90 protein-coding genes, 1 tRNA gene, 2 pseudogenes and 1 riboswitch are annotated in these 115343 nt (G+C 46.5%); of the genes and pseudogenes, 61 read left to right on the forward strand and 32 right to left on the reverse strand.

The annotated features are described in order from the left end of the window. The coding region (locus HGO26_RS17770) for an InlB B-repeat-containing protein (protein WP_168826876.1) at positions 1–2885 on the forward strand (2885 nt) is incomplete at its 5' end. A gap of 816 nt (positions 2886–3701) precedes the next feature. On the opposite strand, the gene HGO26_RS17775 is transcribed toward HGO26_RS17770, so the two are convergent. Further along, positions 3702–5525 (reverse strand): glycerophosphodiester phosphodiesterase, encoded by a 1824-nt coding sequence (locus HGO26_RS17775; RefSeq protein ID WP_168826877.1) that lies wholly within the window; start codon positions 5523–5525, stop codon positions 3702–3704. Between the two features lie 689 nt (positions 5526–6214). On the opposite strand from HGO26_RS17775, the gene HGO26_RS17780 reads away from it, so the two are divergent. From HGO26_RS17780 to HGO26_RS17790, 3 genes are all read left to right on the forward strand, one after another. Beyond that, positions 6215–6487, forward strand: a complete 273-nt coding sequence (locus HGO26_RS17780) for a CBU_0592 family membrane protein (protein WP_014610083.1) — start codon at positions 6215–6217, stop codon at positions 6485–6487. Between the two features lie 475 nt (positions 6488–6962). After that, a complete protein-coding gene (locus HGO26_RS17785; protein ID WP_105250938.1) occupies positions 6963–7523 on the forward strand; it encodes a MarR family winged helix-turn-helix transcriptional regulator in 561 nt (186 codons plus the stop codon). Further along, a complete protein-coding gene (locus HGO26_RS17790) occupies positions 7516–8265 on the forward strand; it encodes a siderophore-interacting protein (protein ID WP_168826878.1) in 750 nt (249 codons plus the stop codon). The genes HGO26_RS17785 and HGO26_RS17790 overlap by 8 nt, the downstream gene beginning before the upstream one ends. 238 nt (positions 8266–8503) lie before the next feature. Here HGO26_RS17790 and HGO26_RS17795 read toward each other — a convergent pair whose 3' ends face one another. The 3 genes from HGO26_RS17795 to hutI all read right to left on the reverse strand — a co-directional run bounded on the left by HGO26_RS17795 (position 8504) and on the right by hutI (position 13748). After that, complete coding sequence (locus HGO26_RS17795; RefSeq protein ID WP_168826879.1) at positions 8504–11380, reverse strand: prolyl oligopeptidase family serine peptidase; 2877 nt, start codon at positions 11378–11380, stop codon at positions 8504–8506. Continuing rightward, positions 11377–11928 (reverse strand): hypothetical protein, encoded by a 552-nt coding sequence (locus HGO26_RS17800; RefSeq protein ID WP_168826880.1) that lies wholly within the window; start codon positions 11926–11928, stop codon positions 11377–11379. The genes HGO26_RS17795 and HGO26_RS17800 overlap by 4 nt, the downstream gene beginning before the upstream one ends. 593 nt (positions 11929–12521) lie before the next feature. After that, positions 12522–13748, reverse strand: coding sequence for an imidazolonepropionase (gene hutI, locus HGO26_RS17805; protein WP_168826881.1), 1227 nt, complete (start codon positions 13746–13748; stop codon positions 12522–12524). 173 nt (positions 13749–13921) lie between these two features. Here hutI and hutC point away from each other — a divergent pair, with 173 nt between their 5' ends. From hutC to selB, 9 genes and pseudogenes are all read left to right on the forward strand, one after another. Further along, positions 13922–14629: a histidine utilization transcriptional repressor HutC gene (hutC, locus tag HGO26_RS17810; protein ID WP_105250941.1), complete on the forward strand. Its 708-nt coding sequence runs from the start codon at positions 13922–13924 to the stop codon at positions 14627–14629. A gap of 163 nt (positions 14630–14792) precedes the next feature. Next, complete coding sequence (gene hutU, locus HGO26_RS17815) at positions 14793–16460, forward strand: urocanate hydratase (RefSeq protein ID WP_071940558.1); 1668 nt, start codon at positions 14793–14795, stop codon at positions 16458–16460. Positions 16461–16512: 52 nt separating this feature from the next. Then, on the forward strand, positions 16513–18054 hold the full coding sequence (hutH, locus tag HGO26_RS17820; protein WP_211085954.1) for a histidine ammonia-lyase: 1542 nt from the start codon (positions 16513–16515) through the stop codon (positions 18052–18054). Between the two features lie 675 nt (positions 18055–18729). After that, positions 18730–21744: a formate dehydrogenase-N subunit alpha gene (fdnG, locus tag HGO26_RS17825; RefSeq protein ID WP_168826882.1), complete on the forward strand. Its 3015-nt coding sequence runs from the start codon at positions 18730–18732 to the stop codon at positions 21742–21744. Between the two features lie 2 nt (positions 21745–21746). Beyond that, positions 21747–22658 (forward strand): formate dehydrogenase subunit beta, encoded by a 912-nt coding sequence (gene fdxH / locus HGO26_RS17830; RefSeq protein ID WP_168826883.1) that lies wholly within the window; start codon positions 21747–21749, stop codon positions 22656–22658. Continuing rightward, the gene (locus HGO26_RS17835) at positions 22655–23296 is read left to right on the forward strand and encodes a formate dehydrogenase subunit gamma (RefSeq protein ID WP_011982054.1); all 642 of its coding nucleotides are present in this window, start codon (positions 22655–22657) and stop codon (positions 23294–23296) included. Before fdxH ends, HGO26_RS17835 begins: the two co-directional genes overlap by 4 nt. Beyond that, positions 23296–24201, forward strand: coding sequence for a formate dehydrogenase accessory protein FdhE (gene fdhE / locus HGO26_RS17840; RefSeq protein ID WP_168826884.1), 906 nt, complete (start codon positions 23296–23298; stop codon positions 24199–24201). The genes HGO26_RS17835 and fdhE overlap by 1 nt, the downstream gene beginning before the upstream one ends. Before the next feature lie 96 nt (positions 24202–24297). After that, positions 24298–25719 carry an L-seryl-tRNA(Sec) selenium transferase gene (gene selA / locus HGO26_RS17845; protein WP_168827000.1) on the forward strand — a complete coding sequence of 474 codons (1422 nt, stop codon included), beginning with the start codon at positions 24298–24300 and terminating at the stop codon, positions 25717–25719. 5 nt (positions 25720–25724) lie between these two features. Continuing rightward, positions 25725–27563: pseudogene (gene selB / locus HGO26_RS22575) on the forward strand (selenocysteine-specific translation elongation factor); the annotation flags it as partial. A gap of 69 nt (positions 27564–27632) precedes the next feature. Here the strand turns inward: selB and HGO26_RS17855 are convergent. Then, a tRNA-Sec gene (locus HGO26_RS17855) sits at positions 27633–27727 on the reverse strand. A 141-nt stretch (positions 27728–27868) separates the two neighbouring features. Between HGO26_RS17855 and fdhD the strand changes: the two genes are divergently transcribed. The 5 genes from fdhD (at position 27869) to HGO26_RS17880 (ending at position 31556) form a co-directional block, all read left to right on the forward strand. After that, positions 27869–28705, forward strand: a complete 837-nt coding sequence (gene fdhD / locus HGO26_RS17860; protein ID WP_107946194.1) for a formate dehydrogenase accessory sulfurtransferase FdhD — start codon at positions 27869–27871, stop codon at positions 28703–28705. A gap of 110 nt (positions 28706–28815) precedes the next feature. Then, positions 28816–30030 (forward strand): selenium metabolism membrane protein YedE/FdhT, encoded by a 1215-nt coding sequence (gene yedE, locus HGO26_RS17865; RefSeq protein WP_168826891.1) that lies wholly within the window; start codon positions 28816–28818, stop codon positions 30028–30030. Further along, the gene (gene yedF, locus HGO26_RS17870) at positions 30030–30263 is read left to right on the forward strand and encodes a sulfurtransferase-like selenium metabolism protein YedF (protein WP_107946196.1); all 234 of its coding nucleotides are present in this window, start codon (positions 30030–30032) and stop codon (positions 30261–30263) included. Before yedE ends, yedF begins: the two co-directional genes overlap by 1 nt. 10 nt (positions 30264–30273) lie before the next feature. Next, complete coding sequence (locus tag HGO26_RS17875) at positions 30274–31311, forward strand: YeeE/YedE family protein (RefSeq protein WP_168826893.1); 1038 nt, start codon at positions 30274–30276, stop codon at positions 31309–31311. Between the two features lie 20 nt (positions 31312–31331). Beyond that, entirely contained in the window at positions 31332–31556 is a 225-nt protein-coding gene (locus HGO26_RS17880) for a sulfurtransferase TusA family protein (protein ID WP_107946198.1), read from the forward strand. Positions 31557–31601: 45 nt separating this feature from the next. Here HGO26_RS17880 and HGO26_RS17885 read toward each other — a convergent pair whose 3' ends face one another. Next, positions 31602–32930, reverse strand: coding sequence for a M48 family metallopeptidase (locus tag HGO26_RS17885; protein ID WP_168826895.1), 1329 nt, complete (start codon positions 32928–32930; stop codon positions 31602–31604). A gap of 450 nt (positions 32931–33380) precedes the next feature. On the opposite strand from HGO26_RS17885, the gene HGO26_RS17890 reads away from it, so the two are divergent. From HGO26_RS17890 to HGO26_RS17905, 4 genes and pseudogenes are all read left to right on the forward strand, one after another. Then, a complete protein-coding gene (locus HGO26_RS17890) occupies positions 33381–34019 on the forward strand; it encodes an MliC family protein (protein ID WP_168826897.1) in 639 nt (212 codons plus the stop codon). Positions 34020–34037: 18 nt separating this feature from the next. Next, positions 34038–34460, forward strand: a complete 423-nt coding sequence (locus HGO26_RS17895) for a VOC family protein (RefSeq protein WP_006083714.1) — start codon at positions 34038–34040, stop codon at positions 34458–34460. Between the two features lie 484 nt (positions 34461–34944). Continuing rightward, positions 34945–36231 carry a M23 family metallopeptidase gene (locus tag HGO26_RS17900; RefSeq protein ID WP_168826899.1) on the forward strand — a complete coding sequence of 429 codons (1287 nt, stop codon included), beginning with the start codon at positions 34945–34947 and terminating at the stop codon, positions 36229–36231. 106 nt (positions 36232–36337) lie between these two features. Then, positions 36338–36549 (forward strand): annotated as a pseudogene (locus tag HGO26_RS17905) (VOC family protein); the annotation flags it as partial. On the opposite strand, the gene HGO26_RS17910 reads toward HGO26_RS17905, so the two are convergent. Next, positions 36532–37527: a DUF481 domain-containing protein gene (locus HGO26_RS17910; RefSeq protein ID WP_168826901.1), complete on the reverse strand. Its 996-nt coding sequence runs from the start codon at positions 37525–37527 to the stop codon at positions 36532–36534. The pseudogene HGO26_RS17905 and the gene HGO26_RS17910 overlap by 18 nt on opposite strands. A gap of 138 nt (positions 37528–37665) precedes the next feature. After that, positions 37666–38295 carry a DUF3157 family protein gene (locus HGO26_RS17915; protein ID WP_168826904.1) on the reverse strand — a complete coding sequence of 210 codons (630 nt, stop codon included), beginning with the start codon at positions 38293–38295 and terminating at the stop codon, positions 37666–37668. A 215-nt stretch (positions 38296–38510) separates the two neighbouring features. Between HGO26_RS17915 and HGO26_RS17920 the strand changes: the two genes are divergently transcribed. Then, a complete protein-coding gene (locus tag HGO26_RS17920) occupies positions 38511–38903 on the forward strand; it encodes a DUF1090 domain-containing protein (RefSeq protein ID WP_168826906.1) in 393 nt (130 codons plus the stop codon). A gap of 26 nt (positions 38904–38929) precedes the next feature. Here HGO26_RS17920 and HGO26_RS17925 read toward each other — a convergent pair whose 3' ends face one another. Next, positions 38930–39508: an outer membrane protein gene (locus HGO26_RS17925; RefSeq protein WP_168826908.1), complete on the reverse strand. Its 579-nt coding sequence runs from the start codon at positions 39506–39508 to the stop codon at positions 38930–38932. Positions 39509–39717: 209 nt separating this feature from the next. On the opposite strand from HGO26_RS17925, the gene HGO26_RS17930 reads away from it, so the two are divergent. Further along, complete coding sequence (locus tag HGO26_RS17930) at positions 39718–40983, forward strand: mechanosensitive ion channel family protein (RefSeq protein ID WP_168826910.1); 1266 nt, start codon at positions 39718–39720, stop codon at positions 40981–40983. Between the two features lie 26 nt (positions 40984–41009). Here HGO26_RS17930 and HGO26_RS17935 read toward each other — a convergent pair whose 3' ends face one another. Then, positions 41010–41633, reverse strand: coding sequence for a LysE family translocator (locus tag HGO26_RS17935; RefSeq protein ID WP_168826912.1), 624 nt, complete (start codon positions 41631–41633; stop codon positions 41010–41012). Between the two features lie 26 nt (positions 41634–41659). Further along, entirely contained in the window at positions 41660–42223 is a 564-nt protein-coding gene (locus HGO26_RS17940) for a lysophospholipid acyltransferase family protein (RefSeq protein ID WP_168826914.1), read from the reverse strand. Between the two features lie 133 nt (positions 42224–42356). Here HGO26_RS17940 and HGO26_RS17945 point away from each other — a divergent pair, with 133 nt between their 5' ends. Next, complete coding sequence (locus HGO26_RS17945) at positions 42357–42809, forward strand: YybH family protein (RefSeq protein ID WP_168826916.1); 453 nt, start codon at positions 42357–42359, stop codon at positions 42807–42809. A gap of 39 nt (positions 42810–42848) precedes the next feature. On the opposite strand, the gene HGO26_RS17950 is transcribed toward HGO26_RS17945, so the two are convergent. Further along, positions 42849–43652: an NRDE family protein gene (locus HGO26_RS17950; protein ID WP_168826918.1), complete on the reverse strand. Its 804-nt coding sequence runs from the start codon at positions 43650–43652 to the stop codon at positions 42849–42851. Between the two features lie 61 nt (positions 43653–43713). Next, positions 43714–45354, reverse strand: a complete 1641-nt coding sequence (locus HGO26_RS17955) for a ZIP family metal transporter (protein WP_168827001.1) — start codon at positions 45352–45354, stop codon at positions 43714–43716. A gap of 482 nt (positions 45355–45836) precedes the next feature. Between HGO26_RS17955 and HGO26_RS17965 the strand changes: the two genes are divergently transcribed. Next, positions 45837–46430: a YhgN family NAAT transporter gene (locus HGO26_RS17965; RefSeq protein WP_011848195.1), complete on the forward strand. Its 594-nt coding sequence runs from the start codon at positions 45837–45839 to the stop codon at positions 46428–46430. Between the two features lie 318 nt (positions 46431–46748). Beyond that, positions 46749–49340 carry an immune inhibitor A domain-containing protein gene (locus HGO26_RS17970; protein ID WP_168826920.1) on the forward strand — a complete coding sequence of 864 codons (2592 nt, stop codon included), beginning with the start codon at positions 46749–46751 and terminating at the stop codon, positions 49338–49340. A gap of 117 nt (positions 49341–49457) precedes the next feature. Here HGO26_RS17970 and HGO26_RS17975 read toward each other — a convergent pair whose 3' ends face one another. Beyond that, the gene (locus tag HGO26_RS17975) at positions 49458–50021 is read right to left on the reverse strand and encodes a chorismate--pyruvate lyase family protein (protein WP_131525672.1); all 564 of its coding nucleotides are present in this window, start codon (positions 50019–50021) and stop codon (positions 49458–49460) included. A 223-nt stretch (positions 50022–50244) separates the two neighbouring features. On the opposite strand from HGO26_RS17975, the gene HGO26_RS17980 reads away from it, so the two are divergent. After that, entirely contained in the window at positions 50245–50673 is a 429-nt protein-coding gene (locus HGO26_RS17980; protein WP_168826922.1) for a flagellar basal body-associated protein FliL, read from the forward strand. A 58-nt stretch (positions 50674–50731) separates the two neighbouring features. After that, positions 50732–51832: a 23S rRNA (adenine(1618)-N(6))-methyltransferase RlmF gene (gene rlmF / locus HGO26_RS17985; protein WP_168826924.1), complete on the forward strand. Its 1101-nt coding sequence runs from the start codon at positions 50732–50734 to the stop codon at positions 51830–51832. 87 nt (positions 51833–51919) lie between these two features. Here the strand turns inward: rlmF and HGO26_RS17990 are convergent, their stop codons facing one another. From HGO26_RS17990 to moeA, 4 genes are all read right to left on the reverse strand, one after another. After that, entirely contained in the window at positions 51920–52165 is a 246-nt protein-coding gene (locus tag HGO26_RS17990) for a putative hemolysin (RefSeq protein ID WP_168826926.1), read from the reverse strand. Between the two features lie 17 nt (positions 52166–52182). After that, positions 52183–52845, reverse strand: a complete 663-nt coding sequence (locus tag HGO26_RS17995) for a Bax inhibitor-1 family protein (protein ID WP_168826929.1) — start codon at positions 52843–52845, stop codon at positions 52183–52185. Between the two features lie 128 nt (positions 52846–52973). Then, complete coding sequence (gene moeB / locus HGO26_RS18000; protein ID WP_168826931.1) at positions 52974–53744, reverse strand: molybdopterin-synthase adenylyltransferase MoeB; 771 nt, start codon at positions 53742–53744, stop codon at positions 52974–52976. A gap of 10 nt (positions 53745–53754) precedes the next feature. After that, the gene (gene moeA, locus HGO26_RS18005; RefSeq protein ID WP_168826933.1) at positions 53755–55008 is read right to left on the reverse strand and encodes a molybdopterin molybdotransferase MoeA; all 1254 of its coding nucleotides are present in this window, start codon (positions 55006–55008) and stop codon (positions 53755–53757) included. 349 nt (positions 55009–55357) lie between these two features. Between moeA and ftnA the strand changes: the two genes are divergently transcribed. Further along, the gene (ftnA, locus tag HGO26_RS18010) at positions 55358–55894 is read left to right on the forward strand and encodes a non-heme ferritin (RefSeq protein WP_168826935.1); all 537 of its coding nucleotides are present in this window, start codon (positions 55358–55360) and stop codon (positions 55892–55894) included. 72 nt (positions 55895–55966) lie between these two features. Here ftnA and HGO26_RS18015 read toward each other — a convergent pair whose 3' ends face one another. Together HGO26_RS18015 and ribB are read right to left on the reverse strand one after the other, a co-directional pair. After that, complete coding sequence (locus HGO26_RS18015; RefSeq protein ID WP_168826937.1) at positions 55967–59191, reverse strand: EAL domain-containing protein; 3225 nt, start codon at positions 59189–59191, stop codon at positions 55967–55969. A 435-nt stretch (positions 59192–59626) separates the two neighbouring features. Further along, positions 59627–60280, reverse strand: a complete 654-nt coding sequence (ribB, locus tag HGO26_RS18020; protein WP_105250977.1) for a 3,4-dihydroxy-2-butanone-4-phosphate synthase — start codon at positions 60278–60280, stop codon at positions 59627–59629. A gap of 190 nt (positions 60281–60470) precedes the next feature. Then, positions 60471–60702, reverse strand: a riboswitch (FMN riboswitch). Between the two features lie 180 nt (positions 60703–60882). Here ribB and HGO26_RS18025 point away from each other — a divergent pair. Together HGO26_RS18025 and HGO26_RS18030 are read left to right on the forward strand one after the other, a co-directional pair. Further along, positions 60883–63018 (forward strand): S9 family peptidase, encoded by a 2136-nt coding sequence (locus HGO26_RS18025; RefSeq protein ID WP_168826939.1) that lies wholly within the window; start codon positions 60883–60885, stop codon positions 63016–63018. A gap of 11 nt (positions 63019–63029) precedes the next feature. Next, a complete protein-coding gene (locus tag HGO26_RS18030) occupies positions 63030–63488 on the forward strand; it encodes a GIY-YIG nuclease family protein (protein ID WP_263255352.1) in 459 nt (152 codons plus the stop codon). A 24-nt stretch (positions 63489–63512) separates the two neighbouring features. Here HGO26_RS18030 and HGO26_RS22470 read toward each other — a convergent pair whose 3' ends face one another. After that, on the reverse strand, positions 63513–63635 hold the full coding sequence (locus HGO26_RS22470; protein WP_263187938.1) for a hypothetical protein: 123 nt from the start codon (positions 63633–63635) through the stop codon (positions 63513–63515). Between the two features lie 267 nt (positions 63636–63902). Here HGO26_RS22470 and HGO26_RS18035 point away from each other — a divergent pair, with 267 nt between their 5' ends. Beyond that, positions 63903–64781, forward strand: coding sequence for a type 1 periplasmic-binding domain-containing protein (locus tag HGO26_RS18035; RefSeq protein ID WP_168826941.1), 879 nt, complete (start codon positions 63903–63905; stop codon positions 64779–64781). 601 nt (positions 64782–65382) lie between these two features. On the opposite strand, the gene HGO26_RS18040 is transcribed toward HGO26_RS18035, so the two are convergent. The 3 genes from HGO26_RS18040 to HGO26_RS18050 all read right to left on the reverse strand — a co-directional run bounded on the left by HGO26_RS18040 (position 65383) and on the right by HGO26_RS18050 (position 67762). Next, the gene (locus HGO26_RS18040) at positions 65383–66075 is read right to left on the reverse strand and encodes a leucine-rich repeat domain-containing protein (RefSeq protein WP_168826943.1); all 693 of its coding nucleotides are present in this window, start codon (positions 66073–66075) and stop codon (positions 65383–65385) included. Between the two features lie 121 nt (positions 66076–66196). Continuing rightward, on the reverse strand, positions 66197–66667 hold the full coding sequence (locus HGO26_RS18045) for a hypothetical protein (RefSeq protein WP_168826945.1): 471 nt from the start codon (positions 66665–66667) through the stop codon (positions 66197–66199). 309 nt (positions 66668–66976) lie between these two features. Further along, entirely contained in the window at positions 66977–67762 is a 786-nt protein-coding gene (locus tag HGO26_RS18050) for a DUF4097 family beta strand repeat-containing protein (protein ID WP_168827003.1), read from the reverse strand. 270 nt (positions 67763–68032) lie between these two features. On the opposite strand from HGO26_RS18050, the gene HGO26_RS18055 reads away from it, so the two are divergent. Further along, entirely contained in the window at positions 68033–68800 is a 768-nt protein-coding gene (locus HGO26_RS18055; RefSeq protein ID WP_168826947.1) for a class I SAM-dependent methyltransferase, read from the forward strand. A gap of 25 nt (positions 68801–68825) precedes the next feature. On the opposite strand, the gene HGO26_RS18060 is transcribed toward HGO26_RS18055, so the two are convergent. The 3 genes from HGO26_RS18060 to HGO26_RS18070 all read right to left on the reverse strand — a co-directional run bounded on the left by HGO26_RS18060 (position 68826) and on the right by HGO26_RS18070 (position 73657). Continuing rightward, positions 68826–70862 (reverse strand): M14 family metallopeptidase, encoded by a 2037-nt coding sequence (locus HGO26_RS18060; RefSeq protein WP_168826949.1) that lies wholly within the window; start codon positions 70860–70862, stop codon positions 68826–68828. Between the two features lie 133 nt (positions 70863–70995). Continuing rightward, complete coding sequence (locus HGO26_RS18065) at positions 70996–72132, reverse strand: FUSC family protein (protein ID WP_168826951.1); 1137 nt, start codon at positions 72130–72132, stop codon at positions 70996–70998. A gap of 274 nt (positions 72133–72406) precedes the next feature. Further along, positions 72407–73657: a dicarboxylate/amino acid:cation symporter gene (locus HGO26_RS18070; RefSeq protein ID WP_131525701.1), complete on the reverse strand. Its 1251-nt coding sequence runs from the start codon at positions 73655–73657 to the stop codon at positions 72407–72409. Between the two features lie 499 nt (positions 73658–74156). Here HGO26_RS18070 and HGO26_RS18075 point away from each other — a divergent pair, with 499 nt between their 5' ends. Continuing rightward, positions 74157–74513: a DUF7716 domain-containing protein gene (locus HGO26_RS18075; protein WP_168826953.1), complete on the forward strand. Its 357-nt coding sequence runs from the start codon at positions 74157–74159 to the stop codon at positions 74511–74513. Between the two features lie 196 nt (positions 74514–74709). Here the strand turns inward: HGO26_RS18075 and HGO26_RS18080 are convergent, their stop codons facing one another. From HGO26_RS18080 to hslR, 4 genes are all read right to left on the reverse strand, one after another. Beyond that, entirely contained in the window at positions 74710–76269 is a 1560-nt protein-coding gene (locus tag HGO26_RS18080) for an AbgT family transporter (RefSeq protein ID WP_168826955.1), read from the reverse strand. Positions 76270–76523: 254 nt separating this feature from the next. Then, on the reverse strand, positions 76524–78065 hold the full coding sequence (locus tag HGO26_RS18085) for a phosphoenolpyruvate carboxykinase (RefSeq protein WP_168826957.1): 1542 nt from the start codon (positions 78063–78065) through the stop codon (positions 76524–76526). Between the two features lie 198 nt (positions 78066–78263). After that, entirely contained in the window at positions 78264–79124 is an 861-nt protein-coding gene (gene hslO / locus HGO26_RS18090) for an Hsp33 family molecular chaperone HslO (RefSeq protein WP_168826959.1), read from the reverse strand. Positions 79125–79138: 14 nt separating this feature from the next. Then, entirely contained in the window at positions 79139–79537 is a 399-nt protein-coding gene (hslR, locus tag HGO26_RS18095) for a ribosome-associated heat shock protein Hsp15 (RefSeq protein ID WP_011848177.1), read from the reverse strand. A 253-nt stretch (positions 79538–79790) separates the two neighbouring features. Here hslR and gspC point away from each other — a divergent pair, with 253 nt between their 5' ends. From gspC to HGO26_RS18155, 12 genes are all read left to right on the forward strand, one after another. Then, complete coding sequence (gene gspC / locus HGO26_RS18100; RefSeq protein ID WP_131525237.1) at positions 79791–80720, forward strand: type II secretion system protein GspC; 930 nt, start codon at positions 79791–79793, stop codon at positions 80718–80720. 24 nt (positions 80721–80744) lie between these two features. Next, positions 80745–82871, forward strand: coding sequence for a type II secretion system secretin GspD (gene gspD, locus HGO26_RS18105; RefSeq protein ID WP_168826961.1), 2127 nt, complete (start codon positions 80745–80747; stop codon positions 82869–82871). After that, positions 82864–84429 (forward strand): type II secretion system ATPase GspE, encoded by a 1566-nt coding sequence (gene gspE / locus HGO26_RS18110; RefSeq protein WP_168826963.1) that lies wholly within the window; start codon positions 82864–82866, stop codon positions 84427–84429. The genes gspD and gspE overlap by 8 nt, the downstream gene beginning before the upstream one ends. Before the next feature lie 3 nt (positions 84430–84432). Continuing rightward, positions 84433–85656: a type II secretion system inner membrane protein GspF gene (gene gspF, locus HGO26_RS18115; protein ID WP_105250995.1), complete on the forward strand. Its 1224-nt coding sequence runs from the start codon at positions 84433–84435 to the stop codon at positions 85654–85656. A gap of 63 nt (positions 85657–85719) precedes the next feature. Continuing rightward, positions 85720–86154 carry a type II secretion system major pseudopilin GspG gene (gene gspG, locus HGO26_RS18120; RefSeq protein WP_105250996.1) on the forward strand — a complete coding sequence of 145 codons (435 nt, stop codon included), beginning with the start codon at positions 85720–85722 and terminating at the stop codon, positions 86152–86154. A 1-nt stretch (position 86155) separates the two neighbouring features. Further along, complete coding sequence (gene gspH, locus HGO26_RS18125; RefSeq protein WP_168827004.1) at positions 86156–86731, forward strand: type II secretion system minor pseudopilin GspH; 576 nt, start codon at positions 86156–86158, stop codon at positions 86729–86731. Beyond that, the gene (gspI, locus tag HGO26_RS18130; protein ID WP_105250998.1) at positions 86718–87086 is read left to right on the forward strand and encodes a type II secretion system minor pseudopilin GspI; all 369 of its coding nucleotides are present in this window, start codon (positions 86718–86720) and stop codon (positions 87084–87086) included. Before gspH ends, gspI begins: the two co-directional genes overlap by 14 nt. Next, positions 87067–87843: a type II secretion system minor pseudopilin GspJ gene (gene gspJ / locus HGO26_RS18135; protein ID WP_131525235.1), complete on the forward strand. Its 777-nt coding sequence runs from the start codon at positions 87067–87069 to the stop codon at positions 87841–87843. The genes gspI and gspJ overlap by 20 nt, the downstream gene beginning before the upstream one ends. Beyond that, positions 87840–88838 carry a type II secretion system minor pseudopilin GspK gene (gene gspK, locus HGO26_RS18140; protein WP_105251000.1) on the forward strand — a complete coding sequence of 333 codons (999 nt, stop codon included), beginning with the start codon at positions 87840–87842 and terminating at the stop codon, positions 88836–88838. Before gspJ ends, gspK begins: the two co-directional genes overlap by 4 nt. A 275-nt stretch (positions 88839–89113) precedes the next feature. Then, complete coding sequence (gene gspL, locus HGO26_RS18145; protein WP_168826965.1) at positions 89114–90301, forward strand: type II secretion system protein GspL; 1188 nt, start codon at positions 89114–89116, stop codon at positions 90299–90301. A 1-nt stretch (position 90302) separates the two neighbouring features. Then, on the forward strand, positions 90303–90779 hold the full coding sequence (locus HGO26_RS18150; protein ID WP_105251002.1) for a type II secretion system protein M: 477 nt from the start codon (positions 90303–90305) through the stop codon (positions 90777–90779). Between the two features lie 14 nt (positions 90780–90793). Continuing rightward, positions 90794–91555, forward strand: coding sequence for a type II secretion system protein N (locus HGO26_RS18155; protein WP_168826967.1), 762 nt, complete (start codon positions 90794–90796; stop codon positions 91553–91555). Between the two features lie 143 nt (positions 91556–91698). On the opposite strand, the gene yrfG is transcribed toward HGO26_RS18155, so the two are convergent. Then, positions 91699–92361, reverse strand: coding sequence for a GMP/IMP nucleotidase (gene yrfG, locus HGO26_RS18160; protein ID WP_168826969.1), 663 nt, complete (start codon positions 92359–92361; stop codon positions 91699–91701). A gap of 160 nt (positions 92362–92521) precedes the next feature. Here yrfG and HGO26_RS18165 point away from each other — a divergent pair, with 160 nt between their 5' ends. The 14 genes from HGO26_RS18165 (at position 92522) to HGO26_RS18230 (ending at position 115282) form a co-directional block, all read left to right on the forward strand. Continuing rightward, entirely contained in the window at positions 92522–93109 is a 588-nt protein-coding gene (locus HGO26_RS18165) for an aspartyl/asparaginyl beta-hydroxylase domain-containing protein (protein WP_168826971.1), read from the forward strand. Beyond that, a complete protein-coding gene (locus HGO26_RS18170; RefSeq protein ID WP_168826973.1) occupies positions 93087–95132 on the forward strand; it encodes a phytanoyl-CoA dioxygenase family protein in 2046 nt (681 codons plus the stop codon). The genes HGO26_RS18165 and HGO26_RS18170 overlap by 23 nt, the downstream gene beginning before the upstream one ends. Further along, positions 95132–96271: a sulfotransferase family protein gene (locus HGO26_RS18175; RefSeq protein WP_168826975.1), complete on the forward strand. Its 1140-nt coding sequence runs from the start codon at positions 95132–95134 to the stop codon at positions 96269–96271. The genes HGO26_RS18170 and HGO26_RS18175 overlap by 1 nt, the downstream gene beginning before the upstream one ends. 276 nt (positions 96272–96547) lie before the next feature. Next, positions 96548–97069 (forward strand): GNAT family N-acetyltransferase, encoded by a 522-nt coding sequence (locus HGO26_RS18180; protein WP_168826976.1) that lies wholly within the window; start codon positions 96548–96550, stop codon positions 97067–97069. Positions 97070–97153: 84 nt separating this feature from the next. Further along, on the forward strand, positions 97154–97675 hold the full coding sequence (locus HGO26_RS18185) for a phage tail protein (RefSeq protein WP_168826977.1): 522 nt from the start codon (positions 97154–97156) through the stop codon (positions 97673–97675). A gap of 12 nt (positions 97676–97687) precedes the next feature. Then, positions 97688–98218, forward strand: a complete 531-nt coding sequence (locus HGO26_RS18190; protein ID WP_168826978.1) for a phage tail protein — start codon at positions 97688–97690, stop codon at positions 98216–98218. Between the two features lie 11 nt (positions 98219–98229). Beyond that, positions 98230–98766, forward strand: coding sequence for a phage tail protein (locus HGO26_RS18195; RefSeq protein WP_113941567.1), 537 nt, complete (start codon positions 98230–98232; stop codon positions 98764–98766). Between the two features lie 69 nt (positions 98767–98835). Further along, positions 98836–99696, forward strand: coding sequence for a sulfotransferase family protein (locus HGO26_RS18200; RefSeq protein ID WP_168826979.1), 861 nt, complete (start codon positions 98836–98838; stop codon positions 99694–99696). Further along, entirely contained in the window at positions 99693–110114 is a 10422-nt protein-coding gene (locus HGO26_RS18205) for an Ig-like domain-containing protein (RefSeq protein ID WP_168826980.1), read from the forward strand. Before HGO26_RS18200 ends, HGO26_RS18205 begins: the two co-directional genes overlap by 4 nt. A gap of 236 nt (positions 110115–110350) precedes the next feature. After that, positions 110351–110932 carry an ADP compounds hydrolase NudE gene (nudE, locus tag HGO26_RS18210; RefSeq protein ID WP_168826981.1) on the forward strand — a complete coding sequence of 194 codons (582 nt, stop codon included), beginning with the start codon at positions 110351–110353 and terminating at the stop codon, positions 110930–110932. A gap of 304 nt (positions 110933–111236) precedes the next feature. After that, positions 111237–112049 carry a 3'(2'),5'-bisphosphate nucleotidase CysQ gene (cysQ, locus tag HGO26_RS18215; RefSeq protein ID WP_168826983.1) on the forward strand — a complete coding sequence of 271 codons (813 nt, stop codon included), beginning with the start codon at positions 111237–111239 and terminating at the stop codon, positions 112047–112049. Between the two features lie 7 nt (positions 112050–112056). Next, positions 112057–112500 carry a GNAT family N-acetyltransferase gene (locus HGO26_RS18220; RefSeq protein ID WP_168826985.1) on the forward strand — a complete coding sequence of 148 codons (444 nt, stop codon included), beginning with the start codon at positions 112057–112059 and terminating at the stop codon, positions 112498–112500. A 317-nt stretch (positions 112501–112817) separates the two neighbouring features. Further along, positions 112818–113429, forward strand: a complete 612-nt coding sequence (locus tag HGO26_RS18225; RefSeq protein ID WP_168826987.1) for a TetR/AcrR family transcriptional regulator — start codon at positions 112818–112820, stop codon at positions 113427–113429. Further along, positions 113420–115282 (forward strand): MFS transporter, encoded by a 1863-nt coding sequence (locus tag HGO26_RS18230; protein ID WP_168826989.1) that lies wholly within the window; start codon positions 113420–113422, stop codon positions 115280–115282. The genes HGO26_RS18225 and HGO26_RS18230 overlap by 10 nt, the downstream gene beginning before the upstream one ends. Positions 115283–115343 lie beyond the last annotated feature (61 nt).

Consider the following 115343-nt stretch of genomic DNA (forward strand, 5'->3'; position numbering starts at 1 on the left):
CGTTATCGACCCAGCAAATTACTCATGGTCAGTCGGCAACAGCGCCAGCTGTGCCAGCGCGGGAAGGGTATACCTTCACCGGTTGGGATGTCAGTTTTGCGAACGTGACTTCAGCTTTAACAGTGACAGCGCAATACAGTCAGAATGTGTATGTCGTAAGCTTTGTCGATGCCGAAGGTCAGTCGTTATCGACCCAGCAAATTACTCATGGTCAGTCGGCAACAGCGCCAGCTGTGCCAGCGCGGGAAGGGTATACCTTCATCGGTTGGGATGTCAGTTTTGCTAACGTGACTTCAGCTTTAACAGTGACAGCGCAATACAGTCAGAATGTGTATGTCGTAAGCTTTGTTGATGCCGAAGGTCAGTCGTTATCGACCCAGCAAATTACTCATGGTCAGTCGGCAACAGCACCAACGGCACCAGAGCGGGAAGGTTATACCTTCACTGGCTGGGATGCGGACTTTAGTAAAGTCACTGCTGCCTTAACGGTAAAGGCCCAGTACAAAGATCGTCTGTATCAGGTCAGCGTCAATACGGTCGCAGGGGTGACGATCAGCCCAGCGCAACAAGCAATTCCCCATGGCCAATCTGCGGTGTTTAGTCTGACGCAAACCGATCCGGCGCTTTATCTGCAAGTGCATGGTTGCAGTGCTGTGCTGCGACAACAAACCATCCACACCGCCGCCATTACGGCAGATTGTATGGTCGAATTGCAAAGTTTCGCTGCTTTTGCGGTGCAAGCAGCCGTCCAGACGAATCTGGTCACTGCCAATCAGTCGGTTGCGGTAACTGTCAGCGGTGGTAGTGGCCAGTTCCGCTGGTTGGATGGTGAGGTGTTGCGGGCGAACCAGCTGCAGCAGCTATCGCCGGAACAAGTCAGCACTCTCTTCAAGGCGGTTTCCGCCACTGAATTTATCTTTAGCAGTCATCAAACCGGTCGTTATCAGTTGCAGTTGCAGGATGAACAAAGCCAGCAAATTCAGATACTGACGCTGGAAGTGCATCCATTTGTTGCTTTTACTGCCGCCTCACAACAGGTTGCACAGCAAACGGCAGCCAAAATCAGTATTTGGCTCAGTGATGAAGCGATCAGCTATCCGGTGACGGTAGAGTTTAGCGCTGAAGGCGTTCAGCTTAGCGAAGAGAAGCTGTTGATTGATCTGCAGGACGAGCGACGTCGCAGTTATCAATTATCGGAGCAAACCAGTAATAATGCCACGATCAAGCTGACCGCAGTCAGTTCAGGCAATGCGGTTTTGGGCACACCGGCGATCCATCAACTGCAGACTGGCGCTATGGCCAGCACTGCTGCGTTGCAGGTCAGCATAGAACAGGACGGTTTATCTGGTTATGCCGTCAGGCAGGAAGCTGGTTTGATCAGGTTGCAGGCTGGCAATAGTCACGACAAAGTGCTGGATTATCGCTGGGAGTTAGGCGAGTTAGCTGCCGCTGCTGTGGTGGAAGCTGATGTGGTGATGCTGGATCCCGCCAAGTTACAAGGCCGTTATCAGTTTAAGCTGCAAGCGACTGACAATAATCAAACTCTGGAAACGGATCTGGTGTTGTTGGTGGTGGCTGGTTGCGCGCATGATCATTGTGGCAGCGAGCTTGACCAGAGCGGTCTGCCAGCGGCAGCGAATTTATTCACTGCCCAGCCTGGCCGATTACCACTCTGTCCAAAAGTTGAGCAGGACCAGAATGGCCGAGTCAGTAGCTGTACCCCGGCCGAAGCAGGCGTTAGTTATTTGGAAATTCCGGCGCAATATCAACTGACGCTGGGTCAACAAAGTGAGGCCAGTTCCTGGGCCAGTGGCCAGTTTGGCGTGGCGTTGAATGACGGCGCTTTACCTGATCAAGGCTACCAGCAACAAAGTCAGTTGGTCGATTTTGAGATCCGAAACCTGAATAATCAGGGTGAAAGTGTGCCTGTTGTGATCCCGTTGCCGCAAGGCCGTCAGATCAATACTGAAAGTGTCTGGCGTAAACATCACAATGGCCGCTGGTTTGATTTTGTGCAAAACAGCCGTAATCAGTTGTTTAGTGCAGGCAAAAATAGTGAAGGCCGTTGTCCGTTGGTGTCAGATGTGGTGTGGACACCGGGTTTAACTGCGAAGGATGAATGTGTGCGGTTAATTATTGAAGATGGCGGTCCAAATGATGCTGATGGTAAAGCCAATGGTGTCATTGTTGATCCCGGAGTACTGGCGCAGGTAGTACGGACCGATAAAGTCTATAACACTGCGGGTGGCAGCACCGGCTGGTGGTCTTTGGTCGGTTTGTTGGCATTGGTGCTGCGGCGTCGGGTAGGACTGCTGTTGCTAGTGGCGGGTTCTGCACCTGTGGTCGCAGAGCCCATGGCGCTGGATAAGATGTATCTGCGTGCGACTGTTGGTCAGATGGATACCGACAGCCGTTTTCAGTTACAAGGTCAGCAATTCAGCGCGGAGCAGGAGCAGCGGCTGGCCTGGCAACTGCATGGGGGCTATCAGTTAAATACATACCTGGCGCTGGAAGGCGGTTGGTTGGATGCTGGTGAGTTAACGGTGCGCCTGCCTGGTGTGTTGCAACAGACTGAGTTGCCTGATGTTGCACGACTGGTCAGCGGTTCAGGTTATGGTCCAACATTGGCGGTGCGCTTGTCTTATCCTCTGGCTGGCCCGGTGTCCGTGTTTGGCACTGCTGGTGGCTGGTATTTAATGCAGCGGCAGCAGTTATTTGATACTGCTGCTGAATCACGCTCGCAGCAAAATTGGCAAGCTGCCTACACCGCGGGTCTAAGCTGGACCTTGTCAGAACAATGGTCCGTTCAGCTTAGTTATGGTAGCTATCAGACATCACCACAAGTCAGTAATCTGACCGCTGTCGGTATTCAGTGGCATTTTTGATCTTGTTAACTGCTGGCAAATTACAGTTTTAGTCGCTGGCAGCTTTCTATTGTTGACCCCGCCTTTGTTGCGGGGTTTTTTATGTGTGCGCAGTTATCTGACTGTGTCCGCGCCGAAAATCGAGCTACTCAGCTTAAATCGCATTATTTAGGATCCTCGACTCAACAAAAGTCTTGATGTGGAGGACTTGCTATGCCGCGCCCAAGAAGAACTCAGATGAGTGTCGAACTGCTTATTTAATATCCCCCATTTCTATCATTACTGCAGTCGTGTCATTTGGCGTGCACTCTTTTGTAGATAAGGGGTATGGGGTAATGATGCTTTTTCGGCTAAAAACTATGACCATCGCTGAGCTTGGCAAGTTGTTTCATGGCCATGTTGAAACCTTGCAAGAATTTACCCCAGAATTCAGATAATCATTGCGAACACTTAGAAAAGTGACGACGACACTTTGCGCTTTGTTGCCAGTACCTCAAAGTGGCTGACTTCAAACTTAGTCATTGGCTTTACCTTTTTACACAGTCAACCAAACAATGGGCTAGGTGACTATGGCTAAAAATCACTATTTTTCAGTTAAATAGCACTATTTAGCCATCATCCACTTGAACTTTACCTTGTCGGTTTATTCGCGACTTAATGACTGGTCGTTGCTTGAATCTAAACTCCGAGTGAATGATGTTGTTTTAACTTGGGTGGCCGGATTTCTTGCACTAACGCTGACCACTTTAGCCGCTTCATTTGAGGTGTTAAGCCTCTTTTGGTTGCTTCAACGCAGAGCTAAGTGCTTCGAGGCGAGGTTGAGTAAATAAGCAGAATTTACAGAACATAGCGTAGGCGCAGCGCCGTTTGTTCAACAGGGGATAACGCGAGCCACTGTTCTCGGATTTCCACGGCCTCCTGCGGATAGTCGGTAATGAGCACATCGGCTCCCAGCGCCAACATGCGCAGCATTTGCCGTGGATTATTTACTGTCCATACATGCACTTGCTTACCTCCTTTGTGTGCACGGGCGATAAATTTTTCGTTAGTAATCGATTGATTGACCGCTAAGAATTGTGTATTCGCCTTAATGGGATCGCCAATGGATTGAGTGACGATAAGGCCAGTGTGAATGGAAGGGTCGAGTCGTTGCACTTCTTCAATGGCTCTTGCTTCGAGCGACGTAATCACCACTTGTTGTGTCATTTTCTCTTGTTGCAATAAGGCGACAACGGCCTGCGCCAAGCTGGGATCGGCTTGATTATATTTAAGCTCAATGTTCAAACCGATTTTGTTGCGTGCCTCATTAAGCATCTCTAGTAGTGTCGGTACGGATTCCCCTGCAAAGGTGGCACTGTGCCAACTCCCCGCATCAAGTTGTTGCATTTCACTCGCACTGAGGTTGGCAACTCGTCTTGGATCGCCCGCTATGCGCATCAAATCAGCATCGTGCAATACCATTAAGGTGCCATCGGATGCCGTTTGCACATCGATTTCGGCATAATCCGCCTTTTCTGCAATAGCTAAACGCAAAGCCGCAAGGGTATTTTCTGGTGCCCTAGCTGCGCCAGCACGGTGGGCAGTAATCAGGATGTCATCCCTTTGTGGTTCACTATTGAGGGCATATACCCCTAATCCCAACATGATTAAAAAAGTGCCGATCAACACCCCGCTTATTGTATAAAGCGACAGTTCAGACGTTCTTTTTACCGTTTGTCGCCCAAGGCGTTCTAACCCTGCGGGTTTTTCTCCCAGCTGACGGTATAACAGCAAGATGATAAAGGCTTCGCCAAACATTCCGAGTAAGGACCATGCCGCGCTGAGCATAAAAATCAGTGCAGAGACGAGGGCCAAAATAGCTAATTCTGCCGAAAGTGTCAGCGTAACCCTATCGAGTAAAGTATCGGCTCCCCAGGAGATCAGCAGTATTAAGGGATACACCAAAGCACCTATCCTCAACCACCAACCCGCAGCGTGCCACATAATCGGGCGTTCATTGCCTGCGCTTAATTGCCAACTGCGTTTGAGTGCCGTCAAAGCATCGGTCGTTTCACTCACAATAATCGTCAGTGAAAAGGCCGCTTTGGCCCACAGATATAAGGCAACAAGGACATAGATTATCGCTAAGAACGCCATACTCGTTAAGGCGAGATACCAGTCTATAGGCTTGAAATACAAGTAGTAATTGATGTCGTGTCCCTGTAGAAACACGCTGAAAATCAGATATCCTAACCCGATAAAAGGTACGCTGAGCAGCAATAAGCAAGCCGCATAAATGCTACCAAGGCGAATAAATACGGGTAAGCGCGCAGTTGCGAAAATTAGCGCTCGCACTGGGCCAATGGGAATATCGTATAACCCAGATGCTGCGAGAATCGTGACTCCAGCACGTTGGGTAAAAAACACGGTAAAGCTGCTGAATAGAGTAATGACCATAAACAGCAAGCCATAGGGAGACATGGCAAAGGCGATTAAGTCGTAATTGGTGATGGTGACATTGCCCGTTTTGGCAATCAGATGGCGCAGTAGCCAGCCAAAAGACGGGACGATAATACCCGCCGACACTAGGGTGAATAACAGTTCAAATTCAATGAGTTTTCTACCGCAGCGACGAATGGCTTTAAGCGTGTCATGCCAGTAACTGTGTTCAGGATTGAGCATGCCGCTTCCTTATTCGTGCGAGTTGAGGACTGTAATTTAGCAGCGTTTCAGGTTGACGGTTAGTCATTCGTGCAATGTTTTGAGCTGGTGAGTTGGTTGTTATTATCCATAAAGCAATAAATACATTGATTATTTCAAGTTTCCGAGCTGCGCCTATGTCGGGTCGTTTGTCATTGAGCTTTCTTCAAAGTGTAATAATAGATAGCTCGTTAAGTTGGTTCACTCGATTTAGTATCGTCGCCAAGTTTATTGGTATCGCAATCTTTCTCTATTTTAAACATTGGGTTGGGTATATTCGGCTGTGAGTGTGCTGATGGTGATACCTTCTATTCTTATTTTTGATATTTAATATGTTTTAGTGAGTCGACTTTATAAATAAATTACTTATCCCAGAAGTGCACAATATCGCAGATTAAGCCTATCTATGTTTTGTTGCTTATTCAATATTTTGATTTTTTTGTGGATAAAAATCAAAATATTGAGATGTAAACTTGGTGATTAATCTAGGTAAGACCTGCGTATACATGTTTGCCTCGTTAAAATCCGTGAATCAGATTTACCTCGTCTGGTTTACATACTAAAATTTCACGCAATTTACCCGTGTCAAAGGGATTGCGTTGGTAACAGTCGTTCTTTTATGTAGTTCTACATGATAAGAATTTGCTTATAAATAAAAGAGTAGTAATAAATTGTCTTATAAAAAATTTAATGCATTTTTGAACGCAAACATGCGGACCTTTGAAATGGTTGGTGTTCTAATGCGCATATTTAGTTTCTCACTTGTCAGTTGGCTTGGCCCTGAAAGTCCTTTTATGTTTGTTTGGATTTTCAACACGATAGATGCTGTTTTGCTAACATGGTGTGCCGCTTTACGCAAAGATGCCGCTTACACGTTACTCAATGGTTTTTGGATTTTGATTGGTATTGTAGGGATCGCAAGAGCTGGCGGATTGATTCACTAAGTTTTCTGGTTCATGTCAGTGAATCACTCAACCCCAGACTGATTCATCACACCGCCAAAACATGCCCTTAAGCCCTGTTATCGGGTATTGGAGGGCATTTTTTTACCCTAAAATGAATCAAATTCATTAAGAACTGATTCAAGCCATCTTGATGATGCCACATTATCAACATAACGAGTTTGTGATGGCGGCGCAGTTTCCTGTAACTCAAATTGCATAAGGCTAATGGCTAAATTAGATCGTTAATATGCGCGGGAGTTGATGAGATTAAGCACTGGCATGTAAGGGACCGTTCGTGACAGGGATGTCACGGTCGAGCCCTCAAGGATGAGTTTATGGCGCGTCACTGGAAAGCCAGTGCTTAATCATTTTCTGATTATTTGCACATTGCCGCACACTCAGTACAGGGTTGCTTAGTTGACATAATCAACCAATCTCGATATTGTTGATACTATCAACTATATCGAGAGCCTCTATGTCGTCATTGTCACTCAGTGAAACTTTGCACAGATTAGTGCATGCCTACAAAAAGCAATTGCGTAGCGATATTGCTGCACAAGAGATTGATTTACCTGTCACTCATATCCGTGCCTTGAAGGGCGTGTGTCGCAATCCTGAATCGACGGCCCAGTCTATCGCCCTGCGTATGCAGCGGGATAAAGCGCAAATTACCCGTGTTCTCAATGAGCTACAGCAGAGTGGGTTGATCACTAAAATCGATAACCCTAAGGATGGCCGCAGCCAGTTACTGCGACCCACGGCTGAGGGGGAAAAGATCATGACTCAGATCAATGCCTCAGAACGTAAAACCGTGGCGCGCATGACGCAGGCGCTCAGTTCAGACGAAGTTGATACTTTTATTAAACTTGCCAATAGGATCAGTAAAAGTGTGGATGATGCCGCTGCCGCCAAAAGTGAAACTGATTGCCTTACTCAAAAAAGACCATCTAGTAAGCCAAAAGATACGGCTGTAAAAGGAGCCATTGAGTTGCGCTTAACGGCAGAAAACGCAATAGGAGAAAATCATAATGAATAAACCTGCACCACGTGAGCTAGAAGTGATCCGCTCGACTTATATCACTCCGCATATGTTACGCATCACCTTAGGCGGTGCGGGATTGGCTGGATTTCCTGTCGATCAAGAGAGTGCCTATATCAAGTTGTTATTCCCACAAGCGGGTGAGCGTCCATTAATGCGAACTTACACTATCCGTCAGCAACGCGATGATGAAATCGATGTGGATTTTGTGCTGCACGATACCGACGGCCCCGCATCGAGTTGGGCGAAAACGGCGCAGGTGGGCGAACTCATTCAAATTGGCGGACCCGGACTTAAAAAACTGATCAACTTTGAGGCGGATTGGTTTTTACTCGCAGGTGATATGACAGCCTTGCCCGCCATTAGCGTGAATCTGGCAAAATTACCAAACAATGCAGTGGGTTACGCTGTGATAGAAGTGCTGAGTGAAGCTGATATTCAACCTCTGGTGCATCCTGAACATGTCGAGCTGCATTGGGTGATCAATCCTGAAGCCGATCCCGAAGGTCGCCCTTTGGTTGAGCGAATTGCCCAATTACCTTGGCTTGCTGGCGAGCCAGCCGTATGGATTGCCTGTGAATTTAATAGCATGCGCGCGTTGAGAAGGCATTTTAAGCAAGCGCATTCATTGCCTAAGAGCCATTTTTATACCTCGAGCTATTGGAAAATCGGTTGTAACGAAGGTGAGCATAAGCTGGTAAAACAAGAAGATGAACAGTTAGAAAATACTGCAGAGTAGTGGTTTAAAAGTGATTACTCGTCCTGCCAATGTAAGTGCTTATCTTAGTCCATATAGGTTCTATCGGACCTGCATGGTGTGAAGGGCTGCTATTAGGTGGTATTACGTAATTTAAAATACTTATTAAGCATGCCATATTATATAGGAACCCATATTCATATACTTTATGGCACTTTAATCAAGATAGGGTAAGGCGATGATTCAACTTGTGCTCACCCTGCATCTGTTTAATTGTCATCTATTGGGACATATTGAATTCTTTTACTAACAAAATATTATCTGTTAAATCACGTAAGGTTAGTATGTAATTCCCCGTTGATTGATCAGTCGGTAGTATTTTGTGAGTACAACTCCACTCATTAATATCATTATCACTCCATAGTAAATGGTTATTAAGGGCCTTGGTATTTCCTTCGGCGTCAAGGTAACTCCAGTTGCAGACTAAACCAACTTTATCTTTTTTAGAGATTTTATCTAGCGAAAATACGACCCCAATCACATTGCCTGGATTAAACTTTATAATTTTTGTTTCTTGGACCTCGCTTTTATCTCTTCTCCCGCCGGATTTAATTATAATGCCTGCAGTTATATCATCGAGAGTAAATGGTTTTAATTTAATATTAAATTCGCTATCGATCACATCCTGAAGTAACCGTAATTCACTCGAATTAAAGTCTGACTCAGCAAAAATTTCTGCAATTACCTGCGTCTGTAAAGATAGGCTTGACTTGTTAACTTCATTTTCTTGTAAGTAAGTTGATTTGGCTTTCAAGTCGGACAACTTAAGTAGCTCTGCACATCGGCTAACGTCTTTGTTAATACCAGAACCAATGCATAGAGCTTTCGCCATCATCAGCCTTGCTTTTGCATCTGCTCCTTGTTTATTGGCTAATTCAAAATAGTGGAATGCTTTGGGAAGATCAGATGGGATTCCATCCTCACCATTAAAAATAATTCCTAGCATATAGTTAGCTGGTGCAAAGCCTGCTAAAGCCGCTTTTTCAAACCAAGAAATGGAAGTCAGTTTCTCATCATTTTCATAATGTTTCATACCAACTATATAGTTTGCTCGGCCGCTGCCCATTTTGGAGGCTCTAAGATAATAACTCATAGCAAGCTCTTTATTGAGCTCTATTTTACTTTCCCAATTTCTGGCATCACCAAGCTGTAAATAATCTTCTGCGAGGGAGGCTAACTGGTTTTTGTCCTTTTCAATTACGGACTCATATTCAGGTAAGGCCAATGTGCGCTGTAGAAAATCTGCTGTTGAAATAATCTCATGTTGCTGCCAATATCGACTATTGTGCCCGTGTCCAGTTTTCTTGTAATACAAAGTTTCCGGCGCTCGATCTCTTGCCTTTAAGACGTATTCTAGTCTGTGACTATGTTCTAGTTCAGCAGTCATATCATTTGCACCAGCAATTAATAATACAGGAAAATTGATTTTTTCTGACAAATAAACTGGCGACGTTTCTTTTAATTCAGCGCTATATTTACCGACAGTATTAGCCGTCATTTGGCGATATTCTTCGGTTGTTTTTACATTGTTAGAATTAAACAGTAAAGGTAGATCGTAAATACCGTATGCACCAACGACACACTGGTATTGATCTGGATGTTTAATTGCGAGCATCATTGAAGAGTAACCACCATAGCTGGCGCCTATAGCGCAGCTACGACTAAAATGATGGGTAGCTCGAATATTTTCTACCGCCGCGGTGATGTCCTTTTCAATGTCTAATCCAAACTGGCCCACACCACTTTTAAGAAAGGCTTTACCGTATCCAGTTGACCCTCGGAAGTTAACCCTTAATACTGCAAACCCTCTGCTAGTAAGGTATTGACTCTCAGGGTTGAAGCTATCGTAATCTCGGACACCAACTGGCCCGCCGTGGGGCATAACTAATAACACACCATTTGCACTCTCTGGCAGAGGGAGAGTCAAATATGATTCTACAGAGACGCCAGTATCTGATTTAACGGTAAATGTTTCCGTTTTACTCAATGGATAGCCTTCGAGGTTTGGTAGTACTTTGGACAATAAAAATGCTGTATTTGTCTCATTATTGTATATGTAGCGAGTACCTGGATCATCAGAAGCATAAACATATAATGCGCTGAACTTGCCGCTTGATGATGTTGTTGTTACTACAGTATGTTTATTCGGAAATGAATTACGAAATTTTGCTTGCTGAAGATTAGCTTGCTGATCGAAGTATTGTATATTTAACTGACCATTCTCATAATAGGAAACAGATTGTAACTGATTATTGTCATCAAATGTACTGTCTATTAAATCAAATTTTGGATTTTCATAAACAAGTTCGGTAACTTGCTGTCGTTTGATGTCAAATTTATGCAATGCGACTTTGTCTGTGCTTTGATTACTTAGTACAAACATAGTATTACTATCAATAATATGTTGTGGAATGAAGGTTTCCTTGCCTGAAGAGATACTAAATAAATGTTGCCAGTTAGTATTTTTAAGATGACGATAATGGAAGTCAACTTTTTTTGCATCGCTATCCACAGTTAGTGCAAATAGCATTTCTTTATTTTTGTCAAAAAAATAACCATAAGCATTTTTAAGCTTATCATCAATTAAGTTTTTTGACGAAAATAAACCATTTTTTAGTTCATTTACTGTTACTTCGTATAGTTTTTCATATTCACTAGTGCGGCTTTTGTAACCGTATAACACTGCTCCTGAATTATGGTTTCCTCGGACAAGAGAGCCTTGAAACATCAGTCGATTTACTTCTGATGAAACGGCGCCATTTTTCAGCGTGATATTTAGCATAACTTGAAAACTGCTTTGTCCTCGAGAATATTTCACATAGATATTGTTGTTATCAAGCCATGAATATTCTGTAATGTTTTCATCTGGATCTAATTTAATGATGTTAGTATATTCATTAGTTTTTATATCAATCAAGGATAAGAATTTACCTTTATCTTCAACTACTTCACCTGAAATGTATTTCTCGTTTGGTGAAAACTGCAGGTTACTTAATGCAGGGGGGGCGTATAATTTATTTGCAGGAATTGGCGATGCGATGGAACTGGTTATATTTATTCCAAATGTAAAAACGAATATCACAAGCAGTATTTTCATAGTGCTGATCCTTTCTTGATTTTACGGGCGTACTCAAAAAAATGGTCTTCTCCTGGGCCAGCGTAGTTCAGTTCCCTAACTTTATAAATTTGAGGGAAGTTAACCTCCAAATATTCAAGTGCACTAGTTGATTGGTTTTCCAAAATTGCTTTAACACCGTCAAATGAGTAAAGGCTCCAAAGCGCATCAACACTCAAATGACCTATATAATTTATTTTACCAGGCTCTATATGAAAATTCCACATATCATCAGTCAACTCTATTTTTAAATAACGATTTAATTTTATATCGTTAATATCATAGTCACCAGCAGGCACATCAACCATTATATAGTTTGAACCCCATTTTAGATCTTGCTCAGTAAGTTTTAGAGACTTTGTGCCGCCGATAATTATGCTGTGCAAGTCTATATTGGTATCGACCGACATGAGTAAATAGCCTGTATTGGCATCAAGCGGGATATCCTGATCGTTTTTTAACTTTGAAATGGGCTGTATGCAACCACTTAGCAACCAGCAGACGCAGATTGGCAGTAAAAATTGCTTCATGAAGAGTGCATCCTTACGATGAATTTCCTTTAAAAATGGTTTATAGATTAGTCAACCAAAAGCCACAAAAAACTGGTCGCCTATATCGATAACTACATACATTACACTTAATTGTCACAATATTGCAATGTCAGTGTTGAGTTAAACGAAATCATTGAAATGCGTGGCAAAACATAGTTGTGTAAAGGGTGACCTTATCGTCATACACCTGAAGACTATCGTTCGATGAAATCGGTTGGTGTATTAGTAATGTAATGACAGAACTAGCTTGGAAGCTAAAGTGGAGTATTCAAAGAGGTGTTAAATTGGATATTCCTCATTGTAACTGTATTAACAGCATGCAAGGGACTTCAACTGGATGCATATATTATGCTAGAGATGGATTCAATGCGTGCTGTCATGGGGCTGGCGATTAATTGGAGGTGGTCATTAATCACTAGTTCAGTCGTTTCCTAGTGTATTTTCGCGTTCTGGACTTAAAATGAGGTTCAAGCGGGAATGCCATTTTTTCCCCGCTTGATTCGGTACGGTTTATATCGTTAATGTATGGACAGGTAAAATATAGCTCAGACTTAGTTTAATTTTTTTAGTGCTCATTGATGAACTAGCTTGCCATTCTTTACTACATCTTTGCAGGGATTGACGCCGTAGCTGTAGGCCAACTGCGCAGGCGTGGCGATATCCCACAGACAAAAATCGGCTTGTTTGCCAACGACTAAACTGCCGACGTTATCTTCAATTCCGAGTGCTTTGGCGGCATTTAAGGTGAGTCCTGTTAGGGCTTCTTCTGGCGTTAAACGGAACAAGGTGCAGCCCATATTCAGCATCAACAGGGTTGAGCAAATGGGGGATGAGCCTGGGTTGAAATCGCTGGCGAGCACCATAGGTACGCCGTATTGGCGTAATAAATCGATAGGTGGTTTTTGGGTTTCCCGCAAAAAGTAAAACGCGCCTGGCAGCAGTACGGCGCAGGTGCCGCTTTCACTTAAGGCTTTAACGCCTGCCTCATCTAAATATTCGATATGATCTACAGACTTAGCACCAAGACGTGCGGCCAGTGCGCTGCCGCCCATATTAGTTAACTGCTCGGCATGGAGCTTAATCTCTAAGCCCGCTGCTTTGGCTGCGCTGAGTACCCGTTCGGTTTGCTCAAGGTTAAAGGCGATATTCTCGCAGAACACATCCACCGCATCGGCAAGATTTTCGGCGATCACTGCGGGTAGCATCTTATTGATAATTAAGTCGACATAGCCGTCGCTATTGTCTTTATACTCAGGCGGAATTGCATGGGCACCAAGGAATGTGGTCTTCACATCTACGTGGTGATGTTTGCCGAGCTCGCGGGCGACACGCAGGATTTTCAATTCAGTTTCAGTATCTAAGCCGTAACCCGATTTGATCTCAACCGTAGTCACTCCTTCTTTGGCGAGCGCGTTTAAGCGCTGGCGGCCGAGTTCAAATAATTCTGCTTCATCCGCTTCGCGGCAGGCCTTAACGGTCGAAATAATGCCGCCACCTGCACGAGCAATGTCTTCGTAACTGGCGCCCTGTAGGCGTAACTCAAATTCATTGGCGCGATTACCGGCAAAGATTAAGTGGGTGTGGGCGTCAATTAATCCTGGGGTGATCCAACCGCCTTTGCCCCTGTAAACGGGAATTGACAAAACATCGAAGGCGGGCAGTTCGCTGCGGGGGCCAAGCCAAGCAATTTTACCATCTTTTACTGCGATGGCCGCGTTGGTGATCGCACCATAAGGTGCTGATACGGAAGGGTCCATTGTGGCTAAGTTAACGTCTATCCAAACCTGATCCCAAGACATGTATTCCCCTCGCTGTGCTGGCAGATGTTAACCAAGTGATTAACGGTTTATTAAATTTATGTGAGCTGGCTTGTATTTACTTGTATATACAAGCTAGGATTGTAGCCGCAATTTTGAACGTTTGAAAGAGTGAATAGTACCTAGATTCTAGCGCTTTATATTGAGGAAATGTTTTGGCTACACCTAAGTTCGCAGAAATTAAGCAATACATTATCTCCTCTATCGAGTCGGGTGAGTGGGAAGAGCATGCTCGTGTGCCTTCTGAGAATCAGCTTGCCGATTTGTTTACCTGCAGCCGAATGACGGCGCGACGTGCGCTAACCGAGCTGACGGATAGCGGTGTGCTTGAGCGTTCTCAAGGGCTAGGCACCTTCGTCGCTGGGTGTAAATCCCAGTCGTCTATGTTGGCGATCCGCAATATTGCCGATGAGATAAAAGACCGCGGCCACGGCTATAGCGTGCAGCAATGGGTGTTAGAGCAAGTCGCGGCGAGTACGAGTATCGCAATTTCCCTTGGACTTGAGCACGGTGCGACAGTATTCCATTCGATCTTAGTGCATTGCGAGCAGGGCTTACCGTTGCAAGTCGAAGAGCGTTATGTGAATCCCGAGTTGGCGCCTGATTATTTATTGCAGGATTTTACCCAGCAGACACCCCACGAATATTTGTCCCAAGTGGCACCGCTGACCGAGGCGCATCACACGATTGAAGCGATTATCGCCAGTGAAGAATTACAGCAAAGGCTCGAAATCCCCGCCACTGAGCCCTGCTTACAGATTTTACGCCGCACTTGGTCACGCCAAGGCGTCGTGAGTTTCGCAAAATTAGTTCATCCAGGTAGCCGCTTTAAACTCGGCGGCCACTTAACCTTTAGCAAGTAACGCCAGTGGCGTGATTAACAGATGTAAATCAGTAACTTTGATAGCTGTACCCTTATAAGTTAAAAGATAAAAACACAATAAAAACAATAGTGCTAACCCGTATTAGCGACTTAGCGACTTAGCGAATATGAGTTAGCACCACAGGTTGAAAGAGGAAAATTCAATGGATAAGCGCCACGACCCAAGCCGCCGCATTATTGCACCGCATGGCACACAATTAAGCTGTAAGAGTTGGCTCACTGAAGCGCCAATGCGTATGTTAATGAACAACTTACATCCCGATGTCGCCGAGCGCCCAGAAGACTTAGTCGTCTATGGTGGTATCGGCCGCGCCGCCCGCGATTGGGACTGTTACGACAAAATTATCGAAGTTTTACAACGCCTCGAAGACGACGAAACCTTATTAGTGCAATCGGGCAAACCTGTGGGCGTATTTCGCACCCATGCGGATGCACCGCGCGTACTGATTGCTAACTCAAACCTAGTGCCACATTGGGCGAACTGGGAACATTTCAACGAGTTAGATAAGCTAGGTTTGGCCATGTACGGCCAGATGACGGCGGGTTCTTGGATCTATATCGGCACTCAAGGCATAGTCCAAGGCACTTACGAGACCTTTGTGTCGGTCGCAAAACAGCACTTTGAGGGTATCTCTAAAGGTAAATGGATCCTCACTGGCGGGTTAGGCGGCATGGGCGGCGCACAAACGCTGGCAGGCACTATGGCTGGCTTCTCAGTGTTAGCCTGTGAAGTCGACGAAACCCGCATCGATTTCCGTCTGCGCACTCGCTATGTTGACAAAAAAGCCACTTCGCTCGATGAAGCATTAGCCATGATTGAAGCAGCGAACCAAGCTGGCAAGCCAGTATCAGTGGGCTTATTAGCGAACGCCGCCGATGTGTTTGCTGAATTAGTTAAACGCGGCGTTACCCCAGATGTCGTGACCGACCAAACCTCTGCCCATGATCCATTAAACGGTTATCTGCCGCAGGGGTGGACTATGGCTGAGGCTGCGGCCATGCGTAAAACCGACGAAGCGGGCGTAGTGAAAGCGGCGAAAGCTTCGATGGCGGTGCAAGTACAAGCCATGCTCGACCTGCAAACCGCGGGTGCAGCCACGCTCGATTACGGTAACAACATTCGCCAAATGGCGTTTGAAATGGGCGTTGAAAATGCCTTTGATTTCCCAGGTTTTGTACCTGCTTATATTCGCCCACTGTTCTGTGAAGGCATAGGTCCGTTCCGCTGGGTGGCGTTATCTGGCGATCCCGAAGATATCTACAAAACCGACGCTAAAGTCAAAGAACTGATCCCAGATAATCCACACCTGCACAATTGGTTAGACATGGCGCGCGAGCGTATCGCCTTCCAAGGTCTGCCAGCGCGTATTTGCTGGGTTGGCTTAAAAGATCGCGCTCGCTTGGCGTTAGCTTTCAACGAAATGGTTAAAAATGGCGAGTTGTCGGCGCCCGTGGTAATTGGCCGTGATCACTTAGATTCTGGCTCTGTTGCCAGCCCGAACCGGGAAACCGAATCTATGCTGGACGGCTCAGATGCGGTATCCGATTGGCCATTGCTGAACGCACTACTTAACACCGCTAGCGGTGCAACTTGGGTGTCGCTGCACCACGGCGGCGGCGTTGGCATGGGCTTTAGCCAACATTCGGGTGTGGTGATTGTGTGTGACGGTACCGATGCGGCGGCAAAACGGGTTGGCCGCGTGTTGTGGAACGACCCAGCGACAGGCGTGATGCGCCATGCTGATGCGGGCTACGAGATTGCGAAAAACTGCGCCAAGGAGCAGGGCCTCGATTTACCTATGCAAGACTAGCCGATGCTAACGACTCAATAACAATAATAACTAAAAGCTTGGAGCTAAAAATATGAAATCTGTGAATCACTTAGTGTTAACGCCGGGCAGCTTGAGCCTAGCGCAATTGCGCGAAATCAGCCGTCATAAGCTGACACTGGAACTCGCACCAGAGGCTATTACTGATATCAACACCAGTGCGCAAATCGTGCAGAAAGTGTTGGATGAAGGCCGCACTGTTTATGGCATCAACACGGGCTTTGGCTTGTTGGCCAATACCAAGATAGCGCCCGAAGATCTGCAATTGCTGCAACGTTCTATCGTGTTGTCACATGCCGCAGGTACGGGGCAATACATGCAAGATGCCACAGTGCGCTTGATGATGGTGTTAAAAATCAACTCATTAAGCCGTGGTTTTTCAGGCATTCGTTTAGAAGTGATTAACTTCTTAATTAGTTTAGTGAACGCCGAAGTTTATCCCTGCGTGCCAGAAAAAGGTTCAGTCGGTGCCTCGGGTGACTTAGCGCCACTGGCGCACATGTGTTTGCCTATGCTGGGCGAAGGCGAGATGAGCTATCGAGGCGAGTTAATTTCCGCCGCCGAAGGTTTAGAAATCGCTGGTCTCAAGCCAATCGATTTGGCGGCCAAAGAAGGACTCGCTTTGCTTAACGGCACGCAAGCGTCGACTGCGCTGGCACTGGAAGGGTTATTCCACGCCGAAGACTTGTTTGCGGCGAGTTCAGTGATCGGTGCCATGAGCGTCGAAGCCGCTATGGGCAGCCGTAGCCCGTTTGATCCTCGCATCCATGCGGCGCGTGGTCAGAAAGGTCAAATCGATTCGGCCATGGTCTTCCGTCATCTACTGGGTGAAGAGTCTGAGATAAGCTTAAGTCATGCTAACTGTGAAAAGGTGCAAGATCCTTACTCACTGCGCTGTCAGCCACAGGTGCTGGGTGCTTGCTTGACCCAAATTCGTCACGCGGCCGATGTGTTAGGCACAGAGGCCAATGGCGTAACCGATAATCCACTGGTGTTCCAAGATACAGGCGATATCATTTCGGGCGGTAACTTCCACGCCGAACCCGTGGCTATGGCGGCGGATAATCTGGCGATTGCGATTGCTGAACTGGGCTCCATTGCCGAGCGTCGTATTGCGTTATTGATCGATTCTAGCCTATCTAAACTGCCGCCATTTTTGGTAAAAAACGGCGGGGTGAACTCGGGCTTTATGATCGCCCAAGTGACGGCGGCGGCATTGGCGTCTGAGAACAAGACCTACGCTCATCCGGCATCAGTTGACAGCTTGCCAACATCGGCAAACCAAGAAGACCATGTTTCTATGGCGACCTTTGCGGCGCGCCGCTTGCGCGATATGAGCGAAAATACCCGTGGTGTACTGGCAATTGAATTATTAGCGGCGGCTCAGGGTTTAGATTTCCGCGCTCCTTTAGCCCCAAGTGTCGCAGTAGCTAAGGCTAAAGCCGAATTACGTGAAGTCGTCGCTTATTACGATAAAGACAGATACTTCGCGCCAGATATCGAAGCCGCGACAGATTTGTTGTATACAGCGAGCTTTAACACTTATCTGCCTGCAGGAATGCTAGCCAGCTTTTAGGCGTTTGTTTTAGTTTAATGGCTGAACAGGTGTTTACTTTGCGAGAATAGGCTGCACTGAGGCGCTTTTGTTATCGCGCCCAGATTTTGCGCCTCAATGTGCTAAAAATAAGCGTTAAAAGGCAAAATTTAAGGTGCAGGCAGATTGCTTGTGCCTTTTTCTTTGGTTTTTATCTGCTTTTCCTCGATCTTTGTCTTTGCCATTTTGGTGTGTTTAACACCGCAGACTCTGCACTTTTTACCCTAATCTTTACATTGTCAGTTTTTGTGGCTGTCTATCCATCTAGAAACCGTTACCTTTGTGTTTTTATCCGCCATCATTATGCATATTTGAATGCATATAATCATTTTTAATAACCATAACCCTATAGTGTGGGACAATATGGGTATGTCATGTTGGACAAATTGTCTTTTGCGGTTTATTGGTTTTTAATTCCTATTTTTGTGCTTTTATCATTGATAAGTAGTTTTTTATACTTTGTTGTTAGTGTTTTTTGTGGTTAAGTTCTGTGGTTGTTTATTTGAGATCTTGATCTCATGTCATTATTTGTTATCTATTTCTTCTTTGGGGATAATCTTAAATTAAGTGTGGTCTTTAGTAGGACTCACTCAATCGGTTGCCATTTTTACCACAGCAACCACTAGACTCATAACGACAAGAGTGTGAGAGGACGCAATGAACAGACGCCAGTTTTTTAGACTGTGTGCTGCCGGAGCTGCCACCTCAGCAATTTCAGCGTTGGGATTGATGTCCGAAAAGGCCTATGCGGCCGTTCGAGAATTCAAACTCATTAGCGCGAAAGAAACCCGCAATAACTGCTGCTATTGCTCAGTGGGTTGCGGATTGCTGATGTACAGCAAAGGAAGTAACGGCAAAAACGCCGAACAAAGTATTTTCCATATCGAAGGGGATGCAGACCATCCAGTTAACCGCGGGGCCTTGTGTCCTAAGGGTGCTGGTCTAGTGGATTATGTGAACAGCCCTAATCGTCTTAAATATCCTGAGTACCGTGCGCCAGGCAGTAATGAATGGACTCGTATCAGCTGGACTGAAGCTTACCAACGCATCGCCCGTCTGATGAAGAATGACCGTGATGCTAACTTGATTGAAAAGAATTCTGCTGGGATGACGGTTAACCGTTGGCTTAGCACTGGGATGATGACCTCGTCGGCGATGCCGAATGAAGGCGGCTATATCACCCAGAAATTTGCACGGGCACTGGGCCTAGTTGCAATCGATACTATTGCGCGTAACTGACACTCTCCAACGGTAGCAAGTCTTGCTCCGACATTTGGACGTGGTGCCATGACCAACCACTGGATCGATATTAAAAACTCTAATTTGATCATTATTATGGGCGGTAATGCTGCAGAGGCTCACCCTGTCGGATTCGGCTGGGTTACAGAAGCTATGCAACATAACAACGCTAAACTTTTGGTGGTCGATCCTCGCTTCACCCGTAGCGCCGCTGTGGCCGATTACTATGCGCCGATCCGCTCGGGCACAGATATCGCCTTCCTGCTCGGGGTGATCCGCTATCTTATTGAAACCAAACAAGTGAACTACGACTATGTGAAGGCTTATACCAATGCCAGTTACATCGTGCGCGAAGACTTCTCTTTTAGTGAAGGTCTGTTCAGTGGTTTCGATGAAGAAACAGATAGCTACAATAAAGAGTCTTGGTACTACGAGTTAGACGAACAGGGTTACGCGAAAATCGATCCTAGCTTCGAACATCCACGCTGTGTGTGGAACTTAATGAAGCAACATGTAGAACGCTATGACTTTGAAACAGTAAGCAATATTACCGGTACGCCGATTGCGGACTATGAGATCGTTTGCCAACAAATTGGTAGCACTCATACCCACGATAGAGCCGCAACCTTTATGTATGCCTTAGGTTGGACTCACCACAGTAAAGGGGCGCAGAACATTCGCTCTATGGCAATGGTGCAGTTGCTGCTGGGTAACATTGGGGTGTTGGGTGGTGGTGTTAACGCTCTGCGAGGACACTCGAACGTGCAAGGCGCGACCGATATGGGTTTATTGTGTCAAAGCTTGCCCGGTTACCTCAAGTTGCCGAACGAAAAAGACATTAATCTTAAAACCTATCTCCACAACTATACCCCTGTCGCTCTGCGTCCGGGTCAAACCAACTATTGGCAAAATTACCCTAAATTCTTTGTTTCGCAAATGAAGAGCTTTTGGGGCGATAACGCTACGGTTGAAAATGACTTTGGTTATGACTGGTTGCCGAAATGGGACAAGCAGTACGACTTTACTAAACACTTAGATATGGCTTTCCACGGCGAAGTGAATGGCTACATTATCCAAGGTGTTAACGCCATTAACTCTATGCCAAACCGTAATAAGGTACTCAAAGCCTTGAGTAATCTTAAGTACATGGTGGTGTTAGATGCCTTGGCAACGGAAACTGCAACCTTCTGGCAAAATGCCGATGGCTTCAATGAAGTCAATCCCGCTGAAATCATGACTGAAGTGTTCCGTTTACCTACGACATGTTTTGCCGAGGAAGAAGGTTCCATCGTCAACTCTGGCCGTTGGATGCAGTGGCATTGGAAGGGAGCTAACCCGCCGGGTGAAGCCAAGCCAGATGCTGAGATTCTCTCTGGCGTCTTAATGGCAATGCGTGAACTGTACAAACAAGAGGGCGGTAAGCTGCCTGAGCCTGTACATGCGATGAGCTGGAATTACCACAATCCTCACTCACCGCACGCTGAAGAAATCGCTCGCGAGCTTAACGGTAAGGATCTCGTGACTCAACGTCAGCTCAGTAGTTTTGCTGAACTGAAAGCCGATGGTAGTACCGCCAGCGCCTGTTGGATTTATGCGGGTTCTTGGACCGAAGAAGGCAACTTGATGGCTCGCCGTGACAACCATGATCCTTCGGGTAAAGGTATTACTCCGGGTTGGGCATTTGCTTGGCCAGCAAACCGTCGTGTGCTGTATAACCGCGCTTCTTGCGATATCAACGGCAAACCTTGGGATCCAAAACGCACTATCGTCGAGTGGGTTGACGGTAAGTGGCACGGTATCGATGTGGGCGACTTCAATATGAAGTTAACACCACAGGAATCCGCTGGCCCCTTCATCATGCAACCCGAAGGTGTGGGTCGTTTCTTCGCCCTTAAATTATTGGCCGAAGGTCCGTTCCCTGAGCACTACGAGCCGATGGAGTCGCCTATTGGGTTGAACCCGTTACACAAGGTCACCAGTAACCCTGCGGTACGTATGTTACCGGGTGTGAAGGAAACCTTAGGTTCCCATAAGGACTTCCCTTATGTGGCAACTACTTACTGTGTAACTGAACACTTTAACTTCTGGTCTACGCATGCTCGTTTAGCTGCGATTTCTATGCCTGAAACCTTCGTCGAAATCGATGAAATGTTAGCGGCAGAAAAAGGTATCGCCAATGGGGATTGGGTCACTGTCAGCTCTAAACGCGGCAGCATTGAAACCAAAGCCTTAGTGACTAAACGGCTACAGCCGTTAAAGGTAAATGGCCAGTTAGTCCATACCGTCGGGTTACCCCGTCACGGCAGCCATAATGCACTCACTCGTAAGAGTTACTCCTGTAACGTACTCACCACGGAAGTGGGGGATGCAAATACACAGGTGCCTGAGTTCAAAGCATTTTTGGTTAACATCACTAAAGCGGAGGGGATCTGATTATGGCATCACAAGACATTATCCGCCGCTCCGGTACTTCAGCGGTGACGCCTGCGGCAAAGGGGCGTAATTCGTCAGAAAAGGTCGCTAAGCTGTTCGACGCCACTAAGTGTAATGGCTGTAAAGCCTGCCAAGTGGCGTGTTCTGAGTGGAATGATTTACGGGAAGAGGTGGGCACCTTCCAAGGCAGTTACCAAAACCCTATGTCGCTATCGGGCCAATGTTGGACCCTGATGGAGTTCCATGAGGTTATGGAAAGCAACAAGCTGCGTTGGCAATTTACCCACTCGGCCTGTATGCACTGTGCTGACCCTGCCTGCTTAACGGCCTGTTCGACCTCGGGCGCGATTATCCAGCACGCCAATGGTGTGGTGGACTTCGATTCGGACAAATGTATCGGCTGCGGTTATTGCGCCAGTGCTTGTCCCTTTGATGTGCCCAAAATCGATCCTAAGGATAACAAGGCCTACAAGTGCACTATGTGCTCTGACCGTTTGGCTGTGGGATTGGAACCTTCCTGCGTTAAGTCCTGTACCACAGGGGCGCTGCGTTTTGGCACCCGTGAGGACATGTTGTTCTACTCGCAAAAACGGGTCGAAGAACTGAAGGAAAAGGGCTTTGCTAAGGCAGGACTTTATAACCCTGAGGGCGTAGGTGGCACGGGTATGATGATGATATTACACGATATCAATCAGCCCGAAAGCTACAACATGCCTGATAACCCGCAGATCCCACTGTCACTCACTCTGTGGCAGGACTGGGTCAAACCTTTAGGCACTATGGGCATTCTTGCCACTGCCGCCGTCGCTTGTCTGCATAAGATCACCGTCGGTCGCAACATAGTCGAAGAAGACCAACCGGGTTATCAACCGCCAGAGGAAGAGGCTAAGCAGGAAGAGGGGGCCGACAAATGAGCAAGCATGATAAGCAAGAAATGATAGTGCGTCACAAGCTGTTCGATCGCATCTGTCATTGGTTCATTGTGGCGGTTGGCCTAGTGACATTTCTCACTGGCTTTTCCTTCTTCTATCCATCGTTTCAATGGCTTGGTGCGATAGCGGGCACACCGCAATTGGCGAAGTTTATTCATCCCATTGCGGGCTTGATGATGTGCTTACCTCTGATGTTGATGTTGGTGCGTTACTACAAACACAACAAATGGGAAAAGCACGACCTCGCTTGGATGCTCGCCATTAAGGATGTGATGTTCGAGAACGAGGAGAAAATCCCGCCTATCGGCCATTACAACCCTGGGCAAAAGGTATTGTTTCGCGCCTTCGTGCTGACATCTATCACTTTAACGGTGACGGGAATCATCATGTGGCAGCCTTACTTTGCGCCCTATTTCTCAGCCACTGTGGTGGGTTGGGCCATTCTGTTGCACGCCATTTGTGCGCTCATCATGTTGATTTTTGTGATGGTGCATTTCTGGATGGCGACGTGGGTGGAAGGGTCGGTTACAGGCATGCTTTACGGCAAAGTCTCTAAGGCTTGGTGCCGCAAACATCACCCTGTGATGTTGGATGAACATTCGGACGTGGAGAAACATTAATGAGTCATACAGCCGAGATACCTCTGGCCCAAGGCAGCGAATCGCCGCTGGAACTTAAACCGTTAAAAGCGGCAGATCCCCAAGCTGTGTATCACAGAAGGGCGCAGCGTTTGCTGTCATTGGCCAAGGACTCGCCGCTGGCTGACTACTTTGAGCTATGTCGCCGTTTGGTCTCTATACAGGCCAGGTTAGCGCAGGAGGCTGACTTCGGTAAGCTTCTCGCTTGGGGGAAAGATGAGGCGACTCCGCTTTCCCTTTTGGGCTCAGAGGCAGATAGCTATTGGCAAGGACTGCTACAGCAACTGTTAAGTGATTTGTTGCCGCAGGTGGATGAATCCATAGCTCGGGTAGTGCGTTTGTTGATGCAGCAATCACCCGAGCAACTGAGTTCTTGGGGGCGTTCACTACGCCAAGGGCATGTCAGTGAAGTGCCTGCCCGTTTTAGCTTATTCATCTGGGCAGCGATGGGCGTTTATTGGTCGCATTGGGCACCTATGGTCATCAAGCGGATGGATCAGCGCAAGGTGGCGCAGCAGAGTATGTGTCCCGTGTGTGGATGTCATCCCGTGGCGAGTGTGATTGTCGATCAGCCTCGAGCTGGTTTGCGCTACCTGCATTGCAGTCTGTGCGAGAGCGAATGGCATTACATTCGCGCCCATTGCACCAGTTGCGGTCAGGACAAAGAGATGACGATTTGGTCGCTAGATGATGCCAAGGCTCAAGTGCGGATCGAAAGCTGCGATGAATGTCATGGCTATACCAAGATGATGTTCGTCGAAAACTCGCCGTCTATGGATGTGGCGGCAGACGATCTCGCAACCTTGATGTTAGACAGTGAGCTAAATGCTAAGGGCTTTGGGGCAACAACACTGAACCCACTGCTACTGGCCCACGAAACCACGTAAGCCACATAGCTTAAACAAATGCGGGAGGGAGTCGGGTTGCTGATCCCTTCCTGCTTTTTATAAACCAATGGCAATAATATAAACAAAATGACACAGATGATGACCCAAGCACCTGAAACACTACAAGTTCTGTACCGAGCTTTGCCTTCAATGGATAGCCTACTTGCAGAGCCTAGTTTTGTGGTATTGCAGCAGTCCTACGGCAAAGCGGCGGTAAAGGCCGCACTGGATACCCAGTTAAAGGCGGCGCGCAGCTTAATCGGCCGCGAGCACCGTTTGCCGACATGGTGTGGTGAGCTTGCGCAATTGCATAGATGTTTGGTTGATCAACTGTCTAATGATTACAGCCACAGCTTAAAACCCGTGTGGAATCTCACTGGCACCATATTGCATACCAACCTTGGCCGAGCGCAACAGTCAGAAGCGGCAATTCGAGCCGTGACTTCTGTTATGCGCTACCCCACACCGCTGGAGTTTGAGCTTGCGGCAGGTGAACGTGGTCACAGGGATAATGCGATCAGTGCTTTGATCCAGCGCTTAACGGGTGCCGAGGCTTGTTGTGTTGTGAATAACAATGCCGCAGCTGTGTTGTTGATGCTGTCAGCGGTGGCTGCGGGGAAAGAAGTCATAGTCTCCCGTGGTGAGTTGGTGGAAATTGGCGGCGCGTTTCGCATCCCTGACATTATGCGCCAAGCGGGCTGCACCTTAGTCGAGGTCGGCAGCACCAATCGGACTCACCTTAAGGATTATGAGCAGGCCATTACTGAAAATACCGCTGCGATAATGAAGGTCCACACCAGTAATTATCATATTAGTGGTTTTACTGCCGCAGTGGAGGAGGCAAGGCTGGGTCAGTTATGCCGTGAGCGTGGCATATCACTCATTTCAGATCTTGGCAGCGGTTCACTTACTGATCTGCGCCGCTTTGGTCTAAAGCAAGAACCTACGCCCCAAGCCATGCTAGCCGATGGGGTTGATCTAGTCAGTTTTTCCGGCGACAAACTATTGGGTGGCCCTCAGTCTGGTTTGATCGTTGGCAAACAGTCGCTGATTAAGCAGTTACAGAGTCATCCACTAAAGCGCGCCCTGCGTTGCGATAAGCTGATTTTGGCGGCGTTAGAAGCGACATTGATCCACTATCTTAACCCTGAAACCTTAGACATTGAGCTGCCTATTATGGCGAAATTTGCCCGTAGCCAAGAGACGTTATGGCAGATTGGTCGTCGCTTACAGCAAGCTTTGGTTCCACATTTTGAACCTTGTTATCGCATTGAGTTAGTCGAGTGCCAAACACAGGTCGGCAGTGGCTCACAGCCCGATACTTTTTTACCCTCAGTGGCGTTGTGTTTTACCGCACTCAATGGCGGTAGTTTAAGTTTGTTAGAACAACAATTTAAGCAGGCGGCACGGCCTATCATAGGTCGCATGAGTCAGGACCAACTCAGGTTAGATCTGCGCGGTCTTGATAGTGAAGCTGAACTCCTCGCCGAGTTGAGTACGTTAGGTGTGCAGTTGTGATCATTGTGACTGCGGGTCATGTCGATCATGGCAAGAGTACGCTTATTCGCGCTTTGACTGGGATGAATACCGATCGTCTGCCGGAGGAAAAACGCCGTGGTATGACGATCGATCTTGGCTATGCGTTTATGCCACTTCGAGATGGTTCGCGGCTTGCTTTTATTGATGTGCCCGGCCACGAAAAATTTATCAACAACATGCTGGTGGGCGTGAGTCATGCTCGACACGCCCTGTTGGTGATGGCCTGTGACGATGGCGTAATGCCGCAAACCCGTGAGCATCTGCAAATTCTTGCGCTCTTACCTTTGCACAGTTTGACCTTAGTGCTAACTAAACGGGATTTAGTTGATAGTGGTACGGCGGCACAGCTTGTCGCCGATGGACTTACTTTGCTCGCCGAGTATGGCATTGAGGCCAGTGGTGTTTTTGAAGTGTCGGCGAATGGCACCGCCGACTTAGCATCTCATGGCGTGGCGGCGCTGAAGGCGCATATTCTTGATTTAGGTGAGCAAGAGTCAAAGCGGGCGGAGGATGCCAGCAGCTTTAGGATGACGCTCGATCGCGCCTTTAGTGTTAAAGGTGCGGGGTGTGTCGTAACTGGCACAGTGATCAGCGGCAGCGTATGTGTGGGGGATAGTCTTTTTAGCTCAGGGCAAAAGGCCAAACTCAGAGTGCGAGGCATACATTGTCAGGGACAAGAAGCCCAAAGGGCTGTCACAGGTACACGCGTAGCACTCAATTTAACGGGTGTCGATAACCATAGGGAGCCAGAGCGTGGCGATTGGCTGAGCAGTTTGCCTCAAGCAGAGCTCTGTAGCCGCCCCGTTGTGCACATTCGAGCCTTCGATTTTTTAGGCTGTGAGTCATTAGTGCATTGGCAAAATGTCCACTGTCATCATGGCGCCGATCATACTTTAGGTCGAGTTTCCCTTTTAAATGAAGCTGATGAAGAAGGCTTCTGTCTGGCTGAGTTGGTACTCGAAAAGCCACTACTCCTATGCCAAGACGATCGAATTGTCCTGCGACACATTGGAGGTAAACAGACTTTAGGTGCGGGGCGAGTGTTGGCGCTGAAAGTCCCAAATCGTAAGAAACGTACACCTGAACGCGTCGCGAGATTACTGCAATTAGCACGCTTGGATAATCCTGCCCATGTGGTGGCTTTACTCGGCCAAACTCAGGCGCTAGAGCTTGATGAAATCGCGTGGCGTTGGCAATTAACCGACGAAGGGCTGGCAATGCTGTTAGCCCAAGCGGGTTTAGTTCGTTTTGGGGCATTTGCTATAGCGACAAGTTTACTTGAGCAAGAAAAACAACAGTTTATTACTTTACTTAGCGAGTTCCATCAACAGCATCCCGACCAACTTGGGCTGGGACGTAATCGCCTGCAACGCATGAGCCATAGCGCTTTGCCGCCCGAATTAGCCAATAAAGTGCTCGACACGCTTTGCCAAGAGGGACGCATGGTATTGCGTGGCGCCCTGTTGCAATTGGCCGAGCACAAAATAGTGCTAGATGCTGAGGCGCAGCATTGTTGGCAGGCACTTGCGCCTTGGCTTGCCGAGCAAACCGCTCCTGTATGGGTCACCGAAATGGGCGAATACCTTGAGCTTGAACCTGCCAAATTAAGGTTGTTGTGTTTCCAGCTGGTGCAGCAGGGGTTTATTACTGCTGTGGTGAAGGACAGATATTTGCTCAGCGAGCAAATCTGTTACTACGCCAGCTTAGTACGTACTCATATTGCAGAACACGGCAAGCTCGAAACGGCAGAATTTAAAGACATGGTTGGGCTTGGGCGTAAGGTGAGTATTCAACTGCTTGAGTTCTTTGACAGAAGTGGTTTTACCCGTAGGAAGTATCGCAGTAATAGCCGAGAAGTTCGGGATGCGGAGTTGTTTTTTTCCCATGAGAATTGGCGGAAGAACATAGGAGTCGAACCTACCCAGGACTGCTGGCAGCCCTACCCGGATTTGAAATCCGGACGCCTCACCGGAGACGACGTTCTTCCAATAGAAGACCTAGGGATAGTAGAAAATGCGTAAAGATGATTCAAGGCGATTCTTATTTAGTTTATGGGTTTGTGATACAAGTCTTAAATTGTCATCAAACTAATTGTTTTTATTTGGTTTTATAGTTTTAAAGGGGCGCTATGGAATATCATTCACATGAAGTGGTGACAGAAAGAAACGTGATCTTGTTAGAACATGGGCACGCATCTGAGCTGACAGACTACTTAGCTAATGAAGTGCGGGTCGCACTGGTCTATAACGGCATAGCGCATACCGTGATGTTGGCGAGCCCTCAAGATTTAGAAGCCTTCGCTATTGGTTTTACGTTATCTGAACGTATCGTTTCCCATATCAATGATATCAAAGGGGTGGAGCTCGAGTTCACCAGTGAAGGCGTGTTGATCCAAGTGGAAATCAACCAACGATGCTTTATGGAACTCAAGCAACAAAGGCGCAATATGGCGGGGCGCACAGGTTGTGGATTGTGCGGTGTTGCCCAGCTCGAAGAGGCCGTCAAGCCTGTGATGCGGGTGGACTCAGATGCTAGATTCGATATCGAACACTTACAGGTCGCACTTGGGCAAATTAAAGATAATCAACAACATTTTAAGCTGACGGGTGCCACTCATGCGGCCATGGGGCTTAACCATCAAGGACAGATCATCGCCGCCTATGAGGATATAGGCAGGCATATCGCACTAGACAAGCTAATTGGCGCCTTTTCCGCTCACAATGTGGAACGTCCAGTGGCCGTATTGCTCACCAGTCGCGCGAGTTTTGAGATGGTGCAAAAGGCCGCTAGTGCCAATATCCAAATTCTGTTTGCTATGTCCGCCGTGACTTCACTGGCGTTGGAATTAGCAGAGAAAAGCAATATCACGCTTATCGGTTTTTGCCGTAATGGCAGGGCAACGCTTTACACCCACGGTTATCGCCTGTTGGGGCAGCAGTGTGTCAGCTTAGCTAAAGCCATTTAAGCGTGAGGCCACTTGAGATTGAAGTTGTCGAACGACTTCAATCATTCTGGCACACAGGTTATAAGCGCATTGCGCTTATTTTTTATAGTCTCGTTCATTAGGGTAATGACATGACATGGCAACAATTTAAACAAGAATATTTAGTCCGTTTTTGGGCGCCTATGCCAGCGGTTATCGCTGCGGGTATCCTTTCTACTTACTATTTTGGTTTGACCGGAACCTTCTGGGCTGTTACTGGGGAATTCACTCGTTGGGGTGGTCATTTACTGCAGTTTTTAGGTGCAGAGCCTGAAACCTGGGGTTATTTCAAAGTGATAGGTCTGCAGGGCTCTCCTCTAGATCGTATCGACGGCATGATGATTATCGGTATGTTTGGTGGTTGTATTGCCGCTGCGCTTTGGGCCAATAACGTCAAACTGCGTATGCCACAGAGCCGTATCCGTATTGCTCAGGCACTGATCGGCGGCATTATTGCTGGCTTTGGTGCCCGTTTAGCTATGGGTTGTAACCTTGCCGCCTTCTTCACGGGTATTCCGCAGTTCTCTTTACATGCTTGGTTCTTTGCTTTGGCGACCGCAGCAGGCTCTTACTTTGGTGCAAGATTTACCTTACTGCCGATGTTCCGTATTCCGGTAAAACTGAAAAAAGTCGATAAAGCGACTTCAATCAAGCAGGACGAAAACCAAGCTAGACGTCGTTTCCGTATCGGTATGTTGGTGTTTGTAGGCATCGTCGGTTGGGGGTTATTGACTATGTTCAATGCGCCAAAACTCGGCATTGCTATGCTCTGTGGTGTTGGTTTTGGTTTATTAATCGAACGGGCCCAAATCTGCTTTACCTCAGCGTTCCGCGATATGTGGATCACTGGTCGTACTCACATGGCGAAGGCGATTATCTTAGGCATGGCGGTCAGTGCGATAGGCATTTACAGCTATGTGCAACTGGGTGTGCCACCTAAGATCATGTGGGCTGGCCCTAATGCGGTGATCGGCGGCTTATTGTTTGGTTTTGGTATTGTACTGGCTGGTGGTTGTGAAACGGGTTGGATGTATCGTGCAGTCGAAGGCCAAGTACATTTCTGGTGGGTGGGCTTAGGTAACGTGTTGGGTTCAACCTTACTGGCATATTACTGGGATGATATCGCTCAGCCATTAGCAACGAATTGGGACAAAGTTAATTTACTGACCAGCTTTGGCGATAAAGGCGGATTATTGCTGACCTATGTGCTGCTGGGGCTCTCCTTTGGCGCTATGTTGCTGTGGGAGAAACGTTTCTTTGCTCGTAAGGCGAAGCGTGATGAACAATTGCTAGCGGAGGCGGCGTAATGGCTCAATATATTCCAGATTATCAACTCGATATGGTGGGTGAACCTTGCCCTTATCCCGCAGTGGCTACCCTTGAGGCTATGCCAAAGTTAAAGCCCGGTGAAATTCTCGAGGTGATTAGTGACTGTCCGCAGTCTATTAACAACATTCCCCTCGACGCTAAAAATCATGGTTATAAAGTGCTGGAAATTGAGCAGAATGGTCCGACTATTCGTTATCTGATCCAGCGTTGAGGATAGGACTATGTTGACTATTCTCAGTGGCTTAGGTATTGGCTTAGCCATGGGATTTGTGATGCAAAGGGGTAGATTTTGTATGGCGGGCGGGATCCGCGATACCTATCTGCAACGGGACTTTACCATGGTGATCGCTATTTTGATTGCCATCAGCATCCAAAGTCTAGGGCTGTTCCTGTTTTACGAATGGGGTTGGGTTAAATTGCCAGAAGGGCATTTCCCTTGGTTGGCAACCTTAGTCGGTGGTGTATTGTTTGGTGTGGGTATGGCAGCAGCGGGAAGCTGCTCCACTGGTGCCTATTACCGCGCTGCCGAAGGGTTGGCTGCCAGTGTGATGGCCGTTCTCGGTTTTATTGCTGCCAGTAAATTAGTGCGTCTCGATGAGTTGAAAGGTCTACTTAAACCTTTTAAACAGCATCAACTTGAGGACCAAACGCTCTATCAAACTCTGGGCGTTTCCCCTTGGGTGATCGTGCTTGTCCTCGTATTACTCACATTGTGGTTGGCATTGGGTTATCTCAAACGCCGCAAACGTCCGGTTGCACTGATGGCACCCCGTAAAACGGGTTTAGCTCATTGGTTGTTTGAAGCGCGCTGGCATCCCTTTGTAAGTGCTTTGCTGATTGGTTTACTGGCGCTACTTGCATGGCCTGCAAGTCTTGAAAGTGGCCGTGTAGGCAGTGTTGGGATCAGTGGCCCGAGTGCGCATTTATGGGATCTTGTCACCACAGGTAACACTAAGTTCTTTAGTTGGCCGGGATATTTTCTCTTGGGATTATTTGTAGGCGCCTTTATCGCTGCTCGGGGCAGTGCTGAGCAGCGCTGGCGCTACCCAGGTCATAAAGTGGTGTTATATGGGTTTGTTGGTGGCCTGTTGATGGGCGTGGGGAGCGGGCTTGCCGGAGGTTGCATGCTTGGTAATGCGCTCGTTGGCACGGCTTATTTGTCGTGGCAAGGCTGGCTATTTATCCCTGCTATTTTATTTGGCAGTTGGTGCTTTAACTATTTTGCGCTACTGAGGCCAATGCGTCTTGCGCAGATTTAACGTTTATAAAGGAGCTGTATATGGAACAGTATCTCGACACAACGGGTAAGCTATGCCCTTTTCCTTTAATTGAGTTACAACGCTTAATTGCGAGTCTTGAGACTGGCGATAAAGTGGTACTGGATTACGATTGTGGCCAAGCAACTGAGAATATTCCCCGCTGGGCGGCTGAAGCCGGGCATGAGGTGACCCACTTTGCCCAGAAGGGCGATGCTGCTTGGACTATGACGATTCAAAAGGGCTAACTCGTCCTCAACTAAAAAGCGCTGCATTTGCAGCGCTTTTTGATCTTAGCCTTGGCAATCTACTGGCAGATATTCATCCGGAATACCGTTGCTGCTGCAAACCCAAGTGATATTATTTTGCTCATCAACTTGAGGCGATAGATAGACTTCATAGCCTTGATAATCCCCGAGCGCTTCGCTTCCTATAAAACCGACTATGCCATCTGTGTACAGATTAAATGTCGCAATCTGCTCGTCCGTGAGTCCAAGCACATCCAATTCGGTTGGCCAAGCTTTGTTGGTTTGATAGTAGCCGACTAAGATGTCAGTGATCGGTGCCAGTGCTTGATGTTGCTGGTCGATACTGGCAATGGCCAGTGCCGCATCGGGTACATTCAATGCTGCTGGTGTGGCTTCGGTCGTGGTTGGTGCCTCATAACTCGTGGTGGCACCCATTTTCTCTTGATAGTCCTTATACGCTGGCAACGCGACTGCTGCAGCAATACCAATAATCGCAGCGAAGATTATCAATCCACCGCCCGCTGTACCTAAACGTGGCATAAAGAAGCTGAGTACATAGGCCCATGCACTGCGTGATGGCGGTGCATATTCCACTCCTTGTGCTTTGGCTTGGACTCTTGCCATGCGCTTAGTCAACCAAGGATAGCTGCCATTAAGCTCGTGCAGCGACATCCAAAAACCACTCGACTCACTGGCTTGGCGGATATATTGATCCACATTCATACGTTTCCATTGCTCGACACCTGCGGCTAACACAGCAACGGCATTTGTGGCTGAACGTAAGCTGTTGCAGCAACGTAATCCGTGGAGATCGCAGGTATATTCACAGGCGCGAGAATAAGCCGCACCTACTAAAGGTAACCAAGTGGCGAAGACTAAGAAGGGCGCTTTACCTATATGATTGCGGCGAATATGGCCTAACTCGTGGCCGATATAGAAGTTGAGCGCATCTTTATCTGACTCAAGCGCATCCACAATCGATGAAAATAGCACTATATAGTTGCGACCGAGGAAGCGTGTCGCCAGTGCGTTTAACATGCCATCGGCTGCCAATAAGTAAGCGCGTGGTGGCTCGCGCATTTCTAAACGTTCGCAACACGCTAAATATTGTTTATGTAATTCAGGAAACTGCTCTGCATTGATTTCGACAGCCGTGCCTTTTAAGTAGCTGATAAAGGCGGAGTGGCTAAAGAGATAAATAATGAAAAACATCAACACATAGAGCAGCGCCATGCCAAAAGTGCCTATGATCAATGCCGCCCAGACGATCCCAGAAATAATAGCTAACAGAGTGAACAGCGATTTTTCCTTCGAATAGACAATATCTGTCATTTGAATGGGATTCTCGTTCCCTGCGGTAATAACTTGTTCCATGTTGATCCTTTTCCTTGTGAAGAGACAAACGGCGTGAAAGTAGTCAATTTTACTCGAAAATTCAACCACTATCGCGTGCAAAGCAAAAAATTAACCGTTTTGTCATTAGTTTAATCAGCTATGCGCAAATTGGAGTAGGTCGATTTCATCAGAATTTTGTGGTTTTTAGCGCTAGAGAGTCCGATTATGCAGGCGGACACAGATTGGTAAGTGGCTCTTAGTCTCTGGGCATTTTCCTCGCAGCGCACTAGAATTAGGTGTTTTCGCAGCATATCGGCTGAGGGTTAAGTCTTAAGTTAGAACCGAGATAAAAGTAAATCACATCACTATGAGTGCACTTTAAGGCATGGTTCTTCAAGGCATAGTGCTTTGAGTCAGGCTCGGTTAAGCCTATATAGGGTTAGCTATGGCAAGCGTTGAAACAAACCACAGAAATACAAAGGAATTGAGATGGCTAAGTTAACAAATAAGATGATAAGTAATCGATTGGGTTTCAAATGGTACTGTGCCGCAGGCGTGATGGTTAGCGCGTTAAGTGCGGGAGTAATGGCGGCTAATGCACCTTCTTTTGACTGCACGAAAGTGAATGCTGGCAGTATTGAAGACATGGTCTGTAAGGATGCGGGGCTGAACCAACTTGATAATCAGTTAGCTAAGGTCTATAGCCAAGCGCTTGAAAAAGCGAAGAATGAACAACCTCCTACTTTAAAGACGATGCAACGTGGTTGGGTGAAAGGCCGTAATGAATGCTGGAAGAGCGACGATAAGCACGCGTGTATTGAATCTAGCTATCAAACCCGCATTGCCGAACTGCAGGCGCAATATCGTTTAGTCGACATGACCGGCCCAGTGTTTTATGCCTGTGACGGCAATCCTGCTAACGAAGTAGTGGTGACTTATTTTAAAACCGAACCTGCCACCCTGATTGCTGAACATGGTGATAGTACTTCATTAATGTTTGTGCAACCCAGCGGCAGCGGCGCTAAGTATCAAGGCCGCAATGAAAGCCTATGGGAACATCAAGGCGAAGCTAAAGTGGTTTGGGGCTACGAAGCACCAGAAATGACCTGTAAACTGGTGACTAAATAGGATTGATTTAAGGTCGCCATGAAACAAGCTCTCGTGCATATCGCCTTGGTCGTAAGAGATTACGACGAGGCGATTGATTTTTATGTGAATAAATTAAAATTCGAATTAGTCGAAGACACTTATCAAGCCGAGCAAGATAAGCGCTGGGTCGTTGTTGCCCCACCGGGTTCTAAGGGCGCTTCTATCTTGTTAGCGCGGGCGTCTAAACCTGAGCAGTTCGATTTTATCGGTAATCAGGCGGGTGGTCGGGTGTTTTTATTTTTAAATACCGATGACTTTTGGCGTGATTATCGCCGTATGGTCGCCGATGGCGTGGAGTTTGCGCGCGAGCCGCAAGAACAAGACTATGGCACAGTCGCTGTGTTTAAAGATCTCTACGGTAACTTATGGGATTTACTGCAATTGAACCCGAATCATGTCATGGCTAAGCGAATGAGTTAAGATTCAGTATTTCGTATGAATTACCGCGCAAGCTATTTAATGGGGTCAAACACTGGGAATACTCTTTGTGTTTGACCTCTGTTAAGTTCGTTTAAAATTCTCAGTTATTGATCATTTTTATTGGGAATTCACTGTAAATTTCAATTTATTCTTGTGGAACGGATAGATTTTATAATGGATTGGTCAATGCCACTATGTTTTTATTCAAAATTAAATATCTATCGAATAAATTATTCTTTGGTTTTTATAATTACCCATTCACTTTTTTCGTACTTTAGTATTTAACTCACATTTAAATTAATGAGCGTCAGTTTTTGTTGACAGTTTTATACGTCACTTATTTGCATAGGCGATTATTGTCACTTAGCTTCTTTAATGTTCTCTAGCTATAAAAATTTAGTCGTGAATATCATTACGTCTAAAGCAAGCTGGCATTTGAAAATAATATTTAATCTGAGTGACTTACTAAAGGAATCTGATAAGTATGAATTTTTTTAAAATACGTTGCACGGCATTATGGATAGGCCGCGCGTTAAGTGTCTCCGCGATAATAGCGTTACCATCGTTCGCATCTGATATGCCAACCAGTCAGTATCATATTGATGCAGAAGAAATGAAAATGGTAGATATGCCTAGTGTGTTACTGCCATTTAATAATCTGATGTTTTTATATGGCGTAGATGCATCGCAGTTTGATTTAGCTGACTTTATTTACGTCAATGTTCCTGATTTAATCGATAAAGAAGAGGCGATTACGCATTGGGCTGGATATTATAGTATTAACCCCAAAGTCATACTGACTTTGATGGAAATGCAATCTCAGTTAATTTCGTCTCCGACAGCTGAAGCGCTTAACCGACCTTTGGGAACATTATCGGATAAACAGGGTTTTGAGGAACAACTCCAAGATGTATTGGCTCAGCTATCACAACGTTTTTATGCCTATGAAGAGTCTCAATTAAAAGGCCTATACCCGCCAAGTACCGACGCAGTTAATGCATCGAGTTTCGCATTATTGGCTTTGTTAAACGGTCGTAGGATAGAGCAACAGCAACATGCCGTTATGACGGGTGAGCACGCTTTGGGATTGGACCTATTCATTGAGCTGTTTAGATTATTATTTGGCAATACTGACCGTGAGTTGTTAATGAGTTCAGTTGCTAAAAATCCGCTTGTAGCTGATTCAACTCAGTCGATGCAACAAGTCGTCCCATTGGCGAGTAGTCTGCCACCCAGTAACATGCTGCAAATGCCTTGGCGACAGGGATATTCATGGCAATCCAATGGTGCTCATTCGCATACTGGGTCTGGCTATCCGCTATCATCAATCGATGTATCCTACGATTGGCCGCAATGGGGAAGTCCGACTTATTCGGTTGCTTCCGCACATGCTGGGACTGTCAATGTGTTGTCTCGCTGCCAAGTACGGGTGACAAATGCTAACGGTTGGGCGACTAACTATTATCATATGGATCAAATTACAGTGCGTAATGGTCAATATGTAAACCAGAATACCGTGATGGGCATTTATGCAAATAATAAAAATGCAGCCTTGTGTGAAGGTGGGAGTTCAACTGGGCCCCATTTGCATTTTTCTTTATTAAAGGATGGCCGCCATGTGTCGTTGCAAGATGTACATTTGGGGCAATATAGAATCAACATTGGTAGTTACAACTATGACAATAACTGTAGTCGTTTCAATCTGTTTGATGTAAGTAACAATCGTACAATGTGCGCTTGGGCGCCGCTGTATAATGCTGGAAGTCTCTAATCCATGATAGAAAGCCCCTCAATCGAGGGGCTGATATAATGCGAGGAAACCGTTGATCGATAAGCTAGCTAGACCCTCAAATTATTTGGATATCCCCCTACTTTATTTCTTGAATACCGATGACTTTGGCGTGATTATCGCCGTATGGTCGCCGATGGCGTGGAGTTTGCGCGCGAGCCGCAAGAACAAGACTATGGCACAGTCGCTGTGTTTAAAGATCTCTACGGTAACTTATGGGATTTACTGCAATTGAATGATGAACATCCTATGGCTCACAGGTTAGCGTATCGGGAGCCAGGATTAGAAGTTAACCCCTAATCCTAAGGTGTAGCTGGTATCTCTCGTATTGCCTATCACTGTTTTAGTGTCATTGAAGTCATATTTAAATGACAAATAAATCCGCTGAGTTAGCAGATATTTAAGTCCTAGGGTCGAGTTTGAGATGTAATCAATCGAAGGCATATCTGGGAAGGCAATTTGCAGATCGGCATAGGACTCTAAAATGCCACCAAACCAATATTGTTTATAGTTAAGTGAGGCCGCCCAAGCATTTAGTTCTAGTTTAAAGGACTGTTGTTCAAGCCAAAAATGGTTGTAGGTTACGACGAAGTCTAATTTATCGCGCCCAGCACCCCAAAAGCGATAACCAGGACCTAGCCCCGCATAATAACTATGGCTATCGATGCCGAGTTTATCTTCTTCATAAAAATCTTCCTGACGTAACAGCCAATGCTCATTGAGCAGATAGTCTAATGAATAATGTCCTTCGAGGGTGTTGCGCTTAGTCACGTCATCTTCGGTTTCGTAGCGCACTTCGGTCTTGATATTATGTCGCCATTGCAAGGTTTCCGCTGTGATATCGCCTTTGATATGTAGCTTCTGACTATTTTTCTTGTTTTTGGTGACATCAAGTGTGGTTTCTACACTACCGTTAAAATTCCAATCTGAGTTTGCATAGTGCTGCGAGAATCTCAACTCACTCACGGGAGTGTGCTGGTTATTAATTAATACCATGCCATGTTCATTAGAGGCTTGAATACTTATGTCCTGTATGGAACGACTGACACTCCAAGGTCTAGTATCTGTGACTTCGAGGCTGAGAATGGCACTGCGTTGAATGGTAATTTTAGGGGTATAACTGGTGTTGATGATGAGATTTTGATCGTTAAACTCTTTAATTTCACCGCTAATTTTATCGCCACTGAGCAAAAAAACTGTGTCGGCATAACACAAGGGGCTGACACTACAGAGCGTAGCAACAAGGTACAATGCTGGATTGGATATCAGATTATGCATCTTGCTCGTGGGCTCAAAATAAAGGGAGAGTAAGTGTTGTCATTCTACTCGAACACAGGCTCTACAAAGCAATAACATTTGATAAAAGTGTTGATAAGGGATTGAAAACGGGTTCGCAATCCCTTACTTCTTTGCCTGTTAGCGTGAGTTAATTTCGGTTATTTTGAGGTTAATGAGCTGCTTCTGCCATTGGGATTTATCTATGCCTTCGACCCAAATGACGCTGCTTTTACGCTGTTCGCCTTTGCGTAGATAGGTCTCAGGCATGCGGAAAATGGCTTCCCACACTTCGAGTTTTTCGGTTTTGAGCAAAGTACCATTATCGGCGAAGAAGCTAGCTTCAACTTCAACTAAGGTAACGTGTTCATTGCTGGTGCTGGCGAGATCGAAGCTGAGTCCGAGTTTGTCGCCTTTCCATTGACCTTCAGCAAAGCTGACTTTGATCCCATCTTTTGCCGTTGAGCCTAATAGCTCAGGTTGGGTAATCGCAGTGGCGGTCAATGTGGTGACTGGCGCAGCAACAGTTTGAGTGGTAACTGCGGCACTTGGGACACTGGCAACATTGCTCGATGCACTTGCTACGGCTGCAGCGGCTAGGGCATTGGGCGCGGCTTTGGTTTCAGTGATCACGTATTCCCAGGTAAAGTCGTCTTTGAGTCTGACTTGGGCGCCATTTTCTAGGGTGATATTGGCTACGTCGGCCGCCATAACCGATGATGTTAGCAATAACAATGAGCTAAGTGCGCTAAGGCGTAATGAAGTGTGCATTAATTTTCTGGCTCCGATATCCGTCTGAGTCAATATTCTGCCCTAACATAAACAATTTGCCGCATGTTAGTCACTGTCTAAGTCGTGTTTTGATGAATAAAGTGGATTAAAGGCGAGATTTTAACGCTAGTACAGATTGAGCTAGCTGACTGTGGCACTATTAGATAGGTGTACATGAGCGGTATGCTCAATGAATAAAGTAACAGGAGATTAAGATGCAGATGAAACATGGAATTTATGGCTTAGTGATTGGATTGGCATTTAGCACTGTCACTTTGGCTGCTGAAGCACCGAAAGTGGGTTGCGCGGCGAAATTAGATGCCATTAGTGCCGAACTTGCCCAAGCAAAAGCGGCAGGTAATAAGTATAAAGTCGCGGGACTTGAAAAGGCCTATGACGAAGTTTCAACCCATTGCGACGATGATAGCTTATACGCCGAGCGAGTCGCTAAAGTTGAAGCCTTAGAGGAAAAACTCACCGAGCGCCAAAACGAATTGGCCAAAGCCATAGAAGAAGGTCGTTCTATGGATAAAATCAACAAGAAACGCAATAAAGTCGCCGAAGTCGAGGCTGATCTTGCTAAGGCGCGAGCCGAGCTAACGCAATAAATAGCTCAAGCCCAATCGCTAGGAGCTTAGCCCGCGTAACCTATGCTTAAAATAGTGGATTCTGTGCTGGAGTTATAACCGGCACTCAGTATGAAGTGCTCAGTGATTCGATATCTTAGCCCAGCTTCTGCGCCCCAACGGGTAGTTTTATCTTCTTCCCATGTGGGTTTGCCATCGACAATTTTGGGTGAAATGTTATTCGTGTAAGACACTGTGCTGATATAGCCACTGCCGCCGGCATAAAAGCTTAAATCTGCCGTTAAGCTGTAGCTTAAGCCTAAGCGGAAGAGGCTTTCTTGGCGATAGGACTGCGCGGGTTCTGGCACGATAATATCGGTTTCACGACTGCGGGCATAGCCTAGGTAATAACCCCATTGCTGGTAATTATTATCGAAATGATAGGGGGCGATTGTAATGCCATAGAGATTATCTGTGGCGGGAATATAATCGAGCATAAGGGCGATATAAGGTGTATTGGCAGTTTCGTCTGATTTATCTGGCCTAACTAATTGCTTAGAAGTGCTATATTCGGCCGCTTGAAGCGGTTGGCATAGGCTCAGGAGTCCAATGCTCAGACAGGCTAGCGTATATGAATGACGACACATGGGATGGTTTCCTTAGGGGTAGGGGAAATATTGTTCATTTTCCTGTGTGCAGGGTCAATTCAAAATGCTAAAATCTCTTTTAAAATAAGTATTTGTAAATATTTTGTGTTTTGATTTGAGTGTTTTCTAGGGTGACATTTAACCGAGGTCAACTCGGCAGTTACCTTTGTATGGGTTTGTTGCGCTAGCACCTACGTTGGAGTGAAATTGTGGATCAGGAAATAAGGCTCGAAATTTCGGCATGGTTAGCGGGCTTTGGGATTGATAGCCAACCCTCTGATGGAATATCGACCACAGTTATGGTCATTGCTTGCTTACTGTTAGCGAGCATCGCTTATTTTATTGTCCGACGCGTGGTGATTCGTGCGGTGAATATGGTAATCCTGCGCTCTAAGGCGACGTGGGACGATGTATTCATGCGTTATAAGGTGCTTGAAAAGCTGGCCATGCTTGTGCCCGCTATCGTACTTAATCTATTAGTGCCAATCGCGCTGACTGAGCATCCACTGCTAAGCGGGCTAGTCGACCGATTACTGAGTATTTGGTTAGTGGTGCTGATTATCCGCGCTATGTATGCAGGTATGGATGCGGTTGATGAAATTTCAGATGTGAATCTGGTGAGTCGGCGCTTGCCTGTTAAGAGTTTCGTACAGTTAACTAAGCTATTTTTATTCTTTGTTGGGATTATCGTTTCTATCTCAATCTTGGCCGATCAATCACCTGTGTACTTCCTCAGCGGCTTAGGTGTGGCAACGGGTTTTGTGATGTTAGTGTTCCGCGACACTATCTTAGGTTTTGTGGCGGGCATTCAGTTAGCGGCTAACCGTATGGTGAGTAAAGGCGACTGGATCCAGATGGATAAATACGGCGCCGACGGTGCGGTAGAAGAAGTCTCGTTGACCACAGTGAAAGTGCGTAACTGGGACAAAACCATCACTATGATCCCTGCTTATGCCTTAGTGTCGGATGCGTTTCGCAACTGGCGGGGTATGTCTGAGTCGGGCGGTCGCAGGATCAAACGCGCGATCAATATCGATATCAACAGCATAAAGTTTTTGACCGAGGAAGAGCGCGAACGTCTCAGTAAGATCAATTGCTTAAAAGAATATTTTCCCGCAAAAATAAACGAAATTCGTGAGTCGAATGCCAGAGTCTCTGACCTTGATATGAAAGTGAACGGCCGCCATTTGACTAACGTCGGCACTTTCCGCGCTTATCTGCAGGAATATTTACAGCGTCATGATAAAGTCCACAAGGAAATGACCTTAATGGTACGCCAATTAGCGCCGACCACTGAAGGGTTACCGATTGAGATTTATATCTTCACCAATGATACTCGCTGGGCGTTTTATGAGGCGATACAAGCGGATATTTTCGACCATGTGTTTGCTGTATTACCTGAGTTTGGTCTGCAGGCGTTCCAAGCGCCCACCGGCAATGATATTCGCAGTTTAAAGTCAGTTAAGGTCGACTAGTTTGATGGCTGTCGATGATTATCGATTTAGTTTCGAGAGACAAGAATCGCGGCTAAGGTGATAAATACACCGCCGCTGGTTCTGTCAAACCAATGCAGCTTGTTGCTCGCCTTTAGGCTGGGCGCAAGTACATTGGCCATGCAGGCATAAATCATCACAAAGCTAAAATCCACCACGGCCCAAGTGACTGCAAGAATGGTCAGTTGCGGTAATTGCGGCGCGGCAAGATTGATAAATTGCGGAAACAAGGCGGCAAAAAACAGTAAATCCTTCGGATTACTGATCCCCACTAGAAACGCCTGCTTATAAAGCTGCGCAGGCGTACCTTTGCCCTCTGACGGGCTAACTTCAAGGGCTTGCCCCTGGTTTTTCGTCAATAACAGCTTAATACCTAAAAATACTAAATAGGCCGCGCCGCACCATTTGAGCAGGGTAAAACCGTATTCTGAGGCGCTAATAATCGCCCCCAGTCCTGCCGCTGACGCCATCATTAAGATTAAAGCGGCGCTAACACTGCCAAGGCCTGTAGCTATGCTACGCATCTTGCCGAAGTGGATCCCATGGGACATAGATAACATAGCGATAGGGCCGGGTGAAATCCCAATCAATACAATGGCAAATAAATAGAGTAACCAAGTTTCGGGTTGCATATTTGCTGCTCTAAATGGAATAAATGTTAATGTTTAGCACTCGCTATAAAATCAGGGATCACCTTGGGATGACGGCCTTTAATGGTGCGATAGAAGCTCAAAATCTCTTGCATGTCGGTCACGATATCGTCACTGGGTTGCAGTGGTATACGGATAACGACAGTGCGGCGGCTAAAATCTAAGCCAACGGGTGTAATGGGTACTTGGGCCTTGCTGGCGATATGATAAAAGCCGCACTTCCAGCGCGTCACTGGGCCGCGGGTGCCTTCTGGCGCTAGCGCTAACTTGTAATCGGATTTTGACTCAAACAGCTGCACGGCGGCATCGACTAAGTTGTTATTCTTGCGCCGATCCACCGGACTGCCGCCAATGGCGCGGAAAAACCAGCCCCAAGGCGGGATAAAGAGTTGGTGTTTGCCGAGAAAGTGAATGCGGATACCTAGGGCGCCACGGGCTAAAATGCCGACAATGAAGTCCCAGTTACTAGTGTGCGGCGCAACTATGATGATGTATTTAGCACAGTCGGGCAGTTGGCCTTCTATCTGCCAGCCTGAAGTTTTAAGTAGCCAACGGCAAAGTGGTGTAAACATAGTTCGGTGCCCAGAGTCGAAAAATTAATAATATCATCAGCTTTTTTAGATTTTAAACTGGCTTAAACAAGATAGTCTGTACTTAATTCGTTATAGTACAGTTTAACCTGATTGATTGTGGGGGAACGATACTATGTTGAAAAATGGACTATTAAACAAGGTTATCTGGCAGCGTGTTTTTGCGGCACTGTTACTCTTGCTGACTTGTCATGTTAATGCTGTGCCGACGGATGAAATTACGCAGATGCTCAAAGGCCAAGAAGACGCCTGGAATCGCGGTGATCTCGATGCTTATATGCAAGGCTATTGGAAGAGTGATCAACTGCGTTTTGTCTCTAATGGTAAGTTTCGTTTTGGCTGGGAAGAAACTCTCGCTGCCTATAAGAAAAATTATCCAAATAAAGAAGCGCTTGGTGAACTGAAGTTCACTATCAAAGAAATAAAAATGCTCAGTAATTACGCCGCTATGGTTGTTGGGCGCTGGGATTTACGGCGGATAAAAGATGCCCCAACGGGCGCGTTTACTCTGTTGATTGAAAAAATCGACGATCGTTGGGTGATCACTATGGACCACAGTTCAGACTAAACCGTGTCCTTTACATTCAGTGCTGCACTGCAGTTCAAATTATATTTGCGATAATAAACAGTCTGGTTTGGCTGGCGGCTCGGCGGGCAGAGTTAAATGGAAATCCTGCTGTCCAAGCTGTCTACCTTTGCCATCGTATCTCACTTCGGTGAAATGCATACCGCCCTCAGCATCTTCGAGCAGAATGCTGGTGGATCGGGTGCCATAGTCGGGGTGACGAATATAAATCGCAGCTAAACGCCGTTCCCACTCGATCCCTACTCCCGTATTAGGCAGCTCATTATCTTGCGGCTGGGAATCGTCTTTCATTAGTTGTAACAGTACTTGCACTTCTATACTGCTGGACTGGCTGATTGCCGCTTCTAACGCCTGCTGTCCCTTCGCCATTTTCGGCCAAATATCATCGAGTGCACCATTGCTAATGGCATGAAATCCATCGGCAAGTTTTACTGTGTCTTTATTGATACTGTTAAAACAATATAAGTCAGTACCTTGGCCGAAGATGAGATTGAACGGCTGATAATTGTCGCTATGTTCAACGAGCCAATTAGGGCACACGAGCGACCCTGAGTTGAGCGTCATAGTAATCAGCTCGCCACGACTCCGCATGGCTTCAGGGTTCTTTTGCGGAACGCGCAGATTGGTTACGCCTGCGATTTGTCCTTGTCTATTGATGCCAAACCAAGTGCCACCGGCCTGCAGATCTTTACCCGCGAGTATGTTTTCTTCCGGCGGCCAAAAATGCGCTGGCGCAGTTGGTCTATGATGAAACTCATCGCGGTTGGCGCAGATGATTAAGGGATACTTAGGATGGGCATTAATGGCGACAAAGAGTATGCACATAGCAGGCTAAATTAATCCAAAGGTAGATTAACTTAGCCTGTCTGCTCACAAATGAACAGCGTTAGTGGTGCGAGTGCTTATCCGTTTTTGCGTGTTCATGTGCATGTTTATCGGCACTAGGCGTCACAACAGGTTTCTGCTCGTCAGTGTGCGAAGCGCTAGATTCGTGAGTATGTATATTCTCGTGGGAATGGCTATGCGCATGAGCTGCCGGTTTGCTAAGCATTAAGCGGCGTAAAAATTTACGTGGACCTAAGCGCAGTAAGCTGGCGGCAAACACCCCTGAGAGGATCAGTAGAGCAATTAAGTTCACGACTTCAGGCAAGGTAAATAAGGAGAACCATAGTGGCAAGCGTAATGCTGCGGCTAAGCTCAGCGCAATAATACTCAGTAATATCGCCCTTTGCGTCCATGTCATTAACTTAAGCTGAGCTATGTTGAGTACAGGTGCTGCAATCAGCGGCATCATAATCGCAATAGGACTCCAGCCACTATAAGCCAGTGCAAGAGCGAGTACGGCGGCGCCTAAGTTGCAGAAACGCATAGGTAAAAATACAAGTAATAGCACAACAACCTGTAGCAATGGATTGCTTAAGGGCATTGAAGGGTGGCCAATTAAATTCACTAATACTAGGCTAAGTAAAATCCAAGGTGCGCTGCGATCGACTAAATGAGCAAAGCCGAAACGCAGTGAATTGCTGGGTAATTTAGTGTGTGGATCGGTAATGGTGACGTTAGCATGGCTTAAATACGCACTCAGAATAAACACTACAAGCAATTGGAATAATGCTAACCAAGGACCAAGAAGTAGAGCTGTGATCACTAAGGCTTCAGGCCCAGCTAAGCGTTGGAACCAGCGACGGGCTAAACTACTATCCTGCGGCGTCAAACCTAATTTAAAGCGCAGCGCAGCCGCACCATAGCTCAGCAGCAACACGGGTGCGAGCTTTAATAGCCAAGTTATTAATTGCTCTGTGCTGTGATCATGGTGGGCATGTTCGTGGCCGCCTGAATCCATTAATAGCAGCATCACGAGTAAACCGATGCCGAGCAAACTACCTATGCCAGCTTGGTATTCATATTTGCCTTGCGTATCACTTTCATGCTGACCATGGGGTTGATGTAGTACCACATGCAGAATTGTGCCTGTAATAAAGGCTTGTAAGTAGACAGTGTCATCGATATTTAAATAAGGAAGTAGTTGCTCACCGGCGAAATAGCCTATGCCTGTAAATAGCATCTGGGCTGCAAAGATCATAAGTGTCCAACGTGTTCCGAGATGGGGTTTAAGTATCCACCATACTGCAAAACCGACGGGTAATTGGTGGAGTATGACACCAAGAGCTAGCAGAATGGAGTTATCGTCTTGCTGCGCCAAAACCATAGCGGTGCCATCGGTGATGGTATGCAGTAATAAGCCACCAATACCCAAGAAAAGCGTAAAATTATGGGTGACTTCTGAATAACGGTGAAATAGGCGTTCGCTGGCGGTAGGCCCCCAGATGCCGAGGAGTACAAAGACGATCGCAAGCATGCCACCATGCTCGAGTAATTCTGGCAAGATGTGGATCAGCACTAATCCGCCTAATGAGACGAATATAAAACCATCGAGCCCCTTTTGTAAGCCACTACTCGATGAGAAGTAGCGATAAAACAGAGGGCCAATTAAGAGTGCGATACAGCTAGCAAGAAGATAGAGCATGGATTCCACGGAAAATTTGCTGAAAAAACGCCATAGTATACCAGCTGTAAAGCAAAGTGAGCAGTGACTTGCAGGCAATTTACTCAACTGACATTTTATACTGTGTTTTGAAGGTGAGAATTTTATTCACTTTGGCCATTCTGCGGAGAAATTTTCAGATCTAACTCGAGAAAAGGTACTATACCCAAGCTACCTGAAGATACGAGTTTCAGAGCGCCTAGGGTGCTTCAATTCAAGGCGCATCAATGACAGAATGTCGGCCACCTTTTGAATTGTTGCAACACGGAAGTGGAGCTCCCTAGGCGCTCCGTTCCGGCGGGTTGTAACGTACTTTATGCCGTGTTGGTTATTTTTAACTTAGCCCACTAGGTCCGCAAATAACCGCCTTGCCTAAAGTGCGTTACATTCCCGCTGAATCCTGCATCTTCAGGTTGTTTGGGTATATAATATGGGCTTATTTGGCTTGGGTGTTGATACGTTAAATGGATATATTTTCTGCTGCGGTAATGTTGTTTCTGATCATGGACCCTTTGGGGAATTTGCCGATTTTCGCATCGATTCTGCGGCATATCGATCCCAAGAAACGTCGTAAGGTACTGATCCGCGAGTTACTTTTCGCCTTAGTGATCATGCTATCTTTCCTTTATGCGGGTGAGGCTATTTTAAGTTTCTTAAATCTTCGTTCTGAATCTGTGAGTATTGCAGGCGGTATTATTCTGTTTTTGATCGCGATAAAGATGATCTTCCCACAACCCGGTGGTGTCGTTGGATTAGCCGCGGGAGAAGAGCCTTTTATCGTGCCTATGGCTATTCCCTTGATGGCTGGCCCATCGATTCTTGCAGCCTTGATTTTACTGGCGCATACCGATAGCTCACGTATGGGCGATTGGACCATAGCGTTAGTGTCAGCTTGGGGGGCGAGTGCGGTGATCTTAATGTTTTATAAACTTTTCACCCGTGTGCTGGGGGAAAAGGGGCTCACAGCAGTCGAGCGTTTGATGGGTATGGTGCTGGTCATGATCTCAGTGCAAATGTTCCTCGACGGTATTTCAAACTATCTGAAAACCGCTGGCTAACTTTATCTAGTTTGATCAAAACGAAACCGTATTAACGTTGTTAATGCGGTTTTTTTATGGCTGAGATTTGGCTTGGAATTGAGTCAGCACAGAGGTTTGCTGAATATTTGCTGACAAAAGTGCAAATCTTACCTGCGAACAGGTGTATCAAGTTGTTACTGAGGTGCAGTGCTGCTAATGTCAAAAACTCTGTCTCTATCACTTGAAGACAGATAAACCCTGAGCAGGTTACTAATTAAAGGTAATTTGTCTTAATACAAAGAGACACTAGTCTTAATAAATAGAATGGCGTTGGCTGTTACAGTAAGGATGTTAAAAATGCGAAGTACAAAAGGCGTAACAGCGTTTGGACTGATGTTGGCATTGATTAGCGGCGCGAGTATTGCCGCTCCGAATCATACGCCTGCAGATGCGGGTGTGATTAATAAAGATCGAATTTTATATTGGTTGATTAAGCGTGGCGAAGTGGCCGCCGATGCCAGTGATAGCGTAAAGCAGGAGGCGATAGAAGCTTATATTCATCGCGCCACTTTGGCACAACCCAAAGCGCCGCGCATCGAAGTTGAAGCTGAACATGCGCGTCTACAAAGAGCTAAGTCATCGCAAATGATGCGCTCATCCGCACAGCGTTTACAGGCCGATGCGGATGTAAAGAAAACCGTAAAAGTGCTCACGGTATTAGTGGATTTTGCTGATCTAAAACATGATAACAATGGCTTAAAAGCGGGGGATACAGACATGTATTACCCGAGTTATCCTGCGTCCCACTACAAGGAATTACTCTTTTCGCCTACGGGCTTCAAAGGTCCACAGGGGCAGACGTTAGATTCGGGGTATCAATATTATCAAGCGGTTTCTGGGCAAACCTTCTCCTTTACTGGGGATGTGAAGGGCTGGTATACCGCCTCGCAAAATGCTGAATACTATGGTGTTAATGATCCAGATACCCGTAGTGATTCACAGGTCGAACAATTGGTAAAAGAAGCCGTATCTCAAGCTGTTGCAAATATGTCTGCAGCTGAGTTGGCGAGTTATGATGTTGAAGACCAAAATGATTTGAACAATAACGGTAATTACGATGAGCCCGATGGCATTATCGACCATGTGATGATTTTCCACTCTAGCGTAGGCGAAGAGGTCGGCGGCGGAAAACTAGGATCGAGTGCGATATGGTCGCATCGATATTATGTCGACCAAGCAACCAATGGTTATGCGCTTCCTGGTACGAACAAAAAAGTATTCGGTTATACAATCCAGCCTATCGATGCGGCAACGGGCGTGTGTACCCACGAGTTTGGCCATGATCTAGGTCTGCCTGATGAGTACGATACCTCTGAAAATGATAAGAAAGACGGCTCGCCTGTGGGGCTATGGTCTTTAATGTCTGGTGGTAGTTGGGCTGGTGCTATTCCTGGCGCTCAGCCGAGTGGTTTTAGTCCTTATGCTCGATCTTATCTACAGAAAAGATACAAAGGTAAGTGGTTGAATGAACGTGAAATCACCTTAGATAGCATTCCCAAATCAGGCATGGAAGTGACGTTGAATGAGGCGGTTAATCATCAGGCGGTTAATCAGATCTCTATTCCGCTCCCTCTTGTATTAATTCCTTTTAAAACACCTTATCAGGGCAGTTATCAGTATTATTCTGGCCAAGGAAATATGCTGAATAACAGCATGAATTTTAATGTTAATTTACCTGCCGTAACCACAGATAAACTGATTCTGAGTATGAAGGCTAGTTGGAGTATTGAGCCTAACTATGACTACATGCAGGTGAAAGTGGATGGTGTGGCCATTGCGGGTAATTACACTAAGTCGAACAATGCAATGAATAGTGCTCGTCATATCATCACTGGTGAATCGTCTGCGCTTGCTCAGGCGGAAGGTCGCGATGCTTGGGTAACATTAGAATATGATTTATCAGCATATTCTGGAAAATCTGTTGCTGTTGAGATCAACTATGTCACCGATGATTATACCTCTGAGTCAGGGATCGCTATTGATAACATCAGCGTTAAACAAAATACCACTGAGTTATATAGTGATAACGCTGAAGTCGCGGATAAAATGACGTTTAACGGCTATAGCCGGATTAAGGATTCTCGTCCGGATCCCAAATCTCAGTCTCGTTATATTATCCAGCTGCGTAGCCATAATGGTGTCGATGCGGGTTTGAAAGCAAAAAGCTTTGATCCCGGAGTTTTACTCTGGTTAGAAAATTTTAGCTACAGTGACAATAACGTTTCAGACCACGCTGGCCATGGCTTGATTGGCGTGATTGATGCTGACCAGAATATGATTGGCACTCGCTCTACCGACGTACAAATTCGTGATGCGGCCTTTAGTACAGTAAATCAAACCTTCTATTTGGAGGACAATCATCGCGATGCTGTCAGCCTGTTCGATGACAGCTTAGATTACAGCGCGCCACTACAGCCACAGTCAGGTATGGTGTTGCAGCAGCTAGGGTTGACAATGCAGGTACTATCGCAAGCCAGCAATAATGGTACTGCGGTTATTCGTCTTGCGAATGCGAACTCTGATGCTATAGCGCCGTTAACTGTCAGTTTTGGTAAGACAGTTAGTCAATTAGCGGTGAACTTCACCAGTAACGTTGATGGTGGTATGGGAGTATTAACCTACGCTTGGGATTTTGGTGATGGCACGACAAGCACTGTCACGGCGCCAACCCATACCTATGCGAAGGCGGGCACTTATACTGTGAAGCTTACAGTGACAGATGCGCAAAATACTAAGGCGATTAGCAGTTCGACGGTAACGGTTGTTGCACCTGTTACGCCTCCAGTAACTCCGCCGGCCAGTGAGAGTTCAGGTGGCGGCAGCTTAGGTTGGTTAAGCCTTGCCTTTCTTAGCTTATTGACTTGGCGCCGCAAGTTAAATGTGCACTAAGTTAAATGTCCACTAAGTTGATTGTTTGAAACCCGAACAAAAATGCCTCTGATCTAGAGGCATTTTTTATCTGTCTTGAGGCTAAATTCTGACTAAGCTTTGAATGAAGTCTAAAGTTTACAACTGACGGATAGCTTGCTCGGCCGCTGGAAGAAAGATTTCGCTGACGATCATTTCATGCTCACCGTGATGGAAATAGCGGCGGCGTCCCCAGAGTGCATGTTCGACACTTTGATCTAAACTTTCAGCTAAGTGGGCAAGGCGACTACAGGTTTCGAAACTGGCCACTTCGATTCTACCGGGGATGAAGTTATCTTGGCTAAACAGTAATTCACCTAAGGGGCGAGTACCCAAACTAAGGAAATCCATTTTGCGCTCGGCCATTAATTTTTCAGGGATCAAGGTTCTGGCAAATACCCAAGGTATCGAGTCGAGGCAAAGCAAGACTTCACGGATCCATACAGCACCTTGCTGGGGATATTCGCCCTCTAAGGGAGCATGCAGTCCTTCGCCTAGTATCTTTACTTCAAATTGAGCGCAGCAAGTTTTGAGTTTTTGCGTTAGGCTGCCAGTGGCAAGCAACCATTCTTTCAAGGGCGATTTGGGGAGTTTGTCGGCAAGATCGGCTGAAAACCACTGAATAGATTCACCATAGGGAAAGCTTAAGCTAGTCACATTCATTAAATACTCGTTACAATATAAACAAACGTCGGCAGTCTAGCATGTCGCGACGCGAGCATATATACCCAAGCTACTTCCAGATACGGACACTGCATCTTCAGGTTGTTTGGGTATATACCCAAGCTACTTCCAGATACGGATACTGCATCTTCAGGTTGTTTGGCTATATAGATTGGGAAGTTTCTTCCATTATCATTATTGTTTTAGGGAGCCGTAAGTCGCTATGAAAAAATTACTTTCAGTCTGTCTTATCTTGGTTACAAGTATTTTCAGTGTTTATGCGGCCGATGAAAAAGAAGCTGCACCTGCAGCAGCAACCCCACCTACGGGTGAGTATGCCTACTATGGTTTCGAACCCGAAATTGTCACTAACTACATTTCTAATCGCAAGAAATTGGGTTTTGTGAAGATTAGCGTTGAGTTAATGGTAAAGAGTCCAGATGATCTAGTGACAATTGAGCTCCATAATCCATTATTACGAGCCGCAATTGTTGAAGTGTTAGGCAATCAATCGGAAGAGAAGATTAAATCACTCACGGGTCGTGAAGAGATTCGTCGAGAGTGCTTTGAAATGGTCAACAATTTGATCACCAAAGAAGCTGGCAAACCCTTGATCGTAAACTTATTGTTTACCTCTTATCTGTACGATTAATTTACTGCCCCATTCCATGGGCTGACTTAGGTCGGCCCACTGCGTTACAAGAGCTATTATGTCAAAACCTGCCGTTAAACCCGTCCAATTAGTGACTGCGAAACGCCTAACGAGTACAGCCAACATTGGTCATGCAAAAACTAAAGCACCAAAGCAGGCTAGAACTGAGGTGAAAGGCAAAGTGAAGTCGGTCAAAAACAGGCCTAGTGCTGAGATCAAAAAAGCTTTGCATCCTCGAAATGTACACTTGAACGGCTATGATTTTCCGGCGCTGATGAGTTCATTCCCTAAGCTAAAAGCCTTTGTTCGACCCACGCCTTATGGGGCTTTATCGGTCGATTTTGCCGATCCGTTAGCAGTTAAAATCCTTAATGCGGCGCTACTGAAACACCATTATGGGATTGAATCTTGGGATATTCCTGATGGAGCGTTATGTCCTCCTATTCCCGGTCGAGTCGATTATTTACATTATTTAGCAGACCTTTTAGCCGAAGGCGATAATGTATTTGCTTTGGATAAAACTAGGGTATTAGATATCGGCACTGGCGCGAACGGTATTTATCCCATATTGGGTTGCCAAGTATACGGTTGGCAATTTGTCGCCTCGGATATTAATGCCCATTCACTCAGTAATGTGCAGAGTATTATTGAGCAAAACCCAGTGCTGCAAGGGCAGATAAGTTTACGATTACAGCCAAATGACAAGGCGGTCTTCAAGGGAATCATTCAAGCCGGAGAATGTTTTGCGTTAACCCTGTGCAATCCGCCATTTCATGCCTCTATGGCTGAGGCGAGCGAAGGTACAAAGCGTAAGGTGAATAATCTGCAGCTCAATCGGGGTGGCTTGGTAAAGATTGTACCTAAGCTGAATTTCGGCGGTCAAGCGGCTGAGCTTTGGTGCCAAGGTGGTGAACGACAGTTTTTAGCGACTATGATCCGTGAGAGTCAAATATTTGCAGATCAATGCTTATGGTTTACTAGTCTAGTGTCGAAGAAGGAAAACCTGAAACCTTGTTATCAAGCCTTAGCGCAGTTGAAAGTCGATACTGTGAAAACGATTGAGATGCAGCAGGGTAATAAAATTACGCGGGTTTTAGCGTGGAGCTTCCAGTCAGCAGCTAAGCGAAAAATCTGGCGCGGTGAACACTTAGCCCGTTAAGGCTTTTTGGGTATGACCCAATTAAGTACTATTAACAAAACAGGCGCTAATGGCGCCTGTTTTTATTAAAGGTAAAAATAGCCACTGTTACTGCGGCTTTTCTTCCTTATGATCGCGACGGAATAACGCCCACTCTTCAATGGCTTCACCGCTGGGTAAGGTGCAGATCCCATGTTCACCTTCGGCGGTTTTCTCAATTGTTAATTTTCCACCAATGGAGACACAATACTCAGAGGCGGGATTGGCTATTTTTGCTTGTTCAGTATCACTGCATCCGACGAATACCAGACTCGCCAGAAGTGGAGCAGTAACAAGTAGGAATTTGATTTTCATAGACACTCCTTGGTGAGTTATTTTCGCCCTAAAATCCGCAGGATCCGTAGGAACAAGTTGATGATATCCATATACAAAGCGGCGGCGCTATCGATGGCATTATCTATAGTTTTAGGGATTTGATTCGCTCGTCCCCAGTCATAACCAATATAACCGCAGAAAATCAGCACGACTATCCAATCTAAAATGCCGTGGTGAGTATTAAAGATAAACACTTCAATCAGTTCGACGACGATAACGAGCAATAAAGCAATCGTGAGTGCGCCGGAAATTTTTTGGAAAAAGGCGGGGAAGAGTGTGCCTAAACACATCATGGCTATGGTCACTAGCCCTGTAATACGAATGGCCTCAGTCACCAATTCGGGATCGTATTGACTAACCACCATATTGATTATTAAGCCGAAGGGCACGACCACAAAGTTGTAGCCAATAAAACTGACAACGGGGTTAGTCGATTTTTGGAACAGATAAATCCCAAAGAAACAGGAGGCGAAATAGCCGATAAAGAAAATCCAAGGATTAACACTGGCAATCGCCTCTGGGTCGATATTGGTGACCATCCAATAGTTAACGGCAAAACCCCAAATCAGCGTGAGGCCGATAACGAGGTTGTAAATACCTGCGCCAACTATGGGGTCGTCTGTGGTCATGCGGTCAAATACACTGTTTTCCGAATCCATATGTTTTCCTTATGATTTCCTTATTTTAACGGGCCATTAAGCGTCATCAGTGTTGAGCTATATGACGGCAAATTAAGCGGTGGCAATTAAGCTAGTGTAAATAAAGCCGTTTTTCAAGCGAGAACAACCTAAGCCTCTTTAGTACCACAAACACTGCAGCGGACTTGTTTCGGTAACTTCATCTCGCGAAACTCCATCGTCATCGCATCTATCATCAAAATGCGTCCCGCTAAGGTTTTACCCATGCCAGTAATCACTTTGATGGCTTCAACCGCCTGCAAACAACCTATCATGCCGACCACTGGTGCGAGGATACCCGATTCAACGCAGCTCAGTTGTTGCTCGCCAAATAGGGCGCTAAGGCAATGATAACAAGGCGTTTCGCTGTGATAATCGAACACAGTGACCATGCCTTCCATCCGAATTGCCGCGGCAGACACTAAGGGCACTTTATGCTTAAAACAGCTGAGATTAAGTTGCTCGCGCACACTGACATTATCGGTACAGTCGAGCACTAGGCCGTGATCGGCGACTAGGGCGTCAATCTCATGATCATCTAATACAGCATTGATAATATTGATCTTAATAAAGGGATTGAGCTGGCTGAGGCTCTGTTTAGCCGATTCGACTTTAGGCTGGCCGACATTGGCATCTTGATGAAGCACTTGGCGCTGCAAGTTGGATAATTCAACTGTATCAAAATCGACCAGTGTCAGTTCACCAATACCCGCAACCGTGAGGTACTGGCTAGCAGCACAGCCTAAACCGCCAGCGCCTATCAACAGCACTTTGGCTTGTTTTAAGCGTTCTTGACCGTCGATATCCATAGCCTTGATGGATATTTGGCGGCTGTATCTTAAGAGTTCGCTGTCGCTGAGAATATCTTCTGGCACATTCATTGGAATTTTCCTAGCAAAGCACGCTGTTAAATGGCTCGACCGTCACTTGGGTGCCAGCGGGAGTATCACCTTGGAATTGCTCCAATAAAACGAAACAGTTTGCTAAGCTCATCGAAGTCAACATGCCAGAACCTTGGCTACCGGTAATGGCAACTTCAAGTTTACCTTGTGCATTACGGCTTAAAACGCCCCGTTGATATTCGACGCGGCCCGGTTGTTTACGCACAGGCGTGGTGAGCGTAGCGTCTAACATCAAAGGTGCAACTGGGGTTAACCCCTGCATCTTGTTCAGTATTGGCCAAACGAGTTTGTAAAACGTCACCATAGAAGACACGGGATTCCCCGGTAAACCACAGAATATCGCTTTGCCTATTCGGCCCATGGCAAAGGGCTTGCCTGGTTTGATGGCGAGTTTCCAGAAGGTAATTTTGCCTTCCTCATCAAGAATTTGTTTAGTGAAATCCGCTTCACCGACCGACACGCCACCCGAGGTTAATACCATGTCGGCTTGGCTGGCAGCATGGCGAAATGCCTGACGTATGGCTTCAGGATCATCGGCTATTACGCCTAAATCGAGCCATTCCACATTAGCGCGGCTGAGTAAGCCTTGGATCGAGTAACGGTTTGAATCGTAAATTTGTCCTAGGGCTAATTCGCTGCCAACGGGACGCAGTTCATCGCCAGTGGAGAAAAAGGCCACTTTAAGCTGACGATAAACTCGCACTTGGCTAACGCCAATCGTGGCCAACACCCCGAGTTCGGCAGCACCAATTTGAATGCCAGCACTGAGCACTTTAGTGCCTTGGGTGAGTTCTTCACCGCGGCAACGCACATTGGCGCCTTGCGCCCTAGGGTGGCGGATATGAATAATCTCACCTTCAACCTCGGCTTCTTCCTGCATTTGCACTGTGTCATAACCTGTAGGCACAGGTGCGCCCGTCATGATCCGCACGCAGGTATTAGGTTTGGCTTCACCTTTAAAACCATGGCCAGCGAAGGAACTGCCGATAAGGCGCAATGCGGTCTGATTGGTTTGCGTATTTAAGTCGACAAAACGGAAGGCGTAGCCGTCCATAGAGGAGTTGTTAAAGGGCGGCAGGTCGATGCAGGAAGCTAAATCTTCTGCTAGGACGCGGCCAAGGGCATGGGGAAGCAATACGACTTCGGTGTCTGACACTGGGCTAACTTGCTCGAGCAAAAGGGGAATAGCTTGATCTGGATGCATTAAGCTAGGTTGCGAACAAGGATCGGCTGTTACGGACATTAGGGTCTGCCTTATATGCAATGGGTCGTAATGACGCTGAATGAATTTCCACCTGATTATGACTGGCTATTATGCCACGGTGATCTGGGATGGCTATGATTTGCATGTGAGTTTCTGTGATAGGCCAGTCAGTTTTTTCTGCCACTTTGGGCGATAACCTCGCTAGAAGTCACACAATTTACTGCGCTAATTCGAGGGTTGAACGCGAGTCGATGAACAAATGGAAATCATTTTTATCAATGAATCATTAACTTAGCAAGAAATCCAAAGGTAAATTTTGTTGCTTTTGTCGACCCCCTTGATGACAATGTCCCCCATGATTCAGTTCGAATGCAAAAGAGGATTTACTATGCTGTCTGCAGCTATGATCGAAAAGTTGAATGAACAAATTAATATGGAGTTCTTCTCCTCAAATTTATACCTGCAAATGAGTGCGTGGTGTGAAGATCAGGGATTTGAAGGTGCAGCTAAGTTTATGCGTGAGCACGCGGATGAAGAAATGGGCCATATGCGCCGTCTGTTCACGTATGTGAGTGAAACCGGTGGCTTACCTTTGTTAGGTGCGATTGCGGCGCCGCAGTCACAGTTCGATTCTTTACTGGCGTTGTTTGAATTAACCTATGAGCATGAGCAGCTGATTACCCGTCAGATCAATGCCTTGGCCCATGCCGCATTTTCGAATCAAGATTACTCAACCTTTAACTTCTTACAATGGTATGTCGCTGAGCAGCATGAAGAAGAAAAGCTGTTTAAGTCGATTGTCGATAAGATACGTTTAGTGGGCGAAGATGGTAAGGCACTGTTCTTTATTGATAAAGATTTAGCTAAGCTAGCCTCTAAGGGTGGCGAAAGCATAATGAACGGCCAAGGCCAACCACAGGCTTAAGTCCGTTTTATTTGCCACAAAAAAGCAGCCTAGGCTGCTTTTTTGTTCTTTATCATTTTATTTTTTATAAGCTTAGATATTCACGCATTTATCTTGATAGCCATCATTCAACAGTGCTGTGTGCTTGATGCGTAGCAAGGGAGTGATTTCATTGAAGGGGAGCGGTTTGGAGATCAAATACCCTTGAGCGAAGTGACAACCTAAATCTCGTAGGAAGTGCCACTGTGCTTCGGTTTCTATGCCTTCAGCAACTAACTCCATTTCTAGGCTTTGCCCCATCATGACAATCGCTTTGACTAAGTTGGCGTTCGAGTTATTTTCGAGGGCATTTTCCACAAAGCTGCGGTCGATTTTAATCACTGAAATCGGGAATTTTTTCAGATAACTCAGGGAAGAATAACCCGTACCAAAGTCATCGATATAGATTTGCGAGCCTAAATGACGAATAGACTCGAGCGTGCTCAAGCAATGGCTGGCATCGCCCATCAGCATGCTTTCAGTGATCTCAATATGCACATTTCGTGGATTGACGTGGTGGCGGTTGAAGCACTCCTGCAACACTTGGTCGAACCCCATACCGCGTGTATTGATACATTGGCGGCTGGAAACATTAATCGCGACATTGATATTTAAGCCACTTTTCTGCCATTGTCTCAGATCATGCATGGCTTGGTTGAGCACCCATTCGCCCATAGGCTCTATCAATCCAGTCTCTTCGGCTAATGGGATAAATTGATCCGGCGGGATCAACCCAAGCTCGGGATCTTGCCAGCGGATAAGGGCTTCGACGCTGCAGACACTTCCGGTTTGCATATCCACGATAGGTTGATAATGCAGGGCAAATTCATTTTGTGCCACGGCACGGCGTAGACGTTGTTCTAACTCCATCCGAGCGAACATGGCTTGATTCATACCCGCGGTGAAGTATTTAAAATTGTTCCGCCCTGCGTCTTTGGCTTGATACATGGCGGTTTCGGTATTGCGGGTGAGTGAGCCGGTATCTAACCCATCTTCGGGATAGACGCCAATACCAAAGCTGGCCGAAATCTGGATCTCGCGGTCATTTAAGTTAAACGGCATACCTAAGGTTTCAATGATTCGGGTTGCCATGTGTTCAATGGCGAGTTCGTTAGTCAGTCGTGGCAAGATAAGTACAAACTCGTCGCCACCGATACGTGCGATAAAATCGGTTTTCCCCGCAATGCCTTCTAAGCGCTTTGCGACATCTTTAAGTAATAAGTCGCCAGTGGCATGGCCTTGTACATCATTGATATATTTGAATTGATCCAAATCAATCAGCAAGATAGCCAGCTTGCGAGAGTCATGCTGTGCCACATGGATTTCGTGCTGCAGTCGTTCATTGAACAGCTTACGATTAGGCAGCCCAGTTAACCCATCGAAGTTGGCCTGATACCAAAGATCCTGCTCATATTGCTTACGCTTACTGATATCCATAAATAAACCAATATGTTGGATTATTTTACCTTGCTCATTTCGCACCACAGTGATCGCTAGATACTCGGGATACACTTGGCCATCTTTGCGTTTATTCCAAACTTCACCCTCCCATTTCCCTTCTTTTTGTAGTGACTCCCACATGGCGGTATAAAAGTGCTTAGGATGACGGCTAGAGCTGAGTAGGGAGGGGCTGCGGCCTTTCACTTCTTCCAATGAATAGCCCGTAATGTGGCAAAAAGCGGGGTTGACCAGTTCAATATGGTTGTCGGCATCTGTCACCACTATGCCTTCGGCAGAATAGTCAAACACTGCTGCTGCGCGGCTTAGGGCATGGTTTGCTTTTTGCCGTTCGCTAATCATACGGTTCATGGCACGGGCCATGCGGGCGAGTTCATCTGTGCCTGAGACTTGGATATTAATATTGAGCTGTGGATCTGCTGCCATTTGCTGCATGTCATTGGCAATCTTAGTGATCTTATCCATAAAATTGCGGATGATCTTTTGTCCAAGCCAAAGTGTGATGGTTGCGGTGAACAAAGCCGAGAACAAGTATAAGCCGAGTAAGATTAAGGTGTGGTTTTGTTGATATTCGCTCTGCTGCGCCATGTTCTTGGTGATATTTTGCGCCAGCAAATGTAGTTGATTGATACGCTGAGTGGTGAGATCCCACCACTCCTGGCTATCAATTGGATGTGGCGGCATTAATAGTTGGCTCATCGCTTGGCTTAATTTGTCCTCACTGGCTGGGACTTGCGCGATGGCTTTGATCTTCGTCATCGGCAAACCTTGTTGCTGCAGTTGCTGCAACTTGACCATGCTGAACTGGTATTGATTTATGCTGTCTTCAATGGTTTTCAGCGCTGCCTTAAATTCGGGCAGAGAACGAGTCTCGTGACTGAGTTCATCCAAATTAAGCTGAATCGTCGCAAGTGCTGCATTAAATTTTTGCAGTGAAATCTCATTGCCCTTAAGCAAATAGTCCTGAAAACTGCCCATTAAGCCACCGTAACCTAAGAAGGCATTAATATTTTGTGCCAGAGCGCTAATGCGAGTTTGTTGTTCAATTTGCTTGCTGATTTGCAGAATGCGTTGATTTTCTGGCGAATCTTGTAGGTTTTGTAGTAAGGACCTTCTATCGGAAATTGATGCATTACTCGCGTGCATCACGGCTCGCTCATATTCATACATAAAGGAGATTATGGTGCGGTAATCATTAATATTGAGTGACTTGCTGAGCAGTAATTGATTGATGGCACTTCGTTCTTTTACGGCCAACTCCTGCACCATAAGCAGGTTCAATAGATCGGTATAGGCACGGGACTGACTGATTTCATTGGTTTGTAACTGTAATAACTGGATGAGCTGTAAAAGCTGAGTGTGGAATTGATTATAGAGTTCCGTAAACTGACTCAGTGTTTCGTCTGTGTGGTTTTGGTGAACGTTAGCGAGTTTGTTGCCTGTGAGTTTGAGCGCATCCAACAATGCGTTCATTTTGTTTGCTTCAATACTTTTAGGGTCGAGCGCCTCCAGAAGATGCTCTAAAGGCTCACTGTTCAGTAATGCATCGAGTGCTTTTGACCTAGTCGCTTGTTGCTGTAATAGCACTTCATCGGTTGGTCGCTGATTTGTACTTAGACCATATTCGTTTTGCAACTGATAGAGTAGCTCAGTGATTTGTACCGTCGTTTGTACCGCAAGATGATTGTGCTTGGCTGAGTGTGATTCCTTTATCAAGTCATGCATGCGCGTCAGAATGAAAAAGCTCATCATTAATAATGGGACTAACGAAAACAGAATGAGCTTTTGCTTCAAACTGAGATGGTGTAGCGCTGACGGCATTAAAGATCACTCCACTCGTTCACCTAGGCAGAAAAAGAAAATTCAACGTAATAACGTTGAATCCGAGTTACAAATAGGACTAGGCACAGGGTGAGGATATTTAACATAGGCGGCCAGCCACCGCGACCTTTAGTTTATGGATATCTAATCTAGGTCACGAAATTAAGCAAATTGTTATATATCATGCTAAGAGACTATTTTTATTAACCTATTTTGCACCTATCAAACAAGCATTTGTCTTGTCTGTGATGTGAAGCAGTATTTCATCATTCGAAAGAATGACTTGTTTAACTTTACCTTTTATCGGTTTTTTTAGTGCATTAGGTGGAACGCGATTGTTAACGGTAAATCTACTTAAATAAAAAGGACGTTTGCCGCAGCTAAACGTCCTTCTATTTAAATCAATGCCCTAGATTCAGGCGATTGGCATGTTATCTAGCCGACATTGGCCAGCAATGATTTGCGATAAACGACAATATCTTCAATCGTCAACACGGGTATATTGTGCTGAGCACCGAAGGCAATAATTTCGGGTAAACGCGCCATAGTGCCATCGGTGTTAGTGACTTCACACAATACGCCAGCGGCTTTTAAACCCGCGAGTTGCATTAAATCGATAGTGCCTTCAGTGTGACCACGGCGGGTCAATACCCCACCCGGTTGGGCGCGAAGTGGATACACATGGCCAGGACGAGCGAGATCACTTGGCTTAGCGCCATCGGCAATCGCCGCTTTAATGGTGGTCACGCGATCGGCGGCAGAAACCCCTGTAGTCACACCGACTTTAGCTTCAATACTCACAGTAAACGCAGTGCCGTATTGGCTCGAGTTGTTTTCCACCATAGGGGGCAATTCGAGGGCTTTGACTTTTGCATCGGGTAAACACAGGCAAACAATACCGCTACATTCACGGATGAGCATGGCCATTTGCGCGTTAGTCAGCGTCTCGGCAGCGAAAATTAAATCGCCTTCGTTTTCTCTATCTTCGTCATCGACAACTAATACACCTTGGCCTTGACGCAGGGCATTAAGACCCGCTTCAACGCGTTCGATAGCAGTACCAAAAGGAGCAAGTAAAGACTGATTCATGGTTAATATCCTTAAATAAACGACATTGGAATATCCAGAATCAGGGCGTGCAGAAATACAACGTAATCAAACCAAAAGGCTCGATTTTGCTGTAGCAATATCACTTCACTTGGGGTGAAGTTATTGCAAAACATGAGGCTAACACTGCAATACATAAGCGCGTTGCACTTAAATACCGCAAGGTGTTGTCTTACATTCTCTTCCATCCGGACTCAGCACTGTTGCCATTAAAGCAAACAGTCCATTACCGTCGGCTCTGGAATAGTCAGTTTTGCACTAAGCAAAATCTAAGGCACCAGATCTGCTGACCCCGAAAGTGATTTCGGGCGCTCGCGGGCTTTGGGTGTCGCTCAGCAAAATAATCACTTAGTCGTTACCCATTTACCGCCGGTGGGGAGTTTCACCCCGCCCTGAGAATTTGCTTTTGAGCCATTTGCGCTCAAAAACGCGGTTATGTTGCTCTTATTTACCGCGAATGGCAACTTCTCGCGTTCAATGTTTGCGCTAGTGCACACCTGACCACTATCATACTGAACACATAAGCTAATTGACTTGCCGTCGCATTCTTCGACGGTCGTTATGGACGTCACAAGGACGTATAAATGCGCTCTCTGCTACTCACTTTAGGTATTGCTATGCTGTTATCCGCTTGTTCGACCTCCAAAGGGCAAGTACCCGCCCCGGTTGCTGAAAAAATTCCCCATGTGATGACTTTACATGGCGTCACGCGTACCGATGATTACTATTGGCTGCGTGATGATGAGCGCAAAGATCCTAAAGTGTTGGCCTATCTCAACGTTGAGAATCGCTATACCGCGGCTTATTTCAAACCATTAAAGCCGCTGCAAGATGGTCTTTATAAAGAGTTAACCGAGCGTTTAGTCGCCGATGAGTCGAGCGTGCCGTACCAATGGCATCAGCACAGCTATTATCACAGATACCAAGAGGGCAGCGAATATCCGCTGATCAGCCGTAAGGGCGCCGATGGTGTTGAGCAAGTGATGCTCGATGTTAACGAGCGAGCTAAGGGCCATGAGTTTTATGGTTTAGGCGGCGCCAGTGTCAGCCCAGATGAAACCATGTTGGCCTTTGGTGAAGACGTCCTCAGCCGCCGTGTATATCACATCTATTTTAAAGACTTGGCTTCGGGCGACATGATCACCGATGTACTTGAAAATACCGAAGGTCGCGTAGTGTGGGCGAACGACAACAAGCATGTGTTCTATATCGCCAAAGATCTAAAAACCTTGCTGGGCTATCAAGTGTATCGCCACGAGCTGGGCACTAAGCAATCGAGCGATGTCTTAGTGTATGAAGAACAAGACGATTCATTTTATATCTCGCTCGGCAAAACCTTAGATGAGTCGCAAATTGTGTTGTTCCAAGAAAGCACCACGACGAGTGAAGTGTCTATTCTCGATGCCAGCGAGCCTTTAGGTTTATTCAAGCCAGTATTAGCGCGGGAAGAAGGCCACGAATACAGTGTGTCTAAGCTGGGTGATACTTATTACATTCTCACCAACTGGCAGGCGACTAACTTCCGTTTGATGAAAGTTGCCATCAAAGATGCGGCGGACAAATCTAAGTGGCAAGAAGTGGTTGCGCATAATCCCAATGCCCGTATCGAAGACGAGTTAGTGCTCAAGGATTATCTGATTATTCAGACCCGTGAAAACGGCCTGACGCGGATTAAAGTGATGCCGCTCAATGGTCAAAAGCCCTTCGAGTTGAGCTTTGATGAACCTGCCTATGTGATGGGTTTAGAGATTAATTCCCAGCAAGACAGCAATAAGTTACGCATTTTCTACTCCAGCCTAACGACGCCAGAAGCCGTATACGAATATTCGCTGGTGAATCCCGATAGACGTGATTTATTAAAACAAGATCAAGTCTTAGGCGGCTTTGATGCCAGCCAGTATCGTGCAGAACGGATATTTGTGACGGCCCGCGACGGTGCGAAAGTGCCCGTCTCTTTGGTATATCGCAAAGATAAATTCAAGAAAGATGGCACTAACCCTCTATACCAATACGGTTATGGATCTTACGGTTACACAGTAGAACCCGATTTCTCTTCATCCGTTATCAGTTTGCTCGACCGCGGTTTTGTGTATGCCATTGCCCATGTACGCGGCTCAGAAATGCTAGGTCGCCCTTGGTATGACAATGGTAAGTTGTTGAATAAGCAGAATACCTTCAATGATTTTATTGACGTAACAACGGCATTAACGGCGCAAGGTTATGGCGACAAAAACAAGGTTGTTGCCTCTGGCGGCAGCGCGGGTGGTTTACTGATGGGCGCGATTGCTAACCAAGCGCCGGACAAGTATTTCGCCCTTGCAGCCCATGTACCTTTTGTTGATGTGGTGACGACTATGCTGGACGAGTCGATTCCGTTGACGACCAATGAGTACGACGAATGGGGCAATCCGAACGAGAAAACTTACTTTGATTACATGTTGAGTTACTCGCCCTACGACAATGTCACCGAGCAAGAATACCCACACATGTTAGTGACGACTGGTTTGCATGATTCCCAAGTGCAGTATTTTGAACCTGCAAAGTGGGTCGCTAAACTACGCGATGTACAGAATAAGTGGTACAAGATGGATGATAAGGTATTGTTATTCAATGTGGATATGGAAGCTGGCCACGGCGGTAAGAGTGGCCGTTATCGCCAATACCAAGATACAGCCCAAGAATATGCCTTCTTCTTGAGTCTGTTAGGTATGTCGAAGTAGGTTATTCGCAAGTGACTGAATCAGTCGTCAGCTTAGGCAATACGGACATAGAAGCTGTGCAGCAACATGAGTCACTGGTGGCAGACACACTTGCCCCAGTGACTAGCGCTGTCGTTACCAAAGATGCAGTGACAGAAGCTTCGCTGAATCCCGTACCATTAAATCCTGCACCACAGAAGCCTACACCCATAAAGTCAGCACCCCTCTGGTATTTGTATCTAGTCCGCTGCGCCAACGGGCATTTATACACAGGCGTCACCACAGATGTCACACGACGCTTTAGCGAGCATCAGTCAGGTGGCATCAAATCCGCTAAGTATCTGCGCGGTAAAGGTCCATTAACGCTGATGTATCAAGAGCAGGTTGGCAGTCACGGCGATGCACTGCGCCGTGAGATTGCAGTTAAAAAGCTGAGTCGCGCTCAAAAGCTGACGTTGATTGAGTCAGAGCGTGGATTAGTAGATCGTTAACACTGCATCATACTTGTTCTGTGACTAGTAATGATTAAGCACTGTCATTCCAGTGACTCGCCGTAGATATATCCCTATAGGCTCGACGACGGCATCCATTCCGTCAACGGTCACTTCCATGTCAGTGCTTAATCTGGCTAACTGCATAGTATCCTGTTACCTAGAGCATTCTCTTAAGCCTAATGTCAGACAGAACTATCTATCTTAGTTGGCATGATCCTATTGCAATATATGATAGGTTTGTAACTCGCACATGGGATATTCTGTCTGATAGATTGTTGTGTAAGGAAAGTGATAGAAATCTGATTAATTTATTTTGATACAAATAGTTAACGATGCACGCTTTCTCTGCTCTAATGAGGTAAGCGAGCATGCACACTATTCAAAGGTTATCTTAATGGAGGTCTTTTTTATATGCATGGCGTTTGCAAATTATGTAATCAAGAAGCGAAGCTTGAGTTGAGTCATTTTATTCCAAAATTTATAGGAAAGTGGCTTAAGAAGACTTCAATTACTGGTTATTTAAGAGATGGAAATCAAGTAAGTAAACGACAGCAAGATATAGCCAAAGAATATTGGTTATGTGGAGCTTGCGAAGATTTATTTTCAACATGGGAAAGAACTTTTTCGGTTAAAATATTCCACCCTTATATGAAAAACTCGAGTTTAGTAGCAGTGTATGGAAATTGGTTGTCAAAATTTGCCGCCTCTTTGTCTTGGCGAACACTTACTTATGTTCGCAGCAAAAATAGCCATGAAACTAAACCGCAAGAATACCTAGAAATGTTGGCAAAAGCTGAAGAGGGGTTAGCCAACTTCTTACTTGGTAAATCTTCAAACTTATACGAATTTGAGCAACACATATTTCCTCTTGATGTTATTGAGTCAACAAATTTCGATAATCTTCCAACAAACATCAATCGGTATTTCCTTCGTGCTATTGCCATGGATATTGTGGGTAACTCACAAGGCACGTACATTTATACGAAGTTACCTTCGTTTATTGTTATAGGTGTAATTAAGTCAAAGCAATCGAAACAAATGCGATCTAGCCGTGTGGCTATTAGCGGTGGAACAATATCCCCAAGACAGTACGTCTTTCCTGACGGTTTTGATGGTTATATCAGGGATGCTGCAAATAAAATATCTGAACTATACGAGCAAATCCCAGAAGAACAGCTTGCAAAGATTGAAAATTATGTGATTGATAATGTGGATAAAGTGGTAGGTTCAAAACTGTTTGAAGCTATTGTCCATGATTATGAGAGGTTTGGTCGAAAGTCATTAAGATAATAAAGCATTTAAGAGTGATTCCTAAAGCTTGGTATTTTTAGTTCAAGGTTGGGGGCTAGTGGCAATGTTGCTCATACTTGAATGCAACATTATATGTGAAGTTTATCAAGGCATTCATTGTTCAATTTGGCCACAGGTATACTCAAAGGTTAATGAGATTAAGCACTGTCATGGAAGTAACCGTTGGCGGCATGGCCGCTCTTTCACATCCATGTGATCGCGGTATTTGCACTTCTGTATGCAGCAGATGCCGCCGTTGAGCCTATAGGGACACTTCTTGTTAAACGACAGGGCGGCGAGTCACTGGAATGGCAGTGCTTAATAGCTTAACGATTAATTTCCATAATAAATCAAGTGGTTAAGATTTTATCGCCACCAGAGACTGGTCTGCATTGGGGTTAGAGAAGTAAGAATTGAGAGTTAAAAAATGCCACTGGCCGGTTTATTGCCGGATTTATTATTGGGGTGAGTCGATTTTTTCTTCTGCTGAGTGATAAGTTTGTCTGCTATTGGTATTCTGAACTCCATTCAACAATTTAAGAATGCCACTTACACAGATCTTTTTGCGCTCTCGAACTACATGTCCGGCCTTTTTCTATGCTTAATTTACAATCCCTGGTAGGGCTTCTCTTAAAAGTTCCAACTCCTTTTTGTTTGCTTTAATCCAAAGTTTTTTCAAGTTTGGTATCGAAGCCAATATTTCTACTGTCTCTTTAGTCTTAATTACATTTGTTTCAACAAGATACAACGCAAAAATATTTTTATTTCCACGCAATTCGTCAATACTGGACAACTGTGGGTTTCCACTGAGGTCTAAAATTTTTACGCTGTCCAGCGTTGAAATGATAGAACCAAAATCTAACTTTTGACATTTATTTAAAGATAAGTAACTTAAATTCTGGGTGTTTCCGGTAATTTCAGAGAGTTTGCTTGCATGGGACACACTTAATGATTCAACTGAGTCTGAGCATAAATTAATTGACTCTAATGAACGAACAATGGAGCAGTTTAATGAAATTGCGACATCAACTTTTAGATTAATAACTTTGGAGTTGAATATATTTACATGCTTAATCCCGTCAACCAATTCAGATGATTCATTTTGCTCAACATAACCTTTCCGAATGAATGCCATTATGGCTTTCCAATCATGTCGCTGCCACTCAGCGTTATATACATAATCCAATATTGGTAATATAGAATCGAAGGTAGGTAATGAATTTTCCCACCTCTGCCATTCTGAAACATTTTCTGGTGCTAACTTTATATATTTCTTAAAAGATGAAATGTCCATGTTATCACTTAATTAAAATTGGGTTGCCGAATTCAGAACGTTGATCTCTTCCGGTATATTTTTGCATTTCTTTTGAGAAGCGGCTCTAAATTCTGATGATTTATTTTGTCACGCTATCCCTTTACTCACTCTTATTTGAGCTGACTAAAGCTTTAAAGCGAAGGTCACTCTTGCTCAGAGGGGAAAGTGCCTCGGCTTTGGTGAGATATTGCATAGTGATGTGGATAGCGTCTTGATGGTGACTCAATTCCCTAAAAATACGCTTTGCAATCAGCAGATTTAATTGATGTGCGGCTAATGAGGCATGCTCATGCTTTATCTGTAAAATAGCCTCTTCTAGGGAGATAGGGGGAATTTCTCCCAAGGTTATAAGAAAGGCTTTTGCAACAGTTCTGGCGTGTGAGAAATAGTCTGAGTGCGCATCTAAGGCGTAAATATGCTTGAAAATGTGTTTGGCTAGGGCTTTATTGTCGTTGCGATAAAAAGATTCGCCATCAAAACAAATATCCCCTAGTCCTTCCATTATCTGCCTAGGGTTATCCGATAGGGAAAGCGATTCAATTGCTTTTTGGTATTCCGAAAACTGATCCATATTCTCGACCTTACTGGCACTACAGTGTGACTTTTCGACTATTGAAGTGGGAAGGCCGACAATCTTAGCAAATCCACAAGGTTAAAGCGTAACGATCTGAATAAAATCAACGTCATTTCTGCAAACTCAAGCTTTATTCCGGTATAAAAAAATGCCACTACAAGGGGTTAGTGGCATAAATGCATAAGTCGGGCATACGCTTAAAAGGGTGGGTAGAAGACTGACATCTTGGCTGGGAACCGTTGCAACATCAGCCTCTACGCCGGGAAGTGGGTAAAACCTTTGGGAGTAGAGTGGTAAAACGGCGCGTTATTGCATGCTCACTGGGCCGTCGATTTTGTTAAATGTCACATCGCCAGAACCTGCCGCAAGAATCGTTAATCCCTTAGTGTTAAAGACATTAATATTGCCTGAGCCATCTGTGATGGTCACAGCACTTTGCACATTGGCGACCTCTATGTTGCCCGAGCCGTCATTAATTGCGATATTGCCGCGAATATCGGTCACCTTGATGGCACCAGAGCCATCTTCAATGGTTAGGCTGCCGTTGATTTGGCTGATTTCAATATCACCTGAGCCATCCTCTATGTTGATATTGTTACCACCGTTGATAGTGAGTTCACCCGAACCGTCTTTGACGTTCATGTCTGACGTCATCTTGCTGATCAAAATAGCCCCTGAGCTGTCAACAATATCCAGTGTAAAGTTCGCAGGGACTTGGAGTTTTAGGTCTATATAGGGCGAGTCATTGTTAGAATCTGTTTGCTCAAAGTTGGCCTTGAGCTTGGCTTTATTGGCTTTTTTCTCAAGGGTGAGAATGACTTTGCTGTCATCGTTGTCGTCCTTATTGCTATAGATGTCGGCGACGAGTTTAATTTGGCTGAGGCCTTCGACACCGATAATTTCCAAGCTGCCTGCGCCAGTTTCTGCAATCAGGCCTTGTAAGTCTTGGCTATCGAGTGTGAGTTCGCGTTGTTGGTGGTCTAAATCTGGCATGCCTGCTGCGTTCACATTAAGAATGCAGCCAGTGAGCGATACCCCAGCAGTAAAAAACACTATAAAAGCGAGGGTGAATATAAATGGGCGTAGTGACATGTTAGCTTCCTTGTTTATCTGGCACTCGATTTTTTGGGTGAGTGCTGAGTCGTCTTGCGATGTGTAAGACATTGCACAGCCCATGCCAATTTTAAGTTTCATTTATAATCAATTGGTTAAGCTGAAAAGTGTCCGAGACTCACTGTGCGGACATGTCCGCTACATGGGTGATTTACTCATAGATTAGTGAAATTGCTCATTTATTAAGTTAGTTTAAGCTCCGTAAGTCACGCGGAATCAAAAATACAAAAAACATAAGAAGGGATGCAGATGGATTATTTAACGACGAACAAGACGGCTTGGGATGCGCGCACTCGGGTACATTTAACTTCTGATTTTTATGATGTGGCGGGCTTTCTTAGTGGTAAGACTTCGCTGCGGGAAATTGAGCTAGGTGAACTCGAGGTTGCAGGTAAAAGTTTGCTGCATCTGCAATGTCATTTCGGCTTAGACACCTTGTCGTGGGCGCGAATGGGAGCCAGAGTCACAGGCGTCGATTTGTCAGAGGTGGCGATTGTTGAAGCGCAAAAGCTGGCAGAACGGACACAGTTGTCCGCCGAGTTTATCTGTAGCGATGTTTACAGTGTGGCGAGCAAGGTTGAGCCTCACGATATTGTGTTTACGTCCTATGGTGCCATTGTGTGGCTGCCGGATTTAACCCTATGGGCGCAGACGGTTGCCGACTGTTTAACACCCGGCGGACAGTTTTACATGGCCGAGTTCCATCCTGCGCAGCAGTTGTTCGATGGTTATAGCTATTTTAATCGGGGTGAGCCAGACATAGAGCTGGAAGGCACATATACCGAAAATACCGGTGATGATCAGCAAACCTTAATGTGCTGGTCGCACAGTTTATCTGAAGTGATTAATGCGTTATTGCAGGCGGGCTTAGTGTTGGAGTTTTTCCACGAGTTTGATTTCACCCCCTATAACTGCTTTGAAGGGCTCGAAGCGCAAGCCGATGGTCGTTATGTGTTAACACACCAGGGGCAGAAGGTGCCCTTGGTGTATAGCATCAGTGCGCGTAAGCCAGCGTAATCACAGCCTTTTGTAATCGCGATGATCAACGACTACGGTAAACCGGATACTTAAGGTATTGGTTATCGTAGTAAGGGCTACGTTCATAGAACCAGCGTAGGCGTGCCTCAGGATCGGCGGCAAACTCTGCATTGGCCAGTGCTTTGTCGAACTCAGCTTGTAGCTTAGGATCATCTTTTAGCATCTTGGCTGCCAGTGGCTCTACCGCATAATCTTCAATGTATTCAGTACGAGTGAAGATAGGATTGAAGAAACCCCATTGCAGTAAAGAATCTGGTGATTGCGGCTCAAGCAGTAAAATCGCCAGATCGCCTAGCGGTTGATCTGTACTGATTTTAATGGTGCCAGCGGGCAGAGTGGTGCTGATTTTGGTTAACTCTGACTCGGCTTTGACCGTTTGGCGGCCCTCAAAATCCTTAGTGTTAAACACGGGATTGCTGAGGGTATATTGCTGCAATTTCAACTCGGTTGGCTTTTTGAGCGTGGTCATGCGAATGCCATGCACGTTAAGACGATCAATCACTTGAGTCCATTGAGCGGGAATATAGTAAGCACTCGGACGAGTAACCTTAATGTCGGGCACTGTTTCAGCCATCACAGGCAAGTTAGGGTAAAGCTTAGGTTCACCTGTCCAGCGCACAACTTCAGCGCCACTGATGGGGCTCTTTTCAAGTTGATAATCTATGCCTTTAAAATCCCAGCCTTTTTCTAATGGTGCTAATTTCCAAGTAAGGGTGATTAGCGGTGAGGCGCGGTATTTATCTTCTTGAATTGCACTCTTAAGTTTCGTCGCCTGTTCACCCACGGTTTTGAGGGTTTGCGCTAACATCACATAAGTGCCGAGCACCCTTTGCTTAAAGGGCTTTAGGCTGTGGTTTTCAACCAGAATGGTGGGCAAATGGCGAGCATCGCCATAACCGTTAGAGAAGCGCGGGCTTGGATTCCACAGCGACATGCCTTTGTTAATATCGGCGTTATCCACGGCAAAAATCAGTGCGCCGGGAATATGGCCTTGTTCCGTTAATGCGGCTTCAACCGCAGGTCTGTAGCTGTTTTCGAGCCAGCGGTAGCTCGCAGGGCTTAAGCCTTGGGCAAGGTTATAACCAAAGGTAACATCGTATTGATAGTCGATGCCGTCGGTAACATGCACGTCGATATACAGATCCGGTTGCCACACGTTAATGGCGCGCAGCATGTGCTGCATTTCTAAGCTGTCGGCCTTAGCATAATCGCGGTTAAGGTTGAGATTATTAGCCGTAGTGCGCCAGCCCATATTCACAGGGCCACGTTGATTTACACGATTAAATTCGCCGCTGCGCTCATGAGCATCAACACTAAACATAGGCACAAACAAGAGGTTGGTTTTATCGAGCAGGGCACTTTTATCGCCTTGGATAATGTCACGTAGCAGCATCATGCCGGCATCCTTACCGTCGATTTCTCCCGCATGAATTCCCGCCTGCACTAGCACTGTCGGCTTAGTGTTTTGTTTGAGGCGTGCCGATTCATTAATGCCTTCACTGCTGGCGATATACATCCAAATATCGCGCCCTTGTGGGCTCTTACCTAAACTCACCTTTTGTAATTTATCTGTCTCGCCCGCGAGTTTGTCAAGCCAAGCGATAGTGGCATCGTAGCTTGGACTTTCAATACCGCCACTTTGCTCAAAGGGCGTCGCCCACTCGCTATCAACACTTAGCATGAGCGATTCGCTGGCGCCATGCCAAGTGATGCTTGGCGGTAAAATCGCATCGTTGACAAAGGTGTTGGCTCGTTTAGGAATGGGCGCTGGTTGTGCTTCTGGCGCTGCAACTGTGGTATCGGCCAGTACATTAGTCGCAGTTTCAGTTGCTTGGCTATTCGCTGCTGGACTTGCATCCTGTGACGTTGTGATTACTGGGGAGCCAACTGCCAATGTTTCTGTGGTAGAGGCTTGCGCCATAGTGGCTGCCGGAGTTGTTTGGGTTGTGGTTTTCGCATCATTGGCAAAAGCATTCCCAGGGTACAGATTGCCCGTAGAGAGACAGGCAATGGCGATAACGGAGAAAGAAAACAAGCGCATGAAAAGAGTCCATCTATCGAATTTTTATTAGGACGGTATCTTTTCATTAAAAGCCCCGTTAACGCAAGGGCGGCTAAGGGTTATCCGGCATTTCTGACATGGATTTAAGCACTAAGCGGAATGGTAAAATCGACTAAGCCGTTTTGTTGGGCGTTATCTGAGAAGCTGGCCGCTTGTTATAGGCAATGTCGATAATGGCAATGTCTTTATAAAGTGCTTCGACGGCAATCGCGAGCTGATAAATCAGCCAGCTATAACCTGTGAGCGCAAATCCCTGCGGCACTTGGTCGTTTACGGCAGTCACTGGATCAGCAGTTGATGCTTGAGTGGCTGCAACTAGGGCAAGCTGGAGTCTGTGTTGTAATTCTTGATCTAAGCATTCTGGCAGTGTCGGCAATTGTTGAGCTTTACCCGCTACAAATTCTGCAAGTTGTTGCAAATAGAAGGCAAGCTCAGAGGCAACCGCATTAATCTGCAGATAGGCGTCTTTGTCTTCTTCCTGCCAGCGGGTTAAGGGTAAGAGTTCAAGTAAGGTGATTAAGCGCACTTGTTTATTGGCTAACTGCGACAGTAGCACTTTGTGTTTTTTGAGGGTTTGACTTTCCCATTCCAAGGAGAAAAATAGTTTCTTTTGAGTGAGTACGGCTTTCATCGCAGCCTCCAGTCTAGCGCGAAAATCGAGCTCATGATTGGCGGGTGCCTTAAGATGCTCGGCTAATACTTCGGCCATATTGTCGATGGCATGGGCGAGTTGGGAGCGCCAATCTTGTTTAGCTTTAATCGGAAAAATGAACAGTGAGACCAAAATAGCAATCACGCAGCCGGAGAGGATGTTGGCCGTGCGCCATAGTGCCTCAGAGGTGTCATGGTTGGCGTCGCCGACGACGATTATGATGGTAAATCCGGTCACTAAATAGGCATAGCTGTAACGTCCGGCCGAGATAAAACAAATCAAGCTAACGGCTAAGATCAGCAGGCTCATGATTAGCCAATAACTGTCCACAGTGGCAACTAACATCACCCCATAAGCTGAGCCTAAACAAGTGCCTATCGCCCTTTGTAGCGACTTTTCAATCGCGCCGCCTACTTGAGGTAAGCTCATCATAATGATCACTATCGTGACCATACTCCAAATAAAATGCGGTGGCGCCCAAATGGCATTAATAGTGACAGCAACGAGTAAGGCTAGCCCGAGCTTTAGGGCGTGGATTGAGCGGAAATGGCGATAGATAAAGTCGGCAAAGGGTGTGGCTGGGGCAAATACAGACATAGGGCAAAATTCCTTTGAGCTAACTTAGCGATGTTAATCTGGTGGCAGTATCGCAGAAAAACCGTGTCACTTGCGGCCATAGCGCCATAAAGAAATGTAAATTGCGAAATCTAGCAAATTGAGCTTAGTGGATGGCGCGGGAGAGATCACATTAACACTCAGATTAAATAGGCTTAACTGATGCGTGTAGAGGCAGGCCATTATACCGTGCTGCAGATATAAAAAAGGCTTGAATAAGCGTTGCCTATTCAAGCCTATATTCAAAGTGTTTGAGTTAGCTTAAGCTGCGCTCACTATCCGCTTTAACGTCAACTTCTGTATATTTATCCATAATCAAGGCACAAGCCGCATCGCCAGTGATATTGAGTGCGGTACGGATCATGTCAAAAACCCTGTCTAACGCAAACAGCAAAGGTAAACCATCGATAGGAATTCCCGCAGCTAACAGCACTGCCACTACTAAGAAGGATGGGCCCGGCACACCTGCTTGACCAATTGCGCCTAAGGTTGAGGTGAAAATGATGGCCGCATAGGCTGTCATCGATAGATCAACGTTATACATTTGGGCGAAGAACATGGCCACTAAACCATAATAAATCGCGTTGCCGCTCATATTAATGGTGGCGCCTAACGGCAGTACAAAAGCCGTTGTTGCCTTAGAGACTTTAAGATCTTCCTCGCAGGTTTCCATATTCACTGGCAGAGTCGCCATTGAAGAGGCGGTCGATAAGGCCATCACCTGCGGCTTCTTCATTGCCGAAATAAACTGGCGCGCCGACACTCTTGAGAAGAGTTGCACTACTAATGGGAAGAAGATAAAGCCGTAGATCAGAATCGCAGCCACAAATACGGCGAATAACTTAAACACGACTTCTAGTGCATCGAAACCGAAGGTGCCGACAGAATCGGCCATCAAACCAAATACACCGATAGGGGCAATGATCATCACGCAGTTGATCATCCACACAAAGGCATCAACGACTGTGTTGAGTGCGGCCAAAATAGGTTTAGCACCATCGCCTTTAACTTTAGTCAGTGCGATGCCGAAGAAGATACTAAAGACTAAAATTTGTAATATGTTACCGCCGTTCAGTGACTCGAACACATTGGTTGGGATCATGCCGATAAAGGTATCCATTACCCCGGGCAATGCGCCATGTTCCTTGGTTACTTCCATCAAGTCTGTGCTGCTGTGGGCGGTAAAATCAACGCCTGCACCCGGTTGGAACAGATTACCCATCAAGAGTGCAAGCACAACGGCAAAGCCCGACGTGACAATAAAAAAGCCGAAAGTGCCAATACCAATTTTACCCGCCGATGGGCTATCACCTAAGCTCGCCGCGCCGCTGATGATAGAAACCAATACCAGTGGTATCACTAGCATTTTGATTAAATGGATGAAAATGGTTCCGAGTGGTGCAAACACACTTGCACTCTCGCCCATCATAAAACCCACCAGTGCGCCGATAATCATGGCAATAACCACTTGCACACCAATGTTACCTAATAAACTCTTGCTCTTCATTCTTGCGAAACTCCCCAGTTGCCGCAGCATTTTGTGTCATGCACAGACGATTTGAACCTAGACGACTCAAGCTTTAGTGATTAAGCCTTACTCTAGGCTAAAGGTTCACTCTATGTTAAAGGCAAATGCCCGACATTTTTGACCGAGTAAAGTACCACAATTGCATAGCAGGGGATTGTGAAACATCACTAACCTTGGTTTCAAAATAACCAAAGCCTAAATCATGTTAACGTTAAATGAGGAATGCTTAAATTTATGCGCTTAAAAATGAATAAAGCTTATTTAATTATGGAATTTTAACTGCCGAATTGATGAATTGTGATTTTTACTTTGATGGGCGCAGATATCCTCTCGTATTCTTGGGGCGGCTTGAGTCGTTAGTTACCCATCTTTTACTTGTATGAATCATGAGAGTGGTTAATAGCTAAAAAACCTCCATGACCATTCAACTCTGTGACTCACTCAGTTTTCCCTATGACAACTCCATTTCGAGGACATTATGAACATCACCTCATTTTTTGGCCCGCCCGAATCGTTACAGTGCTGGATAAGAAAGTGCGTCGAACAACCTGGATTAAGTTATTGGCTGGTTTATCAAGATCTTGATGAAGGTGAATCCCTGCAACTGATCACTCCATTATTCCCGATAGTGAATGATATGAGAGACCTATCGGATGACGAAATCGATGCCTTTGAGGATAGCTTAGGCCGGAGTGACTATGGTTATCTGCTAAACATGGATCAAATCGAGGATGTGATCGATAACCTGATGCAGCAAAAAGCCCAGCCAAGTGAACAGGAACTGCTTGAAGCTATTATCTTTTACTATGAGCGAGATGCGTTTATAGATATTTAAGTGTTTATTTTTATTTTGTTGTTTCTATATAAAATAAAATTACGTGTTGTTAGCGGTAAAATACCGACGGTTAACGTCGGCATTTGCGTTTAAGGCGAGGTAATAAGTTGTGCATCATTTAGTGGTTATTGAGGTATTGAGCGCCTGTTTATTATGAATTCAATTTCGCAAGCACTCTAAATACCTCTTGAACGCCCTAAGGCATTGCGGGGAAGGAGAGCGAGCTGCCAATCCCTAGAGGCAAGCCTAAGGCCCAATATGCCAGTAAGAAACCGCTCCAAAGTAAAAGAAAACTGATTGAAAACGGTAACATCAGTGCCACTAAGGTGCCGATGCCTGATTCCTTAACGTATTTTTGGCAAAACACCACAATTAACGGAAAGTAAGGCATCAGTGGGGTGATGATATTAGTGGATGAGTCGCCCACTCGGTAAGCGGCTTGAGTCAAATCCGGTGATACACCCAGCTCCATTAACATGGGCACCATAATGGCACCAATCAATGCCCATTTGGCTGAAGCGGAACCCACTAATAGATTGACGAACGCCGTGAGAAACACAATTCCCACCAAAGTCACACCCATAGGAAGGGCTAATTCCTTTAACGCCAACGCGCCTTTAATGGCCATTAACGCGCCTAAATTAGATTGACCAAAAGCATAAATAAACTGGGCGCAGAAGAAGGCCATCACGATGTAATAACCCATGCCGCTCATGGATTTGCTCATGCCTTGAATAATGGCTCTGTGGTTGTTTGCTGTGCCAGCGGCATAGCCATACACTATGCCGGGCACGAGGAAGAACACAAAAATAATCGCCACAATGGAGCGCATTAAGGGGGCTGAAGCACTGGTTAAGGCGCCGTCAGTAGCACGCCAAGCAGAATGTTCACCATAGGCGGTTAATACTAATCCTAATGCACACAACAACATGGCGGCCATGGCGAATTTGAGTCCGCGGCGCTCATGGGGTTGCAGTTCATCTAGGGTTGGGAGCGTGCTGGGATCGCCATTCACCGCAGTGTTTTTTAGGCGCGGCTCGATAACTTTATCCGTTAAGAACCAGCCAACTAAGATAATTAAAATGGCAGAAGCCGAAGTAAAAAAGATGTTATTCAGTGGGTTAATCGTTAATGTGGCGGCCGCGGGATCGGCCGATAATCTTGCCGCTGCCTGAGTTAAGCCCGCTAACATAGGATCAAGACTCGATGGCACGCCAACGGTTGCAGAAAAACCGCCGGATACGCCAGCGAAAGCGGCGGCAATACCGGCTAAGGGATGACGACCCGCGGCATAGAAGATCACCGCGCCGAGTGGGATAACGAGTACATAACCCGCATCAACCGCGACATGGCTTAGAATACCCACGGCTATCAATACCGGAGTGAGTAACATCTTGGGGGTAATAGATAAAATGGAGCGCAGCCCTGCATTAATAAAGCCAGTATGTTCAGCAACGCCTAGGCCCAGCATGGCCACAAGCACCACACCTAGCGGCGGGAAAGTGACAAAGGTCGTGACTATCGCCGAGGTAAAAGCGGTTAACGCACCACCATCAAGCATATTGACGACTTGAATCGGGTTGCCAGTACGAGGGTCGATTTCATCAAAACTGACACCTGATAATCCCCAAGAGATCAACCAGACTAAGCCCAGAAACATCGCAAATAATACCGCCGGATCAGGCAGTTTATTGCCGACGACTTCGACGCCATTGAGAAATCGCTGGAATCCAGTGACAGGTTTATGATTTTCCATTTGGGTGCCGCTTCCTAAAAAATGATGATTGTTATCGGTGATTATAAAAACGCAGCATTAATTTAAGCTTGGTTTAACTAATCGATAAGAAATAAAATACATAAAAATCTATCGTAGTGGCTTTAGTGTGGGTGGATTTAATCATCACTAAATCAATTTAGCCGCAAATAAAAAGCGCGGGTTCATGACTGAACCCGCGCTTTTTTACTCAACAATGTGTTTGATTATATTATCCGAATAGATCCGCTACGCGCTTATGCCTTTGGACCTGCGTTACGGATAGCGTCTGACACTTGATACTTAGCGAAGTTTTTAGTGAAAGCTTCGGCCAACTTCTGGGCGTATTCGGCATATAGCGCTTTATCGCCCCAAGTGTTGATTGGGTTGAGTAAATTGCTGTCTACGCCTGTGACTGCCACAGGAACGGCGAGGTTCAAGGTGTCTAAGTGGACAGTTTCCACATCTTTCAATTCACCGCTGACAATCGCATCGACGATGGCGCGGGTGGTTGGGATGTCAAAACGTTTACCTACACCGTGTGGACCGCCAGTCCAGCCTGTGTTGACTAAGTACACTTGGCTACCGAATGACTCAATGCGCTTCATCAACAGTTCTGCGTACACGCCAGCAGGGCGAGGGAAGAAAGGTGCGCCGAAGCACGTTGAGAAGGTGGATTGAATCGCCGAGGTTGAGCCGATTTCAGTCGAGCCCACTTTGGCGGTATAGCCAGATAAAAAGTGGTATGCCGCTTGTTCTTTGGTCAGGATAGAAACCGGTGGTAATACGCCAGATACGTCGCAGGTTAAGAATACAACCGCATGTGGCTCAGCGCCGCAGTTGTCTTCTTTACGTTGGGCGATGTGCTCCAGCGGATAGGCTGCGCGAGTATTTTCCGTTAGGCTGCTGTCTTTGTAGTTAGGTACGCGGTGTTCGTCCATAACGACGTTTTCAAGTACAGTGCCGAAACGAATCGCATCCCAAATCACGGGCTCATTCTTCTGGCTTAAGTCGATACATTTGGCGTAGCAACCGCCTTCGATGTTGAATACACCGCCGGGTGCCCAGCCGTGTTCATCGTCACCAATCAGGAAGCGTTTTGGATCAGCAGAGAGTGTGGTTTTACCTGTGCCAGATAAACCGAAAAATAGCGTAGTGTCGCCATCTTTACCCACGTTGGCTGAGCAGTGCATTGGGAGCACGCCTTGGGCTGGCAGTAGGAAGTTTTGCACTGAGAACATAGACTTTTTCATTTCGCCGGCGTATTTAAGGCCAGCGAGCAGCACTTTACGTTCGGCGAAGTTTAAAATCACGGTCGCATCTGAGTTAGTGCCATCACGTTCTGGTACGCAAACAAAGTCAGGGGCATTGATGATCTGCCACACTGGTTTGTCTTTACGATTAAATTCTTCAGGAATGATAAATAGATTGCGGGCGAACAGTTGGTGCCAAGCGTATTGTGTGGTGACTCGTACTGGTTGGTAATGTTCAGTGTCGGCACCGACTTCGAGATCAGATACAAACAGTTCTTTATCGGCTAGGTAAGCTTCAACCCGTGCCCATAAACCTTCAAAAGCACCTGGATCGAAAGCTTGATTGACTGTTCCCCATTCGATATCAGCTTCTGAACTGGGTTCTCTTACAATGAAACGATCGCCAGGTGAGCGACCGCTGCGAGCGCCTGTTTTAGCAACTAATGCGCCATTGGCTGTCAATTCACCTTCGCCGCGTAGCAGGGCAAATTCGACAAGTTGTGCTGTTGAGGGGTTAAAGTGAACGCGGTTTAATCCATCCGCCATAGTAAGGTCTCCATTTGATTTGTAAGGTTATTTTAATATCGATCGTCTGCCGATTTAATTTTATTTATCGCCTGAGTCGTGCTAGGTGACAAAGTGAGGGCGATTGTAGCCTAAGCCGAGTGCAATGTGTGAGGGGATTATAGGTATGAATAAAAAATGGGCGCCAAATAGGGCGCCCATTTTTTAGGGGGAGTCGTTTTACTGCTGGGTTGTTGATGTCTGACCGTTAGCAAATAAGGTTGCTACGTCTATGGCATCAAAGGTGTATTTAGCGTGGCAATATTCGCAACCCATTTCTATCTTGCCATCTTCGGCCAGTATGGCTTCGATTTCTGCTTGATCTAAGGTTTTGATCGCGCCAGCACTGCGTTCATGGGAACAAGTGCATTTAAAGCTCACATCGATAGGATCAAATAAGCGTACTTCTTCCTGATGATAGAGGCGATGTAACACGCTTTCTGCATCAAGAGTAAATAGCTCTTCGGCCTTGATGGTCGACGTCAGTTGGCTCAAGTGTTCGAAGTCGGCGTTGTGATCTTGCTGGCTTGGCAGAATTTGTAGGAACATGCCCGCCGCTTGTTTGCCGTCGGCAAATAACCAAATTCCCGTAGGTAACTGCTCAGATTGATTGAAGTATTCTTCAACACAGGCAGCAAGCGTTGGCTTGTCTAGTGCAACGACACCTTGGTAGCGTTCACCTTCCTCGGGTGTTAAGGTGATGACCATATAGCCTTGGCCGAAGAGTTCTGTGAGGCTCGCATCATCGGCGAGTTCAGCATTCCAGCGAGCCACACCGCGTAACTCTTGTAAATTGTTACCGTTGATCACCGCTAAAGATACAGGGCCGTTGCCTTGTAACTGTACGCTGATATCACCGCTAAATTTCAATGTAGCGGTTAATAGTGAGGTGGCTGCCATTAATTCACCCAGTAGCACTTGCAGTACGGCTGGGTATTCTTGGGCGCTGATCACTTGTTGATAGCTGTCTTGTAACTGCACCAGTTCACCGCGCACATCGGCATTATCGAACAAGTAGCGGTGTAAAGTATCTTGGTTCATCGTGTATCTCACTGTTAAAGGTCTTTAAAGCGCATGAGCTGGCGTCGTTGCTTTTTATCTGGTTTCTGATCGGGTATCGGGTTATTGAGCATGTGGAGGCGTCGTTGCTCAGCATTAATGGCCCGTTTAGCCAGACTTGTCGCGGTTTCTTCGTACAATTCTTGTGCAATCGCACCACTTTGGCGTAATTGCGATAATTTTTTTATGACGATCTCTTTATCGTCATATCCTTGGCGTATCTTAAGGACGGCGCCTATCTCGGCATTCCTACTAGATTTGGCACGCTGGCCGTTGTAATGTACTTTGCCGCCGTTAATCATTTCTTTGGCGATGGCGCGGGTTTTATAAAAACGTGCAGCCCAAAGCCACTTATCGAGTCGAATGTCTGTTTTATCGCTTTGACCTTGAGTCATAGTGTCTCCAGCTAAAAGATCGATGAGTTCACATGCCGAGCAAGAAAATGCGTGAAGAGCATTTCTATTATGTTAAAGGGTGGCGTGCTTCACACCCTTTTATGGCGGGCAAAGTTAGCATAATTGGCCTATTTTCGCCAATTTGAATGCTGTTATGGGCTTGTTGCCAAATGCTGCCTAGGTTAGCATGAGACGGTAATCGCCTAATTATTATAATCAGAACAGAGACCTGTATCGAGGGTCCACATAAAATATGGATTTATTAGATAAAGTTATCGCAAAAGCCATTGGCATGCCCCATAAGCCCTTAAGCCGGATAGTCTTCTGGTTGGGTTTTATTGTGATCATGTTGTTAGCCGCGCAAATTACATGGAAATTAGTGCCTACTAGCTCATCACCCAGCGCTTGGTCGCCAACGCCCGTTAACCTGACGGGTAAAGGTGCTGGGCAGGTTGATCTTGCGGGTTTACAGCAGCTTGGTCTCTTTGGTAAGGCAGATGCTAAATCTGAAAAGCCAAAAACTGAGGTTGTTGAGACTGTGACCGACGCGCCTAAGACCACGCTCTCTATTCAGCTCACTGGCGTTGTTGCATCGACAGCAGATCAGAAAGGCTTAGCGATCATTGAGTCAAACGGCAGCCAAGAGACCTACAGCTTAGGCGATAAAATTAAGGGCACTTCGGCATCACTGAAAGAAGTCTATGCCGACCGTATTATCATCACTAACGCTGGCCGTTACGAGACATTAATGCTCGATGGCTTAGTTTATACTAGCCAAAGCCCAGCCAATCAGCAGTTACAACAAGCTAAGACTAATAAGACTGGCTCGGCAGTGAGCCGTGTCGATCAACGTAAAAATGCCGAAATCTCCCAAGAACTCGCCGAATCCCGCACCGAATTGTTAGCCGACCCCAGTAAGATCACCGATTATATTGCCATTTCACCTGTCAGACAGGGTGACGCTGTGGCGGGATATCGCTTGAATCCAGGGAAAGACGCCAATTTGTTTAAGCAGGCGGGTTTTAAAGCTAACGATTTAGCCAAATCGATTAATGGATACGACTTGACCGTAATGAGTCAAGCGTTAGAAATGATGAGCCAATTACCCGAGTTAACCGAAGTTTCTATTATGGTTGAGCGGGAAGGACAATTGGTTGAAATCATGTTTAGTTTGCCGCAATAACACGCGTTAGAGGAAAGAAAAAGAATGAATAACAAAAGGATTCGACGCAAGCTGATTGCTGGGGTTGTTGCGGGTGCAGCCATGTTCTCCTCCCAATTCGCTTGGTCTGAACAGTATGCGGCCAACTTTAAAGGCACGGATATTCAAGAGTTTATCAATATCGTTGGTAAAAACCTGAATAAGACCATCATAGTTGACCCGACAATTCGCGGCAAAATCAACGTTCGCAGTTATGATCTGTTGAACGATGAACAGTATTACCAGTTTTTCCTCAACGTCTTACAAGTTTACGGTTATGCCATCGTTGAGATGGAAAATAACGTTATTAAAGTCATTAAAGACAAAGATGCCAAAACCGCTGCAATTCGAGTCGCTAACGATAACGACCCCGGCCTTGGTGATGAAATGGTGACGCGTATCGTGGCCTTGTATAATACTGAGGCTAAGCAATTAGCGCCGTTATTGCGCCAACTTAATGATAATGCGGGTGGCGGCAACGTAGTGAACTACGATCCCTCCAATGTCTTGATGTTGTCTGGCCGTGCTGCTGTAGTGAACAAGTTAGTCGAAATTATCCGTCGAGTGGATAAGCAAGGCGATACCTCGGTGCAAGTGGTGCCGTTAGAATTTGCTTCTGCGGGTGAAATGGTACGAATCATAGATACCCTTTATCGTGCTACCGCTAACCAATCTCAATTGCCAGGCCAAGCGCCAAAAGTGGTTGCTGACGAACGTATCAATGCCGTAGTCGTGAGCGGTGATGAGAAGAGCCGCCAACGTGTGGTCGAGCTTATCCATCGTCTCGATGCCGAACAAGCCAGCACAGGTAACACAAAAGTCCGTTATCTACGTTATGCCAAAGCAGAAGATTTAGTTGAAGTGCTGACCGGTTTTGCCCAAAAGTTGGAAGGCGAGAAAGATCCGAGCGCTCAGGCTGCGGGTGGTGGTAAACGCCGTAATGAAATTAATATCATGGCGCATACTGAAACCAACGCCTTAGTGATCAGTGCTGAACCCGATCAGATGCGTACTATCGAGAGCGTGATTAATCAACTCGACATCCGCCGTGCTCAAGTGTTAGTTGAAGCGATTATCGTGGAAGTGGCTGAGGGCGATAACGTTGGCTTCGGGGTGCAATGGGCGGCTAAAGCGGGCGGCGGCACTCAGTTTAATAACTTAGGCCCAACCATAGGTGAGATTGGCGCGGGTGTATGGCAGGCACAAGGGGAAAAAGGCTCTTCAGTGACGACGATTGATCCGAATACAGGGCAGCCCGTAGTGACCACCAACCCAGATAAGCGCGGAGATGTGACGCTACTCGCCCAAGCCTTAGGTAAAGTGAACGGTATGGCTTGGGGCGTGGCCATGGGCGACTTTGGTGCCTTAATTCAAGCAGTGTCGAGTGACACTAACTCAAACGTACTGGCAACGCCTTCTATTACGACCTTAGATAACCAAGAAGCCTCGTTTATTGTGGGTGACGAAGTGCCTATTCTGACAGGTTCTACCGCCAGTTCGAGCAACAGCAACCCATTCCAAACCGTTGAGCGTAAAGAGGTTGGGGTTAAACTGAAAGTGGTGCCGCAGATCAACGAAGGCAGCTCAGTTAAGCTGACGATTGAACAGGAAGTTTCTGGGGTTAACGGTAATACAGGCGTGGATATTTCCTTCGCGACTCGTCGCTTAACCACTACCGTTATGGCGGATTCTGGTCAAATTGTGGTACTCGGTGGTTTGATCAACGAAGAAGTACAAGAAAGTATACAAAAAGTACCGTTCTTGGGTGATATCCCTATTCTAGGACATTTGTTTAAATCTTCTTCGAGCAAAAAAACGAAGAAAAACCTCATGATCTTCATCAAGCCAACAATCATACGTGATGGCATCACGATGGAAGGGATTGCTGGACGTAAATATAATTATTTCAGAGCATTACAGCTTGAACAGCAAGAGCGTGGCGTTAACTTAATGCCTGATACTAAAGTGCCTGTACTAGATGAATGGAATCAGTCTGAGTATTTACCACCTGAAGTTAACGAGATTTTAGAGCGTTATAAAGAAGGTAAAGGCTTAGATACTCAGATGCGTAAAACGGATCCAACGCTCAAAACGCTCGATGAAAACAAAAACAAAGATAAAACCAATGAGTGAAATTCAACTATCCCAAGTCGATGACCTCAGCCAAGTCTCTAATGAGCTAGGCCTTGAAGCTGAAGGTGATGAGGTATTTCGTTCGAGCAGTAAAGAGCGTTTACCTTTTGCCTTCGCACACCGCCACGATGTGGTGCTCGCGCTGGGTGAAACGGGCGAGTTAAGCTTGTTCTATACGAGTAAAACACCCTTAACGGCTATGCTCGAAGCGCGGCGTTATTCGGGTATTGATTTGCCTTTGGTTAAGCTCGAAGTGGCAAAGTTTGAGGCCAAACTCACTCAAGCATATCAGGCGAACTCGTCTGAAGCGCAGCAGTTGATGGAAGACATAGGCAACGAGATGGATTTATTCACCCTTGCCGAAGAGCTGCCGCAGACCGAAGACTTACTTGAAGGTGATGATGATGCGCCTATCATCAAATTGATTAATGCCTTGTTATCTGAAGCGATTAAAGAAGAAGCGTCGGATATCCATATCGAAACCTACGAGAAACAGCTTGTGGTGCGGTTCCGTATCGATGGTGTGCTCAAGGAAGTCCTCAAGCCAAACCGTAAACTGTCGTCGCTGTTAGTGTCGCGGATTAAGGTTATGGCTCGCCTCGATATCGCCGAAAAACGTGTGCCGCAGGATGGCCGTATTTCGCTGCGTATCGCAGGTCGTGCGGTAGATGTGCGGGTATCGACCATGCCATCGAGCCACGGTGAACGTGTTGTACTGCGTCTGCTGGATAAAAATACTGGCAACCTCGATTTAGAACAATTGGGGATGACAGATAGTATTCGCGTTAAGTTTGAAGATCTTATTCGTCGCCCTCACGGGATCATTTTGGTGACTGGCCCAACGGGCTCGGGTAAAAGTACCACTTTGTATGCGGGTTTGACGGAGATCAACTCCAAAGACACCAACATACTCACAGTAGAAGACCCTATCGAATATGAGTTAGACGGTATTGGTCAGACCCAAGTAAACACTAAGGCCGACATGACCTTCGCCCGTGGTCTGCGCGCAATTTTGCGTCAAGATCCCGATGTGGTGATGATAGGTGAGATCCGTGACCTCGAAACCGCGCAAATTGCGGTGCAAGCGTCACTTACTGGTCACATGGTAATTTCAACCCTGCATACCAACACAGCGTCTGGCGCTATTACACGTTTACAAGACATGGGCGTAGAGCCTTTCCTCGTGTCTTCAAGTTTACTCGGCGTGTTGGCTCAACGTTTGATCCGAACCCTTTGTCCTAAATGTAAAATCGAGCATGTGCCCGATGCGCGTGAGCGTGAGTTACTGGGCATAGCTGCCGATGACGACAGACGTATTTTCCGTGCCAATGGCTGTAAATCCTGTGGTAACAATGGCTACCGTGGTCGAACCGGTATTCATGAGCTTTTACTGGTTGACGATAATGTGCGTGAATTGATCCATGGCGGCCGCGGTGAGTTAGCCATCGAAAAGTATATTCGTCAGTTTGTACCGAGCATTCGTCACGATGGCATGAGCAAAGTGCTCGCGGGCATCACCACTCTCGAAGAAGTGCTACGTGTGACTCGCGAGGAGTAATTTATGCCAGCATTTGAATATAAGGCACTGGATGCCAAGGGAAAGCAGCTTAAGGGTGTGATTGAGGCGGATACCGCCAGACACGCCCGCAGCCAACTGCGCGATCAGCGCATGATGCCCTTGGAAATACTGCCTGTTACTGAAAAAGAAGCCAAAGCTAAGAGCAGCAGTTTTTCGTTTTTCAAACGTGGCATTTCAGTTGCTGAATTAGCTTTGATCACCCGCCAAATTGCGACCTTAGTGGCCGCGGGTTTACCGATTGAAGAATCCCTTAAAGCCGTTGGTCAGCAGTGCGAGAAAGATCGTCTCGCGAGCATGATCATGGCGGTACGTTCTCGGGTGGTGGAAGGTTATAGTCTGGCCGATTCCTTGGCTGAATTTCCGCATATTTTCGATGATTTATACCGTGCCATGGTGGCCTCGGGTGAAAAGTCCGGTCACTTAGAAGTGGTGCTTAATCGGTTAGCAGATTACACAGAGCGACGCCAACAGCTTAAATCTAAGCTGACCCAAGCCATGATTTATCCCGCGGTTTTGACCACAGTGGCGATAGGGGTGATTTCAATCCTGCTAGCTGCGGTTGTACCTAAAGTGGTCGGACAGTTTGAGCACATGGGCGCCGAGTTACCCGCTTCGACCCGCTTCTTGATTTCTGCCTCTGACTTTGTTCAAAACTATGGTGTGTTTGTGGTCATCGCCTTAGTGCTGCTGTTCGCACTCTTTCGGCGCATGTTAAAGTCACCTGCGTTTCGGATGAAGTACGATAATTTTTTATTGAGCATGCCAGTTGTTGGCCGTGTGAGTAAGGGATTAAATACGGCGCGTTTTGCGCGGACGTTAAGTATCTTATCCGCCAGTTCAGTGCCTTTGCTCGATGGTATGCGTATCGCCAGTGAAGTGTTGCAGAATATGCGAGTGCGGGCCGCAGTTGACGATGCGACCGCACGCGTGCGGGAAGGAACTAGCTTAGGTGCAGCGTTGACTAATACTAAGTTGTTTCCGGCTATGATGTTATACATGATTGCGTCGGGCGAGAAGAGTGGTCAACTTGAGCAGATGTTAGAGCGGGCCGCCGATAACCAAGACAGGGAATTCGAAGGTAACGTCAACATAGCATTGGGTGTATTCGAGCCTATGCTGGTGGTCAGTATGGCGTGTGTTGTGCTCTTTATCGTGATGGCAATTTTGCAGCCAATTTTAGCCTTGAATAACTTGATTAGCGGTTAATTTTTGAATTTATGGATTATGACCAAGTCGATTGGCATAGGATTTTTTTAGGAGAAGTAGTCGATGCAAATGAACAAGAAACATCAAGGTTTTACCTTACTCGAAGTGATGGTTGTTATCGTGATTTTAGGGATTTTAGCCTCTATGGTTGTGCCTAACTTGATGGGTAACAAAGACAAGGCTGACCAACAAAAAGCCGTGTCTGACATTGTTGCACTCGAAAATGCCTTAGATATGTATAAGTTAGATAACGGTGTTTATCCATCGACCGAACAAGGCTTAGAAGCATTAGTGCAAAAGCCTACGATTTCGCCTGAGCCACGTAACTACCGTGAAGATGGTTATGTAAAACGTTTGCCAGAAGATCCATGGCGCAATAACTACCTGTTGTTAAGCCCTGGCGAAAACGGCAAGTTAGATATTTTCAGTGCAGGCCCCGATGGTCAACCAGGTACCGAAGATGACATCGGTAACTGGAATTTACAGAATTTCCAATAAGATGCTAAAGCTGCGTCACGCTGGTTTCACCTTAATGGAGGTGATGCTAGTGATTTTGTTGATGGGGCTCACGGCTGCGGCCGTGACTATGTCTATCGGCAATTCTGGGCCGCAACAGGCCTTAGATAGAACGGCGCGGCAGTTTATTGCGGCCACTGAAATGGTGCTTGATGAAACTGTTTTAAGTGGCCAGTTTATTGGTATTGTGATTGAGAAAACTAGTTATCAGTTTGTTTTTTATAAAGAAGGTAAGTGGGAGCCTTTGGATAAAGACAGACTCTTATCTGAAAAGCAAATGGAGCAAGGGGTTGAGCTGAACTTAGTGCTCGATGGTTTACCTTTGGTACAAGAGGATGAGAAAGACGATTCTTGGTTTGAAGAACCGCTGATTGAACCCTCTGCCGATGATAAGAAGAAACACCCTGAGCCACAGGTCATGCTATTCCCGAGCGGTGAAATGAGCGCTTTTGAGCTGACGTTTATCGCTAAAACTAACAAAGGCCAGCAGGCCGAAACGTTAGTGGTCGGTGATGCGCTGGGCAGATTAACCATAGGGCGCCCCGATGAAACGCGTTAAGGGCATGACCCTACTCGAAGTGATTGTGGCCCTTGCCGTATTTTCGATTGCGGCCGTGTCTATCACTAAAAGTTTGGGCGAGCAGATGGCAAACATGCCGATTCTGGAATCGCGCACTTTGGCACAGTGGGTGGCTGATAATCAGATGGTCGATGCCAGACTTGATCCACAGTTTCCTGAAATCGGTAAAAAAGAAGGTCAAGTTGAGCTCGCAGGAAAGGATTGGTATTGGCGTAAAGAAGTGGTGAAAACGACGGACGATAATTTTCGTATGATCCGCATTAGTGTGAGTGAAGACGAACGATATCAGCGTATTGCCGCACAAGTGAGCAGTTATGTCCTTAAAACTAACTAGTGCGCAGCGGGGATTCACCCTGTTGGAAATGCTGATCGCCATCGCGATTTTCGCCATGATAGGTTTGGCTTCTAATGCGGTACTCAGCACAGTGCTGACTAACGATGAAGTGACGCGCGCTTTTTCAACTCGGCTTAAAGCTCTACAACAAGGCTTTGGTGCGATTGAGCGTGATCTCGCGCAAATGGTGGCGCGCACGCCAAGATTACTCGAAGGTGGTCGAGGTTCGACCGTCTTCCAAACGGGCAATGATATCTTAGATTCGGAATCAGAAGCCTTAGTGTTTTACCGCTTAGGCTGGTTAAATCCCGACGGTTTATTACCGCGAGGCAGCTTGCAGTCTGTGGCGTATGTGGTGCATGAAGGGCGGCTGGAACGTTGGTATTTTCCTTATCCTGAGCCTGAATTTGGCGCCGAGCCGATTAAGACAGTGATTATCGACAAAGTGCTGTCGGTGGAATATTCCTTCTTCATGGAAGACAAGTGGGAGCGCAAAGTCGAGGCGACTAAGTTGCCTAAAGCGATCGCCATGGAGATTGAGATTGAAGGTTTAGGCAAGATCCAACGTAAGTTCTTGTTGCCGCTGGGTGCTGTTGCACCAGAAAAGTCTAAGGATGACGATAATAAAGACGAAAATCCGGACGATACGAACAAAGATAAAGACAAAGATGGAGTCGATGATGGCTCGGGGAACGATCCAGGTGACGGTTCTGGTGATCCAGGTGATGGTGACCCTGAAGATGAGGGCCGCGAATGAGAACCCAATCTCGGTCTAAACAGCGCGGTGTCGCACTGATAGTTGTGCTCTTGATAGTTGCCATGGTGGTGATCATCGCGACAAACATCACAGGCCGTAATCAGTTATCCATGCGTCGAACGTTGAACTTGGCCCAGTACGATCAAGCCTATTGGTACGCGATTTCTGCCGAAGAACTGGCGAAGAAAATTTTAAAACAAGATTTAGACGACTCGGAAGGTCGGGTCCACAGGCAACAATATTGGGCCATGGCCGATGTAGTGTTTCCGGCGGAATACGGTGAAATTGCTGGCAAGATCACTGATATGCGTGCCTGTTTTAACTTAAATGCCTTGTCTGTGACCACGAAAGAGGTGGAAAACAGTCAACCTAAGCTGCCGCTGGCGGCTAAGCAATATAAGGCCTTGTTGGTGAGTTTAGGGATGGACGACTTTAGTGCGGACCGTCTGACCCAGACCTTAAAAGATTATATCGACGAAGACACCACTGCTAGCCCTTATGGTGCCGAAGATGCGGAATACGAAGCGCGAAATGTGCCTTACCGTGCGGCCAATACGCTGATGAATCATCGCAGTGAATTACGGGCAGTGATGGGATACACCCAAGATATCTATTTGAAACTCTTGCCCTATGTATGCGTTATCCCAGGCAATGACAGGCAATTACTGAATGTGAATACCTTGGAAGTCGAGCAAGCGGCACTGTTAGCTGGCATGCTCGAAAATCAGATTTCGGTAGGCGAAGCAGAAAGTATCATCAACCAACGCCCAGGCGATGGCTTTGCCAAGATAGATGACTTTTATGAAAGCTCATCCATGGGATCGATCAAGTGGGAAGGTGCCATGAAGTCGAGCTTTGTCATCGATAGCCAATATTTTTTATTGGCCTCGGGGGCGAAGGTTGATAACGCCGTATTTAGAATGGAAAGTGTGCTCAAAAAGAGCGGCGGCAATAAAATGGAAGTGCTCACCCGTCAGTTTGGTGGCCAAAAATAATGGCAGTGCTCACCCGTCAGTGTTTGAAGTTGGTGGCTAAAAATAATGGCAGTGCTCACCCGGCAGGGTTTGATGTTGGTGGACAAAAATAATGGCAGTGCTCACCCGGCAGGGTTTGATGTTGGTGGGCAAAAATAATGGCAGTGCTCACCCGTCAGGGTTTGATGTTGGTGGCCGAAAATAATGGAAGTGCTCACCCGGCAGAATCTGGTGGACAAAAATAATAGCAACGAGCTCAGTCACGCTTTCTTGACTGGGACTGGTGGAGAAAAACTGTGAGTGAACGGCTATTTATTCGCTTAGGCAGAACAGCAGAGCAAGCGTGCTCTTGGCTCGTTTGGTCGGAGCAAGAACAGGAAATTATCGCCTCTGGCGAGCTCGCCAATGCTCAAGGTTTGTCGACCTTAACTGAGCGTGCGGGCAATCGTCCCGTCGATGTGTTAGTGCCCGCCGCGGCAATGACGCTCACTAGTGTGCATTTGCCCGAAAAAGGTCAACGCCAAGCCTTGAAAGCCTTGCCTTTTATGCTCGAAGAAGCCTTAGCCGATGATGTCGATGCTATGCATTTTACTGTTGGTCCACGTGACGGTGATGCCTTAAGTGTGGTCGCAGTGGCCCATGAGCAAATGCAGACTTGGCTGAGTTGTTTGACCGAAGCGGGTTTAAAAGTGAAGCGCATTGTGCCTGATTGTTTAGCCTTGCCATTGCAAGAGTGCCAATGGGCGGCAATGAATTTTGGCAATGAGCTATTGCTGCGTACCGGATTAGCTTCGGGCCAGAGCTTACCTCTGCCTTGGTTGCCAATTGCGTTAGAACAACTTAAGCCTGCACAGGGCGAAGTCTCTGTCGCCAGTTATACCGAGATGCAACTCGAGGGTGTCGAGCTTAAGCCGCAGTCACTCGAGCTACCTATGTTAGTGTTAGCCCGCGGTATTTTGCATGCGCCAGTGAATTTACTGAGCGGCGTTTACACGCCGAAGCGTGAATATAGCAAACAGTTGATGATGTGGAAAAGTGCGGCCATCGTTATTGCCATCGCTTGTGTGCTGGCCTTAGTGAATAAAGGGCTGACTATACATCAAGTCAATGGTCAGGTTGCCGATCTTAAAGCCCAGAGTGAATCCATTTATCAGCAAGTGATCCCGGGAAATTCGCGCATTGTTAATCTACGTTCGCAGATGGAAAGTCAGTTACGTGCATTGCAGGGACAGGGCAGTGGTGCCGAGTTTTTTGCCATGCTCGATGGTTTACAGGATGCCTTTAAGCAAGTGCCTGAACTTAAACCTAATAGCCTAAGATTCGAAAGCGCGCGTAACGAGATCCGTATGCAAGTGAGTGCGAAAAATTACGCGCAGATCGAGAAGTTTAAAGAGATTGTCGGTCGTCGTTTTCAACTCGATGGCGGCACTATGAATAGCGGTGAAGAGCAAGTCACCAGTACCTTAACTTTGAGGAGCAAATAAGATGGATAATTTGCGGACTTGGTGGCAAGGGCTCGCATCGCGCGAGCAGCAATTAGTGGGCTTTTGCTCGGTATTCTTAGTTATAGGTATTTTTTATTGGGGTGTTTGGACGCCGATTGCCAATGCTGAAGCCGATGCATTACGTAACCTCAATGCACAGCAACAGACGTTGAACTATGTAAAACAAACGGCGAATAAAATAGCGAGTCTTAAGCAGAACGGTGCTAAGCCAACTACGTCGGGCAGTTTAAGCTCAGTGGTTAACCAAACTGCGGGCAATTATGGGTTAGTGATTACTCGCATGCAGCCCCAAGGCGATAAGATCCAAGTGTGGATGGACGATGTTCCTTTTGATGCCTTGTTAGGTTATTTGAGTGAGTTAGTACAGAAGAAAGGACTTTCACTCGAAAGTGTTGATTTGGCTGAGGCCGATGTACCTGGCTATGTCAAAGTGAGACGTATCCAATTAGCGCAATAAATTAAGGTGTAGCTGTGAGTTTGATAAAAAAAGTCATCATAGGCGTACTGATTTATTTAATATTTTTAGTCGTTCTATTCCCCGCTAAGATTGCGATAGCGTTAGCCCCATTGCCCGCGAATATCAGTGTTTCGGGTGTGAGTGGCAGTATTTGGTCTGGCAGCATAGAAACCTTAAGTATGCCGCAGCGTCAGGTAGAGCAAGTGCGTTGGGATCTGAGTCCTTGGGCGCTATTTTTAGGTAAAGTGAAAGTTGATTTTCAAGTGGGCAGCCGCGCAACACCTGTCAGTGCTAAGGGATTAATTTCTTGGTCTATGGGAGGCTTAAGTGCGCAGGGGCTACGTTTCGAAGCGCCGGATAGTTTTTTACTCGGCAATGCAAAACTGCCCTTTAGAACCGAAATTACCGGTGAAGTCAGTTTGTTGGTTGAGACGCTAGAGCAAGGTAAGCCTTGGTGTGAACAGTTGTCTGGTAAGCTGTTTTTGAATCAAACCAATGTTAAGAATCAGTTTGGTAACTATCCTCTAGGTAATATTGAACTCGGACTGAGTTGTGTCGAAGGCAAAGTGCAATTGGCCACAGATGAAACCAAGAACCAGCTTGGTATTGTTGGTACCTTACAGTTAGATGAAGGCAATATGGTGAAGGTTGAGGCTAAGATTAAAGAAACGGCAGAGCAACCGGAAGATATGCGTGAGTCGCTGAATATTTTAGGTAAGCGTGGTGCGGATGGTTATTTCCCTGTGGTATATCAGGGGCGGATCCCTGGGTTATAGCGCTGTTTTAGATGAGCATTTAAACTTAATGTGAGTGCTCAGATGTGAAGGCCGTAATGCGAGAGTTGCGATTAAATGTCCGATCATAAAACAATGCGATGAATAGAAACGAAGGCACCTTAGGTGCCTTTTTTATAGCCTTTTTATCGCGTTAGATCAGTCAGTAGTGAGTGATAGTCGGTAATCGCGGGGAAATCTTGAAAGACTTTGATTGGTTTTTTACTGTCTGGGTTAGCAATCCCCAATTGATGACCCACACCGGCAAGTTTTGCGGCCTTGAGTATGGGTTCGCTATCGTCGATAAAGAGACAGCGACTTGGTTCAAGGTTGAATTGCTTAAACAAGGTCAGCCAAAATTGTGGGTGTTCCTTAGGGTAACCTGTCTCGTGGCTAGAAATCATGTCATCGAGCCCTGCGGCCAGCTCGGTATGTTCAAGCTTTAGGGCAAGACTCTTGGGATGCGCATTGGTCACTAAGATGCGCCGTTTACCTGCAGAGGCCAAGGCCGCTAAAAATGGCATGCTGTCTTGGCGCAGTTGAATACGATCCACTAAAGTGCGGTGCAAGCCCATAATGTCGAGCTGCAGTTGCTCCTGCCAATAATCAAGACAGTACCAATCGAGCGTGCCTACGACTTTCTCATAGGCGTTCACAACTAATTGCTGCGCTTCGTTGTGGCTCAAACCTTGTTGTCGACTCAATTCCTGCGGTACTAAATTCAGCCAAAAATGATTGTCGAAGTGCAAATCCAATAGGGTGCCATCCATATCGAGCAGAACCGTATCGATAGTCTTCCAGTTAAACATGGGTATTTCCTATTTTTGCAAAACTGAATCACGCTTAGCATTGATTGTTGCACTGCGTAATACTCAGTGATGACGATGATTCGAGTCACTTGTATGCTCAAATCTTTGTGCTAGTCTTGGATGATTAATTATTTTTAGTCTGAAAATTAAGCGGTTGGATATGGATATCTGTTCTTTTGCCCTATTAGCTCAAGTTTCAAACTCCCTTAGTTTACAGCAAGAGTTGAATGCTTTGCTGCAACAAGACTGGTTACCCCATGTAAATCAGCGTGATTATATGGGGGGTTGGGATGTTCTCGTCTTACGCTGTGCTGCAGAGTATCGCGGTGCTCATCCTATCTTGCAAGCCTTCTCAATTTCTACCGGTCAGCACTGGCAAGATTTGCCTCAACTCGAATCGAGCCCTGCATTATGCGATTTTCTGCAATCCCTAGCCTGCCCAGTGAAATCCGTGCGTTTGATGCGCTTACATGCGGGGGCAGAAATCAGACCCCATAGAGATCAAGGACTCTGCCTAGAACAAGGCGAGGCAAGACTGCATTTGCCACTGCAAACAAATGAGCAACTCAACTTTTACGTGGACGATAAACGTGTACCCATGCAGGCCGGAGAGCTTTGGTATATCAATGCCGACCAAGTCCATTGGGTTGAAAATAAAGGGCAGGATGCGCGGATCAATTTAGTGATTGATTGCGAGGTCAATACTTGGTTAAGGGAGTTAATCGATGCTGCAAAGATCAGAGCTTGAATTAGGGCATAGTTTGGATATAGCTGTATTAACTCAGTTTGCTAATGCGCTACTGCTGTCAACCTCAGCAGGGGAGTCTAAACGGCTCATTGATCCCATGCTGAAGCAGTTGTGCCAAATAGCGGCAGTGGAGTTACACCCCGAGTCTTTTTTGGATACTGAGGCGAGCCATACGCCTTTTGGTAAGGCTGTGTCACTCACTACCGCGGCGCAGTGTGCCGAAGATCCCGAGCGGGGTCGAGTCTTTATACAAGGGATTTATCAAGCAATACAAGATCGTCTAAAGGCTCATCCCGGGCAGATTGTGAACATCTTATATGCGGGGACTGGACCTTTTGCTTGGTTATTATTACCTCTGCTGCCGTTATTTTCTGCGAGTCAAATTCAAGTAACCTTGCTCGACATTCATCAAGCCTCGTTAGATAAAGTCACTAAGCTTATTGAACACTTTGATTTGGCTGATCGTGTGGTGGAGAGTGCCTGTGCGGACGTCACGCTTTGGCAGCCAAATACAGTCGTAAAGTTTGATGTGATTCTTTCCGAAACCATGAAGCACTTTTTGCAACAGGAGCCGCAAGTGCAAATTTTTACCCATTTACAGGCGTATCTTGCAGATGATGGTGTGCTCATCCCGCAAAATATTGAGTTAGACGCTTGGCTTGAGTGTCGTACTGTGCAGGATTTTGTGGAGACGCATTATTTAGGGCCGTTATTCGCGCTCAACCTACAAACAGCACGCTTGCTTGCCAGTGGAGACCGCAGTTTCTTGGCTGGTACATTACTATTGCCCGATTTCAGCCCGAGTGCGGTAACGCTTAAGTTCACGACTTCCATTCAAGTTTATGGTAATTCCACGCTGAGCGAATACCAATCTCAACTCACGTTACCTCGATATCGACGTGAACATTGGCTTAAGCCACTCTCATGCCTTGCTTTTCGATATGAGCAGGGTACTCATCCCGATTTTGTGTTTGATGTTATAGAGCAAAAACTTGTGCTGGTGTCGAGTGACGATCTGAGCTGCTTAGGCATTTATCATTTGCAGCGGCTTTGGCAAAAGATACAGCTACGCAAACGGGGAGTGCCATTCACTGAACTGGCTAATGAATGGCACTTAGATAAAACCTTGCTGGATCTTTGTGGAATAGGGCTAGAGCCGGGTCTAAGAGCTTTATATCAAAATGATCATCAGTCAGCTTTTGTTGCTTACATTCAGCAAATCGCCAAGCTGACAGCCGCGGATATTGCTGGGATTAATCAGCAATTAGGCACTATTTTCCATGGATTAACGCCATCGGTCACAGTACCAGAAGTCGAAGACTTCAATTCTGCAGAGGTTGAAGACTCAAATCCGGCGGCAGTCCTCAGCGAGTCACAACTCAATTTTTGGCAAAGTGAAGGCTACTTAGTGATCCCGCAAGTACTCACGGCAGAGCAATGCGCCGCAACTCGAGATTTTATTTGGCAGCAGTTAGGAGCCAATGAACAAGATCCCACCACTTGGTATCAACCTCATGAGTTTATGCAGAAAATCATGCTGCAACTGTTTCGCCATCCGCAACTGGACGCGAATCGCCAGGCTCCACTAATCCGCCAAGTATTTGAACAATTGTGGCAGCAAACGGATTTAGTCATGACAACCGATAGAGTCAGCTTTAATCCACCTGAAACGCCAACTTGGCATTTCCCCGGTCCGGATATGCACTGGGATATGCCACTACAGCTACCCGTTAAGTTTGCGACTCAAGGGTTAATTTATTTAACCGATACCAGTGCGGAACAAGGCGCATTCTGTTGTGTCCCCGGATTTCATCTCAAGATAGAGGAGTGGCTTCTCGAACAGAACAAGCCTGATATTGAGCTTCAGCAACAGGATTGGCATCGCTGGCAAGTAAAACCTATAGCGGCTAAAGCGGGCGATTTAATCATTTGGCACCATGCCTTGCCCCACGGCGCCAGTCCTAATCGTGGGACGTTACCGCGTATGGTGCAATACATTAACTTTTACCCTATGGCTTCCTAATGGTTGATTTTAAAGAACAACAGCAACGCTATTGGTTGTTAGTTCATAATCCAGCCGCCCTGAGGGAGCTTGGCAAGGTTATGACTCTCACCAACTTTTGCCAATATTTGCGGCTTTTTTGGCACTTACCAGACTGTGGCGATGATACGTTACTGGCCATCTTGCATACTGGTAATCGACAAAGGATAGAGCCGGATTATTCACTCTTCTGCCAGTTTTGGGCGCCAGCAGACTATGACCCTAAACGCAGAGTATTAGAGTGGATGTCCGCCGCAGAAAAACCGATTCATCCTTTCTACTCGGAGCATATTTCTGCCGTGCGGGGTCAGTTATTGTCCGCCTTGATCAAACCCCAAACTGCTCTGTTACCTGCGCCAAATCTTTCTGGGCTAGTAGAACAAGTGCAGCCTGCCGGATTTATATTTCACCTCTCTCGCTGTGGATCTACCTTAGTGTCGCGCAGTTTTGCGGGGTTATCTAAATGCAGGGCGTTATCTGAATCGCCTTTACTGACTCAAGTGCTATTGGACAGGAGCCTATCAGATACTGAAAGACGTGCAGCTTTAATATTTTGCATTAATACCCAAGGTCAGTTGTTTCATCCTGAACAGCATTTGTTGATTAAATGGAATGCGTGGGATTTGCAGTTTTGGCCATTGATCCTATCACTTTATCCTCAAGTTCCCGTGTTATTGCTACTTAGGGACCCCGTCGAGATCTTAGCCTCACAGCAAAAGTCTGCTGGATATCATATGGTGCGACAACCGTCTCGACCTTTATTCCTTGAATTATCAGTACCAGAGGAGGGGGAGTCGATACTGGATTATCAATGTAAGGTATTGCGCTTGTTATTGGGTTATGGGTTAGAGATGAGTCAGTGTAACCAAGTGATGGTCGTGGATTATCAGGAGTTGTTACCCGCGATAGCGAATAAAATCGCAAACTGGTTTTCGTTGGCTCTCTCTAAAGAAGAGTGCAGCCAAGTCGAACAATGTCAGTTAATACACTCTAAAACAGCCACGCAGCCCTTTGTAGCAGATTCACAATCTAAACAAAGTTTTTTTTCGGCTAAGCAAAAAGAACAGATCCACCGTTATTGTAACTGGTCTAATCTTCACCTTTTTGAAACTAAAGGTTAACATAAATCTTGTATTTTTGTGTGATGTGAACTAGCTTTAGCCAACTATCTATATTAAAAAATATCAGCAAGTTAACGTTTTTATTCTAGGGATGGAAAATGCAATCATGTACTTCAAAGTCGTTAGCCTTTTTTATTCTGCGAACGTATTTCCCTGAGTCTCTCTTTAAACCTGTCATTCGATTTGTTGAGTTTTGCCCGTTAACCCTGAGCTGCCACGACGAATTAAAGAACTATAAAGCGCTGTTAGAGTTACTTATTACAGGGAATGTATTTGATGGTAGAAGACATAGTATTACCTAAAGCCTATTCATTGCGTTATGCGTATAAAAATGACGATGCTTTTGTATTTTCACTATTTTGTTCTGCAAGGACGGAACTGTCTCTATTACCGCTTCCCCCACAGCAACGAGAGCTGTTAGTGCAACAACAATACCGCTTACAGCAAGCGAGTTACGCTGCCCAATACCCTCAAGCGGTGACTCTAATCATTGAATATCAATCAATTTCTATTGGCAAAATCATACTTAATCCCTCTGTTAACGGTGTCCATATCGTCAATCCCTCTGTTAACGGTGTCCATATCGTCGATTTTGTCATCGCACCGCAATTTCGTGGCTATGGTTATGGTTCAGTCATTTTGGACTCGGTAAAAGCCTATGCCCAAGCAAAAGAGGCGAGTGTGAGTCTGAGTGTTGATCGACAAAATATGCGTGCGAAACAGTTATATCTTCGCTTGGGTTTCTTACCTTTTGAAATATCACCTACCCAAGAGTGGCTATCGTGGCCATCACCATAGGTAGTGTTGTTTGAGGGAAGAGGAAAGCGTGTGTAATCAAAAAGATGATGTATAGATAGGTTTATTTTTATTAAGGAGTCATGGATGTCTGATTTTTTTCTCGGAGAAATTAAGCTTCTCCCATACAACTGGGCACCTAAGTATTGGACTTTGTGTGCAGGGCAATTATTGCCCATCAACACCAACCAAGCGCTTTTTTCACTCTTGGGTACGACCTACGGTGGCGACGGTATCAATACTTTTGCGTTGCCGGATTTACGTGGTCGCGTACCAGTTCACCCTAATGTTAGTGCAGGTTTGCCTCAGGGCAGTAAGGCGGGTGTTGAAAATGTAACCCTAGTACCTAACAACCTGCCAGTACACAATCACCTTGTGATGGCCAGTTCTACTGCCGGCGATACCACGTTGTTTGCAGGCAATAATATTGCTGCCGCCAAAAATGCAGCAGGTGAGGTCAATTTGTATGGGTCCGCTGCAAGTTTACAAGCGTTGGACCCTGCAACGGTATCCAGTACCGGCGGCAATCAAGCCCATGAAAATTGTCAGCCTTCACTGGTAATGAATTATTGCATTGCCACTCAAGGCATTTACCCTTCACGTAACTAGAGGAGAATCACTATGGATCCTTATATCGGTGATATCCGTCTTTTTGCGGGTAGTTTTGCACCTAGAGGTTGGATGTTGTGCGCTGGTCAGCTATTAAGTATTAGTGAGCAAAGCACTCTTTTCGCAATTATCGGAACCACTTATGGTGGTGATGGGGTAACAACATTTCAATTGCCGGATTTGCGCGGTCGCCTTCCGGTTGGGCAGGGTAATGGCCCTGGTCTGACTCCCCGTGTTATCGGTCAGCAGTTTGGTGTTGAATCCGTTACCTTATTAACGCCGCAAATACCTTCACACAGCCATAGTTTGTCGGCGAGTACTGCAAGTCCCTCCACATCACCTAGCCCTATGGGTAATGTCTTTGCCCACAGTAATACCGATAATATTTATGCTCCTTTGCCATCTAGCGGTGCCGATCCCCAAGTTATGAATGCACTCAGTGTGCAAGCCTCAGGGGGAACACAACCACATAATAACATCATGCCTACTACAGCGATAAATTACATCATATGTATTGAAGGCATTTTCCCATCGCGTAATTAAGGAGCGAAATTATGGATCCATTTATAGGTGAAATCCGTTTGTTGCCATTCAGCTTCGCTCCCCACAATTGGGCGCTGTGTAATGGCCAAATATTGTCAATCGCAAGTAATACCGCGTTGTTTTCAATTATCGGAATTACTTATGGTGGCAATGGTACAACCACGTTCCAATTGCCTAATTTGCAGGGGCAGACCGTAGTTGGTGTAGGTCAGGGCCCTGGGCTGAGAACCTGGGATTGGGGCGAACAGTTTGGTGAAAATGGGGTGACGCTGATCTCCACTGAAATGCCAGCACACAACCACACGCTGACCGGTTTGAATAATCAGGGGACTTTGCCTTCTCCGGCAGCGAATACCTATCTTGCGAAGGATGGACGTGGTGGTGGCATAGTCAACTATATGCAGGCAGCACCAGGTACGTTAAATACCACTATGGCACCACAGACTTTAGGTCTAAATGGTGGTGGTCTACCCCATGAAAACCGTCAGCCATTTATCGCATTGAATTATTGTATTGCCCTTTATGGTGTATTTCCGGCACGCAATTAATTGATGAATGATCCCGGCATGTTTGTCGGGAAGTTTTTAATAAATATTTTTAATTAGTAAGTCACATTAATGCCAAACAAATTACATTTTATTTCAGGTTTACCGCGTGCTGGCTCGACGCTGCTCGCAGGTATACTTCGGCAAAATCCACGCTTTCATGCGGCTATCAGTAGCCCTGTAGCGGGGCTTGTGAATGGTGCCCTCGAACAAATGGGGGCTGGTAGTGAGTCCTATTCATTTTTCGATGAACATAAACGTAAGGTCATTTGTCGGGCATTAATTGATGCTTATTATCAAGATAAAAATCATCCGGTTATTTTCGACACAAACCGTCACTGGACTGCCCGTCTACATCAATTGGTAGAGTTGGTTGATGATTTTAAAGTGATTTGTTGTGTGCGCAATCCGGCTTGGATTATGGATAGTTTTGAAGTGATTTACCGTAAAAACCCATTTGATTACAGCCGTATGTTCAATGCGGCCTCGCGTCAGACGGTTTATAGCCGCTGCGAGTCATTAATCAATGCTGGTGGTGCGGTTGGAAGTGCATGGACCGCACTCAAGGAAGCCTATTACGGCGAGTTTTCTGATCGCTTGCTATTAGTGGATTATGATCTGCTTACCCAGCATCCGGCACGCACGCTGGAGTTAATCTATCGTTTTATTGGCGAACCGCAATTCGAACACGATTTTAATAATGTCGACTATGCTGAAAATGAGTTTGACCACAATCTTGGGGTCAAAGGTTTGCATAGCGTTAAGCGGAAAGTGGAATACAAAAGTAGGCGCAGTATTTTACCGCCTGACTTATTTATGAAGTATCAAGAAATGGACTTCTGGCTGGATAGTACTGGCACTGCAGCCAATATTATTGCAAGTAAAAAACCTGTAGCACCTAACGCAAAAAATGAAGGGAATCACTTATCATGAGACACGCACTGCTTAGTGGGCTTTCCTCGCTGTTATTACCATTCGGACTCTATGGTGCTGGTGCTATTGCAGCGCCGAGTTATCAGCGATCCTATTTGAGTTCATCAATAAGTGCATCGACCGATCTATTATTGCGTTCAGACACCTCTCTACCACAGGATCTAATTGATTTATCTGGTGATCAACTGGATATCCAGAGTGCACATCCGGTGCGTGAGCTGGTGATTGTTGATGGCGCAGTGGCTGAAGCTGATAAATCGGTATTGCGTCGCGCCCTTAAACCTAGTGTTCAATTGGTAGAGTTAGATTCTTCTATCGCTGGATTACCGCAATTAATTAATGTACTTGATGGTCACAAAAATCTCGCAGCTATTCATGTGGTTTCCCACGCACAAGCTGGTGTGATACTGCTAGGCAATTCACGTATTACCCCAGAGATAATCCAGCAAGAAGTGCAGGCATTTGCTGCGCTAAAAGGCGCGGTGCGTGAAGGTGGCGATTTATTATTTTATGGTTGTGATTTGGCCGCGAATGAAAGCGGTGAAGCGCTGCTGGATATCATTAGCAATAACACGGGTTTGGATGTTGCCGCCTCCAATAATTTAACCGGTAATGCCGAGTTGCAGGGCGACTGGGATTTAGAAGTTACCCGCGGAAATATTGAATCTACTTTGGTGTTTTCTGAAAAAGCATTAAGGGATTTTTCAGAGGTGTTAGCGCCAATTGTAGATGGCACTTATGATTTTGCAGGTTGGAGTGGACAGGGAACTGCACAGCTCAGCACAACCCATTTCAGATTAACCGCTAAGGGGGGGGATGGAGTCACTCAAAATCTAGGTAATGGCCTTGGCAATTTTGCTTACATGCATGGTGGTGCGACTAGCACTAACCATTATTTTTATTTGCGCGCCGATGGTACCAATACTACTGCATTTGAGTTAACGGGATTAACGGGAGGCGAGTACGCTGGCTACTCTAGTGAATTTACTAATCTGCGTATTGTCGGTTACTTGCAGAGTGGCGGAACGGTTACGTCATCTGTTGTTAACGGAGTCTCAGGTGCTCAAAACTTCGCCTTTGGTGCTGGGCAGTTAGGATCTTTTTCTGGCGTTAAGCTAAAAGGGTTCAAATTATTTTTTGATTGTGCAAGTGCTTGTACTTTGCCAAATGATGGGCCGGAGAACTTTGAGTTTCGTAGCTTCACAGTCGCGAATGCAATAGATACTCCTCCTCTACCTACAGTAAGTGATGCCCGTATCGGTATCTCCGGCGCGTCAGGTACGAGCGGGGCATATAAAATTGGCGATATAGTTACCGCAACTTGGAATAATACAGCTGGAGGCGACAATAACTCAGGTGTGACGGGGGTGACTGTTGATTTCTCTCAGTTTGGCGGCGGCGCCGCAGTGGCTGCAACGGATAGCAGCGGAACTTGGACGGCAACTTATGTTATCACCTCAGGTGCGATTGATGCGTCCAGTCGTAATGTCAGTGTGACCGCAACCAATGCCCAGGGGGGAACTACTACTGCTGACACTACTAATGCTGTTGTGGATAACGTTGCGCCAGTTGTCACGGATAACCGTCTTGGCCTCAGCGGAGCCACTGGTACCGGAGGTGCCTATAAAATTGGCGATACCGTCACCGCGACCTGGAACAACACGGCCGGTGGTGATAACAACAGTGATACGATTAGTTCAGCTACCGTCAACTTTTCACAATTTGGTGGCGGTGCCGCCGTTGCAGCAATTAACAGCAGTGGTACTTGGACTGCAACCTACACGATAGTGGCTGGTGCGATTGACACCACCAACCGGAATATTTCCTTCAGCGCAACCGATAACGCGGGCAACAATACGACAACGGCAGACACCAGCAACGCGACACTCGATAACGTTGCGCCATTTGTGTCCGATGTTTATATCGGCATTTCCGGCGGTACTGCTGGCACTTTTATCGCTGGTGATACAGTCACTGCCAGCTGGGACAATAGCGCCATTGGGGACGATAACAGCGATACCATCAGTGCTGCGACGGCTGACTTCAGCCAGTTTGGTGGTGGCACTGTCGCGGCAACCAATAACAGCGGTACTTGGACGGCGATTTATACCTTAGTTGCGGGCGCTATTAATACCACTAATCGTAATGTGTCAGTCACTGCAACGGATAATGCAGGTAATACCAGAACTCAGGCAGATAGCAGTAACGCCACTGTGGATAATGTGGTGCCAGCGGTAACGAGTGTTAGCGTTCCGGCCAATGCGACTTATATTACCGGGCAATCCCTCGATTTTACCGTCAATACTAGCGAAGCTATTATTGTTGGTGGCACGCCGCGTATTACATTGACGCTCGGTGCATCCACTGTGTATGCAAGCTATCTTTCAGGTACTGGCAGCAGCGCATTGACTTTCCGCTATACAGTGCAGAGTGGCGATTTCGATACCGATGGAATAGCGATCGCGGGATCGATAGAAGCCAATGGCGGCACTTTAAAAGAGGGCTCGGGTAATACTCTGAACTTAGTGTTAAATTCGATTGGCAGCACGACGGCCGTATTAGTGGATGCGGTACCACCAACTGTGAGTAGCGTTACAGTGCCCACAGATAATACTTATGCAGTTGATGATACCTTGATTTTTACGGTGAGCAGCACTGAAAATGTGACTGTTAATACGGGCGGGGGTACGCCGCGTATCGTCTTGACTATTGGTGGAACAACCCGTTATGCCTCATATATCAGTGGCTCCGGAACCTCAAATTTAGTCTTTAGCTACACAGTGCAGGCCGGTGATAACGATACCGATGGTATTGGCTTGGCATCTAGTATTGATGCCAATGGGGGCGCATTGCTTGACGGCGCGGGTAATAATTTAGCGCTTACGCTGAACTCGGTTGGTTCAACTACCGCAATTCTCGTGGATACAGCCACGCCAACAGTACAGAGTTTTAACCCCCTAGATGGCGCTATTGGGGTGGCAGTTGGTGCCAATTTTGTGCTGACCATGAATGAAGATATTCAACTCGGTAGCGGTAATATCGTTATTTACAACACCGACGATGTGGCCGTAGCGACGATTGATGTGGGTTCACCTGTTGGACAGTTAACGATAACGGCGGGTGTGTTGACTATTAATCCAGCCGCTAACCTAGTTGAAAATACCAGTTATTACATTCAAATCGCTAATGGGGCTATTACCGACTTGGCGGGTAATCTTTACGCCGGAATTAGCAATAAAACCGATTGGAATTTTACCGTTGCCGATGTTACACCTCCAGTGGTTACTGGGATTGTCGTGACGGGATCGCCAGCAGCGAATGGGGCTAGTCTAGTATTTACTGTGAGTTTTGATGAGGTAGCGAGCAATCTATCTACCGATGATTTTGTGCTCACGGCAACAGGCTCGGCAAGTGGCAGTATTGCCAGCGTTTCTGCGGCATCTGGAACAAGTGTTGATGTGACGGTGAATACTGTGAGCGGCACTGGTAGCCTGAGACTCGATGTCAAGGCGAATTCCAATATCCAAGATGTTTCCGGTAACGGTAATGGAACCAATGGCTATACTGCCGCTTATACCGGTGGCGCAAATCACACAGTCGATCGCGATGCGCCTTTAGCACCTTCGGGACTCGATCTTGCCACGGCTTCCGATTCTGGGATCAGCAGCACAGATAATTTAACCAGCGATACCACTCCGACACTCACAGGCAACGCTGAGGCGAATAGTACAGTGACGCTCATGAGCAGTATCGATGGTGTATTGGGTACCACAACTGCAGATGGTTCTGGAAATTGGTCGTTTACCACGCCACTATTAACCAGCAATTCCGCGCACAACATTACGGCCACTGCGACCGATGTTGCGGGCAATACTGGCGCGGTGTCGACGGCACTTGCGCTTACGCTCGATACACAAATCCCCACGATAACCAGCTCGGCTCCTGCAGTAGGTGCCGCGGCCGCGGATGCCAGTGTGATATTCAACCTCGCTTTTAGCGAATCTGTGAATAGTCTGACGACGGATGATTTTGCTCTGGCGAGCACAGGCACTGCGTCTGGCACTATTTCGAGCGTTTCTGCTAGCTCTGGAACTGGTGTTGTCGTCACTGTTAATGGCATATCGGGTACGGGTAGTCTGAAGGTAGGCCACACAACGAGTGATATTGTTGATGATGCGGGTAATGCACTCGGTACCTATAGTGCTGGCACTGCACACTCTGTCGATACGGATGCACCAACTATTTCGGGTGTCAGTTTTGACCAGACGTCGGTGACTCAGGCAAATCAAAATGCGATTAGCCTGACCTTAGCGAGTGCGGAGGTGGGAACCAGCGCAAATTACACTATTACTGGCAGTTCAGGCACGCCTGTTACAGGATCTATTGCGGTCGCAAGTGCGTCACAACAGATCGTCAATATAGACGTGAGCGGCTTAGGGGATGGCACTCTGACAGTGAGCCTTACCCTGACCGATGCGGCGGGTAATGTTTCTAGTCCCGCAGTGACCGATACCATATCGAAGGATGCTGTAATTCCCGCAGTGAATGTGGTTAATGTTAACGATGGCCATTATGGGGTCGGCAGTGCTATTGATATCACTCTTACTCTGACCGAGGATGTGACGGTTTCTGGCACACTTTCTACGCTGTCGCTCGATATCGATGGTGTGGCTCGTCAGGCTGTGTTTGTGTCTGCGGCGAGTGGTGTGCTGACCTATAGATATACTGTCCAAGCGGGTGATAACACGGGGGCGAGTGGGTTAATTGTCGATGCCAATGGCATAGTCCTTAATGGCGATACTATGCGAGATGCGGGCAGCAACGATGCTGACTTAAGCTACAGTCAGTGGAACAGTGTCAATGTGATTGTCGATACGACGGCTCCCGTCGATCCAGTGGTTACTACACCTGCTGGCGCCATCAGTACCAATCAGGCAACGACATTGGTCAGCGGTACGCACGCTGAAGATGGGGTGACAATCAGCCTCTATGCCGATGTGAACAATGATGGCGTTGCCGATAATGCGACTGTGTTGGATGATACTATTGTGGTGGCGGGCGCTTGGACCCTGAGCGCTGCATTATCGACGGACAGTGACAATAATTTTGTCGTGGTTGCCAGCGATGCTGCGAGTAATGTTTCTGCGCCTCAGAATGTCCCTACTATTACTCAAGACGCCACTGTACCTGTCGCACCTTCTGCGCCTGATCTCGATGCGGCAAGCGATTCAGGTGTGAGTTCAACGGATAATATCACCAAGAATACGACTCTCATACTGACTGGCACGGCAGAGGCCGGCGCCAGCGTTGTCCTTAGCAGCCATCTTGATGGAGTGCTTGGTACAGTCAATGCGGATGGTAGTGGTGACTGGAGTGTCAACGCAACGAGCGTGAGCCCTGGAACCCATAGCATCACAGCGGTTGCGACAGATATTGCAGGAAATAGCAGTGTTGCATCGAGCGCCCTTTCTGTAACTATTGATACGAGTGCACCCACTTCCTCGGCAATTACTCATCAAAATATTCAACCTGGCGAGAGCTCATCTATGCTCGCATTTACTATTGCAGATGATGTAACCGCTGCAACGGATATCCTAGTGACGCCAGCGAGTTCTGATACCACTGTGGTTCCACTTGCGGGTGTTGTATTGGCAGGAAGCGAAGCTGATAGAGGTGTGACTGTGACTGCGCTGGGATCTGGCACGAGCACCATCACCCTGACGCTAGTTGATATTGCGGGTAATACTAGCACTCGGACCTTCGATGTTGTGGTGAATAGTGTACCCACTATTTTAGGGACACCTGCGACCAATGTGGCTCAAGGTACACTTTACAACTTTATGCCCATCGCAGCAGACGCGGACGGTAATAGTTTAGTCTTTGATATTACGAATCGACCTTCGTGGGCTGGCTTTAATACAGTTACGGGGGCATTGAGCGGTACGCCGAGCAATGCAGATGTTGGTATGACGACGGCAATTGTGATCAGTGTGAGTGATGGGGTGCTCAGTGCGAGCCTGCCCGCTTTCAATCTCACAGTGACGAACGTCAACGATGCACCGACGATTAGTTCGACGGCGATGACGGCAGCAACTCAAGATGCGGCGTACAGCTACACCTTGACTGCAATTGATTCTGATGTGGGTGATGTATTAACGCTGAGTGCCATCAATAAACCGAGTTGGTTAAGTTTCAACGCGACTACAGGTTTACTCAGTGGCACGCCAGGCAATGCGGATGTGGGCAGTCATGCGGTCACCTTAAGAGTGACGGACACGGATGGCTTAACGGCTGAGCAAAGCTTTAGTATCACGGTGACGAACGTCAACGATGCACCGACGATTAGTTCGACGGCGGTGACGGCAGCAACTCAAGATGCGGCGTACAGCTACAGCTTGACTGCAATTGATTCTGATGTGGGTGATGTATTAACGCTGAGCGCAGTGACCAAACCGAGCTGGTTGAGCTTCAACGCTGTGACAGGGTTACTCAGTGGTACGCCGAGCAATGCGGATGTGGGCAGTCATGCTGTGTTACTGCGAGTGACGGACACGGATGGATTAACGGCTGAGCAGTCCTTTAGCATTACAGTTACGAACGTCAACGATGCGCCGACGATTAGTTCGACGGCGATGACGGCAGCGACTCAGGATGCTGCGTACAGTTACACCTTGACTGCAACTGACGCCGATACCGGCGACAGCTTAACGCTGAGCGCAGTGACCAAACCGAGCTGGTTGAGTTTCAACTCGGTGACAGGTCTACTCAGTGGTACGCCGAGTAATGCGGATGTGGGCAGTCATGCTGTGTTACTGCGAGTGACGGACGCTGACGGATTAACAGCAGATCAATCGTTTAGTATTACAGTCACTAATAGCAACGACGCACCTACCATCACTTCAACAGCAACTACGGCCGCTGTGCAAGACGCTGTTTACAGCTATACCTTTGCCGCTACAGATGTCGATGTGGACGACGTACTGACATTTAGTGCGGTGACTATACCAAGCTGGTTGAGCTTCAACGTGGCGACGGGTTTACTCAGTGGCACGCCTGGCAATGCTGATGTGGGCAGTCACCCGGTCACCTTACGTGTGACGGACACGGATGGCTTAACGGCTGAGCAGTCCTTTAGCATTACAGTGACTAACGTTAACGATGCGCCTGTTGCGACGAGTGCAAGTGTGACCTTAGAGGAAGATAGCTCTGTAATGATCACGCTTACTGGGGAGGATGCAGATAGTGATCCTCTTACCTATGAAGTGGTGAGCCAACCTGAATCGGGCACTTTGGAGCAGCATGGAACTGTGTGGTTATACACACCGGAGAAAGATTTCAACGGTGCAGATCAGATAAGCTTTATTGCTAAGGATGCTGAACTGAGTTCTGAGCCTGCAACTATCACCATTAATGTCACGCCAGTGAATGATGACCCACAAGCTGTCGATGATAATTACACTCTAGCCAGCACCGCGGATGATAAATACACACTACCTGCGCTAGAGAATGATGTTGATGTGGACGGTGATACTTTGACTATCGATGGCGCGGCGGCAGACATAGGTAGTGTGCAGATTACTGCTGATGGACTCATATTTACTGCCCCTGCAGCTTATGTTGGTCCGGTCGCACTTCGTTATACCATTAGTGATGGTCAGAAAGGGCGCGCAAGTGCAAAAGTCAACTTACTGGTAGAAGGTGGGGAGGCTGACAATTTACCTGTTATTACTGTACCTAGTGATGTTGAGGTTAATGCAACAGGCTTGTTCACTCGGGTGGATCTAGGGTTTGCGAAGGCCGTCGATCGTAATGGTCATCCACTGCCCGTTTCTTTGGTCGATAAGCGTTTATTCTTTGCCCCTGGTAGTTATCTTGCTTACTGGCAAGCCGTAGATCGTGATGGCAACAAAGCGACTAAGGCTCAGAAAGTAAAAGTGCATCCATTAATTTCCTTGAGTAAAGATCAAGTCGTGGGTGAGGGTAATGAGGTTGTTGTTAGTATTCACTTAAACGGTGTAGCGCCTGAGTATCCAATATCAGTTCCTTATACGGTTGCAGGTTCCGCGGACAGCAATGATCATGACTTAGTCGATGCGGTAGTGGAGATTACTTCAGGTACATTGGCCCATATTCACTTTAGAACCATAGAGGATGGGGAAGTTGAGGCTGAAGAAGAGGTGTTGATCAGCCTAGATCCAAGTTTGAATTTAGGCAGTAAGAAGCAAACACAAGTGTCGATCACTGAGGCTAACATTGCCCCGAGTGTGACTCTTGAGGTGACTCAAGCGGGTGAACGTCAGTTGATCGTGGCACAAAATGGTGGCGAGGTTTATATTCATGCGCAGATTAGCGATGCTAACATGAACGATACTTTGACATCTGTATGGTCGAGTGGCGCGCTGAACTTGCAGTCCGATGATGAGGGGATGTTCTTCTTGCCAACAGAGATCTTGCCGGGCATTTATCCTGTGAGCTTGACTGTGACGGATAGCGGCTTACCCGCGCTGTCTACCACGGAGAAAGTTTATATTGTTGTGCGCCCATCTCTGCCGGCTCTGACTGGGACTGATACCGACGGTGATTTGATCCCTGATAACCAAGAGGGATTTACCGATACAGACCGCGATGGCATTCCAGATTACTTGGATGCAATCAATGAGTGTAACGTGATGCCTGAAGGTGAGTTGCAGCCTGTGTACTTCTTGGCAGAGGGGCAAGCGGGCGTGTGCTTACGCTTAGGTAATATTGCACTGATGCAAGAGCAAAGTGGTATTCAACTATTACCTAATCTGGTTCCTGAAGACAGTATCGCGGCCAATGTGGGGGGGATTTTTGACTTCATTGCTACAGGACTACCGCAACAAGGGCAGAGTTACAGTCTGGTGATACCACAACGTTCGCCAGTTCCTGCCAATGCAGTATATCGTAAGTATCAAGCCCAAAATGGTTGGAAGGATTTTGTGATTGATGCGCGCAATAGTGTCGCCAGTAGTGAAGGCGAGCGTGGTTTCTGCCCTCCTCCTGGAGATAATCGTTGGACTTCTGGATTAACTGAAGGCCATTGGTGTGTTCAGTTAACCATAGAAGATGGTGGGCCAAACGATGACGATGGCGTCGCTAACCGAACTATTGTCGACCCAAGTGGCGTGTCAGTAATACTCAATGGTAACCATTTACCTGTGGCGAACCCAGATACGGCTTCTTTACCTTGGAATCAGAGTCTCGATGTCGATGTGCTCGCCAATGATACGGATAGCGATGGTGATGCCTTGACTGTAACACAAGTCACCAGCGAGTTCGGAACCGTAGTTATCTTGGCTAATCAGCAGTTAAGTTACACGCCAGCAACCGATTTCATCGGTACAGATGTGCTGGTGTATAGCATTACCGATGGTAAAGGTGGTACTGCGAGTAGTGAGTTGACTGTGATTGTTAATGGCAATACGGCACCTACGACAGTGAACGATAGTGCTGCCATAGATGACAGAACGAGCTTGTTACTCGATGTGTTGAGTAATGACAGCGATCCCGATGGCAACGTTTTAACCTTAGTCAGCGCAACCGCGCAGCAAGGAACGGTTTCTGTTGAGTCTAATAAACTACGTTATATCCCTAAAACTGGATTTGATGGAGTAGATACTGTGAGTTATCAGATTAGTGATGGATTGGGCGGCGAAGCAACTGGGCAAGCGTTAATCACAGTTAAGGCATACCAAGATGTGGTGATAGATAACAAGTCGGGTGGAGGCAGTATGTCCTTATGGGCATTAGGTTTGATTCTTACAATGGGTTTAATTCGCCGTAAGGAATTACATAAATTAGTCTTGGGCACTGTGTTGCTCGTAGGCTCCGTTAATCAAGCAAATGCGGCTGATAACTGGTATGTCGAGGGATTTGTCGGGCAAGCTCAGGTTGATAGCAGCAGGCGAGATCTACAGCCACAAGCGGGGACAGGCTTTGTAACATCGGTTGATGATAACGATACTGCTTTGGGTGTGAGTATCGGTTATCAATGGACTCCCTATGTTGCCATCGAATTAGGCTATGCCGACTTTGGTAATGGGACTGCGAGGATTGAGGGCGCAAGTCTCACCCCTGAGCAATATCATGAGCAGGTCAAAGCCGTGACGCCAGTTCTGGCCGATGGTGTCATGCTGGGATTACGTTTCACTTTACTCCAACATGAATCTTGGCGGTTTGAAGTACCCATCGGGTTGTTTAGGTGGCAAGCGGATATCAGTAGCACTATGGGCAATAGCCGTTTAACTACAGAGCTTGATGGTACAGATTGGTATGCGGGCGTGCGTTTTAGCTATCAATTTAGTGAGTCATGGTCTGTAGGTTTGGGATATCAATATGTGGATATCGAGCCTAATGATTTCCTCAGTTACCAGCTCAATCTACGATATCAATTTTAAGCGTTAGCATATCAAAAGGGGCATTCGCCCCTTTTTACTATCCAATAAAAACATCATATTTGAGAATATTTTGAAGGTGTTCACTTAAGGCTGGGCTGGGTTTGTGATGCATATCGCAAAGGATTTGTGGCTTACCATTAGGAGCATGTAATAAATTCAGGTTGTAGATTAAAGACAGGATAGTAAGATTGTCACTTACCTTATTTAATTTATCGCTTTTTTATCCAGAGGCAGTTATGTCGCAACGGCAGAATAAGCCGGAAATATTGCATACCGAAATTGTCGCGAGAAGCCGATTATTTCAAATTGAGCAAGTGCATCTTAAGTTCTCCAATGGTGTAGAGCGCCAATATGAGCGCATGAAAGGCGGTAGTCGTGGCGCTGTGATGATAGTGCCTATTCATCAAGGGAAAATGCTACTGGCACGCGAATATGCTGCAGGAACTGATAATTACGAACTCGGTTTCCCAAAAGGTTTGATCGATCCTGGTGAGACAGCAATAGAAGCTGCTAACCGTGAATTACAGGAAGAAATTGGCTTTGGATCGAATAAGCTCACCTTACTGAAAGAACTCAGCCTAGCTCCGGGTTATTTCTCTAGTAAGATGCAAATTTTTCTTGCAGAAGATCTGTATGAGAGTCGCCTTGAAGGTGATGAGCCTGAGCCAATTGATGTGGTGCCTTGGGCGCTCGCCGATTGGGAAGCCTTGCTCGATGATGTCGATTTTTCTGAATCCCGTAGTGTGAGCGCGTTGTTTTTGGCGCAAAAATATTTATACCCAAACAACCTGAAGATGCAGGATTCAGCGGGAGTTTAACGCACTTTAGGCAAGGCGGTTATTTGCAGACCTAGCGGGCTAAGTTAAAAATAACCAACACAGCATAAAGTGCGTTAAAACCCGCCGGGACGGAGCGCCTAGGGCACTCCACTTCGGCGTTGCATCAATTTAAAAGGTGGCCGACATTCTGTCATTGATGCGCCTTCAATTGAAGCACCCTAGGCGCTCTGAAACTCGTATCTTCAGGTAGCTTGGGTATATAACTTAAATAATCTTTTTCCTTTTAAGCGTTCAGAGTTTGCACGCTTGCAAAACATTCGCTCAGCAGGCGATTGGAGTTGTTATGAAGCCAGAAGAGTTGATCGACGAAGTTATTGCGATTGCGACCGATGCAGGGATAACTATCCGTGACATTTATCTCAAAGGTAATTTTGAGCGAGAAATGAAGTCTGACAATACCCCTGTCACTTCCGCAGATTTAGCGGCGAACAAGATCATTTGTGACCGATTAACCACCTTAACGCCTGATATTCCTGTGTTATCTGAAGAAGCCGCTGACATTCCGTTGAGTGTGCGTGAATCTTGGAAGCGCTATTGGTTGGTGGATCCGCTCGATGGTACGGGGGAGTTTATCGCCGGCAGTGGTGATTTTTCAGTCATTATTGCGCTGGTGGAACACAATCGTCCCGTGATGGGCGTAGTTTATGTGCCTATGACGCAAGTGTGTTATTACGCTATTGCTGGTTTAGGGGCGTACAAACGCACGGATAAACAAGAAGTGCGTATTAGCAGTCGCCAAATTGAGCACCGTGAAAAGGTATCCCTAAGATTGGCCGTAAGTCGCCGTCAGGACCCCCAATCTGTGTTGACCCTATTCAACCATCCCAAACACTGCGAGTTAGTCGTGATGGGGGGCGCAGCGTTGAAGAGCTGTCTTGTCGCCGAAGGTCGTGCTGATTGTTATGTACGAGTCGGACCAACGGGTGAGTGGGACACGGGAGCGGCGCAAATTATCGTCGAGGAAGCGGGTGGACAGCTGATGGATACTGAGCTGCAACCGTTAACCTACAATGAGCGCGAGAGCTTAGAAAACCCTAACTTCATCGTAGTTGGCGCACCCAACTTAGAGTGGGATAAGATTTTAATAGGTGAATGATTTTCAAATGCAGTCTATACGTCCGGTGTTAAAGTCAGAGTTATTCGCAGTTTATCAGCTCGAACAGGCCATTTTTGGTGAGCACAGCTATCCTGATTTCTTCTTCCGTCAGGGATTTGATTGTTGGCCAGAGCAATTTTTAGTGGCCGTGGATGCAGATAATCAGCTACAAGGCTATTTGCTCAGTGCCCAGAGTAGCGATCCTAACTGCATGTGGATATTATCTGTCGCAGTGAGTGAAAATGCTCGCGGGAAGGGATTCGGCAAACGTTTGATCCAACAATGTTTAGCCGAGTTGCCAGTGTCAGTTGAGCGGGTGTGTTTAACCGTTGATCCGAGTAACCCTGCCCATGGCTTATATCAGCATTTAGGTTTCATTGATTCAACTTTTGAGGCCGATTATTTTGGCGATGGCGCAGATAGGGTTGTGATGACTTATCGCAGGCCTTAAATCGCGTGCTTATCTTTGAACCAAAGATTATCCTCAAATAAAAATCACCTTTGAATTAAGAACGATTTTTAAATCAAAATAATGGACGGTGTGCTGACTGAGCGCGCCGTTTTTTATGCTCTTTTAGGTGATGTCATCCCACAGAATCCTGTTCGGCTTGCTGAGGGAGTCTAATTCGAGTGCCTATCTTTATCCATCATCTTCAATAATATCCTTCATTATTTACCCTCTTCTGTACGTAAAACAAACTTATTTTGAACGTTGTTTTTTATTTTAACTACTGTTAGTCTCTTGCTATTCAACAGGGGATGAGACCTATGGCCAGACGAAAAGAACACAGCCATGATGAAATTCGCGCGATGGCAATACAAGCGGCAACTGAGTTACTGATAGATCAAGGTGCCATAGGGCTCAGCTTACGCAAAGTGGCCAGCCAAATTGGTTATGTCCCTAGTACCTTGATTAATATTTTCGGCAGCTACAACTATTTATTACTGGCGGTTTCTGAGTCAACGCTTAGGACTTTGCACGACCGATTGACGGGTGTTCGTGCGGCCGACAGTTTAGGTAAAATTATTGCAATGGCTTGGGAGTATAGTCAATTCGCCCATGAGCAGCGCCAAGCTTTCAAGCTGGTTTTTGAGCTGCAATTACTCGATTCTGAACCCTTGCCTGAATCACAAGGGCAATTGATTGCGGGGTTATTTACTCTGATTGAGCGTGAATTGGCGCAACTATTTCCCGAGGTTACGCAGGCGGAGCATCTCAGTATGAGTCGGGTATTATGGGGGGGAATTCATGGGCTGACCTCTCTGTCACTCGATAATAAGCTCTTCGCTGAGTCATTATCACTGCGGGATTTACTCAAGAGTCACGTACAAGCTTATTTACAAGGAATGGGTTACCAGAAGGAACTATCATGCTGCTAACAAAACGTTTTTTACCCTATTTTTCGACTCAGTGCTTAGGCGCATTGAATGACAACATCTATAAAAATGTGTTGCTGTTATTAGTGACCTTTAGCCAAGTGAAAGACCTACCCATAAGCGTCGATATGTTTGTGAACTTGGCGGCTGGGGTGTTCATTTTGCCATTTTTCCTCTTTTCGGCCCATGCGGGTGTGGTCGCCGATAATATGGATAAGGCTAAACTCATTCGCCGATTGAAACTACTCGAAGTCATCATCATGTTTAGCGCCGCGATTGCGATTCTGAGCGAGAGCTACATGATGATGTTATTACTATTATTTTTAACGGGTAGTCAGTCTGCATACTTCGGTCCGGTTAAATATTCCTTGTTACCCCAAGCGTTGAAAGAGGACGAGTTAGTCACAGGCAACGCTTGGGTTGAAATGGGCACTTTTCTCTCTATTCTGGTGGGCACTTTGAGTGCGGGGATCTTGGTTTCTAATGAAAACGGTACGCTTTGGTCGGCGATTACTGTTGCTGTATTAGCCTTTGCAGGATATTTATCGAGCCGAGCGATTCCTGCATTACCTCCGCAGGGCGTCATTGAAAAAATACGTTTCAGGCCGTTATCGGGCACTTGGCGTAGCATCAAAAAAGCCCGTCAAACGCCTTCAATCTGGATGGCTATCCTCGCTATCAGTTGGTTTTGGTTTTTAGGTGCGACCTATCTGACTCAGTTTCCTAACTTTGCTAAGCTGCATTTGCATTCTGGTGCGACTGTGGTGTCATTATTATTAGGCATGTTTTCCATTGGGATTGCCGTTGGCTCCTTCGTTTGTGAACGTTTCTCCTACGGCCATGTGGAACTCGGTTTGCTGCCATTTGGGGTATTGGGATTAACTATCTTTGGTGTCGATTTGCTTTGGGCTATTCCACCTGCGCCAGTGGATGCTGGTTTTGTCTATGGATTAAAGGCCTTTATTGGCGAGTCGCAACATTATCGGGTGATGCTGGATTTCTTTATGATCGGCGTTAGCGGTGGCTTGTTTATCGTCCCCCTGTATGCGTTTATTCAATCTCGTTCGCCTAAGGGCGAATGTGCTCAGGCGATTGCTGCCAATAACATTATGAACTCATTGTTTATGGTGGTTTCGGCACTGTTATCTATGCTGTTGCTGGGCGTTGCAGGTTGGACTATTCCACAGTTATTTCTGCTACTCGCCGTGATGAATGCTGTAGTCGCACTCTATGTTTATTCACAAGTACCAGAATTTACACAACGATTTATCAGTTACTTACTCAGTCATGTTATGTATCGAGTGACAGTAACAGGCCGAGAGAAAATTCCAAAGGAAGGGGCTGGCATCATAGTCTGTAACCATGTGAGTTATGTGGATGCATTAATTATTATGGGAGCGTCGACACGGCCAATCCGCTTTGTGATGGATAAATCCATCAGCGAAATTCCTCTGTTGAAGTATTTGTTCCGCCATGCAGGTGTGATCCCTATCTGTTCGCCTAAGCAAAGTGAAGAGACCTATAATCGTGCCTTCGAGGCAATTCATGAAGCGCTCGCCAATGACGAGTTGGTATGTATTTTCCCTGAGGGTCGACTCACACCTGACGGTGAACTTGGCGATTTTCGTCCCGGAATTGATAAGATTTTGGCCAGAGATCCAGTGCCAGTCATTCCTATGGCACTGCACGGATTATGGGGTTCTTACTTTAGTCACAAGGGCGGACATGCCTTGGCTAAAATGCCCAAGCGTTTTTGGTCAAGGGTGTCGGTGGATTTAACGGATGCCGTCGATGGTAAGCTTGCGAATAAGGAATCTTTGAGAGTCCAAGTGGCGAGCCTGCTGGGCAAGTCTTAAATTCGTTAAGGCATGAAATAAAGTGATAGCCGCGGATCTAATGTTCGCGGTTATCTCATTT

This window comes from Shewanella oncorhynchi (genome assembly GCF_012584455.1).
GTDB lineage: Bacteria > Pseudomonadota > Gammaproteobacteria > Enterobacterales > Shewanellaceae > Shewanella > Shewanella oncorhynchi.

Bases quoted from the DNA above. Each gene is read 5' to 3' on its own strand.
- HGO26_RS17775 (WP_168826877.1), bottom strand. From the start codon at position 5,525: ATGCTCAATCCTGAACACAGTTACTGGCATGACACGCTTAAAGCCATT.
- HGO26_RS17785 (WP_105250938.1), top strand. From the start codon at position 6,963: ATGTCGTCATTGTCACTCAGTGAAACTTTGCACAGATTAGTGCATGCC.
- HGO26_RS17790 (WP_168826878.1), top strand. From the start codon at position 7,516: ATGAATAAACCTGCACCACGTGAGCTAGAAGTGATCCGCTCGACTTAT.
- HGO26_RS17795 (WP_168826879.1), bottom strand. From the start codon at position 11,380: ATGAAAATACTGCTTGTGATATTCGTTTTTACATTTGGAATAAATATA.
- HGO26_RS17800 (WP_168826880.1), bottom strand. From the start codon at position 11,928: ATGAAGCAATTTTTACTGCCAATCTGCGTCTGCTGGTTGCTAAGTGGT.
- hutI (WP_168826881.1), bottom strand. From the start codon at position 13,748: ATGTCTTGGGATCAGGTTTGGATAGACGTTAACTTAGCCACAATGGAC.
- hutU (WP_071940558.1), top strand. From the start codon at position 14,793: ATGGATAAGCGCCACGACCCAAGCCGCCGCATTATTGCACCGCATGGC.
- hutH (WP_211085954.1), top strand. From the start codon at position 16,513: ATGAAATCTGTGAATCACTTAGTGTTAACGCCGGGCAGCTTGAGCCTA.
- fdxH (WP_168826883.1), top strand. From the start codon at position 21,747: ATGGCATCACAAGACATTATCCGCCGCTCCGGTACTTCAGCGGTGACG.
- HGO26_RS17835 (WP_011982054.1), top strand. From the start codon at position 22,655: ATGAGCAAGCATGATAAGCAAGAAATGATAGTGCGTCACAAGCTGTTC.
- fdhE (WP_168826884.1), top strand. From the start codon at position 23,296: ATGAGTCATACAGCCGAGATACCTCTGGCCCAAGGCAGCGAATCGCCG.
- selA (WP_168827000.1), top strand. From the start codon at position 24,298: ATGATGACCCAAGCACCTGAAACACTACAAGTTCTGTACCGAGCTTTG.
- fdhD (WP_107946194.1), top strand. From the start codon at position 27,869: ATGGAATATCATTCACATGAAGTGGTGACAGAAAGAAACGTGATCTTG.
- yedE (WP_168826891.1), top strand. From the start codon at position 28,816: ATGACATGGCAACAATTTAAACAAGAATATTTAGTCCGTTTTTGGGCG.
- yedF (WP_107946196.1), top strand. From the start codon at position 30,030: ATGGCTCAATATATTCCAGATTATCAACTCGATATGGTGGGTGAACCT.
- HGO26_RS17875 (WP_168826893.1), top strand. From the start codon at position 30,274: ATGTTGACTATTCTCAGTGGCTTAGGTATTGGCTTAGCCATGGGATTT.
- HGO26_RS17880 (WP_107946198.1), top strand. From the start codon at position 31,332: ATGGAACAGTATCTCGACACAACGGGTAAGCTATGCCCTTTTCCTTTA.
- HGO26_RS17885 (WP_168826895.1), bottom strand. From the start codon at position 32,930: ATGGAACAAGTTATTACCGCAGGGAACGAGAATCCCATTCAAATGACA.
- HGO26_RS17890 (WP_168826897.1), top strand. From the start codon at position 33,381: ATGGCTAAGTTAACAAATAAGATGATAAGTAATCGATTGGGTTTCAAA.
- HGO26_RS17895 (WP_006083714.1), top strand. From the start codon at position 34,038: ATGAAACAAGCTCTCGTGCATATCGCCTTGGTCGTAAGAGATTACGAC.
- HGO26_RS17900 (WP_168826899.1), top strand. From the start codon at position 34,945: ATGAATTTTTTTAAAATACGTTGCACGGCATTATGGATAGGCCGCGCG.
- HGO26_RS17910 (WP_168826901.1), bottom strand. From the start codon at position 37,527: ATGCATAATCTGATATCCAATCCAGCATTGTACCTTGTTGCTACGCTC.
- HGO26_RS17915 (WP_168826904.1), bottom strand. From the start codon at position 38,295: ATGCACACTTCATTACGCCTTAGCGCACTTAGCTCATTGTTATTGCTA.
- HGO26_RS17920 (WP_168826906.1), top strand. From the start codon at position 38,511: ATGCAGATGAAACATGGAATTTATGGCTTAGTGATTGGATTGGCATTT.
- HGO26_RS17925 (WP_168826908.1), bottom strand. From the start codon at position 39,508: ATGTGTCGTCATTCATATACGCTAGCCTGTCTGAGCATTGGACTCCTG.
- HGO26_RS17935 (WP_168826912.1), bottom strand. From the start codon at position 41,633: ATGCAACCCGAAACTTGGTTACTCTATTTATTTGCCATTGTATTGATT.
- HGO26_RS17940 (WP_168826914.1), bottom strand. From the start codon at position 42,223: ATGTTTACACCACTTTGCCGTTGGCTACTTAAAACTTCAGGCTGGCAG.
- HGO26_RS17945 (WP_168826916.1), top strand. From the start codon at position 42,357: ATGTTGAAAAATGGACTATTAAACAAGGTTATCTGGCAGCGTGTTTTT.
- HGO26_RS17950 (WP_168826918.1), bottom strand. From the start codon at position 43,652: ATGTGCATACTCTTTGTCGCCATTAATGCCCATCCTAAGTATCCCTTA.
- HGO26_RS17955 (WP_168827001.1), bottom strand. From the start codon at position 45,354: ATGCTCTATCTTCTTGCTAGCTGTATCGCACTCTTAATTGGCCCTCTG.
- HGO26_RS17965 (WP_011848195.1), top strand. From the start codon at position 45,837: ATGGATATATTTTCTGCTGCGGTAATGTTGTTTCTGATCATGGACCCT.
- HGO26_RS17970 (WP_168826920.1), top strand. From the start codon at position 46,749: ATGCGAAGTACAAAAGGCGTAACAGCGTTTGGACTGATGTTGGCATTG.
- HGO26_RS17975 (WP_131525672.1), bottom strand. From the start codon at position 50,021: ATGAATGTGACTAGCTTAAGCTTTCCCTATGGTGAATCTATTCAGTGG.
- HGO26_RS17980 (WP_168826922.1), top strand. From the start codon at position 50,245: ATGAAAAAATTACTTTCAGTCTGTCTTATCTTGGTTACAAGTATTTTC.
- rlmF (WP_168826924.1), top strand. From the start codon at position 50,732: ATGTCAAAACCTGCCGTTAAACCCGTCCAATTAGTGACTGCGAAACGC.
- HGO26_RS17990 (WP_168826926.1), bottom strand. From the start codon at position 52,165: ATGAAAATCAAATTCCTACTTGTTACTGCTCCACTTCTGGCGAGTCTG.
- HGO26_RS17995 (WP_168826929.1), bottom strand. From the start codon at position 52,845: ATGGATTCGGAAAACAGTGTATTTGACCGCATGACCACAGACGACCCC.
- moeB (WP_168826931.1), bottom strand. From the start codon at position 53,744: ATGAATGTGCCAGAAGATATTCTCAGCGACAGCGAACTCTTAAGATAC.
- moeA (WP_168826933.1), bottom strand. From the start codon at position 55,008: ATGTCCGTAACAGCCGATCCTTGTTCGCAACCTAGCTTAATGCATCCA.
- ftnA (WP_168826935.1), top strand. From the start codon at position 55,358: ATGCTGTCTGCAGCTATGATCGAAAAGTTGAATGAACAAATTAATATG.
- HGO26_RS18015 (WP_168826937.1), bottom strand. From the start codon at position 59,191: ATGCCGTCAGCGCTACACCATCTCAGTTTGAAGCAAAAGCTCATTCTG.
- ribB (WP_105250977.1), bottom strand. From the start codon at position 60,280: ATGAATCAGTCTTTACTTGCTCCTTTTGGTACTGCTATCGAACGCGTT.
- HGO26_RS18025 (WP_168826939.1), top strand. From the start codon at position 60,883: ATGCGCTCTCTGCTACTCACTTTAGGTATTGCTATGCTGTTATCCGCT.
- HGO26_RS22470 (WP_263187938.1), bottom strand. From the start codon at position 63,635: ATGCAGTTAGCCAGATTAAGCACTGACATGGAAGTGACCGTTGACGGA.
- HGO26_RS18035 (WP_168826941.1), top strand. From the start codon at position 63,903: ATGCATGGCGTTTGCAAATTATGTAATCAAGAAGCGAAGCTTGAGTTG.
- HGO26_RS18040 (WP_168826943.1), bottom strand. From the start codon at position 66,075: ATGGACATTTCATCTTTTAAGAAATATATAAAGTTAGCACCAGAAAAT.
- HGO26_RS18045 (WP_168826945.1), bottom strand. From the start codon at position 66,667: ATGGATCAGTTTTCGGAATACCAAAAAGCAATTGAATCGCTTTCCCTA.
- HGO26_RS18050 (WP_168827003.1), bottom strand. From the start codon at position 67,762: ATGTCACTACGCCCATTTATATTCACCCTCGCTTTTATAGTGTTTTTT.
- HGO26_RS18055 (WP_168826947.1), top strand. From the start codon at position 68,033: ATGGATTATTTAACGACGAACAAGACGGCTTGGGATGCGCGCACTCGG.
- HGO26_RS18060 (WP_168826949.1), bottom strand. From the start codon at position 70,862: ATGCGCTTGTTTTCTTTCTCCGTTATCGCCATTGCCTGTCTCTCTACG.
- HGO26_RS18065 (WP_168826951.1), bottom strand. From the start codon at position 72,132: ATGTCTGTATTTGCCCCAGCCACACCCTTTGCCGACTTTATCTATCGC.
- HGO26_RS18070 (WP_131525701.1), bottom strand. From the start codon at position 73,657: ATGAAGAGCAAGAGTTTATTAGGTAACATTGGTGTGCAAGTGGTTATT.
- HGO26_RS18075 (WP_168826953.1), top strand. From the start codon at position 74,157: ATGAACATCACCTCATTTTTTGGCCCGCCCGAATCGTTACAGTGCTGG.
- HGO26_RS18080 (WP_168826955.1), bottom strand. From the start codon at position 76,269: ATGGAAAATCATAAACCTGTCACTGGATTCCAGCGATTTCTCAATGGC.
- HGO26_RS18085 (WP_168826957.1), bottom strand. From the start codon at position 78,065: ATGGCGGATGGATTAAACCGCGTTCACTTTAACCCCTCAACAGCACAA.
- hslO (WP_168826959.1), bottom strand. From the start codon at position 79,124: ATGAACCAAGATACTTTACACCGCTACTTGTTCGATAATGCCGATGTG.
- hslR (WP_011848177.1), bottom strand. From the start codon at position 79,537: ATGACTCAAGGTCAAAGCGATAAAACAGACATTCGACTCGATAAGTGG.
- gspC (WP_131525237.1), top strand. From the start codon at position 79,791: ATGGATTTATTAGATAAAGTTATCGCAAAAGCCATTGGCATGCCCCAT.
- gspD (WP_168826961.1), top strand. From the start codon at position 80,745: ATGAATAACAAAAGGATTCGACGCAAGCTGATTGCTGGGGTTGTTGCG.
- gspE (WP_168826963.1), top strand. From the start codon at position 82,864: ATGAGTGAAATTCAACTATCCCAAGTCGATGACCTCAGCCAAGTCTCT.
- gspF (WP_105250995.1), top strand. From the start codon at position 84,433: ATGCCAGCATTTGAATATAAGGCACTGGATGCCAAGGGAAAGCAGCTT.
- gspG (WP_105250996.1), top strand. From the start codon at position 85,720: ATGCAAATGAACAAGAAACATCAAGGTTTTACCTTACTCGAAGTGATG.
- gspH (WP_168827004.1), top strand. From the start codon at position 86,156: ATGCTAAAGCTGCGTCACGCTGGTTTCACCTTAATGGAGGTGATGCTA.
- gspI (WP_105250998.1), top strand. From the start codon at position 86,718: ATGAAACGCGTTAAGGGCATGACCCTACTCGAAGTGATTGTGGCCCTT.
- gspJ (WP_131525235.1), top strand. From the start codon at position 87,067: ATGTCCTTAAAACTAACTAGTGCGCAGCGGGGATTCACCCTGTTGGAA.
- gspK (WP_105251000.1), top strand. From the start codon at position 87,840: ATGAGAACCCAATCTCGGTCTAAACAGCGCGGTGTCGCACTGATAGTT.
- HGO26_RS18150 (WP_105251002.1), top strand. From the start codon at position 90,303: ATGGATAATTTGCGGACTTGGTGGCAAGGGCTCGCATCGCGCGAGCAG.
- yrfG (WP_168826969.1), bottom strand. From the start codon at position 92,361: ATGTTTAACTGGAAGACTATCGATACGGTTCTGCTCGATATGGATGGC.
- HGO26_RS18165 (WP_168826971.1), top strand. From the start codon at position 92,522: ATGGATATCTGTTCTTTTGCCCTATTAGCTCAAGTTTCAAACTCCCTT.
- HGO26_RS18170 (WP_168826973.1), top strand. From the start codon at position 93,087: ATGCTGCAAAGATCAGAGCTTGAATTAGGGCATAGTTTGGATATAGCT.
- HGO26_RS18175 (WP_168826975.1), top strand. From the start codon at position 95,132: ATGGTTGATTTTAAAGAACAACAGCAACGCTATTGGTTGTTAGTTCAT.
- HGO26_RS18180 (WP_168826976.1), top strand. From the start codon at position 96,548: ATGGTAGAAGACATAGTATTACCTAAAGCCTATTCATTGCGTTATGCG.
- HGO26_RS18185 (WP_168826977.1), top strand. From the start codon at position 97,154: ATGTCTGATTTTTTTCTCGGAGAAATTAAGCTTCTCCCATACAACTGG.
- HGO26_RS18190 (WP_168826978.1), top strand. From the start codon at position 97,688: ATGGATCCTTATATCGGTGATATCCGTCTTTTTGCGGGTAGTTTTGCA.
- HGO26_RS18195 (WP_113941567.1), top strand. From the start codon at position 98,230: ATGGATCCATTTATAGGTGAAATCCGTTTGTTGCCATTCAGCTTCGCT.
- HGO26_RS18200 (WP_168826979.1), top strand. From the start codon at position 98,836: ATGCCAAACAAATTACATTTTATTTCAGGTTTACCGCGTGCTGGCTCG.
- HGO26_RS18205 (WP_168826980.1), top strand. From the start codon at position 99,693: ATGAGACACGCACTGCTTAGTGGGCTTTCCTCGCTGTTATTACCATTC.
- nudE (WP_168826981.1), top strand. From the start codon at position 110,351: ATGTCGCAACGGCAGAATAAGCCGGAAATATTGCATACCGAAATTGTC.
- cysQ (WP_168826983.1), top strand. From the start codon at position 111,237: ATGAAGCCAGAAGAGTTGATCGACGAAGTTATTGCGATTGCGACCGAT.
- HGO26_RS18220 (WP_168826985.1), top strand. From the start codon at position 112,057: ATGCAGTCTATACGTCCGGTGTTAAAGTCAGAGTTATTCGCAGTTTAT.
- HGO26_RS18225 (WP_168826987.1), top strand. From the start codon at position 112,818: ATGGCCAGACGAAAAGAACACAGCCATGATGAAATTCGCGCGATGGCA.
- HGO26_RS18230 (WP_168826989.1), top strand. From the start codon at position 113,420: ATGCTGCTAACAAAACGTTTTTTACCCTATTTTTCGACTCAGTGCTTA.